114 protein-coding genes and 2 tRNA genes (2 of these 116 running past the window's edge) are annotated in these 111,357 nt (G+C 57.3%); 58 read left to right on the top strand and 58 right to left on the bottom strand.

Annotated elements, in window-relative coordinates; all coding sequences use genetic code 11:
* Positions 1-811, top strand: the final stretch of a protein-coding gene (locus ACT2B1_RS07105; protein WP_171121994.1) for a 3-hydroxyacyl-CoA dehydrogenase NAD-binding domain-containing protein. The gene continues 1,391 nt to the left of window position 1, outside the view; 811 of the gene's 2,202 nt are visible here — the last part of the coding sequence; the start codon falls outside the window, past its left edge; it ends in the stop codon at positions 809-811.
* 114 nt (positions 812-925) lie between these two features.
* Here ACT2B1_RS07105 and ACT2B1_RS07100 read toward each other — a convergent pair whose 3' ends face one another.
* A complete protein-coding gene (locus ACT2B1_RS07100; protein ID WP_171240031.1) occupies positions 926-1,582 on the bottom strand; it encodes a sulfotransferase family 2 domain-containing protein in 657 nt (218 codons plus the stop codon).
* Positions 1,579-2,514 carry a DMT family transporter gene (locus ACT2B1_RS07095; RefSeq protein WP_171121992.1) on the bottom strand — a complete coding sequence of 312 codons (936 nt, stop codon included), beginning with the start codon at positions 2,512-2,514 and terminating at the stop codon, positions 1,579-1,581. Before ACT2B1_RS07095 ends, ACT2B1_RS07100 begins: the two co-directional genes overlap by 4 nt.
* 149 nt (positions 2,515-2,663) lie before the next feature.
* Here ACT2B1_RS07095 and ACT2B1_RS07090 point away from each other — a divergent pair, with 149 nt between their 5' ends.
* On the top strand, positions 2,664-3,677 hold the full coding sequence (locus ACT2B1_RS07090; protein ID WP_171121991.1) for a hypothetical protein: 1,014 nt from the start codon (positions 2,664-2,666) through the stop codon (positions 3,675-3,677).
* Between the two features lie 5 nt (positions 3,678-3,682).
* Here the strand turns inward: ACT2B1_RS07090 and upp are convergent, their stop codons facing one another.
* The 7 genes from upp to ACT2B1_RS07055 form a co-directional block, all read right to left on the bottom strand.
* Positions 3,683-4,315, bottom strand: a complete 633-nt coding sequence (upp, locus tag ACT2B1_RS07085; RefSeq protein ID WP_171125460.1) for a uracil phosphoribosyltransferase — start codon at positions 4,313-4,315, stop codon at positions 3,683-3,685.
* Positions 4,312-5,298 (bottom strand): adenosine deaminase, encoded by a 987-nt coding sequence (locus ACT2B1_RS07080; protein WP_171240030.1) that lies wholly within the window; start codon positions 5,296-5,298, stop codon positions 4,312-4,314. Before ACT2B1_RS07080 ends, upp begins: the two co-directional genes overlap by 4 nt.
* Positions 5,295-6,506 (bottom strand): phosphopentomutase, encoded by a 1,212-nt coding sequence (locus ACT2B1_RS07075; RefSeq protein WP_481668836.1) that lies wholly within the window; start codon positions 6,504-6,506, stop codon positions 5,295-5,297. Before ACT2B1_RS07075 ends, ACT2B1_RS07080 begins: the two co-directional genes overlap by 4 nt.
* Positions 6,503-7,810 (bottom strand): thymidine phosphorylase, encoded by a 1,308-nt coding sequence (locus tag ACT2B1_RS07070; protein WP_481668835.1) that lies wholly within the window; start codon positions 7,808-7,810, stop codon positions 6,503-6,505. Before ACT2B1_RS07070 ends, ACT2B1_RS07075 begins: the two co-directional genes overlap by 4 nt.
* 4 nt (positions 7,811-7,814) lie before the next feature.
* Positions 7,815-8,207, bottom strand: a complete 393-nt coding sequence (locus ACT2B1_RS07065; protein ID WP_171240028.1) for a cytidine deaminase — start codon at positions 8,205-8,207, stop codon at positions 7,815-7,817.
* Positions 8,208-8,309: 102 nt separating this feature from the next.
* Positions 8,310-9,407 (bottom strand): cupin domain-containing protein, encoded by a 1,098-nt coding sequence (locus ACT2B1_RS07060; RefSeq protein WP_171210871.1) that lies wholly within the window; start codon positions 9,405-9,407, stop codon positions 8,310-8,312.
* Positions 9,376-10,074 (bottom strand): hypothetical protein, encoded by a 699-nt coding sequence (locus ACT2B1_RS07055; RefSeq protein WP_171121985.1) that lies wholly within the window; start codon positions 10,072-10,074, stop codon positions 9,376-9,378. Before ACT2B1_RS07055 ends, ACT2B1_RS07060 begins: the two co-directional genes overlap by 32 nt.
* Before the next feature lie 187 nt (positions 10,075-10,261).
* Between ACT2B1_RS07055 and ACT2B1_RS07050 the strand changes: the two genes are divergently transcribed.
* From ACT2B1_RS07050 to ACT2B1_RS07040, 3 genes are all read left to right on the top strand, one after another.
* Positions 10,262-12,535 (top strand): NADP-dependent malic enzyme, encoded by a 2,274-nt coding sequence (locus ACT2B1_RS07050; RefSeq protein ID WP_171121984.1) that lies wholly within the window; start codon positions 10,262-10,264, stop codon positions 12,533-12,535.
* Between the two features lie 255 nt (positions 12,536-12,790).
* Positions 12,791-14,680, top strand: coding sequence for a propionate-CoA ligase PrpE (prpE, locus tag ACT2B1_RS07045; RefSeq protein ID WP_481668834.1), 1,890 nt, complete (start codon positions 12,791-12,793; stop codon positions 14,678-14,680).
* 95 nt (positions 14,681-14,775) lie between these two features.
* Positions 14,776-16,215 (top strand): amidase family protein, encoded by a 1,440-nt coding sequence (locus ACT2B1_RS07040; RefSeq protein WP_481668833.1) that lies wholly within the window; start codon positions 14,776-14,778, stop codon positions 16,213-16,215.
* Positions 16,216-16,473: 258 nt separating this feature from the next.
* Here the strand turns inward: ACT2B1_RS07040 and ACT2B1_RS07035 are convergent, their stop codons facing one another.
* Positions 16,474-17,235, bottom strand: coding sequence for an NAD kinase (locus ACT2B1_RS07035; RefSeq protein WP_171121981.1), 762 nt, complete (start codon positions 17,233-17,235; stop codon positions 16,474-16,476).
* 167 nt (positions 17,236-17,402) lie between these two features.
* On the opposite strand from ACT2B1_RS07035, the gene glyA reads away from it, so the two are divergent.
* Positions 17,403-18,698 (top strand): serine hydroxymethyltransferase, encoded by a 1,296-nt coding sequence (gene glyA, locus ACT2B1_RS07030; protein WP_171240024.1) that lies wholly within the window; start codon positions 17,403-17,405, stop codon positions 18,696-18,698.
* Between the two features lie 47 nt (positions 18,699-18,745).
* On the opposite strand, the gene ACT2B1_RS07025 is transcribed toward glyA, so the two are convergent.
* Positions 18,746-19,120 carry a hypothetical protein gene (locus tag ACT2B1_RS07025; RefSeq protein WP_171240023.1) on the bottom strand — a complete coding sequence of 125 codons (375 nt, stop codon included), beginning with the start codon at positions 19,118-19,120 and terminating at the stop codon, positions 18,746-18,748.
* 91 nt (positions 19,121-19,211) lie between these two features.
* Between ACT2B1_RS07025 and ACT2B1_RS07020 the strand changes: the two genes are divergently transcribed.
* Complete coding sequence (locus tag ACT2B1_RS07020) at positions 19,212-19,970, top strand: alpha/beta fold hydrolase (protein WP_171240022.1); 759 nt, start codon at positions 19,212-19,214, stop codon at positions 19,968-19,970.
* Positions 19,971-19,997: 27 nt separating this feature from the next.
* Here ACT2B1_RS07020 and ACT2B1_RS07015 read toward each other — a convergent pair whose 3' ends face one another.
* The 5 genes from ACT2B1_RS07015 to ACT2B1_RS06995 all read right to left on the bottom strand — a co-directional run bounded on the left by ACT2B1_RS07015 (position 19,998) and on the right by ACT2B1_RS06995 (position 28,538).
* Entirely contained in the window at positions 19,998-20,375 is a 378-nt protein-coding gene (locus ACT2B1_RS07015) for a rhodanese-like domain-containing protein (protein WP_481668832.1), read from the bottom strand.
* 80 nt (positions 20,376-20,455) lie between these two features.
* Positions 20,456-21,808 carry an HlyD family type I secretion periplasmic adaptor subunit gene (locus tag ACT2B1_RS07010; protein WP_171121976.1) on the bottom strand — a complete coding sequence of 451 codons (1,353 nt, stop codon included), beginning with the start codon at positions 21,806-21,808 and terminating at the stop codon, positions 20,456-20,458.
* Complete coding sequence (locus tag ACT2B1_RS07005; protein WP_481668831.1) at positions 21,805-23,925, bottom strand: type I secretion system permease/ATPase; 2,121 nt, start codon at positions 23,923-23,925, stop codon at positions 21,805-21,807. Before ACT2B1_RS07005 ends, ACT2B1_RS07010 begins: the two co-directional genes overlap by 4 nt.
* Positions 23,926-24,076: 151 nt before the next feature.
* The gene (locus ACT2B1_RS07000) at positions 24,077-26,014 is read right to left on the bottom strand and encodes a type I secretion protein (protein ID WP_481668830.1); all 1,938 of its coding nucleotides are present in this window, start codon (positions 26,012-26,014) and stop codon (positions 24,077-24,079) included.
* A 142-nt stretch (positions 26,015-26,156) separates the two neighbouring features.
* Positions 26,157-28,538, bottom strand: coding sequence for a beta strand repeat-containing protein (locus tag ACT2B1_RS06995; protein ID WP_481668829.1), 2,382 nt, complete (start codon positions 28,536-28,538; stop codon positions 26,157-26,159).
* A 606-nt stretch (positions 28,539-29,144) separates the two neighbouring features.
* On the opposite strand from ACT2B1_RS06995, the gene ACT2B1_RS06990 reads away from it, so the two are divergent.
* Positions 29,145-29,888 (top strand): helix-turn-helix transcriptional regulator, encoded by a 744-nt coding sequence (locus tag ACT2B1_RS06990; protein ID WP_254447305.1) that lies wholly within the window; start codon positions 29,145-29,147, stop codon positions 29,886-29,888.
* Positions 29,881-30,378 carry a hypothetical protein gene (locus ACT2B1_RS06985; protein ID WP_254445529.1) on the top strand — a complete coding sequence of 166 codons (498 nt, stop codon included), beginning with the start codon at positions 29,881-29,883 and terminating at the stop codon, positions 30,376-30,378. Before ACT2B1_RS06990 ends, ACT2B1_RS06985 begins: the two co-directional genes overlap by 8 nt.
* A gap of 9 nt (positions 30,379-30,387) precedes the next feature.
* Here the strand turns inward: ACT2B1_RS06985 and ACT2B1_RS06980 are convergent.
* A tRNA-Leu gene (locus ACT2B1_RS06980) sits at positions 30,388-30,472 on the bottom strand.
* 238 nt (positions 30,473-30,710) lie between these two features.
* On the opposite strand from ACT2B1_RS06980, the gene ACT2B1_RS06975 reads away from it, so the two are divergent.
* Positions 30,711-31,049: a hypothetical protein gene (locus tag ACT2B1_RS06975; protein WP_171121971.1), complete on the top strand. Its 339-nt coding sequence runs from the start codon at positions 30,711-30,713 to the stop codon at positions 31,047-31,049.
* Entirely contained in the window at positions 31,042-32,268 is a 1,227-nt protein-coding gene (locus ACT2B1_RS06970; RefSeq protein ID WP_171125483.1) for an HlyD family secretion protein, read from the top strand. The genes ACT2B1_RS06975 and ACT2B1_RS06970 overlap by 8 nt, the downstream gene beginning before the upstream one ends.
* A gap of 115 nt (positions 32,269-32,383) precedes the next feature.
* Here ACT2B1_RS06970 and ACT2B1_RS06965 read toward each other — a convergent pair whose 3' ends face one another.
* The 3 genes from ACT2B1_RS06965 to ACT2B1_RS06955 all read right to left on the bottom strand — a co-directional run bounded on the left by ACT2B1_RS06965 (position 32,384) and on the right by ACT2B1_RS06955 (position 35,636).
* On the bottom strand, positions 32,384-33,814 hold the full coding sequence (locus ACT2B1_RS06965; protein WP_481668828.1) for an NAD-dependent succinate-semialdehyde dehydrogenase: 1,431 nt from the start codon (positions 33,812-33,814) through the stop codon (positions 32,384-32,386).
* Between the two features lie 83 nt (positions 33,815-33,897).
* Positions 33,898-34,863: a LysR substrate-binding domain-containing protein gene (locus tag ACT2B1_RS06960; RefSeq protein WP_481668827.1), complete on the bottom strand. Its 966-nt coding sequence runs from the start codon at positions 34,861-34,863 to the stop codon at positions 33,898-33,900.
* Positions 34,860-35,636 carry an aspartate dehydrogenase gene (locus ACT2B1_RS06955; protein ID WP_481668826.1) on the bottom strand — a complete coding sequence of 259 codons (777 nt, stop codon included), beginning with the start codon at positions 35,634-35,636 and terminating at the stop codon, positions 34,860-34,862. Before ACT2B1_RS06955 ends, ACT2B1_RS06960 begins: the two co-directional genes overlap by 4 nt.
* 148 nt (positions 35,637-35,784) lie before the next feature.
* Here ACT2B1_RS06955 and ACT2B1_RS06950 point away from each other — a divergent pair, with 148 nt between their 5' ends.
* From ACT2B1_RS06950 to ACT2B1_RS06930, 5 genes are all read left to right on the top strand, one after another.
* The gene (locus tag ACT2B1_RS06950; RefSeq protein ID WP_171240015.1) at positions 35,785-36,738 is read left to right on the top strand and encodes a dihydrodipicolinate synthase family protein; all 954 of its coding nucleotides are present in this window, start codon (positions 35,785-35,787) and stop codon (positions 36,736-36,738) included.
* Between the two features lie 97 nt (positions 36,739-36,835).
* Positions 36,836-37,378 (top strand): 3-hydroxyanthranilate 3,4-dioxygenase, encoded by a 543-nt coding sequence (locus ACT2B1_RS06945; RefSeq protein ID WP_171240014.1) that lies wholly within the window; start codon positions 36,836-36,838, stop codon positions 37,376-37,378.
* Between the two features lie 25 nt (positions 37,379-37,403).
* Positions 37,404-38,378: a TRAP transporter substrate-binding protein gene (locus tag ACT2B1_RS06940; RefSeq protein WP_171240013.1), complete on the top strand. Its 975-nt coding sequence runs from the start codon at positions 37,404-37,406 to the stop codon at positions 38,376-38,378.
* A 63-nt stretch (positions 38,379-38,441) separates the two neighbouring features.
* On the top strand, positions 38,442-38,966 hold the full coding sequence (locus ACT2B1_RS06935) for a TRAP transporter small permease (protein ID WP_171121963.1): 525 nt from the start codon (positions 38,442-38,444) through the stop codon (positions 38,964-38,966).
* Entirely contained in the window at positions 38,963-40,225 is a 1,263-nt protein-coding gene (locus tag ACT2B1_RS06930; RefSeq protein ID WP_171240012.1) for a TRAP transporter large permease, read from the top strand. Before ACT2B1_RS06935 ends, ACT2B1_RS06930 begins: the two co-directional genes overlap by 4 nt.
* Positions 40,226-40,347: 122 nt before the next feature.
* On the opposite strand, the gene ACT2B1_RS06925 is transcribed toward ACT2B1_RS06930, so the two are convergent.
* Positions 40,348-43,137 carry a bifunctional aconitate hydratase 2/2-methylisocitrate dehydratase gene (locus ACT2B1_RS06925; protein ID WP_481668825.1) on the bottom strand — a complete coding sequence of 930 codons (2,790 nt, stop codon included), beginning with the start codon at positions 43,135-43,137 and terminating at the stop codon, positions 40,348-40,350.
* A 368-nt stretch (positions 43,138-43,505) separates the two neighbouring features.
* Between ACT2B1_RS06925 and ACT2B1_RS06920 the strand changes: the two genes are divergently transcribed.
* The 9 genes from ACT2B1_RS06920 to ACT2B1_RS06880 all read left to right on the top strand — a co-directional run bounded on the left by ACT2B1_RS06920 (position 43,506) and on the right by ACT2B1_RS06880 (position 49,607).
* Positions 43,506-44,705, top strand: a complete 1,200-nt coding sequence (locus ACT2B1_RS06920; RefSeq protein ID WP_481668824.1) for a tyrosine-type recombinase/integrase — start codon at positions 43,506-43,508, stop codon at positions 44,703-44,705.
* Positions 44,702-45,118 carry a hypothetical protein gene (locus ACT2B1_RS06915; protein ID WP_481668823.1) on the top strand — a complete coding sequence of 139 codons (417 nt, stop codon included), beginning with the start codon at positions 44,702-44,704 and terminating at the stop codon, positions 45,116-45,118. Before ACT2B1_RS06920 ends, ACT2B1_RS06915 begins: the two co-directional genes overlap by 4 nt.
* 76 nt (positions 45,119-45,194) lie before the next feature.
* On the top strand, positions 45,195-45,386 hold the full coding sequence (locus ACT2B1_RS06910) for a helix-turn-helix transcriptional regulator (RefSeq protein WP_058275772.1): 192 nt from the start codon (positions 45,195-45,197) through the stop codon (positions 45,384-45,386).
* Between the two features lie 3 nt (positions 45,387-45,389).
* Positions 45,390-45,551: a hypothetical protein gene (locus ACT2B1_RS06905; protein WP_158506868.1), complete on the top strand. Its 162-nt coding sequence runs from the start codon at positions 45,390-45,392 to the stop codon at positions 45,549-45,551.
* Complete coding sequence (locus ACT2B1_RS06900) at positions 45,548-46,429, top strand: DUF7146 domain-containing protein (RefSeq protein ID WP_481668822.1); 882 nt, start codon at positions 45,548-45,550, stop codon at positions 46,427-46,429. The genes ACT2B1_RS06905 and ACT2B1_RS06900 overlap by 4 nt, the downstream gene beginning before the upstream one ends.
* Positions 46,416-47,888: a YfjI family protein gene (locus ACT2B1_RS06895; RefSeq protein WP_481668821.1), complete on the top strand. Its 1,473-nt coding sequence runs from the start codon at positions 46,416-46,418 to the stop codon at positions 47,886-47,888. The genes ACT2B1_RS06900 and ACT2B1_RS06895 overlap by 14 nt, the downstream gene beginning before the upstream one ends.
* The gene (locus ACT2B1_RS06890; protein ID WP_481668820.1) at positions 47,885-48,253 is read left to right on the top strand and encodes a hypothetical protein; all 369 of its coding nucleotides are present in this window, start codon (positions 47,885-47,887) and stop codon (positions 48,251-48,253) included. The genes ACT2B1_RS06895 and ACT2B1_RS06890 overlap by 4 nt, the downstream gene beginning before the upstream one ends.
* On the top strand, positions 48,241-48,744 hold the full coding sequence (locus tag ACT2B1_RS06885; protein WP_481668819.1) for a hypothetical protein: 504 nt from the start codon (positions 48,241-48,243) through the stop codon (positions 48,742-48,744). Before ACT2B1_RS06890 ends, ACT2B1_RS06885 begins: the two co-directional genes overlap by 13 nt.
* 197 nt (positions 48,745-48,941) lie before the next feature.
* Entirely contained in the window at positions 48,942-49,607 is a 666-nt protein-coding gene (locus tag ACT2B1_RS06880; RefSeq protein ID WP_481667879.1) for a YrbL family protein, read from the top strand.
* A gap of 751 nt (positions 49,608-50,358) precedes the next feature.
* Here ACT2B1_RS06880 and ACT2B1_RS06875 read toward each other — a convergent pair.
* Complete coding sequence (locus tag ACT2B1_RS06875) at positions 50,359-51,261, bottom strand: DUF302 domain-containing protein (protein ID WP_142640381.1); 903 nt, start codon at positions 51,259-51,261, stop codon at positions 50,359-50,361.
* A complete protein-coding gene (locus ACT2B1_RS06870; protein ID WP_142640380.1) occupies positions 51,258-51,641 on the bottom strand; it encodes a DUF4345 domain-containing protein in 384 nt (127 codons plus the stop codon). The genes ACT2B1_RS06875 and ACT2B1_RS06870 overlap by 4 nt, the downstream gene beginning before the upstream one ends.
* 177 nt (positions 51,642-51,818) lie before the next feature.
* Here ACT2B1_RS06870 and ACT2B1_RS06865 point away from each other — a divergent pair, with 177 nt between their 5' ends.
* The 4 genes from ACT2B1_RS06865 (at position 51,819) to ACT2B1_RS06850 (ending at position 54,978) form a co-directional block, all read left to right on the top strand.
* Positions 51,819-53,381 (top strand): arylsulfatase, encoded by a 1,563-nt coding sequence (locus ACT2B1_RS06865; RefSeq protein WP_142640379.1) that lies wholly within the window; start codon positions 51,819-51,821, stop codon positions 53,379-53,381.
* Between the two features lie 187 nt (positions 53,382-53,568).
* Complete coding sequence (locus tag ACT2B1_RS06860) at positions 53,569-53,787, top strand: hypothetical protein (protein ID WP_481668818.1); 219 nt, start codon at positions 53,569-53,571, stop codon at positions 53,785-53,787.
* An 84-nt stretch (positions 53,788-53,871) separates the two neighbouring features.
* Positions 53,872-54,198, top strand: a complete 327-nt coding sequence (locus tag ACT2B1_RS06855) for a hypothetical protein (RefSeq protein ID WP_481668817.1) — start codon at positions 53,872-53,874, stop codon at positions 54,196-54,198.
* 429 nt (positions 54,199-54,627) lie between these two features.
* Positions 54,628-54,978, top strand: coding sequence for a hypothetical protein (locus ACT2B1_RS06850; protein WP_481668816.1), 351 nt, complete (start codon positions 54,628-54,630; stop codon positions 54,976-54,978).
* Between the two features lie 101 nt (positions 54,979-55,079).
* Here the strand turns inward: ACT2B1_RS06850 and ACT2B1_RS06845 are convergent, their stop codons facing one another.
* Entirely contained in the window at positions 55,080-55,625 is a 546-nt protein-coding gene (locus tag ACT2B1_RS06845) for a hypothetical protein (RefSeq protein WP_481668815.1), read from the bottom strand.
* Positions 55,626-55,702: 77 nt separating this feature from the next.
* Positions 55,703-56,269, bottom strand: a complete 567-nt coding sequence (locus ACT2B1_RS06840; RefSeq protein ID WP_481668814.1) for a transglutaminase-like cysteine peptidase — start codon at positions 56,267-56,269, stop codon at positions 55,703-55,705.
* A gap of 283 nt (positions 56,270-56,552) precedes the next feature.
* On the opposite strand from ACT2B1_RS06840, the gene ACT2B1_RS06835 reads away from it, so the two are divergent.
* Positions 56,553-56,810 (top strand): hypothetical protein, encoded by a 258-nt coding sequence (locus ACT2B1_RS06835; protein WP_145974894.1) that lies wholly within the window; start codon positions 56,553-56,555, stop codon positions 56,808-56,810.
* 262 nt (positions 56,811-57,072) lie between these two features.
* On the opposite strand, the gene ACT2B1_RS06830 is transcribed toward ACT2B1_RS06835, so the two are convergent.
* Positions 57,073-57,148: transfer RNA gene (locus tag ACT2B1_RS06830), tRNA-Thr, on the bottom strand.
* Positions 57,149-57,330: 182 nt separating this feature from the next.
* Here ACT2B1_RS06830 and ACT2B1_RS06825 point away from each other — a divergent pair.
* Positions 57,331-58,206, top strand: a complete 876-nt coding sequence (locus tag ACT2B1_RS06825) for a hypothetical protein (RefSeq protein WP_481668813.1) — start codon at positions 57,331-57,333, stop codon at positions 58,204-58,206.
* Positions 58,207-58,361: 155 nt separating this feature from the next.
* On the opposite strand, the gene ACT2B1_RS06820 is transcribed toward ACT2B1_RS06825, so the two are convergent.
* Positions 58,362-58,631, bottom strand: coding sequence for a DUF2312 domain-containing protein (locus ACT2B1_RS06820; RefSeq protein ID WP_171121949.1), 270 nt, complete (start codon positions 58,629-58,631; stop codon positions 58,362-58,364).
* A gap of 160 nt (positions 58,632-58,791) precedes the next feature.
* Between ACT2B1_RS06820 and ACT2B1_RS06815 the strand changes: the two genes are divergently transcribed.
* Positions 58,792-59,010 carry a hypothetical protein gene (locus ACT2B1_RS06815; RefSeq protein ID WP_171122335.1) on the top strand — a complete coding sequence of 73 codons (219 nt, stop codon included), beginning with the start codon at positions 58,792-58,794 and terminating at the stop codon, positions 59,008-59,010.
* A gap of 9 nt (positions 59,011-59,019) precedes the next feature.
* On the opposite strand, the gene ACT2B1_RS06810 is transcribed toward ACT2B1_RS06815, so the two are convergent.
* Entirely contained in the window at positions 59,020-59,235 is a 216-nt protein-coding gene (locus ACT2B1_RS06810; protein ID WP_171121948.1) for a hypothetical protein, read from the bottom strand.
* Positions 59,236-59,480: 245 nt separating this feature from the next.
* On the opposite strand from ACT2B1_RS06810, the gene ACT2B1_RS06805 reads away from it, so the two are divergent.
* From ACT2B1_RS06805 to ACT2B1_RS06790, 4 genes are read left to right on the top strand one after another with little or no spacing between them, the layout of a single operon-like run.
* Positions 59,481-60,344, top strand: a complete 864-nt coding sequence (locus tag ACT2B1_RS06805) for an MBL fold metallo-hydrolase (RefSeq protein ID WP_171125503.1) — start codon at positions 59,481-59,483, stop codon at positions 60,342-60,344.
* A 30-nt stretch (positions 60,345-60,374) separates the two neighbouring features.
* Positions 60,375-60,797 (top strand): YeeE/YedE family protein, encoded by a 423-nt coding sequence (locus ACT2B1_RS06800; protein ID WP_171121946.1) that lies wholly within the window; start codon positions 60,375-60,377, stop codon positions 60,795-60,797.
* Positions 60,797-61,228, top strand: a complete 432-nt coding sequence (locus tag ACT2B1_RS06795; protein ID WP_171121945.1) for a DUF6691 family protein — start codon at positions 60,797-60,799, stop codon at positions 61,226-61,228. Before ACT2B1_RS06800 ends, ACT2B1_RS06795 begins: the two co-directional genes overlap by 1 nt.
* 9 nt (positions 61,229-61,237) lie before the next feature.
* On the top strand, positions 61,238-61,669 hold the full coding sequence (locus tag ACT2B1_RS06790; RefSeq protein WP_171121944.1) for a protein tyrosine phosphatase family protein: 432 nt from the start codon (positions 61,238-61,240) through the stop codon (positions 61,667-61,669).
* 10 nt (positions 61,670-61,679) lie between these two features.
* Here ACT2B1_RS06790 and ACT2B1_RS06785 read toward each other — a convergent pair whose 3' ends face one another.
* The 5 genes from ACT2B1_RS06785 to ACT2B1_RS06765 form a co-directional block, all read right to left on the bottom strand.
* Positions 61,680-62,753: a FliM/FliN family flagellar motor C-terminal domain-containing protein gene (locus ACT2B1_RS06785; protein ID WP_481668812.1), complete on the bottom strand. Its 1,074-nt coding sequence runs from the start codon at positions 62,751-62,753 to the stop codon at positions 61,680-61,682.
* 77 nt (positions 62,754-62,830) lie between these two features.
* Entirely contained in the window at positions 62,831-65,509 is a 2,679-nt protein-coding gene (locus ACT2B1_RS06780; RefSeq protein ID WP_171121942.1) for an ATP-binding protein, read from the bottom strand.
* A complete protein-coding gene (locus tag ACT2B1_RS06775; RefSeq protein WP_171121941.1) occupies positions 65,497-65,808 on the bottom strand; it encodes a hypothetical protein in 312 nt (103 codons plus the stop codon). The genes ACT2B1_RS06780 and ACT2B1_RS06775 overlap by 13 nt, the downstream gene beginning before the upstream one ends.
* Positions 65,805-66,185 (bottom strand): response regulator transcription factor, encoded by a 381-nt coding sequence (locus ACT2B1_RS06770; RefSeq protein ID WP_171121940.1) that lies wholly within the window; start codon positions 66,183-66,185, stop codon positions 65,805-65,807. The genes ACT2B1_RS06775 and ACT2B1_RS06770 overlap by 4 nt, the downstream gene beginning before the upstream one ends.
* A gap of 78 nt (positions 66,186-66,263) precedes the next feature.
* Entirely contained in the window at positions 66,264-67,559 is a 1,296-nt protein-coding gene (locus ACT2B1_RS06765) for a helix-turn-helix domain-containing protein (protein ID WP_171121939.1), read from the bottom strand.
* Positions 67,560-67,774: 215 nt separating this feature from the next.
* On the opposite strand from ACT2B1_RS06765, the gene ACT2B1_RS06760 reads away from it, so the two are divergent.
* The 4 genes from ACT2B1_RS06760 (at position 67,775) to aat (ending at position 71,006) form a co-directional block, all read left to right on the top strand.
* Entirely contained in the window at positions 67,775-68,311 is a 537-nt protein-coding gene (locus ACT2B1_RS06760) for a helix-turn-helix domain-containing protein (RefSeq protein ID WP_171121938.1), read from the top strand.
* A 151-nt stretch (positions 68,312-68,462) separates the two neighbouring features.
* A complete protein-coding gene (gene accB, locus ACT2B1_RS06755) occupies positions 68,463-68,966 on the top strand; it encodes an acetyl-CoA carboxylase biotin carboxyl carrier protein (protein ID WP_171121937.1) in 504 nt (167 codons plus the stop codon).
* 9 nt (positions 68,967-68,975) lie between these two features.
* A complete protein-coding gene (gene accC / locus ACT2B1_RS06750; RefSeq protein WP_481668811.1) occupies positions 68,976-70,325 on the top strand; it encodes an acetyl-CoA carboxylase biotin carboxylase subunit in 1,350 nt (449 codons plus the stop codon).
* A 48-nt stretch (positions 70,326-70,373) separates the two neighbouring features.
* A complete protein-coding gene (gene aat / locus ACT2B1_RS06745; RefSeq protein ID WP_171240006.1) occupies positions 70,374-71,006 on the top strand; it encodes a leucyl/phenylalanyl-tRNA--protein transferase in 633 nt (210 codons plus the stop codon).
* Here aat and ACT2B1_RS06740 read toward each other — a convergent pair.
* From ACT2B1_RS06740 to ACT2B1_RS06715, 6 genes are all read right to left on the bottom strand, one after another.
* Positions 70,961-71,329, bottom strand: coding sequence for a DUF2155 domain-containing protein (locus tag ACT2B1_RS06740; protein ID WP_171121934.1), 369 nt, complete (start codon positions 71,327-71,329; stop codon positions 70,961-70,963). The genes aat and ACT2B1_RS06740 overlap by 46 nt on opposite strands.
* Entirely contained in the window at positions 71,326-71,778 is a 453-nt protein-coding gene (gene mlaD, locus ACT2B1_RS06735) for an outer membrane lipid asymmetry maintenance protein MlaD (protein ID WP_171121933.1), read from the bottom strand. The genes ACT2B1_RS06740 and mlaD overlap by 4 nt, the downstream gene beginning before the upstream one ends.
* A 12-nt stretch (positions 71,779-71,790) precedes the next feature.
* The gene (locus tag ACT2B1_RS06730) at positions 71,791-72,174 is read right to left on the bottom strand and encodes an NADH:ubiquinone oxidoreductase subunit NDUFA12 (RefSeq protein WP_171121932.1); all 384 of its coding nucleotides are present in this window, start codon (positions 72,172-72,174) and stop codon (positions 71,791-71,793) included.
* Between the two features lie 79 nt (positions 72,175-72,253).
* A complete protein-coding gene (locus ACT2B1_RS06725; protein WP_171125515.1) occupies positions 72,254-72,628 on the bottom strand; it encodes a Rid family hydrolase in 375 nt (124 codons plus the stop codon).
* Positions 72,629-72,689: 61 nt separating this feature from the next.
* Entirely contained in the window at positions 72,690-73,955 is a 1,266-nt protein-coding gene (clpX, locus tag ACT2B1_RS06720; protein ID WP_171121930.1) for an ATP-dependent Clp protease ATP-binding subunit ClpX, read from the bottom strand.
* Positions 73,956-74,080: 125 nt separating this feature from the next.
* Positions 74,081-74,713, bottom strand: a complete 633-nt coding sequence (locus tag ACT2B1_RS06715) for an ATP-dependent Clp protease proteolytic subunit (protein ID WP_039970058.1) — start codon at positions 74,711-74,713, stop codon at positions 74,081-74,083.
* Positions 74,714-75,051: 338 nt separating this feature from the next.
* Between ACT2B1_RS06715 and ACT2B1_RS06710 the strand changes: the two genes are divergently transcribed.
* Positions 75,052-75,393: an ArsR/SmtB family transcription factor gene (locus ACT2B1_RS06710; protein WP_171121929.1), complete on the top strand. Its 342-nt coding sequence runs from the start codon at positions 75,052-75,054 to the stop codon at positions 75,391-75,393.
* 280 nt (positions 75,394-75,673) lie between these two features.
* Positions 75,674-75,811, top strand: a complete 138-nt coding sequence (locus tag ACT2B1_RS06705) for an entericidin A/B family lipoprotein (protein WP_171125517.1) — start codon at positions 75,674-75,676, stop codon at positions 75,809-75,811.
* 1,111 nt (positions 75,812-76,922) lie between these two features.
* Here the strand turns inward: ACT2B1_RS06705 and ACT2B1_RS06700 are convergent.
* The 4 genes from ACT2B1_RS06700 to ACT2B1_RS06685 form a co-directional block, all read right to left on the bottom strand.
* Positions 76,923-77,372 carry a hypothetical protein gene (locus ACT2B1_RS06700; RefSeq protein WP_171210894.1) on the bottom strand — a complete coding sequence of 150 codons (450 nt, stop codon included), beginning with the start codon at positions 77,370-77,372 and terminating at the stop codon, positions 76,923-76,925.
* Between the two features lie 183 nt (positions 77,373-77,555).
* Positions 77,556-78,041, bottom strand: coding sequence for a hypothetical protein (locus ACT2B1_RS06695; protein ID WP_171240005.1), 486 nt, complete (start codon positions 78,039-78,041; stop codon positions 77,556-77,558).
* Between the two features lie 118 nt (positions 78,042-78,159).
* Positions 78,160-78,339, bottom strand: coding sequence for a CTP synthetase (locus ACT2B1_RS06690; protein ID WP_171121925.1), 180 nt, complete (start codon positions 78,337-78,339; stop codon positions 78,160-78,162).
* Positions 78,340-78,427: 88 nt separating this feature from the next.
* A complete protein-coding gene (locus tag ACT2B1_RS06685) occupies positions 78,428-78,748 on the bottom strand; it encodes a hypothetical protein (protein ID WP_171121924.1) in 321 nt (106 codons plus the stop codon).
* 190 nt (positions 78,749-78,938) lie between these two features.
* Here ACT2B1_RS06685 and ACT2B1_RS06680 point away from each other — a divergent pair, with 190 nt between their 5' ends.
* The gene (locus tag ACT2B1_RS06680; RefSeq protein ID WP_171240004.1) at positions 78,939-79,886 is read left to right on the top strand and encodes an aldo/keto reductase; all 948 of its coding nucleotides are present in this window, start codon (positions 78,939-78,941) and stop codon (positions 79,884-79,886) included.
* Positions 79,887-79,921: 35 nt separating this feature from the next.
* Here the strand turns inward: ACT2B1_RS06680 and lepA are convergent, their stop codons facing one another.
* The gene (gene lepA / locus ACT2B1_RS06675; RefSeq protein ID WP_170707663.1) at positions 79,922-81,721 is read right to left on the bottom strand and encodes a translation elongation factor 4; all 1,800 of its coding nucleotides are present in this window, start codon (positions 81,719-81,721) and stop codon (positions 79,922-79,924) included.
* A gap of 255 nt (positions 81,722-81,976) precedes the next feature.
* On the opposite strand from lepA, the gene ACT2B1_RS06670 reads away from it, so the two are divergent.
* Positions 81,977-82,285 (top strand): hypothetical protein, encoded by a 309-nt coding sequence (locus ACT2B1_RS06670; protein ID WP_171121922.1) that lies wholly within the window; start codon positions 81,977-81,979, stop codon positions 82,283-82,285.
* Positions 82,286-82,351: 66 nt separating this feature from the next.
* A complete protein-coding gene (locus ACT2B1_RS06665) occupies positions 82,352-83,293 on the top strand; it encodes a LysR family transcriptional regulator (RefSeq protein ID WP_171210897.1) in 942 nt (313 codons plus the stop codon).
* On the opposite strand, the gene ACT2B1_RS06660 is transcribed toward ACT2B1_RS06665, so the two are convergent.
* The gene (locus ACT2B1_RS06660; RefSeq protein WP_481668810.1) at positions 83,290-83,733 is read right to left on the bottom strand and encodes a low molecular weight protein-tyrosine-phosphatase; all 444 of its coding nucleotides are present in this window, start codon (positions 83,731-83,733) and stop codon (positions 83,290-83,292) included. The genes ACT2B1_RS06665 and ACT2B1_RS06660 overlap by 4 nt on opposite strands.
* A 28-nt stretch (positions 83,734-83,761) precedes the next feature.
* Here ACT2B1_RS06660 and ACT2B1_RS06655 point away from each other — a divergent pair, with 28 nt between their 5' ends.
* Positions 83,762-84,457, top strand: coding sequence for an NAD-dependent deacylase (locus ACT2B1_RS06655; protein WP_481668809.1), 696 nt, complete (start codon positions 83,762-83,764; stop codon positions 84,455-84,457).
* A gap of 64 nt (positions 84,458-84,521) precedes the next feature.
* Positions 84,522-85,130, top strand: coding sequence for an HdeD family acid-resistance protein (locus ACT2B1_RS06650; RefSeq protein WP_481668808.1), 609 nt, complete (start codon positions 84,522-84,524; stop codon positions 85,128-85,130).
* A gap of 82 nt (positions 85,131-85,212) precedes the next feature.
* Here the strand turns inward: ACT2B1_RS06650 and ACT2B1_RS06645 are convergent, their stop codons facing one another.
* The 4 genes from ACT2B1_RS06645 to meaB all read right to left on the bottom strand — a co-directional run bounded on the left by ACT2B1_RS06645 (position 85,213) and on the right by meaB (position 87,905).
* Entirely contained in the window at positions 85,213-85,680 is a 468-nt protein-coding gene (locus ACT2B1_RS06645; RefSeq protein WP_171125559.1) for a copper chaperone PCu(A)C, read from the bottom strand.
* Positions 85,681-85,724: 44 nt separating this feature from the next.
* Positions 85,725-86,120 (bottom strand): hypothetical protein, encoded by a 396-nt coding sequence (locus ACT2B1_RS06640; protein ID WP_254428701.1) that lies wholly within the window; start codon positions 86,118-86,120, stop codon positions 85,725-85,727.
* Between the two features lie 362 nt (positions 86,121-86,482).
* The gene (gene rpmB, locus ACT2B1_RS06635; RefSeq protein ID WP_039532366.1) at positions 86,483-86,770 is read right to left on the bottom strand and encodes a 50S ribosomal protein L28; all 288 of its coding nucleotides are present in this window, start codon (positions 86,768-86,770) and stop codon (positions 86,483-86,485) included.
* Between the two features lie 163 nt (positions 86,771-86,933).
* Positions 86,934-87,905 carry a methylmalonyl Co-A mutase-associated GTPase MeaB gene (gene meaB / locus ACT2B1_RS06630; protein WP_481668807.1) on the bottom strand — a complete coding sequence of 324 codons (972 nt, stop codon included), beginning with the start codon at positions 87,903-87,905 and terminating at the stop codon, positions 86,934-86,936.
* Between the two features lie 227 nt (positions 87,906-88,132).
* Between meaB and hrpB the strand changes: the two genes are divergently transcribed.
* The 3 genes from hrpB (at position 88,133) to ACT2B1_RS06615 (ending at position 92,756) form a co-directional block, all read left to right on the top strand.
* Positions 88,133-90,565 carry an ATP-dependent helicase HrpB gene (gene hrpB, locus ACT2B1_RS06625; RefSeq protein ID WP_481668806.1) on the top strand — a complete coding sequence of 811 codons (2,433 nt, stop codon included), beginning with the start codon at positions 88,133-88,135 and terminating at the stop codon, positions 90,563-90,565.
* 161 nt (positions 90,566-90,726) lie between these two features.
* Complete coding sequence (locus ACT2B1_RS06620; RefSeq protein ID WP_171239998.1) at positions 90,727-91,185, top strand: NUDIX hydrolase; 459 nt, start codon at positions 90,727-90,729, stop codon at positions 91,183-91,185.
* 92 nt (positions 91,186-91,277) lie between these two features.
* Positions 91,278-92,756 carry an inorganic phosphate transporter gene (locus tag ACT2B1_RS06615; RefSeq protein ID WP_481668805.1) on the top strand — a complete coding sequence of 493 codons (1,479 nt, stop codon included), beginning with the start codon at positions 91,278-91,280 and terminating at the stop codon, positions 92,754-92,756.
* Positions 92,757-92,760: 4 nt separating this feature from the next.
* On the opposite strand, the gene ACT2B1_RS06610 is transcribed toward ACT2B1_RS06615, so the two are convergent.
* The 3 genes from ACT2B1_RS06610 to ACT2B1_RS06600 form a co-directional block, all read right to left on the bottom strand.
* On the bottom strand, positions 92,761-93,735 hold the full coding sequence (locus ACT2B1_RS06610; RefSeq protein WP_171239996.1) for a 2-dehydropantoate 2-reductase: 975 nt from the start codon (positions 93,733-93,735) through the stop codon (positions 92,761-92,763).
* A gap of 67 nt (positions 93,736-93,802) precedes the next feature.
* Positions 93,803-94,765 carry a pirin family protein gene (locus tag ACT2B1_RS06605; RefSeq protein WP_481668804.1) on the bottom strand — a complete coding sequence of 321 codons (963 nt, stop codon included), beginning with the start codon at positions 94,763-94,765 and terminating at the stop codon, positions 93,803-93,805.
* 117 nt (positions 94,766-94,882) lie between these two features.
* A complete protein-coding gene (locus ACT2B1_RS06600; RefSeq protein ID WP_481668803.1) occupies positions 94,883-95,728 on the bottom strand; it encodes a phytanoyl-CoA dioxygenase family protein in 846 nt (281 codons plus the stop codon).
* Between the two features lie 180 nt (positions 95,729-95,908).
* Between ACT2B1_RS06600 and ACT2B1_RS06595 the strand changes: the two genes are divergently transcribed.
* Together ACT2B1_RS06595 and ACT2B1_RS06590 are read left to right on the top strand one after the other, a co-directional pair.
* The gene (locus ACT2B1_RS06595; RefSeq protein ID WP_171125607.1) at positions 95,909-96,388 is read left to right on the top strand and encodes a peptidase associated/transthyretin-like domain-containing protein; all 480 of its coding nucleotides are present in this window, start codon (positions 95,909-95,911) and stop codon (positions 96,386-96,388) included.
* Positions 96,389-96,391: 3 nt separating this feature from the next.
* A complete protein-coding gene (locus tag ACT2B1_RS06590) occupies positions 96,392-96,988 on the top strand; it encodes a ferric reductase-like transmembrane domain-containing protein (protein WP_481668802.1) in 597 nt (198 codons plus the stop codon).
* Here ACT2B1_RS06590 and argF read toward each other — a convergent pair.
* Both argF and ACT2B1_RS06580 read right to left on the bottom strand, forming a co-directional pair.
* Positions 96,985-97,911 (bottom strand): ornithine carbamoyltransferase, encoded by a 927-nt coding sequence (gene argF, locus ACT2B1_RS06585; protein ID WP_171239992.1) that lies wholly within the window; start codon positions 97,909-97,911, stop codon positions 96,985-96,987. The genes ACT2B1_RS06590 and argF overlap by 4 nt on opposite strands.
* A 75-nt stretch (positions 97,912-97,986) precedes the next feature.
* Positions 97,987-99,174: an acetylornithine transaminase gene (locus ACT2B1_RS06580; protein ID WP_481668801.1), complete on the bottom strand. Its 1,188-nt coding sequence runs from the start codon at positions 99,172-99,174 to the stop codon at positions 97,987-97,989.
* A 299-nt stretch (positions 99,175-99,473) separates the two neighbouring features.
* On the opposite strand from ACT2B1_RS06580, the gene ACT2B1_RS06575 reads away from it, so the two are divergent.
* The 3 genes from ACT2B1_RS06575 to ACT2B1_RS06565 all read left to right on the top strand — a co-directional run bounded on the left by ACT2B1_RS06575 (position 99,474) and on the right by ACT2B1_RS06565 (position 101,852).
* Complete coding sequence (locus ACT2B1_RS06575; protein ID WP_481668800.1) at positions 99,474-100,397, top strand: DMT family transporter; 924 nt, start codon at positions 99,474-99,476, stop codon at positions 100,395-100,397.
* Between the two features lie 70 nt (positions 100,398-100,467).
* Positions 100,468-101,043 carry a GcrA family cell cycle regulator gene (locus ACT2B1_RS06570; RefSeq protein ID WP_481669007.1) on the top strand — a complete coding sequence of 192 codons (576 nt, stop codon included), beginning with the start codon at positions 100,468-100,470 and terminating at the stop codon, positions 101,041-101,043.
* 290 nt (positions 101,044-101,333) lie between these two features.
* Entirely contained in the window at positions 101,334-101,852 is a 519-nt protein-coding gene (locus ACT2B1_RS06565) for a GNAT family N-acetyltransferase (protein WP_481668799.1), read from the top strand.
* Between the two features lie 139 nt (positions 101,853-101,991).
* Here the strand turns inward: ACT2B1_RS06565 and ACT2B1_RS06560 are convergent, their stop codons facing one another.
* Positions 101,992-103,068: a DUF2235 domain-containing protein gene (locus ACT2B1_RS06560; RefSeq protein WP_481668798.1), complete on the bottom strand. Its 1,077-nt coding sequence runs from the start codon at positions 103,066-103,068 to the stop codon at positions 101,992-101,994.
* Positions 103,046-105,337, bottom strand: a complete 2,292-nt coding sequence (locus ACT2B1_RS06555) for a xanthine dehydrogenase family protein molybdopterin-binding subunit (protein ID WP_481668797.1) — start codon at positions 105,335-105,337, stop codon at positions 103,046-103,048. The genes ACT2B1_RS06560 and ACT2B1_RS06555 overlap by 23 nt, the downstream gene beginning before the upstream one ends.
* A 134-nt stretch (positions 105,338-105,471) precedes the next feature.
* Between ACT2B1_RS06555 and ACT2B1_RS06550 the strand changes: the two genes are divergently transcribed.
* The 3 genes from ACT2B1_RS06550 (at position 105,472) to ACT2B1_RS06540 (ending at position 110,281) form a co-directional block, all read left to right on the top strand.
* On the top strand, positions 105,472-108,627 hold the full coding sequence (locus ACT2B1_RS06550) for a valine--tRNA ligase (RefSeq protein ID WP_481668796.1): 3,156 nt from the start codon (positions 105,472-105,474) through the stop codon (positions 108,625-108,627).
* A gap of 125 nt (positions 108,628-108,752) precedes the next feature.
* Positions 108,753-109,916, top strand: a complete 1,164-nt coding sequence (locus ACT2B1_RS06545; protein ID WP_481668795.1) for a benzoate/H(+) symporter BenE family transporter — start codon at positions 108,753-108,755, stop codon at positions 109,914-109,916.
* 32 nt (positions 109,917-109,948) lie between these two features.
* Complete coding sequence (locus ACT2B1_RS06540) at positions 109,949-110,281, top strand: DnaJ family domain-containing protein (RefSeq protein ID WP_171121898.1); 333 nt, start codon at positions 109,949-109,951, stop codon at positions 110,279-110,281.
* Here ACT2B1_RS06540 and ACT2B1_RS06535 read toward each other — a convergent pair whose 3' ends face one another.
* Together ACT2B1_RS06535 and ACT2B1_RS06530 are read right to left on the bottom strand one after the other, a co-directional pair.
* Positions 110,282-111,064 (bottom strand): crotonase/enoyl-CoA hydratase family protein, encoded by a 783-nt coding sequence (locus ACT2B1_RS06535; protein ID WP_481668794.1) that lies wholly within the window; start codon positions 111,062-111,064, stop codon positions 110,282-110,284. It lies immediately after the preceding gene.
* A 58-nt stretch (positions 111,065-111,122) separates the two neighbouring features.
* A protein-coding gene (locus ACT2B1_RS06530) for an SMP-30/gluconolactonase/LRE family protein (protein ID WP_171121896.1) crosses the window boundary here: on the bottom strand, positions 111,123-111,357 show its final stretch. Its footprint extends 842 nt past the window's final position; the window shows 235 of its 1,077 coding nt (coding positions 843-1,077); its start codon lies off the right edge, out of view — the gene reads right to left on this strand; it ends in the stop codon at positions 111,123-111,125.

Below are 111,357 nucleotides of genomic sequence, written 5' to 3'. Positions count from 1 at the left end.
CTTCTTCTCGCCGGTCGAGAAGATGTTCCTGGTCGAGATCATCAAAGGCAAGGAAACCGGGGATCGCGCAGTCGCCAAGGCGTTGGACTATGTGCGCCAAATCCGCAAGACGCCGATCGTGGTTAATGACGCGCGGTTCTTCTACTGCAACCGCTGTATCATCCCCTACCTGAACGAAGGTGCCCGCATGGTGACAGAGGGCGTCAGCCCCGTGCTGATCGACAACGCCGCACGCCAATTGGGCTTTCCTGTGGGGCCGATCACGCTCACTGATGAAACCTCGATTGATCTGGGGGCCAAGATTGCTCGCGCGACCAAGGCAGCGATGGGCAATGCCTACCCCGAAAGCCCGGCGGACGATCTGATGTTCTGGATGGAAGAACAGGGCCGTCTGGGGCGGAAGTCTAAATCCGGCTTCTTCGACTATGACGAAAAGGGCAAGCGCCTGGGTTATTGGAAAGGGATGCAAGACAAATACCCGCTGGCCGAGGATCAGCCCGACCTGATCGAGGTTCAAGAACGTCTGATGTTCGCCCAGGTTCTGGAAGCCGTCCGCGCGCTGGAGGAAGGCGTGGTAGAAGATATCCGCGAGGCCGATGTGGGTGCGATCCTGGCATGGGGCTTTGCACCTTGGTCCGGTGGCCCACTTAGCTGGGTAGATATCATTGGTGCCCCCTATGCCGCCGAGCGTTGCGACCAACTATCGGCTAAATATGGCGATCGCTTCGCCTGCCCGCCGCTGCTGCGTGAAATGGCTGAGAAGGGTCAGACCTTCTATGGCCGCTTCGACCCCGAAGCAAAAGCCGCATAAATTAACAAAGCTGGCGCATGTCCTTATGCGCCAGCTTTTCCATTTTCTCGGAAGCCCGCGCAGACCACCCTGCATGGCTTCAAGTTTCGCCCCCAATTTTGTTTGAATTCGTGATCAGTTCGGCGGGTCGAATTGATATCCGAACCTGTCGATATCTTCTGCGCAGGCACTGGCAATAGCGGAGGCTGTTCGGGCTGAGTAGTATTGCCTGTAGCCCTTGGAACGAACTGACGGATTCACACGCCGCAAATCGAACTGAAACCCAAGATGCGCAAACAATGGCGCTGCATCCTGTTCGAAATGTTCCAACCGAATGTAGGCCCTGCAACACTCCTGCCCTTCTGCCGTGGTCATATATTGGCGTGCCGGGTAGTTTTGAAAGGATCGTAGTGTTGCCGGGTGCATAACGAAGTCTTCAAAAGACAGCGCCTTGGCCAGCGAGACTGCGGGATGATCAAAATCCTGATCCTGTAACCAGTGAAAATAGCTGACCATTCGGTCCCATGGGTTACGCACCAGCGTGAAGGTAAACATGTCCTTCAGGTCGTCGGCGGTCAGAACTCCGTCAATATCCGCAAGTGTCGAGTGTTTCCACAGCCGCCCGCGTGCGTTAAGCGACTTGGCCCGTTTGCGACGCCTTTTGGCTTTGGGAGTGTCCCCCAACAGAATGTCGTCTTTCATCGCACGCTGTTCCAGCGCCAGCGCAAGCGATGTCCCCCCCGTTTTGGGAATGTGGACAAAGACACAGCGCCGCCCTCGCGAGATAATCACGCCGCCACCTTTCGCGCCACTTCCCGCGAGGCGCGCCACCCCAACAATGCCCCAGCCGTGGCGATCAGACCAATTCCCACCGTCTGCAACATTCCGATTGTTTGACCGAAGGCGACCCATGCAAAAAGCGGTCCAAAGACCATAACCGAGTATTCAAAGACCGCGACATACGAGGGTTCCCCGATCTGGTATGACTTGATCAACATAAAGACGGCAATCGTGGACCCTCCGGCCTGCAACAGAATCCAAGGCACGGCGGGCGTCATATTAGGCTCCCAGCCTCGGGTCGCGAAGCCCTGCGGCCCGGCGACAGACTCAAGCGGAAACACCGACAGGGCCACAAGCCCGATTGCCCCGGCCACACCCAAAGTGATGACCATGGCCGCCAAAAGCGAGACGGTGCTTTCCTCGGAACAATGGCTGCGGGTGATTATTGCGCTCAGGGCGTAGAACAACCCTCCTGCGACAGGCAGCAAGCTTAGCGTGTCAAACTCATACGGATTCGGCTGCAAGACACACAAGATACCGCAAAACCCAAGGATGACAGCAAATATGCGCCACGGTCCGATGGTCTGCTTCAGCCACAAGGCGGAAATCAAAAGCACGAAGATCGGCGAAGTGAACAATCCGGCCAGCGCCTGCGCAATCGGCATCAGCGCAAGGGAAGAAAAGTAAAACAACATGGCTAGGGTGATCAGAACACTACGCAAAACAACCGGCCCCAGCCGTTTCGGGCGCAGGCTGCCCAGGCCCAGCAGCGACAGCCCGACAATCAACGGTAGCATCAGCAAAGAACGGCTCAGGTGGAACTGCCACAATCCAATCGTTTCAGCCAACAGCACCACCACATTGTCGATCACTCCGATAATTGCCATGGCGCTGATCATCAGCACCGACGCGAGTATTGGTGATGTCTGCGTTTCTGACTGCATCTGCCGCCCTGACACTGATCCCGGACGCGAAATTTTTCCCGCGCGTCGTGATATCCAGCACATTTCCCGATTAACATGCAACAGGTTTGCGCCATTGGATTTTAGCGTGCTAAACTAAGTTCAAATAATAACGAGCAGACCTCACCTTGATGACGGCCCTGAAACAGTACCAGCGGATCGAAGCCACCGGTCTGTGGCGCCCCTCGCCCGATGTGCAACGGCGCGAGGTCGTAGTTTCAATTGGCGAAGCGACTCTGACAATTTCGGATTTCAATGACCGCGCCCTGACACATTGGTCACTGGCAGCGCTGGAACGTCAAAACCCCGGCAGCTATCCGGCCATTTTCAACCCCGATGGCGACCCGGAAGAAACGCTGGAACTGGCGGAATCCGAAACCACCATGATTGAGGCCATCGACCGCCTGCAACGCGCAATCGACCGTGCGCGACCACATCCGGGGCGGCTGCGATGGCTGAGCGTTGCGGGCGTTGTCGGGGCCGTTCTTGCGCTTTTGCTGCTATGGGTGCCGGCCGCCCTGCAAAACCACGTTGTGTCTGTCGTGCCGGAGATCAAAAGGCAGGACATAGGCGACGCCATCCTGAGCCGGATTGAAAGGGTGTCAGGCCGCGCGTGCGCCTCTGCGGACGCGCAGGAGGCACTGGATCATCTAGCGACGCGGACGGGGGTGCGCAGCGTCGTGATCCTTCCTGCGGGCGTGCAAAGTAGCCTTAGCCTACCCGGAGGGATCATCCTTCTGAACCGCTCATTGGTTGAAGACCACGAAGACCCCTCGGTCGCGGCAGGGTACATCATCGCCGAACGCGCGAGGGCGGCGGCTCAGGATCCTTTGGATGACCTTCTGGACCGAACCGGAGTGCGCTCGGCCTTTCGCCTTCTCACGACTGGAGAACTGACCCCCGATATCGTCGATACGTATACCGAGCAGGTCTTGTCCGAGCCGCGCCCTACCTTGCCGGACGACGACCTGCTTGAGCTTTTCGCGCAAGTCGCTCTTCCCTCGACACCATATGCCTATGCGATGGATGTGACGGGCGAAACCGTTCTGGGCCTGATCGAAGCTGACCCGATGGCAGGACGACCTTTGCAACAGGTGCTGCCGGACCGCGATTGGGTCCGGCTTCAGAACATCTGCGGAGAGTAGACCGCTTATTTGGTTCCGAACATCCGATCCCCGGCGTCGCCAAGGCCCGGCATGATGTAGCCTTTGGAGTTCAGTTCTCGGTCCAGCGAGGCAGTCACGATGTGCACATCGGGGTGCGCCTCTTTCATACGCGCGACGCCCTCAGGGGCAGCCAACAGGCACAAGAACCGGATATCGGTGGCACCAGCCTCTTTCAGCAGGTCGATCGCAGCAGCCGAGCTGTTGCCCGTGGCCAGCATCGGGTCGACAGCGATGACAAGGCGGTCTTTCAAACCTTCGGGCGCTTTGAAATAGTACTGAACAGGTTTCAGCGTTTCTTCATCCCGGTACAGCCCCACAAACCCCACACGGGCCGAGGGGACCAGTTCCAACACGCCATCCAGCATCCCGTTGCCAGCCCGCAGAATGGACACAAGCGCCATTTTCTTACCTGCGAGAATCGGGGCGTCCATCTCCTCCATCGGGGTTTCGATGTGCCGGGTGGTCAGAGGCATTTCGCGCGTGATCTCATAGGCCAGCAGCAGTGTAATCTCGCGTAGCAACTGCCGAAAAACGGCGGTCGATGTGCCCTTGTCCCGCATGAGCGTCAGTTTGTGCTGAACCAGCGGGTGGTCGACGACGGTCAGGTGTTCGCTCATGATCTCTCCAGTCTTTTCTTGACCCGCTCACGGGTCTCTTCATCGCAAAAGGCCGCAGTCAGGGCCGTTTCATTCAGGGCTGCAAAATCGTCGGCTGTCCAGCCGAAAGCTTTGGCCAGCATCTCATATTCGCGTCGCATTGTGGTATGGAAAAACGGGGGATCGTCGGTTGAAACCGTGACTTTGACACCAGCGTCGCGCAGATTTGCTATCGGGTGGGCTGCAAACTCGGGGAAAAGCCCCAGAACCACGTTCGAGCCGGGGCAGACCTCAAGCGTTACCTCGCGATCCACCAGTTCGTGTACAAGATCCGGGTCTTCGGACGCGCGAACCCCATGGCCGACACGCTCCACGCCCAGCTCCCGGATGGCGTCCCTGACGCTTTCGGGGCCGCCAAATTCCCCCGCATGTGTGGTCAGGCGCAGCCCGGCCTCGCGTGCGCAATCAAAGGCCCACTTGTAATCCCCCTGCGTGCCGACGGATTCGTTGCCGCCCATTCCAAAGCCGGTGATCCAGTGCCCCGCAGTTTCCGCAGCACACCGGGCGCTGACCTTGGCCTGCTCCGCCCCGAAATGGCGCACACAGGTGACAACACCGCGCAGGGTGATATCGTATTTCCGTTCGGCTTCATCGGCCGCGTCCTGAATGGCATTCAGATAGTCGCGCCAGGCGTGCAGGTCACCGCCGCCACAGAAATCCGGGCTTAGAAATGTTTCCGAATAGACGACCCCGTTCGCCACGCTTTCCTCCAAGATCGCAAGCGTCAGCCGCCGAAAATCCTCGGGCGATTTCAGCACTTCGCAGGCGGCCTCATACACGCTGAGGAAATGCGCGAAGTCCCGGAAATCATAGCTGCCGTCCGGCTTGAAAATTCCACTCAGGTCGATGCGCTTTTCGTGCGCCAGCTGGCGAATAAAGGCAGGCGGGGCCGCGCCTTCGTGATGCAGATGCAGTTCGATCTTTGGCAGGTCTGCTACGGTCATAGAAAACTCCGTCCCGGCCCTTGGGCCGGAATGTTCAAATGGGTCGCAATGCTTGCGGCGATATCAGCGAAATTGACGGCTCCGATTTCACCCGCGCCTAGTCCGGCGATCAGCACCGGCACTTGTTCACGAGTGTGGTCCGTTCCGATCCAGCTTGGATCATTTCCGTGATCTGCGGTCAACAGCGTCATATCTCCGGGGCGCAGGCGCAAAAGAAGGGCGCCGATCTCACGATCAAACCATTCCAACGCACGGGCATAGCCGCTGACGTCCCGGCGGTGGCCAAAAAGGCTGTCGAACTCGACGAAATTGGCGAAGGTCAGACTTCCCTCTTCGGCCTCGTCCACCAGATCGGACAGGTGCCCCATCAGTTCCGCATCCGAGCCCTTGCGCAGCGTATCAATCCCCCGCATCGAGAAGATGTCGCCGATCTTGCCAACCGCATGAACCCGCCGCCCCGCGTCCTGCACCCAATTCGTCAGAACCGGCGCGGGCGGTAGGATGGCAAAGTCCTTGCGATTGGTTGTCCGCGTAAAGCCTGTGTCCGGTGAGCCGACGAAAGGACGAGCGATCACACGCCCAACTTTCATTTCGTGCAACCGAGGGGCAAGTGCCCGGCACATGTCCAACAGACGCTCAAGACCAAAACTTTCTTCATGGGCGGCGATCTGAAAGACGCTATCTGCCGACGTATAGCAAATCGGCCAACCGGTTCGCATATTTTCGGCCCCCAATTCCGCGATGATCGCTGTGCCAGAGGCATGGCAATCGCCCAAAATCCCTTCTGTTCCAGCCGCTTGTGCAGCGGCACGGCTCAGATCATTGGGAAAGCTGGGAGTCGTGTCAGGAAAATAGTGCCAGTCCCACGGCACGGGCAGACCTGCCAATTCCCAATGCCCTGACGGTGTATCCTTGCCCCGCGAATGTTCACGCGCGCACCCCCAAAGACCGATTGGTTCGGCCTGCAATCCCGGCGTTTCATCGCCTGAGGCCAGCCGGGTGGCCGCCCCCAACCCCAAAGCGTCTAAATTTGGCACGCGCAGCGGACCAGACCGCCCCTCCTCGGCCCGCCCCTCGGCGCAGGCCTGCGCGATATGGGCCAGCGTGTTTGCCCCGGTATCCGGCATATCACCGTTAAAGAACCGATCCGCGTCCGGTGCCCCGCCAATGCCAACCGAATCCATGACGACCAGAAATGCACGGCTCATGCTGTGATCCTTTCATGCACGATGCCCGGAAGCGACGGGCTTTCAGGGCCAAGACTGATCGCGTGCAAGACCGATTGCGCGGCTTGACGCGCTGCATCCTCACGGGCGGCGTGGATCACAGCCAGGGGCGCGCCCTTGTCAATCTTGTCGCCCAGTCGCACGATATCGGAAATGCCAACAGCCGGGTCGATCACGTCATCCTCGACCTGTCGGCCACCGCCCAGCGCAACAACGGCAAGGCCCAGCGCCTCGCCATCCATTGCCGTTACATATCCGCTGGAAGGTGCTGGAACCTCGAGAATAACGCTGGCTTCGGGCAAGTAACGCGACCAGTTTTCGACAAAGTGCAGTGGCCCACCAACTGCAGCCATCATGCGCCCGAACCGCTCTGCCGCGCGGCCATTGCGGATAACCTCAGAGACCTTGTCGCGCCCTTCATCCAGTGTTGAAACCATCCCGGCATCAACCAGCAGGACACCGCCCAACTCGGCCGAAATCTCGGCCAGAGGCACATTCTGCCCACTGGTCAGAACCTTCATGACCTCACAGATTTCCAAGGCATTTCCCAATGCCGGGGCCAAGGGCTGGTTCATATCCGTAATCACGGCCGACGTCCGGCACCCAGCGGCATTGGCTGTCTCGGTCAATGCCGTGGCCAGATTGCGCGCGTCTTCATGCGTTTTCATGAACGCGCCGCTGCCAACCTTGACGTCCAGTACCAGAGCATCCGGACTGGCCGCCAGTTTCTTGGACAGGATCGACGCTGTAATCAGATCAAGGCTTTCCACTGTCGCAGTAACATCACGGATTGCATAAAGCCGTTTGTCCGCCGGGGCGATCTGCCCCGTCGCGCCAACAATGGCCGCACCTTCATCGCGCAAAATCTGGGCCAGCCGATCCTGCCCGATTTGCGTTGAAACGCCGGGAATTGCTTCCAACTTATCCAGGGTTCCCCCGGTATGGCCCAGCCCACGTCCCGAGATCATCGGAACATAAGCGCCCAACTCGGCCAGCGCCGGGGCCAGCACCAGACTGACGCTGTCGCCCACACCCCCGGTCGAGTGTTTGTCGATCACCGGTCCGTCGACATCCCATATCAGGACCTCGCCGCTGTCGCGCATTGCGACCGTCAGATCAGCCCGCCCCTGCGCACCCAGACCGCCCATGCAGACGGCCATGGCAAAGGCCCCGGCCTGCGCGTCACTAACCCCGCCATCCGCTAGACCCTGTGCAAACCAGTTCAGCTCGGCGGCCGTTGGAACCTCGGACCGGCGCAATTTTGCAATAATCGAGCGGGCATCCATGCGGTCAGACATCCTCCATGTGCGATGCGTCGAACGCGCCGGGTAACAGGTCACCGATCGTTGTCACCAACTCCGCGCCGTCCACGCTGGCCAATGTCACCTTGACGTCGCGCTTGCCGAATTCCGCCAGCTTTTGCCTGCATCCCCCGCAAGGCGGCACAGGCTGAGGGGACGAGGCCACAACATACACTTCGGTCAAGTCCTGTTCGCCCGCGGCGACCATGGCAGCGATCGCTCCGGCTTCGGCACAGGTTCCTTCGGGGTAGGCCACGTTTTCGACATTGCACCCGGCATATACCTGACCCGAGGCCGACCGGATCGCCGCACCGACCTTGAATTTGGAGTAGGGCGCGTATGCGTTTTCCCGAACCGAAAGTGCTGTGTCTTTCAACGTCATGGCGATTCCCCAATTTTTGATCATCTGGTCAGAAACTTACACACTACCGGAAAGCACTCGGGGAATTGAAGCCCCAAGCACAGATTTCCTGAACCAAATCGCTTAGTCCAGTATCGTGTTGAAGACACCCGGCAGCGTGACCTCCAACAGTTCGACGTCCTCTGACGGGTCGGCCAGTCGGGTAAGCATTCCGGGTGGGATGACAAAAGCATCCCCCTGCTCCAGCCGGTACGGATCGCGTCCTTCGCCCTCAAGGGTGACTTGGCCGTTCATGACAAATGTAAAGTGAATATCAGTATCGTGCGTTGCCCAAGCTGGTTCGCCCTGACCCTTGCGTACCACCTGCACCCCGGCCACACCCTTGGTGTTTTCGGCGATCGTTGTATCCCGGCAAACATAGCCCGGCAGCCGGAATGCCCCCCACTCCGCACCCGCGGCCTGGTTAAAGACGAACTTTTGGCCCTGCCATTCCCGATCGGGACGAAGGTGCGGAGTGGGAAGGGTCATGTCGTGATCAATCTCGGTTACATGCTCGGCTGGCACACCGATCTCGATTACCTGCACATTGTCCGACGCTTCGAGCACGCGATGACGGATTTCAGGCGGCTGGATAAAGCAATCGCCCGCCGTCAGGCGCATCTTGTCACCCTGATCCTCATAAACCACGTCCACCCAGCCGTGGATGCAGAAGATTAATTGGAACCCGACCTTGTGGAAATGCACCATGTCTGGCACCGGCCCACCATCCGGTATCCGGATATGGCTGGCGATGATCGACCCGCCCAAACGGTCAGGCACCAGATCGCGGTAATGCATCCCGGCACGTCCGATAATCCACGGCGCCTGATCTTTGAGCCGCCGCACCACAAATGAATGAACGGTATCCGGCATCACCATCGGAGGGTTGAGTTCATCAATCTCAACCCGCGTACCGTTCGGGGCGATCAAAGCGCGCTGACCATCAGCAAATCCGTCAGGATCATCCGTCAGAATACGCAGAGTGCCGGGACTTTCCGGTGCATCTTTTTCAATCCGAAGTCGCAACCCATGACCCGAGAAAACTGCGACACGCGGATCGTCAGCAGGATAGATCATGTCCATCCGCATCCCTAGAACCTTGGTAAAAAAGGGGATGTCGTCGCGCAACTCCTGCGTCGGCAGGCGAATCTCAGCGTGGATCTGGTTGGGGTTCTCGGTCATTTAAGGTCTCTTCGATTTCGGCTTTGGGCCATCCGATCAGAACAGCGGCCAGAATGCCAATCGAAAAGAACATCTCAAGCGTTTCTTCCAACACAAAGAACCGCACCATCATGACACCAGAAAAATCATGCCGGAACATGTACGACACTTCTTCCAGCCCTTGCGCCAAAACCGCAAAGAGCCCCGCCACCACAAACATCACCATAAACGATGCCCGACCGCGCAGCGCGCGCCACCCGTTCGGAATGCCGTGCCGGATCAAACCGAATAGAACAATCAGCCCCAAAACCACGCGAACGGCCGTGATATCAAGAACGGCATCCAGCCCGTTCAAAATCTCGAACGGCAAACTGCCGACGGGGTAGATGTCGGACTCAAGCTCTCGTTCCGCCAAAAGCAGGCAGACAAGACCGATATACATGCGACTTAGGCCCGGGAAACGGTAGAACGCAGCCAATCCAGCAGCAAAAAGCCCCATTGCGGAAACGGTCTCGATCAAACCGCCTTCCTGATTCAGGGTCGATGTCTGCACGGGCCATATAATACCCACGAGCAAAATCACTGCGCCCAATGCGATCGCACCCCAAAACGCAATTCGCTTGGCACCGAAGAGCATCTTTTCTGATGGAAATACACTTTCCGCCTGAAATTCGTCTTTATAGCTCATGAATGACCTTCAGTGCCCCATACGTTCGCGATGTTTTCGCAGTGGCGGGAAATTAAACACTTTATGACAGATTTCAACCAAGCGCTCTCAACATGGTTACATCATTGTTGCAGATTGACGTAGCGTAGCCATTCCGAAAAAAATAGTTTAACCCTCAACTAAATTTCGGAAGGGAGATGAATCGCCGATGTCTGACTCACCTAGCCTGCGGCAGGCCGCGCTTGACTATCACGCCCATCCAAAGCCCGGAAAGCTTGAGATCAAGGCCACCAAGCCGATGGCGAACGGCCGCGACCTAGCCCGCGCCTACTCACCCGGTGTGGCCGAAGCCAGCCTTGAAATCAAAGCGGATGCCGCCAATGCAGAACTTTACACAGCGCGCGGTAACCTGGTGGCCGTCGTATCCAACGGCACCGCAGTATTGGGGCTGGGGAATATCGGTGCGCTTGCCTCGAAGCCCGTGATGGAAGGTAAGGCCGTCCTGTTCAAGAAATTTGCCGGGATTGACTGTTTCGACATCGAGGTGGACCAGCCCGACCCAGAAAAGCTGGCCGAAATCGTTTGCGCGCTAGAGCCGACATTTGGTGCGATCAATCTGGAAGACATCAAGGCACCGGACTGTTTCATCGTCGAAAAGCTGTGCCGGGAACGGATGAATATCCCCGTGTTCCACGACGACCAGCACGGCACCGCGATCGTTGTTGGGGCCGCCGCCAAAAACGCTCTGCACGTGGCTGGTAAGAAATTCGAAGATATCAAGGTGGTTTCAACCGGTGGCGGTGCCGCCGGGATTGCCTGTCTCAGTATGTTGGTCAAGCTGGGCGTCAAGCGCGAGAATATCTGGCTGTGCGACATTCACGGGCTGGTCTACGAAGGCCGCGCCGAAGATATGAACCCGCATAAGGACCAGTTCGCGCAGAAATCCGACCTGCGAACGTTGGATGACGTAATCGGCGAGGCGGACCTGTTTCTGGGTCTCAGCGGACCAAACGTGCTGAAACCTGAAATGGTGGCAAAAATGGCCAGCCGTCCGATCATTTTCGCACTGGCCAACCCAACGCCCGAGATTCTGCCCGATGCAGCGCGCGAAGTTGTTCCCGACGCAATCATTGCCACCGGTCGCAGCGATTTCCCAAATCAGGTCAATAACGTCCTGTGCTTTCCGTTCATCTTCCGCGGCGCTCTGGACGTAGGGGCGACCGAGATCAACGATGAAATGCAGATCGCTTGTGTAGACGGGATTGCAGAGATGGCCCGCGCCACAACCAGCGCCGAAGCAGCCGCTGCATATAAGGGGGAACAGCTAACCTTTGGCCCCGACTATCTGATTCCCAAGCCGTTTGACCCCCGGTTGGTGGGTGTTGTGTCCTCGTCAGTGGCCAAGGCAGCAATGGAAAGCGGGGTCGCCAAACGCCCCATCACAGACATCGAGGCATATAAAGAGCGGCTGAATCAGACCGTCTTTAAATCCGCCCTCATCATGCGCCCCGTCTTCGAGGCCGCTGCCGCTGCGTCCCGCCGCATCGTGTTTGCCGAGGGCGAGGACGAACGTGTCCTGCGCGCAGCCCAAGCTATCCTTGAGGAAACCACAGAGACCCCGATCCTGATCGGACGTCCCGATGTGATCGACGCACGATGTGAACGTCTGGGCCTGACCGTGCGTCCCGGCGAGGACTTCCAGATTGTGAACCCGGAAAACGATCCTCGATACTATGACTACTGGAACTCGTACCATAATATCATGCAGCGTCGGGGCGTAACGCCAGACCTTGCCAAAGCGATCATGCGGACGAACAACACCGCGATTGCCGCCATCATGGTACAACGCGGCGAGGCTGACAGCATGATCTGCGGCACGTTCGGCGAATATCGCTGGCATCTGAATTATGTGCAGCAGGTTCTGGATGACGGCGACCTGCGGCCTCATGGGGCGCTTTCGCTGATGGTTCTCGAGGACGGCCCCCTGTTCATCGCCGATACGCATGTAAGACAGTTGCCAACACCCGAAGAGCTGGCCGAAACGACCATTGGCGCAGCCCGCCATGTGCGACGGTTCGGTCTGGAGCCCAAGATCGCGTTCTGTTCGCAGTCACAGTTCGGCAATCAGGCGGAAGGATCCGGAAAACGCCTGCGCGCCGCGCTGGAGATGCTTGACTCGAAACCGCGTGATTTCACCTACGAAGGCGAGATGAACCTGGACTTGGCACTGGACCCAGAATTGCGTTCGCGGATTTTTCCGAATTCGCGCCTTCAAGGGGCAGCCAACGTTCTGATATTCGCCCATGCAGACGCGGCCAGCGGGGTCCGCAATATCCTTAAGATGAAGGCCGATGGGCTTGAGGTTGGCCCGATCCTGATGGGGATGGGCAACAAGGCACATATCGTGACACCCTCGATCACGGCGCGCGGGTTGCTGAACATGGCGGCCATCGCGGGCACTCCGGTCGCGCATTACGGATAGGACGGCGCCGGGCATCCTTTCAGATGCCCGGCCTGATTCTGCCGCTATTTGCACGCAATGGTTTGCAGATTTGCAAATGCGGCCTATGTCCGCCCATAAACCCGCTAAACACGGCGAATTTGCAAAAATTTGCAGCCAAAAAAGCGCTCATCTGCAAATGTTTTGCGGTAAAGTGACGCCCCGTCACAGCGGTTGCTTGTGTGTCGCCCCCTGCGCCCCTAACAACGGCACAGGGAATTTTCGGAGGAAACCACTGTGGCATATCAGGACGTTTACGATAGCTGGAAATCCGATCCAGAGGCCTTCTGGATGGAAGCCGCCAAAGGGATAGACTGGGTCCAGCCACCGACCAAAGCTCTGTTTGACGACAAGGCGCCTCTTTATGAGTGGTTTTCGGATGCCAAGGTAAATACCTGCTGGAATGCGGTGGACCGGCATGTCGAAAATGGCCGAGGCGAACAGACCGCGATCATCTACGACAGCCCGATCACCCACACCAAGCGTGAGATTTCCTATGTCGAACTCCGCAATCGCGTGGCAAACCTTGCGGGGGCTTTGCGCGCCAAGGGAATCGAAAAGGGCGACCGGGTTATCATCTATATGCCGATGATCCCCGAGGCGCTTGAGGCAATGCTGGCCTGCGCTCGCCTGGGTGCCGTGCATTCCGTGGTGTTTGGCGGGTTTGCAAGTAACGAACTGGCGGTACGGATCGACGACGCCAAGCCCAAGGCCATCATTGCGGCCTCATGCGGGATGGAGCCGGGGCGCGTCGTGCATTACAAACCCCTTCTGGACGGTGCCATTGATCTGGCCAGCCACAAACCTGACTTTTGCGTTATTTTTCAACGCGAACAGGAAGTCGCGCAACTGATTGAAGGGCGCGATTTCAACTGGCACGGATTTCAATACGGCGTCGAACCGGCGGAATGCGTTCCCGTAGACGGCAATGATCCCGCATATATTCTGTACACATCAGGCACCACCGGATCCCCCAAGGGCGTCGTGCGTCCGACCGCCGGTCATCTGGTCGCGCTGAACTGGACGATGAAGAACATTTATGACGTCGATCCCGGCGATGTGTTCTGGGCAGCCTCTGACGTCGGTTGGGTCGTGGGGCATTCCTATATCTGCTATGCGCCGCTGATCCACGGGAACACCACCATTGTATTCGAAGGCAAGCCGGTTGGCACCCCGGATGCTGGCACATTCTGGCGCGTGATAGCTGAACACAAGGTCAAAAGCTTCTTCACCGCCCCGACCGCCATCCGAGCAGTCAAGCGCGAGGACCCAAAGGGAGAGCTGATTTCGAAATACGACCTGTCCAGCCTACGCGCTTTGTTCCTTGCAGGTGAACGTGCGGACCCTGACACAATCGAATGGGCGCAGGAGGCTTTGAAAGTCCCGGTCATCGACCACTGGTGGCAAACCGAAACGGGGTGGACCATCGCTGGCAACCCTCTGGGGATTGAGGAACTGGCGATCAAGCTGGGATCTCCGGCAAAACCCATGCCGGGCTACGACGTTCAGATTCTGGATGAAGGCGGCCACCCGATGAAACCTGGTGAACTGGGTGCGATCACGGTCAAGCTTCCCCTCCCCCCCGGCACATTGCCGACGCTTTGGAACGCAGAGGAACGGTTCAAAAGCTCATACCTCAACCTGTTCCCCGGTTATTATGAGACCGGCGATGCGGGAATGATTGATGAGGAAGGATACCTCTACATCATGGCCCGTACCGATGACGTGATCAACGTCGCGGGGCACCGCCTGTCCACCGGCGGGATGGAAGAGGTTCTGGCCGCCCACCCCGATGTGGCCGAATGTGCAGTCATTGGCGTGACTGATCAGTTGAAAGGGCAAATGCCCGTGGGGTTCCTGTGCCTGAATGCCGGTTGCGACCGCGATCACGGTGAAGTCGTGCAAGACGTGGTCAAACTGGTCCGCGAAAAGATCGGCCCTGTCGCGGCGTTCAAACAAGCCGTGGTGGTAGATCGTCTGCCCAAGACCCGCTCGGGCAAGATCCTGCGCGGGACGATGGTGTCGATCGCGGACAGCAAAGATTACAAGATGCCCGCAACGATCGACGATCCCGCCATTCTGGATGAGATCACGGACGCGCTGAAATCAATCGGCTACGCCCAGTAACCGGACTGAGGGCGTCAGCGCGTCGCCCTCAGCCCCGGCTTTTTCTTGCAACCCATGACCGGGCCTCTACTGTCTGATCAAGACAGTGAGGCCCTATGACATCAAGCGACATCTGGCGTCTGAACGCCACCGATCTGACCGCCCTGACCCGCAACAAGGACATCAGCGCGGAAGACGCCGTGAAATCATCCCTGGACCGGATGCAACAGGTGAACCCCGACCTGAACGCCGTGGTCGAGGACCTGAGCGACGAGGCGCTGACCCGTGCCCGTAATCTGGACAAGGCCGTGGCCAATGGCGCTGAACCCGGGCCGCTGCATGGTGTCCCGGTGACGATCAAGATCAACGTCGATCAAAAGGGCCACGCAACCTCGAACGGGGTTGTCGCGCTGAAGAATGTGATCGCCTCCGCTGATGCACCGGTTGTTCGCAACCTTCAGAATGCAGGGGCCATCGTCATAGGGCGCACGAACACGCCTGAATTCTCATTCCGGGCGGATACGGATAACGAACTCCACGGGCGAACGAATAACCCATGGGGCCGCCACATCTCGCCCGGAGGGTCGTCCGGTGGCGCCGGGGCTGCAGTGATGGCAGGGATCGGCGCGCTGGCTCATGGCAATGACATCGGCGGCAGCCTGCGATTTCCAGCTGCTGCAAACGGCGCGGTGACGGTTAAACCGGGGCTCGAGCGTGTTCCTGCATGGAATCCCAGCCAAAAGACCGAACGGGGATTGCTGGCACAGTCGATGTCGGTGCAGGGGCTGATCACGCGCTCGGCGGCGGATCTGCATCTTTCGATGCCCAGCCTGATCGCACCTGACCCGCATGACCCCTTCCATGTACCGATGCCATGGCGCGGCCCAGCCGACGAAGGACCGATCAAAGTCGCGTTTACGAAGGACACATTCGGATACGCACTGCACCCCGAAGTCGACCGGGCCCTGGACATTGCCCGAGACGCGCTGGTTGACGCAGGTTATCACGTCGAAGAAATCGCACCCCCGGATGTATTCGAATGCGGCCGCGGCGGGTATCGCGCCCTGATGGGCGAAGTTCTGACCCTGTTGAAAAGCGATATTGAGGCGGCCGGGTCGCAGACCATTCGCGATATCTTCGAGGTCTACTTTCAGGAGTTCCCACCGATCACCGGAACAGACCTGATCGAGATGCTGGCCAAACGCAGCCACTACGCCCGTGAATGGTCGCTTTTCATGCAGAACTACCCGCTGGTGCTTTCTCCGTTTTTGCCCCAGCCGTTTTTCAAACCCGATCGCGACACGGAAGGCGCGGAAGGCGTGCATGAGGTTTTGGGCTGCGCCGTCTATTCCTATGCAATGAATTTCCTCGGCCTGCCTGCCGCCAGCGTTCCCGCGCTTTTGGCAAATCTTCCCCAAGGGCCGCAGCCTATTAACGTACAGATCGCGGCCCCTCGCTGGCGCGAAGACATGTCGGTGGATGCTGCCGCCGCGATCGAATCGCGTGTCGGTCAAATGTGCCTGCCACTTTGGGACAAGATGAGCGCATCCGCGTAAACAAGCGTTCAGAACAAAATAGACCCCGGGTTTTTGTGCCCGGGGTCCGCTTGCTAAAATATGCCCGGAGATCCGATAACGAGCGTAGCACCACCTACCCCCGCCAGCGCGAAAAATGCGCATTCAATTCGAAAACACCGTTGGCGGCCACTCACTCCCACCTTGGTGTGTTCTTCGGGCAAGTTCAGGTTAATCCAACATTAATCCAACTCCTGTGAACTGGTTCACACAAGTCAAAAAAAACGACTAACAGGAAGATTATGTGAATTGCTCTGAGATCAGGCGCTCTTCAAGGCCGTGACCGGGGTCGAACAGAATACGGTGCTGTATGGACGGCTCGGACCGTATTTCGACCCAGTCTATATCGGGGAAAGATACAGAATCCGCGTCCGCCATAACGGGTCGCTTGTCGGCATCCAGCACATCGAATCGCACCTTGGCTATCTTGGGCAGCAACGCCCCACGCCAGCGACGGGGCCTGAAGGCCGCGATCGCCGTCAAAGCCAAAACATCCGAGCCGATGGGCAAGATCGGACCGTGAGCAGAATAATTATACGCCGTTGACCCGGCAGGCGTTGACAGCAACGCCCCGTCGCAGACCAATTCATCCATACGAACGCGGCCATCCACACTGATCTTCAGCCGCGCGGCCTGAGGACCGGCCCGCAACAACGAGACCTCGTTAATCGCCAATGCCTCGTGCAGTTTACCGGATTGGTCCATTGCGCGCATGGCCAACGGGTTGATGACCTCTTCTTCGGCGGCGGCAAGGCGATCCAGCAGATCGGTTTCGTGAAACTCGTTCATCAAAAAACCGATTGTTCCGCGGTTCATGCCGTAAACCGGGGTGTCAAGATGCTGCATATTGTGCAGCGTGTGCAGCATGAAGCCATCCCCGCCCAGCGCAACAACGACGTCGGCATCGCGCGGCGCGGCGTTTCCATACCGCTTGACCAGTTTATCGCGGGCGGATTGCGCCACCTTAACATCGCTGGCGAGAAAGGCGATTCTCTGAATCATCTGTTGTGGTTTCCGGTCTTGCACATTTGGTTCCGAAACAAGCATACCTTTCCCCGATAGGCCAGACTTGACGCCGCAGCAGGCCAATTCGTCGCTTTAAGCCTTTTGCGCCAGATCGGTTTCCGATAGGAAATCCGCAAGAATTACCCCCAGAATGTGGAGCCCCCATGAACGCCAATCTTCGTGATACCGGATTTTTCACCCAGTCACTTGCGGACCGTGATCCCGAGTTGTTCGGCTCGATCACGTCCGAACTGGGCCGTCAGCGCGACGAGATCGAACTGATCGCATCCGAGAACATTGTCTCTTCCGCCGTAATGGAAGCGCAGGGCTCGGTCATGACCAACAAATACGCCGAGGGCTATCCCGGGCGTCGTTACTATGGCGGCTGCCAATTCGTCGACATCGCCGAAAATCTGGCTATTGACCGCGCCAAACAGCTTTTTGGCTGTGAGTTCGCCAACGTCCAGCCCAACTCGGGCAGTCAAGCCAACCAAGGTGTATTCCAGGCGCTGATCCAACCCGGCGACACCATTCTGGGCATGAGCTTGGACGCAGGCGGTCACCTGACCCACGGCGCACGCCCGAACCAGTCGGGCAAGTGGTTCAACGCCGTTCAGTACGGTGTGCGCCAGCAAGACAACATGCTGGACTACGATCAAGTCGAGGCACTAGCGAAAGAGCATCAGCCCAAGCTGATCATCGCGGGCGGTTCTGCCATACCACGTCAGATCGACTTTGCCCCCATGCGCGAGATTGCGGATATGGTCGGCGCTTACCTGCATGTGGACATGGCCCACTTTGCCGGTCTGGTTGCTGCGGGTGAGCATCCCAGCCCCTTCCCGCACGCGCATGTGGCGACCACCACCACCCACAAAACTTTGCGCGGCCCGCGCGGCGGCATGATCCTGACCAATGACGAGGCGATCGCCAAGAAAGTGAACTCGGCCATCTTCCCCGGCATTCAGGGCGGACCGCTGATGCATGTCATCGCAGGCAAAGCCGTCGCGTTCGGAGAGGCCCTGCGCCCCGAGTTTAAGACCTACATCCAGAACGTGGTCAACAACGCGCAGGCGTTGTCGGATCAACTGATCAAAGGCGGTCTGGACACGGTTACACATGGCACCGACACCCATGTGGTTCTGGTAGATCTACGCCCCAAAGGTGTGAAGGGCAACGCGACAGAGAAAGCCCTGGGCCGGGCGCATATTACCTGCAACAAGAACGGCGTGCCGTTCGACCCCGAAAAGCCAACCATTACGTCGGGCATTCGCCTTGGCTCGCCCGCCGGAACTACCCGTGGCTTTGGCGAGGGCGAGTTCCGTCAGATCGCGGATTGGATCATCGAAGTGGTCGACGGTCTGGCCGCCAACGGCGAAGACGGCAACGGTGAGGTCGAAGCCAAGGTCAAGGCTGAAGTGGCCGAGCTTTGCGCTCGCTTCCCGATCTACCCGAACCTGTAAGTCTGTTCGATTTCAAACAGTTAAACGGCGTCCATAGGGCGCCGTTTTTAGATAAACCCTTGCCACCGCAGGAACGCCAAGAGCAGGGCAGACAGGACAAGCAGGTTAAAGGCCAAGCTGCTCAGCATCCCTAGAAACCACCCCATGCGCCGGTCGGCAAGATTTATGCCCCCCAAGTGTTTCTGCACCTCTTCCGATGCCCTGGCCAGTTTTGGTGTGTCCAACACCAGCCTCAGCTTGGGATGAGCCGCCATTTGTTCAGCTTGCGCCAGCAACATGGCCTGCTTGAAAATCCGGCGGGGAAGCTGCCGCTTTGCTTTTTTGACAGACTCTGTCAGCGTCTTGCCATGGACACCCAACTTGTCGCGCAACAGTTGCACGGTCTGCGCGATCTGGGTTTGGATATCGACGGTCTTTTGCATACGCGTTTCTCCTGATGCGGCACTTTATCTGGGCTGCTTCCCTGCGACAATGGGGCTGGTCGTTTCAATTCGCGCCGGGTATCACACGGTCATGCTGAACACGATTGTACATGGCGAACCCACCGAAAACCCACCGCTGATTATCGCGCATGGGCTATATGGCTCGGCCCGGAATTGGGGCGTCATCGCCCGGCGCTTGTCCGATGAACGGCAGGTTGTTGCCGTAGACATGCGCAACCACGCGAACAGCATGTGGACAGACCATCATGACTATCCAGATTTGGCCCGCGACCTTGCTGAGGTGATCGCGCATTTTGACGGCACCGCCGATGTTGTCGGGCATTCCATGGGGGGAAAGGCGGCCATGGCCTTGGCCCTTTTATACGGTGAAAGTGTGCGCAAACTGGTGGTCGCAGACATTGCGCCTGTCACCTACACGCACAGCCAAATCCAATTCATCGAAGCAATGCGCGCAGTCGACTTGTCCAAGGTTGAACGACGCTCGGACGCGGAACAACAGTTGGCGCTACATGGCGTCGAAAAAGCCCTGCAGAGATTTTTCACACAATCCTTGGATATCAAGGGACAACGCTGGCTTCTTAATCTGGATGTATTGGCGTCTGAGATGCCAAAGATCATGAGCTTTCCTGATCTGAACGCACATTGGGCGGGACCAGCCTTGTTTCTGTCCGGCGGCAGTTCGGATTATGTGCTTCCGGAGCATCGCGACAGAATTCGCGCGTTGTTTCCCGCTGCGCGCTTCGCCAAAATTCCCGGTGCGGGGCATTGGCTACACGCTGAAAAACCCCGCGAATTCGAAGCCGCAGTCAGGGCTTTTCTCAACGCTTAAGTCGCTGCGCGAATTACAGCTTTGCGCTTAACTTTCAGAGGTTTCGCCGCCGGCGTTCACCCAATCATTCAACCCGCCAAGATTATAAACCTTATCATAGCCCATATCCTTTAGCAGCTTGCCGGCAAGGGCGGCGCGTCCGCCTGATGCGCAATACAGCACGATCGGGCGATCCTTTTTCAGCTCGGGGTCGTGCGACTGAAGCGCGTCATCGGCGCGAAATTCGAGCATCCCTCGAGGGATGTGGTGCGCGCCCTTGGCCCGACCCGTTTTGTGAACCTCGGCCGCATCACGGATGTCCAGCAAAAGGCCACCCTTGCCCAACACATCTTTCGCCTTTTCCATATCGATACGCTCGACGGCAGCGTTTGCAGCCTCCATCATTTCCTTGACGGTCACGGGCATGTCGCACCCTCCTGTTGGTTGTCATGGGATGCTAACATGCAAAAACTGGAAGGTGTAGGTTGATCGCCCTAGGCAGGCGATCAATGTTCCCGGAAAGCGCGCGACATGCTGTCTGTCACAGGCTTTGCTATATAGGCCGCAAAGGTGCGTTCTTCGGTCTGGATCATGATCTCGGCCGGCATTCCCGGCGTCGGAATAAAGCCGCGAACCCTTTCGATCTCATCCGGCTCAAGCGATATCCGCGCAAGATAAACCTCTTGCGGGGCGCCCGAGGAATCTTCGACAAGCGCATCTGCTGAAACATAAAAGACCTCACCACTTAGCACCGGGGTCGTGCGCTGGTTCAGCGCAACAAGGCGCACCGTTGCATCCTGACCGGTGATGACGCTGTCAATCTCTGTCCGGGGGATTTGCGCCTCGATGATCAGGGGGGCGTCTGCGGGCAGGATTTCAGCGATGGGCTCACCCGTTTCGATAACACCGCCGGGCGTGTGATAATGCAACCGAACAACCGTTCCCGTCACCGGGGCGCGGACAACGGCACGGTCCAGAACGCTGCGCGCCTGACGCGCCTTTTCGCGGACGCTTTCCAGATCACCTTCGATCACGCCAAGTTCGTCCAGCGCGGCTTCGCGATAGGCAGACCGCGTGCGTGTAATCTGTTCTTCATACTTGAGCAGCATCTGATTGATTTCAGCCGTTTCTGCGGCCAAACGCGCCTGCTGGCCGTCGGCCTCGGCTTGGACCCTGCGGATCGTGTTCAGATCACCTTTTCGCACCAACCCCTTTTCAAAAAGCGACTGCTTGGTTTCATATTCTTCCTGAAGGATTTCCGAGCGTCGCTTCATGCTTGCAAGCTGTGCTTCAAAGCCGCTGGATCGAATCTTCAGGGCTTCCATATTACGCTCCAGAAGGGCGATATCGTTCAGCAAAGTCTTGCGGGACACGTCAAAACTGATGCGTTGACCATCGAGGATCGTCATCACCTCGACGTCATCCGTAGCGGCCAGCAACCCCTGCGAGAATTCCAGACGGTCGCTTTCATTGTATTCGGCCTGCAAACGCTCGGTCATGGCCTGAAGGCGGATTTTCCGGATGAACAACTCGCGCTCATTGGCTTCGGCTGAGGTCTGATCAAGCGTCATCAGAACTTGGCCCGCCTTCACGGATTGGCCCTCGATCACTTTGATGTCCTCGATGATGCCGCCTTCAAGGTGCTGCACGATCTTGTTGCGACCCGTCGCGACAAAGCTGCCTTGCGCGATTACCGCGGCGGCCAGAGGAGCGCGGAAAGACCAGACGCCAAACCCACCAAAGCACAGGATCAGCATGACGAACCCAACCACAATCAATCGGTTGATGGATCGCGGAACCTCGGCATACCAGACGGTCGGGTCCTTGGGGTCGTTGTTGATTGCGACCAGATCGTTCATTGTCCATCCCCCTTCTGGCCAGCGATACCTTGCTGATTGCGTGGTCCGTTCAGTTGCTGCAGAACCTGTTCACGCTGCCCAAACAGAGCCACACGACCGTCGGTCAGCAGCATGATCTTGTCGACCGCGTTCAGCAGCGTTGGCTTTTGCGTGATGACCACAACGGTAATTTTGCTTTCTTTGGCTTGGGCAATCGCCCGGGCCAGCGCCTGATCTCCGGCGACATCCAGATTTGAATTTGGCTCATCCAGAACAACCATCCTTGGGTTGCCGAAAAAGGCCCGCGCCAAAGCGATGCGTTGTTTCTGGCCCCCTGACAATGGCGAGCCATCTGCGGAGACAACGGTCTCATACCCTTGCGGAAGGGTAGCGATCATGTTGTGCACATCCGCAAGAACCGCTGCGTCGTGGATTTGTTCATCCGTCGCGTCTTCGCGCATCCGTCCGATGTTGTCCTTGATCGTTCCGGGGAACAACTGCACGTCCTGCGGCAGGTAGCCGATGCTTTCCCCAAATTGCCGCGGGTCCCAATTGCGAATGTCCATCAGGTCCAACCGTACGCTCCCCGACGTTGGCAGGATGGATCCGACCAGCGTTTTACCCAAGGTCGTCTTGCCAGCGCCGGAATTGCCGATGATCGCCAAGGTCTCACCCGGATTGAGTGAGAAGCTGATCCCGTTCAGAACAACCCTCTTGGTCCCGCCGGGCACGTAAAGCAAACGCTCAACATCCAACCGGCCTTCGGGGCGCGGTAGGCGCAGTTTTTCAAACTGCAGCGCCGAGTTGGACAGCAGATTGCTGATGCGGCCATACGCGCCCCGGGTCAACAGAAACGCATTCCAACCCTCGATCGAGCCTTCAATCGGGGCGAACGCACGCCCGGCAATGATCGACGCTGCGATAACCATGCCGCCCGTGATCTCACCTTGAAGGGCAAGAAACGCCCCCCACCCAAGGATTGCGATCTGCGTCAACAAGCGCACCGCGCGCGAGATAGCAGCGAAAATAACATTGCGGTCCTGTGCGCGCACCTGCCACGTCAGCGACTGCGCCGTGTCGCGGCCCCAAATCCGAACGGCCTCGGGGATCATGGCCAGCGCATTGATGATCTGACTGTTGCGCGCCATCGAATCCAGATGTTGATTTGCCATCGACTGTGCCTTGTTCGCCTCGGCAAACGGTTTGGCGGTCATGCGCTGGTTTATCAGGGCAATCACCATCAACAGCAAAGCCGTCGCAATGACGATTGTGCCCAATTGGGGATGCACAAGGAAAATCATCAGGATGAAAAGCGGGGCGAACGGCACATCCAAAAACGAAATCAGCGTTCCCGACACAAGAAACCCTCTGACCTGCTGCAAGTCGCCCAACGTCTGATACTCGCGCCCGGTTCCATGCAGTGACGCATGGGCGGCCGCGCTCAGGATCGGTGCCCCAAGGCGCGCGTTAACCTCGACCGCCGTGCGCATCAGCATGAACCGACGCACAGCATCAAAGGCGGATTGAAAGATCACCGCCCCGGCGACAATCGCCGTCAGCATGATCAACGTATCTAAAGAACGGCTGGTCAACACCCGGTCACTGATCTGGAACAGATAGATCGGTATCGCCAGGATCAGGATATTCGTTGCGCAGGTCAGCACCAGAACAAAAGCCAAATTCCGCCATATCGCACGCAGGGACGTGCGCAGGGTGTTCCGGAAATCTTCAGGTGGGGTGCGCTTGTGAAAAGTCTGGGGTGGCCCTTTACCGTCGCCGCCGCCCTCTTTGCGCAGCGGCAGCGGCTCGTTTGCCTTGGCCTCGATAGTGGTACCTATGGCTTCACCGCTGTGCGAGCGCGACGAGGGGGGTTTTCGTGCGGTCGAATCCTTAGCGGTCTCAGGATCGGGGCCTTTGGCATCGGCCACCCCAGCACCACGGCCCTCTTGGTAATTCTCTTCATCGGGCTGTGGCTGAGCGCGCCGGGGGGAAGGTACAGCGCGCTCTGGAGGTTCCGTGTTCTTATTCGGTTCTGCAGATGCCCGTGCGGTTCGGGTCGCCTGCAATTCAACGGCCTTGGCCGGATTGGTCTTAGGAGATTTTAACCGCATCTCCTCGGTTAGGCGCAAACCGGCCATCTTCGCTGGCCTGTGCGCGGGTTCGTCAACAAGGGGTCTAACTCGGTCCGGACCGTTTCGACTGTCCAGCGGACTGGCAAACGGTGTGCGGCGCGACGAAAACAAAATCGACATACTAAAACTTTCGGGTCACTCGTAACTAATAAAGAGATTAGGCTAGCATGGACTGCATACCGTCATCCAAACTGGCCGCCTCGGAGGGTGTTAGTTTGTTGTGGCCCGGTGCAAGATCTGACTTTCCGGGTCCGTTTGTTTCCTCCATCAAAAACGCGATGGCTTCATTGGCGATCTCTTCGCCCAACTCTTCATCAGGTGAGTCGATCAGGCTGGCCTGATGCAGCAACACATCCGAGTACTCGCCCTCTGCCGCCATAACGACAGAGTCGACGCCAATCTTAGAAACGCTGGCTGCGTTCAACAGCGCGTTCCCGGCACCCAACGCCGATGCTTCAGCACCTTGGCCCGCTGTCAGATGGACGTCGTCCTGATCCTGCAGCAAGGTGACCTGTTCGATTACGTTCGCCTGGATCAGGTCCCCTTCAATCTTCAGAACGCGAAGCTGCTCCATCCCGGCAAAGGCTGGATCGTTCAACAGCGCGTCTTCAAGGGCGTCTGTGTTCACTTCCTCTATCGGCAAAACGCTGGCCAAGTTCGGAGTGATGTCTTCATGCGTATCTTCACCCGTACTGGTCAGAGACACCTGGTTCATGACAAGGTTCTCTTCGACCTCATCCTGAACGGGACCCGTTACGACATCGTCGTCAATCAAGACGATCGTTTGCTGAACGATGTCGACGGAAACCATATTCCCGCCAACCATGACTACGTCATAGAAGCTGCCCAACTGAACAATGTTGTTGGCGTTGAACATGTCGTTGTCACCCAGAACATACATACTGTTCGAAGCCGAAACTTCGGTCTGGATGTGATCAATGTCGGTGGCGTCAATCACTTGTTTGACAAAATTGGTGACGTACAGGTCTCCGCTTATCCAACTGATAACGACAAGCGGATCCTGTCCGGGTGGTGCTACGTTATCTTCAATCCAAGACGCCTCGCTGGCTTCGACTGCAATCTGGGACGACTGGATAACCTTGGTTTCGCTCTGCGCGCCCGGCTCTCCTTCGTCGATGTCTGAGACAATAGCGACCTGGCTGACCACGGTCAGATCGTAGGACGCTCCGCCCACAGCAATTATCGGTGCGTCGACCCAACCAACCGTGATGGACACTTCGTTGATGGCCAGATTGCCGCCCGCTATCACCGTGTGGCCTTCACCAAATACGTCATCTTCGGACTGATCCCATTCTTTCGGATAGGGGTTCGGCTGCCCGCTCTCTTCGTCGTCCTCGGACTGATGATGCTGTGGCAAAAGCTCCATCCAATCGGGCAGTTCCTCTACCCGTTCTCCGTTGACGATGTTACCCACCGCTTCTTCGCCGTGGAATTGATGGACTGTGGCACCATCGACCTGAACGGTCACGGTCGCCTTCATCTGTTCGGCCAACTGTTCCAGTTTTTCGACCGATTGGTAGTCGGCAATGTCAAAAGACGGGGATGAAATCACATGCAGCGACAGCGCAACGTCCAGCGCCTCGTAACCCTCTTGCATCAAAACTTCGGCATCGCGGAAATCACCCTGACCGATTGTGTCGTTGTCGCTCAGGTTAAGGGTCTGGAATGTGTATGTGACGGCTGACCCGATAAGTTCTGGCACCAGTTCTGGAACCACGATAGTCTGCTGAAATTCCGCCGTAAATATTTGCCCTTCGGGGATAATCTCGTCCGGACCGGATACCGGATCAAGGAAAAGAGCCGGTTCAGGGATTGGACCACCAGAGGCCGGGGGGAACGGACCATCATTGTCCGGGGCCATGAATTTATAGGGAAGAGGACCGTATTTACCCGGATCAAGTTTCAGGTCGGCCCGCACATTAATGGATGTGGCCTCTGCCAGATCCTCTAATTCAATCTTGCGTCTGAGGGCGGTAAATTCCTCATACTGTTCGCGCAGTCTGGCCTGCTCAGTCGTAAGCTCAAAGGTTCCAATAAAGTGGGCAATCGTTTCACTGATACTGTCGAGCGACATAACACTGTCCTTTCCCCGTCCCGGCGCAAAATTTCCGGTCTGGGTTAAGTTGGGCCGAGGCCGCCGCAGAAGCGGCCTCGGCAGTTAGCTTGACCGGGTCGGAGAACGAACCGTCGCCCTCTGCCCCAAACCCAGAGGCGGGTTATACGTCGGTATCGTCGCTGGTGTAGGTCGAGTTCATCGAGCCACCAACCAATGTCGTGTCGACCGAGTTGCCGAGAACGTTGGCCCCCATAACGATCGTCTGGTTGAAGGCCGATGTATCTACAACAGCAGCCGCCGATGCGTAGGATTCACCGTGGACAATTCCGTCACCAGAATTGTTGGAACCCCAGGACCCGGCGTTGCCGCCATTACCACCCGCGCCCGAGTTGGCACCCGAAGCGTCGCCACCGTTAACCGTTGCGCCGGTGATCGCACCATTGGTTGCCGAACCCATCGCGTCGCCGCTGGTTCCGCCGTAGCCGGCACCGGCACCGCCGCCGCCGCCAAAGCCCGAATTCGCCGAGCCGGTCGCGCTGCCTGCGCCTGTCGAAGTGGCGTCATTGTCGGACATCGCGTCGCCGCCATATCCTGCAATCGCACTCGCCAGGCTGTCAGCGCTGCCATCGGTGTCTGCGACCGACCACAGACCAGAGTCGCCACCCGCACCAGCGGTGTTCACAGCGTCTGCTGAACCTGTGCCGGATCCGTTGGACATTGCGTCCTGCTGGATCGCGCCGCCGCCACCGCCAAAGCCGTCGGCAGTTGCAGTACCGATACCAGTGCCCGTGGCCGAGCCGCTTGTGCTGTTACCGCCACCTGCACCACCGTCGCCGCTGGTGTTCTGTGGCATGCTGGCTGTGCCATTCACGTCACCCGGGGTCTGCGTGATATTCGGGCCAGTCGTGGCCTGATCACCGACACCCTGAGCACCGGACATAGCACCCGCAGTACCGCCAAGACCTGCACCACCGGTGCCGTCTCCGCCACCACCAGTACCGCCAGTGCCAGCACCGCCAACACCTTGAGCTCCACTACCGTTGCCGCCGGAACCAAATCCGCCGTCTCCTTCACCGCCAGTGCCGGGGTTGCCGCCATTGACGTCACCGCTGCCGGTGTCAGCTTCGGCTTCACCCGCGTTCAGGCCAATCAGCCCGTTCTGCTGGTTCAGCGCAGCAAGCGCCGCGTCGACCTGGCCGGATGTTCCGCCAGTGCCAGCGCCGCCGGTGCCCGCACCGCCAGTGCCGGTCGCACCATTGCCGTTGCCGCCAGTGCCCGTCGCTCCAGTGCCAGTTCCACCCGTTCCGCCAGAACCGGTGCCATTGCCGCCATCAGCGTCAGCGTCGCTATCGGCAAGGCTTCCAGCCAGGCCAAGCCCCAGGTTACCAGCCGCTGCGTCGTTGGCTTCGGTGTCGCTGCTGCCAGCGTTTACCGCAACGCCATCGGTGTCAGCATCGCCGTCACCACCATTGGCGCCATTGGCGTCCGAGTCATTCCCGGCCAGACCGGCACCCAGTGCCGAGGCACCAGTAGCATTGTTGCCGCCAAGCGACGCGCCATCGTTGTCGGCTTCGGACAGGCCCAGGCCCAAGCCCAGACCGATCGAGCCTGCGTTTCCGCCTTCTCCGGCTGTGCTGTCACCATCAGAGTCGGCGCTGCCGGTATTGTCGGCATCGGCGTCACTGTTGGCATTTCCGCCGGAACCCGCGGTGCTGCTTCCGTTCGAGTCAGCATTGGAATGTCCAACACCCAGACCGAAATTGGTTGCGCTTCCCGAGGAACCGCCTGCTCCGCCAGTGCCGGCACCATCTGCGTCACCGGTGTGACCGCCGAACGCCAATGCAGTACCACCATCGGTGTCCCCGTCTGCATAACCGCCGTGCGCAGTGCCGCCGCTTCCGGAGTTTCCTCCGTCCGACTGCGAGCCGATGCCTTCGTCAGCATTGGCCGTACCGCCACGCGCGTTGCCGTCCTGGTCAAAGCTACCGTTATTCTTAACTTCCGCCGCACCCAGGGTGTCGTCGTCGCTCAGGTTTAGGTACTGCTTATTGATGGCGGACATGTCGTTGCCTGCGCCATCCAGACTGATGTTCAGGTTCAGGTCATCGCCGGGATCATAATCCAGGTCGTTTCCAACGGTAATGACTTTGTCGATGCTTGAACCGCCAGAGACATCAACATCTACCAGATCATCGTCACTGCCCAGCGGCTCGGCTTCGCCAAAGTCGATATGGACAGAGTTCGAGTTGTCGTTGTCGTTGTCGCCGTTCTTCTGCTTCTGAGCCTGCGCTTGGCCCTGACCCTGATGTTGGTCCTGATCCTGATCGTTTTCGTTATCTACATCAGTTTCCACATCGGTTTTCTGGGCTTGCGCCTGCAGTTGATCTTGATCCTGATCATTATCAACCTTGGTTTTCTGCTCAGTCTGGTCCGCGCTGATTTCGACATCGTCGATGTTAATTTCATCTACCGGAGCAATGACTGGACCAACATTAATTTCTTCGACGTCGGCGCCGTGATTACCATTACGGTTTCTAGACATATCAATTTCCACTTATTAAGCGCACTGACCGTCATTCATCTACAAAACGGTTACGGGCGCGGTTGAAACAAGAGTTGCGCACAAAGAGAAACGCGAAACGCGCTTTCGTGCGGTATCGTCAGTGACTTGGTCTCCCACCCTCCTTTCTCGGCTTAGCCGAAATAGCCCTTGCGCAAAAAATCGCGAAAATGCGCGAATCGTGGGCACATTAGGAACAAGCACCTCTTCAATTGAGGCACTCACATCGTTGCAGGAGCAGCACAGCCTGAATAGCTAACCGTAAGCACTAGATCGCTTAGGATTATGATTTCATTGAATTAAAAAACCGATTCGGCCTGTTTGTCCGAATTGGCACCGCAAAAGGCGGGGCGGAATCCCTTTAGGTGGGAAACCGTGCGATTCCCTCTACTTAAACGAGAAAGGCCAGCTTCCACCTAATCGAAAGTACTAGAACCTAAGCCCTTGGAATCACGTTTTATTGAAGAAACTTGCACTATTCACTGTAGTCTTGAGATCATGCGCGTTAATATTGTGTTAATTATACGCTTCAAGTTCTGTTTACTGTTTTGCCGCATTTCCGCGGTTTGGGTTATGTAGGGGGGAATAATGAGTATCCCGTTTCAGGATAGTTCTATCCAAGGTAATTTTACCGCCGAAGAATTCTCGATCAACTTTGTTGGCAAGGAACTGTTTTATTCGCGTCAAACCTTGCGCGAGGTTCAAAACGAATTCGGTGTCGCCACACACCGGATTGACAGCATCCAATCACTTCCGGTCTGTCCTTCATCCGGTTCCGGCCGGGTCATCATCGTCGACCAAATGTCACTTGATGATCTGATCGCGCGGCCCAAAGCCTATAAGGATTGTGTCGGCTCCGGCAGCGTTGCATTTGCATATCGCAAAGATGAGGCGGCCCGGTTTTTGTTCGAAAATTGGGATCGCAATACATATGGCGAAATTGGATACCTGCCGATGAACGTCTCGCCAGATGTTTGGAGGTCTATCCTACGTCTGTTGTTGCATGAAGAATTTTATATGCCCTGTTTTCTTGCTGACAGCGTTGCAGCCAATGACGGCCAACCCAAGCATGACCATCCCGCAATTTCGGCGGCAGCAGATCCTCATCCGATCTATTCCAAGCTGACACCGAGAGAGAAACAGGTGCTGCAATTGGTATCAAAAGGCCAGAGCAACAAGATCATTGCTTCCAATCTGGGAATTACCGAGCACACTGTTAAGCTGCATATACACAATGTCGTAGGCAAAATTGGTGTCAGCAACAGGACTGCCGCTGCACAATTCTTCTTTGAGGTCGCGCCCAACGAGGCGCATGAAATGGCCGTTGACTGACGACTTTGAAACCCGATTTGATCGCCTGATCCTGTTGGTGGGTCGGCTGAATTACATGTGGACCAACACCGAAAGCCTGTTGATCCACTTGATCGCAGGCCTCAGCGAAACCAAGAAAGATGTCGCGGTGATTATCTTTCTGACGCTGAACACCACACGGGCGCGCCTTGATCTTGTGGAACGGCTTGCCAAGATGGAGGGCCGCCCACCGGAAATTCGCGACCCAATCCTTGTTCACACACAGCGATTAGCCAAACTGTCGGGAATTCGAAACAAATACAATCACTGCATTTATTCCTTTGACCCGGACAGCGGCAATCCAAAGACAATCCTGATGAGGATTTCCGACAGAAAAACAGACATCAAACTGGGGCGTGAAGACACAGTCGACGCCTCGGCCATGAAAGAGATTGAAGACATTGTTGATCAACTTTCCGAGTTGAACCGCGATATCTGGCGGCTGATCAGCCAGTTGGGCTTTCCAGTTTGAAGGTTTGAGTGGTGCGGATGGCGGGGATCGAACCCGCAAGCCCTAGGGCGAGGGATTTTAAGTCCCTTGCGTTTACCAGTTTCGCCACATCCGCAGGTCACCGATCCATCAGGCGCGGCGACTATCGGAACTCTTAATGCGAACCAAACTGATTGAAAAGTCGCTAAGTTGACGATCGCAAAAATGGTGCGGCCAAAACCGGACAGGACGCCACTTGCGGCAACCCCGCGCTGAAACGCGCCATAGATCGGAGCCGAAAACCACCCCAGTTTGATCTTTTTGAATTCAATCGTTTATCCTTGCACAGTATCATTATGAAACCGGAGGTTCCCGTGAACAGCTCTATTTCTGATGAGGCTTTGGCCCGGCTACCGTTTTGGGTAACCGCCCCGGGCGAAACGGATGGCTTTCTGATCGTTGTGGGCATTTCGCTTATTGTCGTCTTGCTGGGCTTTGGTGCGCTCTATTTCACGGTGCAGGCTATTCCAGATCGAATGGCGGCCGGTGCTCATAAGGTGCAAATGCAACTTGTCGGCGTGCTTGGCCTGATTTCGCTGTTCACCTTGAACAATGCGTTTTGGATTGCAGCCATCCTGATTGCAGCAGTGCCCCTGCACGAAATCCTTCCACTGGAAACCAAGACGGATTTGCCGGAGCACACTGATGCTTGAGCTTATTTTCTCGGCGCTGATCACGATTGTTCCCGACTATCTATACCGCCGGTACAAGCAGGGCAAACGGTGGGGCCACGAAATCACCCTGTTCAACGTCTGGTATGAACTGCGTTGGGGATTGACCGCATGTGCAATATTGGCCGTGACGCTGATCACCATCATTTTCTATTTCCACCCTTCAACGCGCAAAGTGACCGCGGTTTTTCGTACTGTGACCATCCTTTCTGACCGCGGGGGCCGCGTTGCCGAGGTCTATGTCACCAACAATGCAAGGGTGAAGGCAGGCGACGCGATTTTCACGCTGGATACCACCCGGCAGGAAGCGGCGGCAGAGACCGCGCAGCGTCGGATTGAAGAGATTGACGCCACATTGGGATTGATCGCGACAGAAGTCGCCACAGCCGAAGCCCGCGTCAAAGCCGCAGAGGTTGAGCTTAGTCAGGCTGAAAACGACCTACAGCGGCGTCTGTCACTGGCGGAACGAAACGACACCGTTGTCAGCGAACAAGAGCTGGAACGCCTGCAAACCGCCGTGTCCGGCGCAACTAGCCAACGCGCAGCCGCTATTTCTGCGCGCGACGGTGCCAAGTTGCGTCAGACAGCAGTTTTACCAGCGCAAAAGGAAAGTGCGCGCGCAGTCCTACAAGAAGCCGAGAATGAAATCGCAAAGTCCACGGTATTCGCCGAAGTGGATGGCACAGTGACCCAGTTTTTGCTGAAACCGGGCGACATCGTGAATCCGATCCTGCGTCCCGCTGGCATTTTGGTTCCCGAGATATCGGGGCAAGGCCGCTTTGTCGCGGCTTTTGGACAGATATCCGCGAGCGTTCTGAAACCCGGTATGCTTGTTGAAATCACCTGCGCATCCAAACCACTGACCATTGTCCCCATGATTGTGGACGGGGTGCAAGATACCATAGCCGCGGGTCAGTTTCGGCCGGGGGACGCGCTGCTTGATTCCCAGGATCGCGCTCGTCCGGGAACGGTCACCGCTTTTCTGGCTCCGGTTTTTCCCAAGCATTTGGAAGGCATCCCCCCCGGAAGCGCCTGCATTGGCGTCGCTTATACAAGTCGCGCGAAGGAAATAGATGCGGGGGAGATCACGGGGCTGTCCGCCTTTTTTGCCAGAATTGTGGACGGGATGGGCATAGCGAATGCCATTGTCCTGCGTGCACAGGCGATACTGTTGCCCGTCAAGACGCTCGTTTTTTCTTGAAGCGCACGCAGCAACCGTTCTGAAACCCGGCGAGAGTGTTCCACCTCCGTTGCCGGGCCGGATGGCAACGCAACCGCCATAGCGATCGGATGCTAAGTGGTGATTAATCGGTCATTCAAACAATTCGGGCCGAGTGCCAGACGTTTTTGACCGTCATGTAATTCTCCAATCCTTCTGTCCCCCCTTCTCGGCCATAGCCGCTGGACTTGACGCCGCCAAAGGGTGTTTCGGGCATGGATGCTTCCAGCGTATTAATGGACAAGTTGCCGACCTCTACCTCATCCACCAGCCGATCAATATAGTCAGCGCGATTGGTAAATGCATAGCCGGCCAACCCATAAGGCACAGCGTTCGCTTGCTCGATAGCTTCGCCCAACGAAGCGACCGGGTTTATCACCGCGACCGGACCAAACGGCTCCTCCTGCATGATCCGGGCGGTGTCGGGTACGTTCATAAGAACAGTGGGTTCAAAGAAATACCCGGTGTTACCAAGTCGGGCACCCCCCGTTACCAAAGTCCCGCCTTTGGCCACCGCATCATCGACCAATTCCGCAAGTGCGGGGATACGCCGGGCATTGGCGGTCGGTCCCATTTCAACCCCATCCTGGCGGCCATCACCCACAACTGTGGCCTTGGCTCGCGTTGCAAATGCAGCGGTGTAGTCTTCAAAAATACTTTCATGCGCGAAGAAGCGCGTCGGCGACGTACAGACCTGCCCCGCGTTACGCATTTTCCGAACGGCACTGGAAACGGCGGCGGTGTGAACATCTGTATCTTCGCAAACAATAACCGGGGCGTGCCCGCCCAATTCCATCAGAACCCGCGTGTCGTTCTGTGCCGCCAAAGTCGTCAGATGTCGTCCGACCGTTGTTGATCCTGTAAAAGCCACCAGACGCACCGGGTCCTGCGGAATAAGGTGCCCTGAAATCTCGGCAGGCGTTCCAAAAACAAGATTCAGCACACCGGCGGGAAGGCCCGCATCCTCGAACGCACGAACGATATGCAAAGCCCCCGCCGGAGTTTCTTCGGCAGCCTTTAGAATGACCGAGCACCCAGAAGCCAACGCGCCTGCGATCTTTCGGGCGGGCTGGCTCATTGGGAAGTTCCACGGCGAAAACGCGGCGACAACTCCAACCGGCTGATGATGAACTGCGAACTTGTGGCCGGGGGCCGCTGGAATGATGCGCCCATAGGACCGCATGGCCTCCCCCGCATCCCATTCGAAGAATTCCGCCCCGCGTATGACTTCCAGCCGAGCCTGAGCCAACGGTTTGCCATGTTCCAGTGTTATCGACTGCGCAATGTCTTCCTGCCGATCCCGGATGAGCGCCGCTGCCCGCAGGATCGTGTCTGCGCGCGCTCGTGGTGACGTTTGGCTCCAAACCCGAAAGCCTTTGACCGCCGCATCCAGTGCATCATCCAGATCGCTGACAGAGGCGCGTGGCAGGCGGGCGATCTCTTCTTCTGTCGCGGGGTTCACGACCGGCATATCGGTTTCGGTGCTACGCCACTTCCCCCCGATAAAGAGCTTCAAATCTGGATACATGACGCAGAGGCCTCCGATTGTTCTGCCCGTTCAGATCAGGCATCCCAGGTGATCGCTTCAAGTGAATTGGGGGAATACTGATATCATTTTGACGAATACCTGAACCGATTGTCCTGCGCTGCCTGATGCAAAGCTGCCTTGAACGCACGACCGGCAGGTGACAGATCGTCATCTGCCCGCAGGGATATTCCAATTGGCCCATGGCCAAAGGGTACGGTCCAGTCCAACTGTGACAAATGCCCGTTCGAGAAATCCTGCGTTACCACCGCAGCAGGCATAAGCCCGATCAGATTACGCGATTGCAACAGTGCGCGATTGGCCAGGTAAGACACGCTTTCGACTGTAACAGGCGGGACATATTGCTGTTGACCGATAAAGAAATGATCAGCCTGTCGGCGCAAAGTGGTCTCCAACGGCGGCAAAATCCAGCCAAACGGTTTGGTTTGCGCGAATGAAACATCTGACTTGCCCGCCAATGGGTGCTGAGGGCCGACCACTGCCAGAATATGATCCTGCAACAGCTTTTCCTGACGAATCTTGTCACGGTGCCGATGCGACGGCAGACGCCCCACCACCATATCAATCTCACCGGACAACAACCCGGGCATCAGCACCTCATTGGTGCCTTCACTGATCTTGACGGCCACGTTTGGCCTGTCGGTCAGCAGGATTTCAATAGCGGCGGGCAACAGGCTTGTTGACGCCGCCAACAGCGTACCCACGACAACGCGTCCAGAATTGCCTTCGTTCAGGTCATCCAATTCCTGAGCGGCATTGGAAACCTGCGTGAAGATCAGCTTGCCATGGCGTATCAAGGTTTCGCCGAACACGGTCGACACTACCCCGCGATTGGTCCGGTTGAACAGCTTGACCTCAAAATCCAGCTCGAGATCCTGAATCATTTTCGTGGCAGCAGGTTGCGAAATTCCAAGCTCGCGGGCTGCATTTTGAATGTTCCCATGCGCGCCCACCGCCACCAGCAGGCGGAGTTGACGCAGTTTCAATCGCGTCAGCGCACGGTCGACAATGCGTGAATGCCGCACCGTCATAGCGTGATCCGCTGTGTTATCTGATCCAGCTTGGCAAGAATGCTCATCGCCGCCAGCGCCGACGAACGCGGATTGTCAGGCAAAGCATTGCCGTTGATCTGAAAATGGAAATTGCCGAAGTCACCTTCGGCCCTGATCTCGTGGACGTTTTGCGTGATTGATGGGTCAGCAATCAATTGAACGCGGGTGTCATCAAACCCAAGACCAGCCAGAGCCACCGCCGCAGCGACATTAGCATTTTTCGGATAAGATAAGGCCGCCGCGCGCGCGGTCCCTTCGAAATGGATAACGGCCCCATCGACGATGCCGGCCAGATCCAACTTCTCTTCAGCGGCAGACCCCTTCCATCCCCCCGGCGGCTTGCGTCCGACATAAGTGACCGTCGACAATTTTCCCGCCCTTGCGGCGGCAAGACAATCCAACGCTCCGATTGCGCCACTTGCCAGATGCAGCTTCGCGTTCCCCTCTTTCGCGGAAAGGCTCAAAGCCTCAGATACTTTCGGGTCGGCAAGCGCACCCAAAGAGACCGTGATCATGTTGACCCCACGGGCCAGTATTTGAGGCCCTAAACATGCCAACGCCTCGTGACCTGCGCAATCAATCACCAGATCAATGCCGGATGGCAGGTCGTTGACCGAGCCGATTTCCAACCCGGCGCCTTGCCTAACCCGATCTGGCCGCATCAGAACCGCGCCAAGGTGATGCTCGCGCGCAGCAAGGCCCGACGATACGTATTGCGCAATGGCGCCATTCCCGATCATTCCGATTTTCATGTCTCGAACGCTAGGACAGATCAGAGCAAAACTGAATTAGAAACCCACAGATATTCGTTTTTCTGATATCCAGTTGCTCGAGTTCGACTTGGAATGCCGATACTCAATACGGTTTTCTAACCCGAACCAGAGTGAAAGGCCCTGCCCCATGAAATACACAAAACAAGACGCCAAAGCTTATGCGCGCGAAAACATGACGGGCATCTGGGCGGCCGCTCTCAACCCGTTCCACGAGGATCTGTCGCCTGACGAGGCCGGGCTGCGGTCGAATATCCGTCATTGGATCGACGACCTTGGGATTCAGGGGCTGTTCATCACCGGAAAGCAGGGCGAATTCTGGGCCATGACGTTGGAAGAGCGCAAACGGAACATGTCGATCGCGGTCGAAGAATGCGCAGGGAAGGCCGGAACAATCATGTCGATCTCGGATCAGAACATGGAAACCGCGCTTGAACTTGGCCGTCACGCGCAGGACTGCGGCGCCGATTATGTCGTCGTACATGCGCCAATGCTCAGTTTCTGTCAGGACCGGGGCGAGTTGCTGTATCAATACTACAAACGCTTCTGCGATGAGCTTGATATCGGCATTGCCATGTGGAGCCACCCCGACAGCGGTTATCTGATGCAACCCGAAGAATGCGCGCGTATTGCCGATCTGCCCAATATCGTTGCGATCAAATACTCGGTTCCGCGCGACATGTACGTCAGGCTGACCCATATGGTCGGAGACAAAATTCATGTCTCGACTTCTGCCGAACATGAATGGTTGGACAACATTCTTGAACTGGACTGGAAACTGTACCTGTGCTCATCACCGCCCTACCAGTTGCAGACCGCCAATGACCAACGGATGAATGAATACACGCAACTGGCCTTCGCAGGGAAAGCGGATCAGGCACGGCGCGTGTTCGACAGCCTGAACCCGGTACGGGACGCGATCAAGCGGACTAAACCCGCAGATAAACCAACCGCTTTCGGCAAGTACTGGCAGCACCTGCTGGGCCAAACGGGGGGCCGTGTACGCCCGCCGATGCTAGAGCTCAGCCAGGCGGAAAAAGATATTATTCGCAAGGGGTTTGACGAATGCGGGCTGAAACTGTGAAACTAGCGGTATAACTTAATCCGATACCTACATGCGGACAAATTCTTTGTGGTTATGAGGAATGTCGCCGAAGTTTTTTGCCAGACGGGAGAAAACAATGTCAAAGCTAAGAGCGTTCAACTTCAAGGCTTGGGTTGACGAACATCGTCATCTTCTGAAGCCACCGGTCGGCAACAAAATGGTATTCGAAGATGCCGACCTGATGGTCACCGTTGTCGGCGGCCCAAACAAGCGCACCGATTACCACGACGACCCGGTCGAAGAGTTCTTTTACCAGCTTGAAGGGGACATGCTTCTCAAGCTGTTTGATGGCGAGGAATTCTATGACGTCCCCATCCGTGAAGGCGAGGTGTTTCTTCTTCCGGCGCATGTCCGCCACTCTCCTCAGCGTCCGCAAGAAGGCTCGGTCGGCTTGGTCATCGAACCCAAGCGGCAGGAAGGCGAACTGGACGCAATCGAATGGTATTGTTTTGAATGTGGGACACGCGTGTACCGGGCTGAAATGCAGCTGAAGTCCATCGTTGACGACCTGCCTCCGGTGTACGAAAAATTCTATGCATCGGAAAAAGACCGCACTTGCCCGAATTGTAATGTCATACATCCGGGAAAAGAACCGCCCGAGGGCTGGGTGCAGTTGTAGAAACAAAAAAGTAACGGGGAAGAACATGAAACACTTTGGAAAAATCATTGCGGCCACTGCTTTGGCGACGGTCTCTGCTGTTGCGGCACAGGCCGAGGAATTCCGTCTGGGCCTGATCACACCGCCACCCCACATTTGGACCAAGGCCGCCGAAGCGTTTGGGGCCGAGTTGTCCGAAGCCAGCGACGGCGCGCACAGCGTATCCGTTTTCCCGGCGCGACAACTGGGCAACGAGGCCGAGATGTTGCAGCAGTTGCAGACAGGCGCGCTGGACATGGCCTTTATGACAGTGGCCGAAGTGTCAAACCGCGCGCCGGAACTGGGTGCTTTCTACGCCCCATACCTTGCTGACGACATCGGCCATGCCGGTCGTATCCTGAGGTCAGACACCGCAAAGACAATGCTGGAGCCGCTGCCCGGTCAGGTCGGCGTCGTTGGGGTCGGCTACGGTATGGCCGGACTGCGCCAGATCGTAAGCCGGGGCGATGTTTCGTCAGCGGATGACCTTGCCGGTCTAAAACTGCGGATCACTCCGTTCACTCCGATCCTTGATTTCTACAACGCCGTTGGCGCGGCCCCGACCCCGATGCCCTTGCCCGCGGTTTACGACGCGTTGGCAAATGGTCAGGTCGACGCCATCGACATGGATGCCGAACTTATCTGGGTTCTGAAATACTATGACCATGCAGATACGATTGTTCAGTCCGACCACATGATGTTCCCAATGGTGGGGCTTGTCTCGGCCAAAGTCTGGGCGGGGTTGTCCGAGGAAGACCGGGCACTGATTGGTGAGTTGATGGCCAAGCATGTGGACAGCACCATCGACAGCTATGTCTCGAACGAGGCCGGTTGGCTGGAGCAGATCGAAGGCACTGGAAAGTCCTATGTAAAGGTGGATGCCTCGTTCTTTGGCGATGCCATCGACGAATGGAATACGATCTGGTCAGAAAAGACCTCGTCGCTTGACGCCCTGCGCGCTACTGCGGCAGAAACCAAGTAAAGTTTGGTCGCAGACAGACATGGCGCGAGCCTGTGCTCGCGCCATTTGTCTTGGGGATAGGTCATGTTGTACCGCTTATCGGCATTCTGGGCCCGAGTGGAGCTCTGGTCGGCGGCGCTTTTGGCGCTTGTCGTAACGGTGCTGATCCTGCTGAACGTGGTCACGCGCAGCATGGGAAACGCGCTGTTCTGGGTCGACGAACTTGCGATTTATTCGATGGTTTGGATGACTTTTCTGGGGGCATCCGCCGCTTTGCACCACCGGGATGCCGTATCCATCACCATCGTCACGGATGCCGTGTCGATCCGCGTTAAACATCTTATCGACAAATGCGTTGACGTGATTGTCTTTGCTTTCGCGCTGGCGATGTTGTGGTTCTGCTGGCGATGGTTTCTGCCCTTGGACATTGTCCAAGCCGGATTCGATACAACCGCGTTTCAGGGCCAGACCTTCAATTTCATTTACGCCGAACCCACACTGACGCTGGGCCTGCCGAAATTCCTGTTTTGGCTGGTCATGTGGCTCTTTGCGCTTGGGGCCACATTGCATTCCGCAATGCACCTCTTTGGAACGAGGCCTGTTTCATGAGCCCTATTGTCTTTCTTGCGGCCCTGTTTATCTCGGTGCCCGTGGCAATCGTTCTGAGTGTGACCGCGATCTGGTACATCTGGGAAAGTGGGAATACGATCCTCTATGACAGCTTTGCCCAGAAGATGTTCGGCGGCCTGGAAAACTATGGCCTGTTGGCCATCCCGCTGTTCATGCTGACCGGCGAGCTTATGAACGAAGGAGGCATGACTCGCCGCCTGATTGCTCTGGCCCGCATTTTCGTGGGCGGTTTCCGGGGTGGTCTGGCCTATATCAACCTTTTGGCGAACATGTTCATGGCTGCGATTATCGGATCGGCCACAGCCCAGATCGCCGTCATGTCGCGCGCCATGGTCCCCGCCATGGAGGAGGAGGGATATGACAAGGGCTTTGCGACGGCCACCACCGCAGCGGGCGGGTTGTTGGCCCCGGTGATCCCGCCGTCGATGATGTTCGTGATTTTTGGGGTTCTGGCGCAAATTCCGATTGGTGAGATGTTCATCGCCGGAATCCTGCCCGGCCTGATCTTGGCGGCCAGCTTTGCGTTGGTGATCGCGTTGATCGGATGGCGGAGGCAATTTCCCAAAGGCAGTTGGATGAGCGCCAAGGAATCCGCACGCGCCCTAGCTGCCGCAGCACCGGCCCTGTTGATCCCTGTCGCCATCATTGGCGGCATCCTGTTCGGCATTGCCACGCCGACAGAGTCCGCCGCTGTCGCATCATTTGTAGCGTTTGTCGTCGGCTGGCTGATCTATGGTGAGCTTGACCCAAGACATCTTGGCGAAATGTTCCTGAGAACGGCCAAGAACGCCTCGATGATCCTGTTCATGATCGCGGCAGCCAGTGTTTTCGGCTGGGTGATCATTTACGAAGAGCTTCCACAAAAGCTGGCTGGTTTGATCACGACCATAACCTCTGATCCGTTTCTATTCCTGCTGATAGTCAACGCGGCGCTTCTGTTGGTGGGCATGATCATCGACGGCATCGCCGCGATTATCCTAATCACTCCGATCTTGCTGCCAATTGCCACGGGCTCATACGACATCAGCCCCTACCAGTTCGGCGTAGTCGTTTGCCTGAACCTTGTTCTTGGCCTGCTGACACCGCCGGTCGGAATTGGCCTATATATCGCTTCTTCAATGAGCGGCGCCACACCCGGTTCGATCCTAAGATCGCTCTGGCCATTTCTAATGGCGATAACGGTTGTCCTTGTCCTGCTGAGTTATGCACCGATTCTGTCGACCTACCTTATTCGCTAGGTCCACATTTCGCCCTTGCATGACCTGTGGCGATACCAGGTGCCGCAAAGTGTCGGCAGCGGCGCGACGGCCTGAGACAAGCTGATAGCTTGCCCATGCCCTTCGCGCCGCTGCCGTTATCGTTAGAAATGTACCGACAAGCCGCCGAGTGGTTTCTGAACCGGCGGCGCAAATTTTGTCAGGTCAATCCCTTCAACCGCCAGCTTGTATTCTTCAAGCGTCGGCGTGCGTCCCAGAATTGCGGACAGAACAACAACCGGTGTTGAACCCAAAAGCGATTCACCCTTCTTGGTCTCAGAGTCGGCAACAACCCGGCCTTGGAACAAGCGTGTCGAGGTCGCCAGAACCGTATCCCCTTTTGCGGCCTTTTCCTGGTTCCCCATGCACAGGTTACAACCCGGACGTTCGAGATAGAGAATATTCTCGTATTCCGTTCTTGCCGTGACCTTGGGGGCAGCGTCGTCAAACTCAAATCCGCAGTATTTCTGCAGGATTTCCCAATCCCCTTCCTCTTTCAACTCATCAATGATGTTGTAGGTCGGGGCAGCAACAACCAGCGGTGCCTTGAACGCAACCTCACCATGGGCCGCCTCAAGGTTGCGGAGCATCTGCGCGACGATCTTAATGTCGCCCTTGTGGACCATGCACGATCCGACAAAACCCAGATCGACCTTCTTTTCCGCCCCGTAGTAAGAGATCGGCCGGATCGTATCATGGGTATAACGCTTTGATACGTCGATGTTATTGACATCTGGGTCAGCGATCATCGGCTCGACGATTTCGTCCAGATCAACGACAACTTCGGCGAAATACTTGGCGTTATCGTCCGGCGTCAACGCAGGCTTCTCGCCCGACTTGATCTGGGCGATCCGCGCCTCGGCAATGTCGGTCAGTTTCTGAAGCATTCCGTTCTCATGCTCCATCCCCTTGTCGATCATGATCTGAATACGGTGCTTTGCCAGTTCAAGCGATTGGATCAGCGTGTCATCGTTCGAAATGCAGATCGACGCCTTTGCCTTCATCTCGGCCGTCCAGTCCGTGAATGTGAACGCTTGGTCTGCCAAAAGCGTTCCGATATGGACCTCGATGATGCGCCCCTGGAACACGTTGTCACCATGCTGCGCCAGCATCTGTGCCTGCGTTGCATGGACCACGTCGCGGAAATCCATGTGATCAGCCATCTTGCCCTTGAAGGTCACCTTCACCGATTCCGGGATCGGCATCGAGGCTTCACCGGTCGCAAGCGCCAGCGCCACAGTGCCTGAGTCTGCACCAAACGCCACGCCCTTGGACATACGCGTGTGGCTGTCCCCGCCAATGATGATCGCCCAATCGTCGACGGTAATGTCATTCAGGACCTTGTGAATCACATCGGTCATTGCGTGATAAACACCCTTGGGGTCGCGACCGGTCACAAGACCAAACTTGTTCATGAACGCCATCAATTTTGGTGTGTTGGCCTGCGCCTTGGCATCCCAGACAGACGCTGTGTGACACCCGGACTGATACGCACCGTCAACGGCCGGCGACAGCACGGTTGCCGCCATTGCCTCTAGCTCCTGTGCCGTCATCGGGCCGGTGGTGTCCTGCGATCCAACGATGTTGACCCGCACGCGCACGTCGGACCCTGCATGCAGCACCTTGTCCGGTGCGACACCCAGCGCGTTGGCGTTAAAGATCTTCTCAACCGCTGTCAACCCTTGATCGTCGTTGCTGATTTCCTTCGACGGAGCAAAGACCCGCGGGGCTTCGATCCCCAGGGTTTCTGCGGCAAATGTCTGCAGCTTCTTACCGAAGACGATGGCGTAAGAGCCGCCTGCCTTCATGAACTCCATCTTCTGCGGTGTGAACGACCCCTCCATATCGACCAGCTCTTCGCCTTCAACACTGAAGAGTTTTTTCTTTTTCGTGTCGATCTTGAGTACGGTGCCAGTCTCGACCGAATATTTCTGCTCAAGAACAGGATTGCCGTCGTTGTTCAGGATCGGTTGACCGTCTTCACCGATTTTCTTGCCCCAGTTCTTGAGGTCGACACCAATACCGCCGGTCACGCCAACGGTTGTCAAGAAGATCGGGGAAATCCCATTGGTGCCCGCCACAACGGGCGCCACGTTTATGAACGGAACATAAGGCGAAGCCTGCTTGCCAGTCCAAAGCGCCACGTTGTTGACGCCAGACATACGCGACGAGCCAACACCCATTGTGCCCTTCTCGGCAACAAGCATCACACGTGCATTCGGATGCTTCAGTTTGAGTGCTTCGATCTCTTTCTGCGCCTCTTCCGAGATCAGGCATTTGCCGTGCAATTCGCGGTCAGCCCGAGAATGCGCCTGATTGCCGGGGCTGAGAAGGTCAGTCGAGATATCGCCTTCGGCTGCAACATAAGTAACAACCTCGATCTCTTCGTCGATGTCAGGCAGAGTCGTGAAAAACTCAGCCTTGACATAGCTATCCAACAAGTCCGCAGCGACTGCGTTGCCTGCCTCGTAAGCTGCTTTGATACGGTCCGTATCGGCCTCGTAGAGGAAGACTTGGGTTTTCAGAACGTCAGCCGCTTGGCTTGCAATGCCCTTGTCAGCGCCCAGCGCCAGATCAAGCAGCACCTCAACCGACGGCCCGCCTTTCATATGGCTCAGAAGCTCAAAGGCAAAGGCGGGCGTGATTTCGTCCACGGTCGCTTCACCCAAGACGATCGCCTTCAGAAAACGGGCTTTCTCACCTGCCGCGCTGGTGGTTCCGGGAAGTGTGTTGTAGATAAAGAACTGCAGGCAATCCGCGCGATGCCCGCTGGCCGAATCCTGGATATGGGCGATCACCTCATTGAGAAGCGCACCATCGTCAATCGGTTTAGGGTTAAGGCCCTGTTCTTTCCGGTTTTCGATTTCAGCGAGGTATTCGTCGTATAGGCTCATGATCATTTCCACATCGGGCAAGGGGCTGGAGGGCAGCTAAATTAAGGGAAGACTCGATTTGGCATACAATGGTATACACATCGACGGAATTCAAGGGCCCCGCTTGCGACATTCTGCCCACAACCGCTAGTCCCAGCGCTTCTGGCACGAAATTCCAGCCGCATGAACCGGGCAAGTCTTTTTTATACAGGGGATAGTGGTGCCCCCACACGGAACATTATTTTAATATCAGGTCACAACATACAGTATCAGAGAATTACGTGTGAATGTGTAATGCATTGTGTTTCTTGTATTTCCCGATTGCATCCCGTCTCAATCAATGCCATCCAAGCGCAAGATGTATTGGGGGATAGATTGGGGGAAAGGCGTTGCGGTCTGTTAACAAGTTGACGAATGTAAGTCTGAAACACTTGCCAGCGGGAAAGCATGAAGATGGCGCAGGTTTGCGTCTGGTGAAGCAACCGGCAGGATCCGGGCAATGGGTGTTTCGCTTCACGGTGCATGGACGCCGCCGGGAGATGGGTCTGGGGCCTTATCCTGACATATCCCTGAAAGTCGCGCGTGAGATGGCGTCCGAGGCGCGTCAGATGGCGCGACGGGGCGTTGACCCCATCGCCCAGCGTGAGGCCGAGAAGCGCGAAGCCGAACGCAACCTGCATCTTCTGACAGATGTGGCGCGGGATGCCTTTGAGGCGCGTCAGGCAGAACTGAAAGGCGACGGCAAGGCTGGCAGATGGTTCTCACCTCTGGAAATCCATGTGCTGCCCAAGCTGGGCAAGCTGCCAGTGTCTCAGGTGGATCAGATTGCGGTGCGGGATGCACTGGCCCCGATCTGGCATGAGAAGGCCGAAACAGCCCGGAAGGCTGCGAACCGGCTCAACATCGTTCTGAAACATGCCGCAGCACTGGGTCTGACCGTTGACCTGCAAGCGGTGGACAAGGCGCGCCAGCTTCTCGGAAAGCAACGTCACGAAGCCAAGAGGATCGAGGCGGTGGCATGGCAGGAGGTGCCTGCCTTCTATGCGACCCTTGGGGAAGGTGTGACCGAACTTGCCCTGCGCCTTCTGATCCTGACCGGCGTCAGGTCTGCCGCGATCCGCTTTGCAACCTCTGAGCAATTCGACCTCGATGCCGGTATCTGGACGATCCCGGCGGCGCATATGAAGGGCCGTAAGGGTGCGACTGATGATTTCCGGGTGCCCCTGACCGATGAGGCCATGAAGGTTGTGAGCCAAGCCCTGCGCCACGGTGGCGAGGTGATGTTTCCAGGACTTCGAGGCAAACCGATCAGTGACATGACCATGAGCAAGTTTATGAAAGACCGAGGCATGATTGCGCGTCCGCATGGGTTCCGATCATCACTCAGGACATGGGCAGAAGAAACCGGCCAACCCTTCGAGGTGGCCGAGACTGCGCTGGGCCATATGATCGGCAACACTGTAGAGCGTGCCTATCAGCGATCCGACCTGATCGAACGTCGCCGCCCCTTCATGGCCGCATGGGCCGATCACGTCACCGGCAAGGGTGGTGGCGCAGATGTTGTGCCTTTGAATGAGGTGCGGGGATGAGTGAGGATCAAGTGCCCGAATGGTGGGGCGAAGTGATAGAGGTAGAAATTCGGTCAAAGACGGATGCTAAGCGCATAGTCAAACTTTGCCGAGAGGGTGAATTGCAAGAGACGTGGAAGCCGCAATGGTCAACTTATCTCACATACGATGGGCGCATAAGGCTGGCCGACTTTGAACGCGCCCAAGATGTTCTAATGGGGGTAGCCGATCCCGGTCCCGGTCACCCCCGCGTCTATGATCGCGACCGGATACGAGAACTGGCAATGGAAATTGCTGAGGAGTTGCCGAAGCCAATCAACCGAAGGGAAGTGTGTCGGCAATTAGTTGAGCGTTACAACGGCCACCCTAGACTGAAGAACCCTGAAGCGGGTTGGCTTCAAGGGCTTGTCCGCGAACTTTTTCGAGAAAAGTGACCTAGCCAAAAATCGACAGCTATGTTTCCAACCTGCCAGCGTCACACCTGAGAAACAAATCTCAGGAGGTAACAAAATGCCTAAGTGGCTCAATGATCAACAGGTTTCGGAGCGTTACGGGTGGAGCAAGGCGACAACGTGGCGCAAGGCGAAGCAAGGTCTAATCCCCGGTCCGGTGAAGATCGGCGGTCAAACGCGTTGGAACGCTGACGAACTGGACGCCCACGACGCGACCTTAATCGCTACACGGGACGGGGAGGCGGCGTGACCCATGACCAACACATACGAAGCCCCGCGCGCTGGGCATAGCGCAACGGGGCAGGCTGTGTCTGTGGACAACGGACACCGTGAACTTAGTGCGCAAACCTGCACATGGCAACGGATTGGAGAGGTGCTGGCCCGCATGGGGTTCACTTTCGAGGTGGCGTCATGAATGCCCGTGACCTGACCCTGAGCCTGTCCGGGCACTGGCACGGCAGCTATGGTGTTACACCCTGTCCGGTCTGCCAGCCCGACGCGCGGCGCGATCAGTCTGCATTGACCCTCTCAGATAGCGATGATGGCCGACTGCTAGCCCATTGCAAGAAATCCGCTTGCACCTTCACGGCGATCTTGTCGGCGGCAGGAGTGACGACAGGTGACTATCGCCCGCCTGATCCTGCAACACTGGCCCAGCGAGACGCAGAGCGGCGTCAGGAGGGCCAGAAGCGGGCGGATCAGGCGAGCAGGTGCTGGGAGGAAACTGAACCCATCGAAGGTACCCCTGCTGAGAATTATCTGCGCGGCAGGGGGATCACATGCCCCTTGCCACCTTCGCTCAGGTATCATCCGGGGTGCTGGCATGGACCGACTGCAAAGCGGTTCCCAGCGATGGTTGCGCGGATCGACGGCGGCGACACCTTCGCGATCCACCGGACCTATCTGCACCGCGACAACACTGCCCTGACAGATAGCCGCAAGATGATGCTGGGCCGCGCGCGTGGCGGTGCTGTGCGGCTCTCTGACGGCCATTTCCGCTTGGCCGTGGCAGAGGGCATAGAGACTGCCCTGAGCCTGTCCTGTGGCCTTCTTGAAGGCCCTGCGACGGTCTGGGCGACACTCAGCACAAGTGGAATGCGCGTGCTGACCCTGCCGAAACGAAAGGGCCGGCTGACGATTGCACCTGATGGCGATGAAGCGGGCAGATCGGCAGCACATGCACTGGCCGAGCGGGCTCATGCGTTGGGGTGGAAGGTGGATCTGCTGATCCCGCCCGAAGGTTACGATTGGAATGATGTTGTACAGGAGAATGTGCGCCATGACTGCGCCTGAACCCACACCATTTACGCCAGAGGGACCGCAACCCCTGATCCGCGAAACCGCTGACGCAGCACCTTATCCGGTTCATGCACTGGGGCCGCTGAGAGGTCCGACAGAGGCCATCGCAAAGGTGACGGAAGCGCCACCTGCCATGTGTGCTGCAAGCGTTCTGGCGGCCTCTGCGCTGGCAGTGCAAGGGCTGCATGACGTGGAGACACTGGGCGGGCCGCGTCCTGTGTCCCTTTTTCTGCTGACCGTGGCGGAAAGCGGTGAACGTAAAAGCACCGCTGACAAGCTGGCGATGCAAGGTGTCCGCGCCTTCGAGGCCAAGCTGCGCCCGGAGTATGATGAAGCACTGGAAAGCTATCACCGGGAACATGCCATCTGGGAAAAGCGCAAAGCTGCTATCCTTCGCGGTGCTGGTGAAAATCAGGCCGCAACCCGTGCAGATCTGTGCGACCTTGGACCTGAGCCTGAGCCACCCCTGCATCCGTCCATTGTGACCGGATCAGCAACGGTGGAGGGGATCGTGAAGCATCTGCCAGTACTGCGCGCGTCACTGGGGATCATGACTGATGAAGGTGGTTTGATGCTGGGTGGTCACGGCATGAAGTCTGAGAACAGATTGAACACCCTCGCGACCTTCACGGCCATGTGGGACGGATCGACACTGGACCGATGGCGGGCAGGTGATGGCATTGCCAGCTATGCAGGACGGCGGTTCTCATCGCACCTGATGATCCAGCCCAGCGCGGCAGAGGAATTCCTGGGCGACCCGCTGGCAAACGGTCAGGGGCTTCTTGCAAGGTTCCTGACCTGCCGCCCCGTCAGTCATATCGGGCACCGCCTGAGACTGACGCAGGACGCCGATGCAATGGCAGAGGTGGACCGCTTCGCAAAGCGGATCGAAGGGCTTCTGTCGCACCCTATGGCGTTTGCAGAGGGACGCAGGAATGAACTTGCGCCGCCGGTGCTGACGCTGGCTGAGGATGCACGGGGTGTACTGACTGACTTTTCCCGTGAAATGGAACAGGCCCAAGCCCAGGGTGAGACCTTCGAAGATGTGCGCGCCTTCGCAAGCAAAACGGCGGAACATGCAGCGCGTCTGTCGGCGGTTTTTACGTTAATCTGCGAGGAAACTACGGCAACCGTCACCGGTGAGACGATGGCTGATGCAGTCGAATTGGCGCGGTTCTATGCCAATGAAGCAGCCCGTCAGCAAAACGCTGCGGTGATCCCGCCGCATATCGCTGATGCCGAACTGATGAAACGGTGGCTTCTGACTTCTTGGGCTGAGGAATTTGTGACTGCTGGCCTTGCCGCCCAGCGCGGGCCGAACAGCCTCAGGACGGCAGAGAAATGCAGAAAGGTGTTTGCCCTTCTTGAAAGCCACGGTTGGCTTGTCCGGGCAGATGGCGCGACGGTGGATGGCAAACAGCGTAAAGAAGCATGGCGGGTCGTGCGGTCATGAAGCGGTTTGAGTTTGACCCCTATGAGACCCTTTGGCGTGTCCGGGCGAAGATCGAGGGCCGTAAACGCGAAAACGCAAGTGATACGTTGCTAACCGCTAATCCCGCGAAAGTCGCTAATCAGGAAGGGCACGAAGCGGATGGATTAGCAGGATTAGCGATTAGCAGCACACGGCAGGACAAAATCACCGACGCCGTGGATCACTTCGAAGAGCGCGCCGCGATCCGCGAATATGATGGAGGCCAGAACCGATCCGAAGCCAAGGCGGCAGCATTGATCGAAGCCGCTCGCGCCGCCGGTATCGTAGTGACCGATCTGCGGACAGCTATAGCCGCCAGACGTGAGAGAAAGGCATGGGAAAGGTAGAAAAACCTGCCAATCGCGGGATCGAGGTCAACCGCACCGGCGAAAACGAGATGCACGTAAACGTCCCTGATCCGCAGGTGCTTCTCGATCTGTTCGGCACCGGGGATCAGGGGCTTGCAGGTGCGCTATTGGTGCAAGTCCTAGGTGCCTGCGGCACGAAGCATGAACCACAGGCCCAGCAAGGCCGCGACTTCATGCTGGCGATGATCGAGGACATGGCCCCGCGTGACGCTGTGGAACGGATGCTGGCAGTGCAGATGGCCGCGACGCATGCTAGTCTCATGAGCATATCCAACAAGCTGAACAGTGTGGACAGTCTGCACCAGCATGAAATCTACGAGAGATCATTCAACCGGTTGGCTCGGACGTTTGCGGCGCAGGCCGAAGCCATGCGAAAGCATCGCAACGGTGGACAGTCAAAAGTGATCGTTGAACATGTGACCGTGAACGAAGGCGGGCAGGCTATTGTGGGCCAAGTGCAGAAAAGCTGACATTCGCGGAAATACATCTGTAGGACCGCTTTGAGCCCAAAGTGGACGTCAAGAACGGGCAAGTCCGCCACTTCATTGGCTAGCGGCCATCTCTGCGCTGGAAACAAAAGCGCAGTATTTTACTTCGAGGACGGTTCTTTACTTCTGTCACAAAACTGTCATACGCACCTGCAAACCACTAAGCTATGAGGTGCAGCATGCTGACGTTGAGCAATAAGCCTGTGATTGCCAAGGGCAAGCGTCAGCATATCTATGAACACCCGAACGAACCGTCTCTTCTCGTGAAGTTACCGCAGCCGGGCACGTACGACGCACATGGACAACTTCCGGACGTCAGTTGGATCGAACGCCGCCTTCGCCGTGCGACCATGTACAATGGTTTTCTGCGCGAGTTTCGAGAGTATTTGGAACTAAAAGCTCGTAAACAAGAACCCGGCGCGCTACTGCCAATTTGTGAAGTGCATGGAACGATGCCAACTGATTTAGGTCTAGGACTGGTGTACGAGCGCATTTCAGATCCTGATGGTAATTTGTCACCGACCCTCTGGGACATGATCCGAGCAGGTCGCCTGAATTCCCTGCACTTGAAATTGCTTAACGATTTTTTTGATGCGTTGATGGAAAACCACGTCGTGATCAGCAACAAGAACCTAAAGAACATCGTATTCCAAACGCAAGGAGATGGCTTGGGCAGGTTTGTCTGGATAGACAGTTTTGGCTGCAAACAGCTTGTTCCACTGCGAAAGTGGTTGAAATGGTTAAACACGCGCGGTTTGAACAAGGTGCGTGATCGTGTTGTCGGTCAAGCAGAAGCAGCTCTGGCGCATAGCAACGAAGCAATTGGAGTTTCACACTTTGTGTGACCGTAGCTTGCATATGACCCCGACGCGCGAAGTAGCTTCAGTGTGAGAACTCAGACAACTCCGCGTGTCGCCTTCCAGCACTAAAACTGGCCGCAATCTTCTTAGGGAGAGGATTTTGTTGGGGATTAGGCCGACATCGAAGCCATACTCGAAATTCTGAATGTCGAGGATGAATATCTCGCCAACTGCTTTGCTTCTTTGGGCGGATTATTATTCACGGTAACTCGGTACTAATGTCTGTTAAGTCTGAGTTGCGGACAACCTGCGCGACTGTTTGCAGTGGATGCCACAGTACAGGAGTAAACTCGGTTTAGGGCCTGCCCCCGCCATCCCAATACTCTTGATCAGGCCTTTGGTATCCAGCCCCTTGATAGCTGTCATAGCTGCACACCCTCACAACAATAATTACAAAGAGTGCTATGAGGATTGCCCTGGCAGTTGGGGTTTGGAGCAAGTACTTCATTATTCTTCTTTAATTTTGCGAGAGTGAAATGGCAAAGAAGTCCTGCGCCTCTTCATTCAGACCGCCAGTAGAACTGAACTAGGCGAACGCGAACTTACACTGCTGGACAACGTGCTGAAGGTTTGCGAGGTGGCTTGGATATCGCCTGTTAGGCAACACATGCTGATGACGGTGTTAACGGCGGCTTCGTCCGCGCAACAGACGTTGAGCAGATTTCACTGAATGACCGCATCGAGCCCAAAGCAGCCTTTGCAAATCGATGCAAATCACTTCCGTTGCTTGCCACTTTCAGTCTTTGGTTGCGGCCAAACTCTTCTGTTCGAGTGCTTTTTTGAATGTGGCTGTAAGCCGCTCGTTCAACGCGTGGTGAGGTTTAGCAGATGAACCGTAGTGCAATTCTGCCAACGCGGCGATGTCGTTAAATATCACCACAGACCCTCCATTTTCGCCTGCATATACAAGAAGTTTCTGGCAAAATGCATCCAGACCAATTGCGGGGAAATCCGCCATTGCAACGCCGCCCGGCGCTGGCCCCCCAAAGAGAAGCAAGACAGCGTCAGGTAGCGTGACGCCATGCTTGTAGGCTTGCTTGGCGAAATCGATTTCACCAAACCAGACCGTATCGTCCTGTGCCGTCACAATCCTGGTCAGGTTTGATACTGCTTCAGCGACGCTAAGTGGGGAGGTCAGTTCGATAATGCCGAAGTCTGGGGTCAATCCATCTGTAGGTGCCGGTGTTGCGCCTGCACCATCCACTACCGCGTTAAGTCGGATCCCAAAGTTGTTGAGTGATTGCTGGTTGTCTAAAGAATGCCGGATCTTCAAAAATTCTGCGTTCGTATAAATGTCCTTGGCGGTTCCATCCTGCGCAAAGGACAACACCCGAAACGGCAGGTCTAAGCCTGCTCTGACATTGTCGCTCAGGATCGATGTGTTGATACTCGGGTCCGAAAATATTTGAACCCGTGACGGCGGCATCTCAACACCTTCTGCTGCTGCTAACCGCGCATGATCAATTGTCACAACTGAGTTGAACCCGGCGTCTTCCACTGCGCGCTCAATGGCAGCAAAACTGTTATCTACAGCCGCCTCGGCTGAGGACGCATATGCTTCGGACCCTCCGGTCAGCACCAGAGATGCTGCAACGAGACTAAATTGACAATGATGGATTAGATTTTTCAGGTCTTTCATTTGCTTTCCCCATTTTTGAGCAAGAGCATGAGTGACAGAGCAGCAAAAACCAGTTCGGCTATCAGATAAAATACCAGTATTGCCCCCGGCAGACCATCCAACAGGATGCTCAAAGCACGGCCGCCAGCAAGCCCTGCCATGAACAGAAAAAGTACCCACAGCGCGGACCGCTGCAACTTCGGCTTTGTCGACGCAACCAACCAAAACAGTGCGTTCGCCAGATAGAGGCCCATGATGGCGCGGAAGACATGCGTTTGGTTTACACCTTCGACGGGAAAACCCAACAGATAGGTTACGGAAGCCGACGGCATGAGGCCGTAAGATAACGCTATGGGCACAAGGCCCAAGGCAGCCAGGATCAATAACGAGCGTTCTGTCATGATACCGTTCCCATGGTTTCGATGTTGTTGGAGCGTCGCCTACTAACCCAGTATGGCACCCCCCTCCAACGGTATAAAGGATAGTATCTTATTCAGAAGTATAGATTATTGAAATGTAGTGTGGTCACCTAGTCGCGCTGTGGATAGGCTGCGGAAAGTAAAAAGGCGGAGGGACAAATGAAAACATTAGCGGCAATGACACTTGGGCTGTGTATCGTAGGGTCTAGCGTTTGGAGTGACGAAAGTGAGCGCCCAAACATACTCGTGATTATGGCTGACGACGTAGGATGGGCAAGCCTCGGCGTTTACCATGGGGGTATCAAAAGTATCGAGACCCCAAATCTCGACCAGCTTGCTTCCGAAGGTGTACGCCTGACGGATTACTATGCTGAACCCAGTTGTACGGCGGGTCGGTCGGCATTCATGACAGGACAAATGCCTATTCGAACAGGTATGCACACTGTTGGTCTCCCGGGCGATCCAGTTGGGTTGCACCCCGATGATCCCACGCTGCCAATGTTTTTGAAGAAATTGGGCTATACCACGGGTCAGTTTGGCAAAAATCATCTTGGAGACCTGAATGAGTTTTTGCCTACCACCAAGGGCTTCGACGAATATTGGGGTTGGTTGTATCACTTGAACGCAATGGAATACACAAGTGACCCAGACTGGCCCGATGACCCGGAATTCGTGGCGCAGTTCGGTCCACGTAACATCATCCATTCGTACGCTACCGAAGAAGACGACGAAACGATCGACCCTCGTTTTGGTAAAGTTGGAAAACAACGCATTGTCGATGATGGGCCCGCCCCACCAGAACGGCAAGCGACCTTGGACGATGAGGTAACAAATCACACCAAAGACTTCATTTCTCGCGCGGTAGAAGCAGATACTCCATTCTTCGTGTGGATGGCTCCGGCACGGGCTCATGTCTGGACACATCTTAGTCCCAAGTATGAGGCGATGCTTGGTGACGGTCGCGGTCTGCAAGATGTCATTATGAAAGAACTGGATGACAACGTCGGGAAAGTCTTAGCTCATCTGGTCGACCTTGGAGTGTCCGACAATACTATCGTCATGTTCACCGCGGACAATGGTCCGGAGACGCTGACGTGGCCGGATGGAGGCACGACACCCTTTCATGGCGAGAAAGGAACGACTTGGGAGGGCGGTTTCCGCGTCCCGGCGGTCATCAGGTGGCCCGGCAAGATCCCCGAAGGGCAGGTGTTGAACGGTATTTTCAGCGGCTTGGACTGGATGCCAACATTTGTTGCTGCTGCGGGTGGTCCGGCGGACCTCAAAGAGAAACTGTTAGAAGGTTATGAAGGCTTCAAAGTCCACGTCGATGGCTACAATCAACTTCCTTATCTGAGCGGAGAAGCGGAAGAGAGCAGCCGTCGGGAACTGCTCTACTACCAGGGAACGGACCTTCAAGCTGTGCGCTATAATGATTGGAAAGCTCATTTCGTAGTTCAAAACCATGGATGGTCTGGCCCAAAAGAAGAGTTGGTAGCTCCGTTGCTCTATAACTTGCGCAGAGACCCGTATGAGAAAGCAGCTGATGAAAGTGGCATGTATGTCCGTTGGATGGGAGAAAAAATGTGGGCGTTCGGGCCCGCCGCACGCATTGTGCAATCGCACTTGGCGACCTTCCAAGACTTCCCGCCGCGAGGACGACCGGTAGCAAATCAGAGCCACGTAGAAGAACAAACTTCCAAGGAAGGTGGCATGTCTCAGTAGAAAACTGAACTTCCACTATTCAAATGCAGGGCGAGCTTTCGTTGGACACAGCCGCAAGCTCGCCTTTGTGAAACTACATTTTTGGCGACCCAAACGGGTCATTACTTTGAGTAAATGGCCGACACTTTCTGATTTTTGTAAATGGCGGTTTTGTCCGCAGAGCAGTCATTCATGCCTGGCGCGGCGAATGTCCACTTCGAGCCCAAAGTACCCTTTGCCAAAGGCCAATGCGTTCAGCTGCTTTGCCGACCTTGCCGCCATTCGCGGCGCAAGCAAAATCCCATTGCTTGCTGGCTCGACAACCGCCTATTTCGATCAAGGCCAGACGTTTGCGGCGGCCCGGATCAAAGGCACATCAGCAGACACAGCGCATTGGGAAATCGCCCACGAGCACCAGAAACAATAGACCTGATGGACCAGAGACCATCGGTGCATTATTCATCAATTTGGTTCTGTCAAATTGACACAGCCATAGTCAGGGAGAAACTAAATGAGATTTGTTTTGATTTCGGTGGTCGCGACCTCGTTGACCACGTCAGCAATCGCTGCCAACGACCCAGTCGAGCTGATGAACAACTGCGAGCGGATCGCGTCCGGGCGTCTGGGAATGCCAATAGAAGATGTTCGCGTCGAGCTGCAAACGGCGCGTGTCGACGGCTCGATCCCAGTCAACGGTTCAGTCATGGGCAGCGAATTAACATTCCAATGCAATTTTGACAAAGATGGTAGCGTTGGAGACTTCTGGAACTCAAAGGATATAATGGGCTGCCCAGGGGACCTTTCTGAGGCTGAGCGTTGGTTGTTTCCCGGATGCTGACCAGTCCGAGCTAAACAACTCTCGTTTTGGCCCTACTAAGGGTTTTCTTGAAACCGCGGCCCGTACGGAAGGCGGTTTCGGAATACTCACCCGCTTCAGGTTCTAAACACGGCTCGCCGTGTCGAATGTCAACTTCCGCTTCTGGTTCAGGGGTGATGTTGTACATGCGAGACGCTCAGTCAAAACGAGCGGCTGTTGAGCCGTAGAAAGCAGCCCAACAGGCTGCCGCTTAAAAAGGAATTAGGCAGCTGCCTCACAGCGAATGGCTAATCAGAGTTCAAGCCAGTGACAACTTCGCCTTAGCGCACTGTTTATGGCGCTCTATTTGAGTGCGAGACTTTACCGATTATGAACTTCCCCTTATGTTCAATCTGGCTGGCTGCGAGACGGTTTGTTGACTAACAATGTGCCAAAAAAGGGGGTTCTTGTATGAAGTATCTTTGTTACGCGATGCTTGTTTGTTTCATGGTTCCCGATAGTATCCGCGCCCAAAACCTTGCTCCTGAACTATTTGTTGATGGCAGTTGCGAAGAATTGGTCGAATGGTCCGCCAGGCCGGTTGAAGATATCCGAGCAGATATCGAGCATATGCTGGGAACAGAAACTGCCCCGAAAATGAATGAGGGTATGTACAAAACAATGATGGGCGTTCTTGAAGGAACCGAAGTTAGTGACGCCTGGTTCGCTCGACCTTGTAGCTTCTCCGAAGATCAATTGGCTAAGATGGGCCCACTTCATGAGGCATATGTGAGCTACATGAGGGAAAAGCTCGCGCCCTAATAGTTTGTGATACAATACAGAAACAGTTAAGAACGAGCAAAATATAGTAGGATTTTGCAAGGTTCTTCTCTTTCGGACGCCGTACAAAGAAACCAAAACTTCTAAAGGCGACCGTTTCTCAAGTTAAACACTTCTCCCGCAGAATTGGTGCCGCAAATCACATGTTTGTGCCCCGAAGCTAACTCTATGTAGAAGTTGTCGGCCCCTTCTTGGCCCGCTTGGATCAGATGAACGTCGCGTTTGCCAACATTCCAGCTAGATGCAGCTTCTTCCCTGCAACTTCTTATAGCCGGAACAGGAACTTTTGTGCCGTGAACATTCCGCGTTTTGTGAGACAGCCGGTTTCGCCGTTCCTTTTGTCCGGCGTCGTATCCCTGCCCATAATTCATTCCGCTGTGCCTGGAGTCATATGGTTCGTTGTGGAGACCATCTCTGTAGCCACGTTCAAACTGTGCTTTTGCCTCAGAATTTTTTGGTTCATAGCCTTCGTGATAGTGGTTCTTGTTATGTGCCAAAGCAGCAATTCCCAGAATGGCCGCAGCGGCCAAAGCAGTCTTTTCGTCGTCGCTCAATGCAATTGCAGAAGTTGACGCCAAAGGGCCAACGAATATGGCGCTGGCCGCAATAACACGAATGATGTCTTTCATTTAAATTTTCCCTCCAAAACCTGAATTTCTATAAGATTGCTTTGTGCCTTCAGCTTTGACGTTTCCCAGATTGCAGGTCATCGATCCTGCAGGACAATATCCCATCGCGCTGGGTTTTTAGGGTCTTGTGCCTCGATAAATGCGTAGTGGGTTTTATTCCAAGGCAGCACCCGGTTGGTCAGGTTGTCCAACACATAATCTCCTTTGGATGTTCTAACGACTAATACAGCATGACCTTCGTGGTGAAGATCCAACACTGCAGCGAGAAGTAAGTGATCTGGAGAGACGCCCATTTTCTGAAGTTCAATCTTCTTGAGCATCGCGATGTCTTCGCAATCTCCGCCAAGTTGTGAGGGCAGTGCCCACTTTTCCAGAACATGATACTGGCTCTTATCAGACACCTGCGGAGTTTTTTGGTTAATGCTTTGGTTTACCTTTTTTATCTTCTTCCACTCAGCATCAGTAATCTGATGAGGTTGCGGTGATTTTTGACAAATTGGCGGATAACTCGAGCAGACACCTTCAAACCCTTTTGGCGCCAGCCATTCCCGACCCAAGTGCATAATGGTATCCGCATTGGCGGCAGGTGTCAGAATGACAAGAACACCACAGAGCTTAAGAAGCAATCCGAACCGGCCAATCATTCTCAATACTCCCTAATCTTGTATGCACAGCTAAGTTCAACTCGACCAAAAAACTAAATCACTTTTGTATGAACAAAAACTTAAGATCAAGAGGCCTCCCGGTGTCGGACACATTGGTGTCCATTTAGGGGCGGAAGCGTTCCTCATACGCCGGTCTGGTCAAGGTCGGCTTCGTCCGCTAAGCGGAAGTTGTTCAACTATCTTGCCAATGGCCGCTTTTGGGTAAGAAAATAATGTTGTCAGCTATTTCTTGCTATCCCACAGATCGCACCAGGAGGGGGCAATGCCGAAACCTGACACTAACCCCATGTACCTTGTCGAATTGATGAATGCAGCGCCCAGATGTACGGCTACATCGAAGCGCACGGGCGAGAGGTGCAAAGGCCCGGCGGTGCGCGGGTGGACCGTCTGCCGCCTTCACGGAGCCCGTGGCGGTGCGCCTGAAGGCGACAGGCATGGAAACTACCGTCACGGCGGCAGGACGCAGGAAGCGCAGGCGATCCGCAAGCTGGCGATGCTGATGCGCCGCACCCTGCCATAGCCATGTGATGTGCAGGTCTCACGGAGCGTGGAAAAAATACCTGCCCTAGCCCCTCTTTATTTTGGCTGGACGATCTGGGCTACCTTACCCACCCGAAAGTCACCAAAGGTGATCTAAGTGGTCCTAGCTGGGGTCTTTAGGTGTTTGGGCGGGATGCGCCGCACCCTGCAATAGCCGCGAAACCTTTGGGGGATAAATTGGGGGAAAGATCGCCAGTGACGTCGTCTAGCGTTTTGAAAATAAAATATAGTTTTTGCTTACATGGTGCCCCCACACGGACTCGAACCGCGGACCTACTGATTACAAATCAGTTGCTCTACCAGCTGAGCTATAGGGGCACTGGACGTCGATTACTGCCTCTGGTTCTGGACTGCAAGACTCATTTTTTCTTTTGTCGATGATTTTTAAATCCCAACGTCAGGCGCCCCTGCCGCGCCACATCAGTGCACTGGTTTGACTGTCAGCTACACAGCCTGTAACCCGGCGGACGAGGCAGAAGAAGCAGGGGCAAAAAGCGAATATGCAGGTTGCTATCCACGCAGGAGCCGCATTCACCGGCGAAGGCAGATTGTTAAAAGCTCTAAGAGCCCACAAATCTGTGCTGACCGAGCATGGTGTCGCCGCTTTTGGCCCGCGCCAATACAAACAAGCCTTCAAGCCGACCTTCGCAACATCCGAGCCGCAGTTCCTGACTCCAGAAGAAACCAGTCAGGTTCGCGCCGGCCTGACATCAGACCCGAGCATTCGCCGGGCTGTGTTCCAAAGCAATGCACTGATTGCAAACTCAAAAGCGGCTATTCAGGACGGGCAATTCTACCCACGCGCCGGAAAGCTAATGTCCGTTTTGGATCAAGCGCTCGAAGACATTCGGATCGACTTCTTCTTTGCCTTAAGAAACCCAGGCACGTTTATTCCTAAACTACTAATGTCTCTGCCGGACGAAGACAGGGAAAATATCATCCGCAATACAGACCTGAGCTGCCTGAATTGGATCGGAATGGTCGACGACATCCGCGACATGGCTCCGGGCGTAAACGTCACCTTGTGGAGCAATGAGGAATCGCCTCTGATTTGGGGTGACATTTTGCGAAAAATGTGCGGCCTGCCAGAGGATGTGACCCTAGAAAAAGAGTACAACTTTCTGCTTTCCCTTCTGGACGAAGCGGGAAAAGAAAAGGCAAATGCGCTTTTGAATGCCAGACCTGACGGGGAACAAAAGGGCTTACGCTATGCTCTGGCGGACATCTTGGAAGATCACGCCCAACCGGAGCTTGTAGAGGAAGAACTCGAACTTCCGGGCTGGAGCACAGACATCGTGGATGCGTTTTCCGAGCTCTATGAACAGGATCTTGAAAGGCTGGAATCAATGCCAGAGGTCCAGTTGTTAAGGCCCTGAGCCCAGAAAAATTGACCCGCCCAAGCGCTGCGACCTGCGATCAATCAGCCTTTCTTGACCCGAGATAGAAAATCCACCGGTCCCGGTTCGGAGGCCCACCCGGATCGCGGTGTCCTAGAAGGCAAAGCCTGAACGACACCGCAAATTCGAAACCGTCAGCTCATACCCAACGCTTCTTTGTACATCTCCAATACCGCCTCTTCTTCTGCGATATCGTCTTTGTCGCGTTTGCGAAGAGCAACCACCTTGCGCATGACCTTGGTGTCGTAGCCGCGTGCCTTGGCTTCGGCCATGACTTCTTTCTGCTGCTCTGCGATATCTTTCTTCTCGGCGTCCAGACGTTCAAACCGTTCGATAAACTGACGCAGCTCTCCGGCGGTAACGCGATAGTTGGCGGCGGCCTGATCTTCGGTCATGTCTTCCATTTATTCTCTCCCAGAGGCTGAAGTCTGCTGCCGCAAGTCGGCACTAAGCCGGATACATGGCCGCAGCACCCGCCGCAAGCGCACAATCGGGCATCGGACTTGTGCGATGCACAGGTATCCGATAAGCGCAAAGAAACTCTTTGGCCTGATGCGGAAAACCATGTTCGAAATCATCACCTGGGGCGGAGCCGCCCTGTCGCTTGCCGGACTGTTGGGACTCGTCTGGTGCATCCTGCACGTGATGAAAGCGCGCAAATCCGGCCTGTCTGACGACGAACTGCGAGCAACAGTTCAGGGAGTATTGCCTTGGAACCTGGCCTCACTCTTTCTGTCCGTGATCGGGCTGATGCTAGTTATTCTGGGTATCTCATTCAGTTAATCCCACAGCCTAAACCGGCAGATTATCGAACTGAGCCTCCATCGCGTCCTCGCACAAGGCTGCATCCAGACGACGCAGGCGCGAGGGGATATGCACACCCTGCTGACGCATCCGTTCAATTACCCTTGTCACGCTTGGCTGAAGCGCCAGGCGGGTTTCAAGACACGCACCCTGCAACTTTTCTTCAAGCTGCTCGGCTTCGGAATATAAATTAATTGTAGACATCTCCATCCTCCCAAATGGTGCGTTATCTACCCACATATAGGTAACCGTTTTAAGACCTGCTGACCTTAACCCGAGGACACGCGAAAACCCGCCTGTCTGAAATACGGTTTCGGCAGTCACCTGCGGAATGGTTAAATTCTAGGCCGATCTGAATTACCCTGCCTTGACAAGCATCAATTCACGGATTCTTTATCCTATACATTCCGAAATTGATATACGAATAAAGCAGTCTGACGGAGGGCAAAATGACACCAAAGGTGAAAGCGTTTTTTGACACCGATACATTTACTGTGTCCTACCTTGTGCAGGAACCCGAGGGGACGGCCTGCGCAATTATCGACAGTGTCCTGGACTTTGACCATGCATCCGGCCGGACAGACACCAGTTCAGCAGACAAGATAATCGAGCATGTTCAGGCTAACAGTTTGAAAGTCGAATGGATTCTGGAAAGTCATGTCCATGCCGATCACCTGTCAGCAGCCCCCTACCTGCAACAGAAACTGGGCGGTAAAATCGGGATCGGAGATCAGATCGTCACCATTCAGGAGACATTTGGAAAAATCTTCAATGAAGGGACCGAGTTCCAACGCGATGGCAGTCAGTTTGACGCCTTGTTCCGCGAGGGCGACAGCTTTCACGTGGGTCAAATGCGGGGTGATGTTCTGCATACGCCCGGCCACACCCCGGCCTGTTTGACCTATGTCATCGGAGATGCGGCCTTTGTGGGGGACACGTTGTTCATGCCCGATTTCGGGACGGCACGATGCGATTTTCCGGGCGGGTCATCGGAAATGCTGTTTGCGTCGATCCAGAAAATCCTTTCGCTGCCTGATCAGACACGCATCTTCGTCGGGCACGATTACAAGGCACCGGGCCGCGACGAGTATGCGTGGGAAACTACAGTCGGAGAGCAGAAGGCGCTCAATGTTCATATCGGCCAGGGACGCTCGGTTGAGGAGTTCGTCAAAATGCGCGATGCACGGGATGCGACGCTTGGCATGCCTCGTCTGATCCTGCCTTCTCTTCAGGTCAACATGCGCGCGGGGCAGATGCCTCCTGCCGACGAAGAAGGCGATGTTTTCCTAAAGATTCCAGTGAATAAACTGTGAAGCCAACCAATACGTGGAGAAAAAAGAACCATGCAACTGGAATGGATTTGGGGGTTGGCCGGGGGCCTGTTGATCGGTCTGGGTGCCGCCGTTTATCTGCTTGGGAATGGCCGGATCATGGGGGCCAGCGGCATCTTGGGCGGCTTGGTCGACAATAGTGATCGCACCTTGGAACGCCTGGTCTTTGTTGCAGGGCTTGTAGGAATGCCCTTGCTTCTTCGCCCGTTGATGTCACCCACACCGCAGACCCATCTGACCGGCAATATTGCCGTCATCATTTTCGCGGGACTGCTGGTTGGGATCGGCACCCGGATCGCCAATGGATGCACGTCGGGACATGGGGTCTGCGGGATATCGCGTTTCTCGCTGCGCGGAATTGTGGCGACGGTTATCTACATCGCTGCAGGCGCGATCACACTCGCGGTTCTGCGCCACATGTGGGGGGTGATCTGATGCGGTTGCTGATCTCTTTGATCGCCGGATGCCTGTTTGGCGCAGGTCTGCTGATCTCGGGCATGACGGACACCACCAAGGTTCAAGGGTGGCTGGACGTGTTCGGGAACTGGGACCCGACACTGGCCTTCGTGATGGGTGGGGCAATTATCCCAATGCTGTTTGCCTGGCGGATGACAGAACATCGTCGCCCCTTGGTCGGGGGAACCTTTCCGACCATGTCTCCGCCCGAGTTGGACCGGCGACTTGTCGTAGGCTCCGTTTTATTTGGCATGGGGTGGGGCTTGTCCGGGCTGTGTCCGGGGCCTGCCATTGCCTCGGTGACCTATGGCGGCGTTGGCGGGCTAGTGTTTCTGGCCGCAATGATCGCCGGAATGTACGCAGCGCCGACTGTGGGGGCGCAACTGGACAGAACTGCAAACGCAGCCTAATCAATTGGGATGGAGATTCGCCGCATTACACCCCGCTACGCCGTCTCGCCGCAAATCACGGTCGAGGATGTTTCAGCCATAGCCGAAGCCGGATTCGTCAAGGTTATTTGCAACCGGCCAAACACAGAAGTTCCGTCAGACATGCAGTCAGACGCCATTGGCGAGGCCGTCCGTGCCGCGGGTTTGGATTATGAGGTTCTGGAACTGACGCATCAGACCATGACACCCGAAAACGTCGCCCGTCAGCGCGAGTTGGCCGAAAGTTGCAGCGGACCGGTGCTGGCGTATTGCGCATCAGGCACGCGGTGTTCAGTTATCTGGGCCCTTGGCCAATGCGACCGGATGAGTACGGACGATATTCTGGACGCAACAACCAAGGCAGGCTACGCGCTGGAAAACCTTCGCCCCACGCTTGATCAGATTCGCAACGTGGCTGGGTAAGCCCTATGGATCAGGTCACCTGACCTGCGTCATCGTTCAGGCCAGCCAGCTTCGAAATTTCAGCGGCGATCTGATCTGAGTCGCCGAACTGCAACTTGCTGTCGATGGTGTCGATCGCATGTGTGTCTGTGTGAATGGGTTCTACGGACAGCTCTGCCGATGTTTGGATTACCGACGTTCGTGCCTCAAGGAAATCCTGAGTCTCGGCCTGTGACGGCACATCCTGCGGCTCATATTCGTTCAGGCGAATTGCCCGCATCCCACCGGATTGCCCCAAACGCCCAACTGCTGTCCGAGTCCGGTCGATCGTTAGCAATTGTGCACGGTCAAGACGTGCTCCGGTCAAAGGCAATACATCCCCCGCTGCAAGCGCCGAAAAAGAAGCCAGGGGTAAAGCCATTTGGCAAATCACAGTATTCAACTCTGCGCGCAGCACGCCCGATGCCTGTTCGATATGCGGCCTCGAATCCCCACTAGGTTCGGCATCTGCTGGACCCTCCTCTTCGGGAAGAAGAACAGAAATCCGGCCCTGTCGCAAACCGCCGCCCAGCTCGACCGTTAGATCATATGAAACATACGCATCCTGCGTCATAGCCAATGACAGCGCCCGAAGATCAGGCAGCCGCAACTTGTACTGATAGCCTGTCAGGCTTGCCTGTTCACTGACGGTTTCCACCAACCGTGCCGCGCGGGTGCATGCGTCTTCGATCATGGGCGCAACCATCGCGGCATCCGTATCGGTAAAGGCCCGTGGCGTTGGTGTCGTTGACGTCACCTCACCAATAGTCTGCACTTGAACGATGGCCGAAACGGTTTCCAAATCCATACAGACCGCTGCCGAAAGCCCTTCGTTGTTCAGAAGATGCAGCAACAACCAATTGTCACCGGCAAACCCCGCAAGCCCGTCGGCTGATCGAGATGCCCGCCTTGCCGCGATGACCGACAACGGCAATTGCACACGATCCGCAGCGGTACGGGCAAGTGCCAACCGCAAAGCGCGAAGAATGGAATTCGTCTGACCGCCGCGCTCATCCTGGCTTGCAGATACTTTTTTTGCCAAAGCTGTGGTGACCGGTTGTGTCATGCCTGGAGCCGTCAATCGTAAATATGCCTATGTTCCGGTCTACTCCGGCAAAGGTTACGAATGCCTTTACGCCCGTCTTATTGGGCTGCTTGTCTATAAGCCAGTGGCACCTGCACGCGGAAGGCTGCTCCGCCCTGCCCCGGCAAATAGCTGATATCGCCCCCAAGACGCTGCATGATCTCGCGGCAGATCGCCAAACCCAAACCGGCCCCGCCTGCCTTGTCACCGCCTACACGCGCGAATTTTTCGAACACCATGGACCGCGCCTCGGCTGGAATACCGCTGCCGTTATCCGCAAAATCTATCACGACTTGGCCGCCTACATCATGCGCTGAAATGGTCAGGACCGGGTCAACCGCATCGCAGTATTTCTGCGCGTTGGAAATCAAGTTGATGAAGACTTGCCCCAAACGATCCAGATCGGTGTGAAGCGGAATGCGTTCGGACGCCTTCGAGCGCCGAACAGTGAGGGTTTTGCTGGTGCCCGCCAACGCGCTCGATACCGCCCGATCCAGAACCGAGCGCAGGGTATCGCCTCCCATATTCAGGCTGACCTGTCCGCTTTCCAAAACGCTCAAGTCCAGCAGGTCATCCAGCAATCGCGTCAGCCGCAGCGCCTCGTCGTGGATGATTGCGGCATAGCGCGTCTGTTCTTCATCAGTTAAACCGTCGGTGTCCCGCATGATCTCGGAAAACGCCCGGATCGAGGTCATCGGTGTACGTAGTTCATGACTGACCTGACTAAGGAAGTTGTCTTTCTGCTGCGATATCTGGGTCAACTTGGTATTCGCTTCGCGCAGTTGCCGGGCTGTGCGGCTAAGTTCGGCAGATTTCACTTCTAGCTGGCTGGAGTATTCCAGCAATTGCGCGGATTCGTCGGCCACGGCCAAAAGGTCCTCGACCGACACCGAAGACCCGCCGACAATCTGGCCGATCATGGCGTGCGCCGTCGCGGCCCCGACCGAGCCGCTCAATTCCCGTTCAAGCCGTTCCAGAAAGGCGGGGGTTGGTTCGGGCAGACTGGATCGTCCGCCTTGTTGTTCAGCTTCGGCCTGAAAGAACTCCTGCGCGGGACCGGCCCCCAGTATGCGCTGGGTCATGATCATTAGGTCCTCGCTTTGCGCAACAGACCCGGTCCATCCGCGCGGGGCGACAGAATGGTCAAAGACATTGACGAACTGCGCCCCCTGCAAGCGCTCCAGCGGGCTAGGAAAACTCAGCAGCGACGCCACGCAGAAAGCGACGGTATTCAAAGACAGCGACCACATGACCGTATGGACCATGGGGTCCATCCCTTCGATCCCGAACAATGCCTGCGGCCGCAGCCAGCCGATCCCAAACGGGCCGTCCTGCAGGACCGAGCTGGACATCAGCGCCCCACCCATTCCGGGCAGAAGCAGCGTGTAGATCCACAAGAGGAACCCCACTGACAACCCGACAAGTGCCCCTGTCCGCGTCGCCCCGCGCCAGAACAATCCGCCGACCAGAGCAGGCAGAATCTGAGAAATACCGGCGAAGGCCACAAGCCCGATTGAGGCAAGCGCAGCGCCGCCACCAGATAACCGATAATAAAAAAAGCCCAACGCCATGATCGCTGCGATTGAGACACGGCGCGCAACCAACACAACGTGTCGAACATCGCCCGACAAGGACCCGGACCCTTCCTGAGTGCTTAGCCAGATTGGCATCACAAGATGGTTCGAAACCATGGTGGACAAGGCCATAGCCGTAACGATCACCATCGACGTTGCAGATGAGAAGCCCCCAATGAAGGACAACATGGCCAGCCACTCATTGCCCTGTGACAGGGGCACAGTCAGAACAAACAGGTCTGGGTTCGACCCCTCTGGCAACAGGTCCAGACCCACTACGGCGATTGGCACCACAAACAGGCTCATCAAAAGCAGGTATAACGGAAACGCCCAGGCCGCTGTTCTCAGGTGTCCTTCATCCGCGTTTTCAACCACCATCACCTGAAACATGCGCGGCAAGCAGACAAACGCCGCAGCAGACAAGAAGATGAACGTCGTCCAGCGGCCCGCGTCCACATTCCACTGACCGATCTCTGATGCGTCTATGCGGTCCATCATCGGCCCAACGCCGCCTGCAATTCCCCAAACGACGAAGATGCCAACCGCCAGCAAAGCGAACAGTTTAACCACGGATTCCAATGCGATAGCGGTCACAACACCATGGTGGCGCTCGTTCGCGTCCAGGTTTCGTGTCCCGAACAGGATGGCGAACACCGCCAGCCCTGCAGCCACCCAAAACACGCTTGACCCCTCGCGGTAAAGGCCAGACGGGTCAGCCTCTGCAAAGATCGAGAACGATAAGGTGATAGACTGCAGTTGCAGCGCGATATACGGCGTTCCGCCCAGAACCGCCAGAATGGTCACACAGATTGCCAGCGTATTCGATTTTCCGTAGCGCGACGAAATCAGGTCCGCGATCGAGGTTACCCTTTGGCTGCGCCCAACCCTGACCAGTTTCCTGAGACCCCACCACCAACTGATCATGACCAGCGTGGGGCCCAGATAGATCGTCACGAACTCCAGCCCCGAACGGGCGGCATTTCCAACTGCGCCGTAGAATGTCCAGGCGGTGCAATAGATCGACAGCGACAGAGTATAAAACAACGGGGATCGCAGCCACGCCCCACGTCCGGCAGCAGCCATTCGGTCAGCGGCAAAGGCCACGCCGAACAAAAGAACCACATAGCCCAGACAGACGAGGATCAGAAGGTTCAGCGTTGCCATCGATCCGTGTCCGGGTCGGTGTCATCCCGCGCCGCCGTGCGACGGGCGGCGAAGCCAAAGATCAGGCTAATCAGTATCAATAGCCCCCAGCAGGTAAAGATATAGAGAATGGCCGACGATAAAGTGACCGCCCCGGTTTCCCCCGGTTCAGGCCATAGCAACGGAATCGCGATCAGTGCAGCCCCGAGAATTGGCAACAGCCGTGCAGCGTCCGTCAACCGACGCCGACGATAACTTTGGCGTTCCAGAAACAGCGAAGGCCGAACACCCTGAGGCTGCCGATCTTCGCTATTGCTCATGATTGCGTGGCCTGCGCGTGCAGATCGCGCACCGCGGTCAGGACCTCGGCATTGGAAAACGGCTTGGTCATAAAGCGGCTGACACCCGCGCTTTCGGCCATTTCGCGATCACGAAGCTGGCCGCGTGCCGTCAACATCAAGACCGGCAGACCCCGAAGGTCATCCAACTCGCGCAGATCGCGCAGGATATCCATGCCGCTTTTGCCCGGCAGCATAACATCCAGAATGACCAGATCAGGATTTGCGCCCTGAATGACCTCGACAGCGTCCGTTCCTTCAGCGTGCGTTTCAACCTGCCAACCCTCACGCGTCAGCAGGAACCGAATGGCCTCGGCGATGTTCGGCTCATCCTCAATTAGCAGAACCTTACGGCTCATATGTTTCATTCCTCCCCGTGACAGGATACCCATCCGCAGTCCTGTCTGTATCAGCTTACGCTGTCTGTCAGGAAAGTGTCAAAAACCTTCGCTCAGAATCGACGGCTCTCGGCGCGACTCGCAGTCGGCATTTGGGCAAACCCTGCAACTTGGCCCGACCCTGGCAACTGGCTGGCCACCCTGCCCGCCTTCTTCGACGGACCGAACCAACATGACCGAGCGATAAACAGGTGCGTCGTCATATCCGGACATCGCTTGCGGCCATGCATAGGCATAGCAATCAAACTCAGCCGCCGACCGGCCAAGCTGTACGATACGTTTGCGAATTGGCACCAAAGGCCGGTTCAAAGCCTGAAACAATGGCCACAGCGGGCACGCCTCGCCAAAGCGCGGCATCGCAAAGCCCGGCACCGACTTGGCAAACAAGATACTTCCCGATGCATCGCACACAACCAGTCCCGTAGGTCGCGAAAGCACCCCGTCTGGCAGTGCCGCCAAACGGCGCAAGACCGTCGCGATGTCCACCGAAAATTGTGCAGCCAGCTTGATCGGGTCCGGTTCTGTGCCAGCCAGCGCAGTTTTCACCGCCTCCAGTGGCATGGCCTTGGCGTCGCTTGCATAGACACCCAAAAGACCGCGAGCGACGGTCTTTGCTGCCGCCGAGTCAATCTCGCTCAGGTCTATCGCAGAGCTGTCTTCGCTGCCCTCCATCTCAGGAAAATGATGTCCGCGCTGTTCAAAGAACGCCTCGGCATCTTCAAGCGGAACGCCGCGACGGTCGTCCGCCGCGTCAGAATCATCCAGATAAGCAACCAAGGATTTCGAACTGTCGGCAAGGCGTTCAGCATCCTGATGCAGGTTTCGATGAAAGCGATCCTGCCACTCGGGTTCGATCTCCTGTGTTTCCGCCAGAATCGCTGCGGTCGAACGAATCGCGGCGGCGGTGGACAGAACCTCATGCATCGAAGCAGCCAGATGTGGATCATGGGTCAAGCGGTCGGATAGGGTTTCAACCGTTCGCTCAAGCGAGACAACGCGCCTGTGCATCTGCGCCAGCACAGCAGCCCACCCCGGGAAACGTCCCGCAAACTCTTCCAGACTGTCGACTTCGGCCTGTTGCCCCACCGCGTCCGCCGCTGCCTCGCGCAGGGCGGATATCAGCGTTGCCTCTAGCCCCTGTGTCAGCAGCGAAGGTTCGACGGCCAAAGCCGCGGCAATATCCACAAGCAGCTTGCCACCAATCCTGCGGCGATTGTGTTCAATCAGGTTCAGATAGGAGGCTGAGATCCCGACCCGACGCGCCAGTTCTGCCTGCCGCAGTCCTGCAATTTGCCGCCTCTCTCGAATACGGCTGCCTGTCAACGTGTCGCGCATGTTCTCGCCCCTCCCCAAGCGGAGCCAACCTTTGTAAACGTTCAGTTTTTCTAAACTCTCAAGGTTTTTCTATCTTTTAGGAGTTCATTTTCAAACCGAGTTTACACCCTTAACAAACGGATTGCACGATCATCGGACCAGTGTTGACGCCTTTCAACACCACATTCTCGGCCGCACCCCTTCTATTTCCAGACAATTCCCTGCACGATACCGAAATGAGTGACGCCGCCTTCGAATATGCTCCTATCGGATTGGTCGAGTTGGAAAACCGTATCATCCGACGCTGCAATCTGCAGTTCGCACGGACCTTCGGAGGGGACGAGGCCGACTATCGCAACATGCCTTTGCTACATCTTTACCCCTCGGTCGCAGATTGGGAGCGTATCGGTGCCCGTAGTCTACAGGTCATGCGCGACACCGGATATTACACGGACGAGCGCGTCATGCGGCGGCGAAATGGGGATTTGTTCTGGTGCCGCGCACGCGGTCGGTCCTTGACCCCCGATGACCCTTTCCGCCACGGCATCTGGAGCTTTTCCGATATCTCGGAGGAACGCCCGTTGGTCGAGCTAACCGCGCGGGAACGCGAAGTGGCGATTTTGTCGTGCAGGGGCCTGTCCGCCAAGGAAATCGGCGTCGAACTGGGCCTGAGCTACCGCACCATCGAAGCTTATCGCGCCCGGCTGCTTGAGAAATTCGGCGCGCGAAAACTACCGGAATTGGTTGCAAAACTTTCCGGAATGCCGCTGTAACCTCTTCCCCCCCTCGAAAACTTGGTTAAAACCCCCATCTGACAGGCCGAGACGCGCTTTTCATGGCAAGGCTCATGGCTTATAACGCTGCCTAATCAGACCAAAGCCCGCAAGACACAGACGGGCCAAAGGGGAACCGTCGAGGACACTCATGACAGACACCAAACACGAAGCGGATGTGGCATTCATCAAGGCATTGGCTGAACTGCTGCGCGAGAACGACCTGACCGAATTGCAGGTCAAACGCGAATATGGCGAGGAAGACAGCCTGAATGTACGCGTCAGCCGCTTGTCCCAAACCGCCGCCGTAGCTCCGGTTCAGGTGGCAGTTCCGGCTGCGGCCCCTGCAGCACCCGCTGCGGCTCCGGCACCGGCTGCTGCGGCCGAAGCACCGGCTGCCGTCGAAGACCCGGCCAGCCATCCCGGTGCAGTGACCTCTCCCATGGTGGGAACCGTCTACATGCAGCCCGAACCCGGCGCGCCTGCGTTCATCTCGGTCGGCGCATCCGTGTCCGAAGGCGACACGCTGCTGATCGTCGAAGCGATGAAAACCATGAACCACATCCACGCGCCCAAATCGGGCACCATCAAGCGCATTCTGGTGGGTGACGGCGACGCTGTGGAATTCGGCACACCCCTGGTCATTGTTGAGTAAGGCAGGCCCATGTTCGACAAGATCCTGATTGCCAACCGAGGCGAGATCGCCCTGCGCGTCATCCGCGCCGCGCGCGAGATGGGGATAAAGACGGTTGCCGTCCATTCCACCGCCGACAGCGACGCAATGCACGTCCGCATGGCAGACGAATCTGTCTGCATCGGCCCCCCGCCCAGCCCGCAAAGCTATCTGTCCGTGCCAGCCATCATCTCGGCCTGTGAAATCACAGGGGCGCAGGCGATCCACCCCGGCTATGGCTTTCTGTCCGAAAACGCTGAGTTTGTGCAGATCGTCGAAGATCACGACATCACCTTTATCGGCCCCACCGCCGAACATATCCGCGTGATGGGTGACAAGATTACCGCCAAGGACACGATGAAAGCCCTTGGCGTGCCATGCGTACCCGGTTCAGACGGCGGCGTTCCGACTTTGGAAGACGCCAAGCGCATTGGTGAGGAATTCGGCTATCCCGTCATCATCAAAGCAACTGCCGGTGGCGGCGGACGCGGCATGAAGGTTGCGCAGACCGCGGATGAGATGGAAAGCGCGTTCATGACCGCACGCGCCGAAGGCAAAGCCGCCTTTGGCAATGACGAGGTCTATATCGAGAAATACCTGACCACACCGCGCCATATCGAGATTCAGGTCTTTGGCGACGGCAAAGGCAAGGCTGTCCATCTGGGCGAACGTGACTGCTCGCTTCAACGCCGCCATCAGAAGGTCTTTGAAGAGGCCCCCGGCCCCAGCATCACCCCCGAAGAACGTGCCAAGATTGGTAAAATCTGCGCCGACGCTGTGGCGAAGATCAATTATATCGGCGCGGGCACAATCGAATTTCTGTATGAGAATGGCGAGTTCTATTTCATCGAAATGAACACCCGCTTGCAGGTGGAACACCCGGTGACCGAGGGCATTTTCGGCGTCGATTTGGTGCGCGAACAAATCCGTGTGGCAGCAGGCGAGGACATGTCGTTCTGTCAGGACGATCTGGAAATCAACGGCCACGCCATCGAGGTTCGGATCAACGCGGAAAAGCTGCCCAACTTCTCGCCCTGCCCCGGAAAGATCAGCGCCTATCACGCGCCCGGCGGTCTGGGTGTGCGGATGGATTCGGCGCTCTATGACGGATACTCGATCCCGCCCTATTACGACTCGCTGATTGCCAAGCTGATCGTGCAAGGCCGCGACCGGGCCGAGGCGTTGGCGCGTCTGGACCGAGCCCTGGGTGAATTGATCGTGGATGGAATCGACACCACGGTGCCGCTGTTCCATGCTCTGCTCCAAGAAGCCGACATTCACAGCGGCGACTACAACATTCACTGGCTGGAGCATTGGCTTGCGGAGAACATGGCCGAGTAACACCACCACTTCGAAGGGCTTCGGCCCTTCGAACGTCGGACTGTCTGTATGAGCCTTTCTCCCGAACTCCTACTGCATGGGTATTCCATCGGTATTTTCCCGATGGCCGAACACCGCGACGACCCGGATTTGTTCTGGGTCGACCCAAAGTTTCGGGGCATTATCCCTCTGAACGGGTTCCACATATCCCGCAGCCTTGCGCGGCGAATCCGAAACTGCGGTTTCTCAGTTACGATCAATCAGAACTTCTCTGGCGTCGTCGACGGCTGCGCCGATCGCGCAGACACCTGGATCAACGCAGAGCTGAGAAATCTGTATCAACGCCTGCACCAATCCGGCCATGCCCATTCATTAGAAATCTGGGATGGACAGGCACTGGTCGGCGGCGTCTACGGAGTAACCTTGGGTGCTGCGTTCTTCGGAGAAAGCATGTTTTCACGGCGAACGGATGCCTCAAAAATTGCGTTGGCCTATCTGGTTGATCGGCTAAGGCGCACCGGATTTCAGTTATTTGACACGCAATTTCTGACCGCTCATCTGGCGTCATTAGGCGCGATCGAAGTTCCGCGCGCTCAGTACAGACAGGCTTTGGAAGAGGCGATTGAGGCCAGCGCAGACTTCACCGCAGAATTGGATCAGTTGCCGGACGGTGTCATACAGCGGATTACCCAGACATCGTAACGTGAATGATCCAGCGCGTTCAGCGCCGGGGATGTGGCGATCATCCATCCATCAAACAATTGATCTGTCTTGCCTTTTTCCCAAATCGTGAGATAGGCAAAGGCGTCCCCGGTCGGATTATCAGCCGGATAACGGCAATCGCCCAAAGCCACATCCAGTCCAAAAATCGCCTCGGTCTGACCGCTTTGCAATTCGACGTCAACGGTGTGGCCGTTCACCTTGTCCAAACCACGCAGCATCGCGCCCGGGCCGGATTGAACCTTTTGCTGGGCTGCTGCGCCGGTGGATGCAAGCAGCGCTGCTATCAGAAACAGGCGCTTCATTCGCCACCATCCCCAGCCACAAATTTGACCAGCAGCGAAATCAGACTGACCGCACCCTGCGTATCCTCAACCTGATCACCAGGTTCGAAAAAGAAGGGCGATCCACCGGGCATCACTTCGACAAAGTTTCCGCCCAGCAATCCTTCGGATGAGATGACGATCGCGCTGTCGTCGGGCACCAATATTCCATCAGAAATCGAAAACGTTGTATCCGCGCGATACGTGTCGGGGTTCAGCGCAACGCCTGTCACGGTCCCGATCTTGACACCAGCAAGACGAACGTCAGTGCCAACGCCAACACCTTCCAGCGATCTGAATGATGCGCCCAATTCATATCCCGGTCCGCTTTGCGACAGGCCAGTCGATTGGCTGGCATAAACGCCAAATGCCACAGCACAGGCCAACACGGCCCCGCCCACCAGGACTTCGGTTACATTATAGCTCGACATTGCTCGCCTCGCTTATTCTGGGGTCCAAGCCTCGTAGTCCGAACGTTCGACCGGATTGGGTCGGCGCAACGAACCTGCAGGAGCATAGGCCAAAGCCGTACCTGTCAAATTTTCCTGATGTGGTTTTTCCCAGGTTTTATGCTGCAACGGCTTGTCTGTCGGCGGCTCGTCCCAAGTCCGATGCAACCATCCATGCCAGTCAGGGTCGATCCGGCTGGCCTCGGCCTCACCATTAAAAATAACCCAGCGCTTGCTGTCGTCGGCATTACGATAGAAAACATTACCTTCGTTATCTTCGCCAACCTTGGTTCCCTTACGCGCCGTGTAGAGCTGCGTATTCAGAGTGGCCCCATTCCACCAGGTTACGGCTCGCAAAAGATTATTCAGGATTCCCATCGTCTGCCTCCGGTATTTCTGCTCCTGCAGATATGGACCAAAGGCTCGCCAAGGTCCAGTGTCACTAATACCGCAGCCCCTATTCCGGCAAAACTGCGGTCACTTCGATTTCAATGCGATCTTCAGGCGTGATGAGATTGCATTCGGTAACTGTTGCCGCTGGCGGGTTGGCTCCGAATGCCTCAACCAACAAAGGCCAACACAGTTCAAACTCACTCATGTCCGGCAAGTAATAGTTTACACGGACCACATGCGCGAAATCCGTCCCAGCCTCAGCCAGTGCTTTTCCAATTGCATCAAGAGAGGACCTGCACTGACCAACAATATCTTTGGGAATGTCGTCGCCCTGAGCGCAGGTTCCGGCAACAAAGACAAATCCATTCGCCACCACGGCGCGGCAATATCCGACTTTGGCCTCGAATTCCCCGCCTGAAGAAATACGTCTAATTGCCATAGTGCCCTCAAAAGAAAACGGCGCGGAGGAACCGCGCCGAATATGTCAGGAGGCTTTGAACTTACCCGGCCGAAGCAGACTCAGCCGCATCAGCATAGATGATCAGCGGTTGCGAGTCCGAAGACACCGCTTCTTCGTTCACAACAACCTCGGTCACGTTTTTCAGACCCGGAAGTTCGAACATCGTGTCAAGCAGAATGTCTTCCAGAATTGATCGCAGACCACGCGCACCGGTCTTACGCTCAATCGCTTTCTTGGCGATCGCTTTCAGCGCGTCATCGGTGAAGGCCAGCTCTGCGTCTTCAAGTTCGAACAGCCGCTGGTATTGCTTGACCAGAGCGTTCTTGGGCTTGGTCAGGATCGTCACCAGCGCATCTTCGTCCAGGTCTTCCAGCGTTGCCAGAACCGGCAGACGGCCAACAAATTCTGGGATCAAGCCAAATTTCAGCAGATCTTCGGGCTCCAGATCCTTGAAGATTTCACCGACGCCACGCTCATCATTGTCGCGAACGTCAGCGCCAAAGCCCATCGCCGAGCCCTTGCCGCGCTGTGCGATGATCTTGTCCAAACCGGCAAACGCACCGCCGCAGATGAACAGGATATTCGTGGTGTCCACCTGCAGGAATTCCTGCTGCGGATGCTTGCGGCCGCCCTGTGGCGGCACGCTGGCCACGGTGCCTTCCATCAGTTTCAGCAGCGCCTGCTGCACGCCCTCGCCCGATACGTCACGGGTGATCGAGGGGTTCTCGGATTTGCGCGTGATCTTGTCGACCTCGTCAATATAGACAATGCCGCGCTGCGCACGCTCGACATTATACTCCGACGCCTGCAGCAGTTTGAGGATGATATTCTCGACATCCTCACCCACATAACCGGCTTCGGTCAGCGTGGTTGCATCCGCCATGGTGAACGGCACGTCCAGAATCCGCGCTAAGGTCTGCGCCAGCAGCGTCTTGCCGCAACCGGTGGGACCTATCAACAGAATGTTGGACTTGGCCAATTCGATGTCGCCGCCAGCTTTCTGGGCGTGGTTCAGGCGTTTGTAGTGGTTGTGCACCGCCACCGACAGAACCCGCTTGGCCGTCGCCTGGCCGATCACGTAATCGTCCAGAACCTCGCAAATATCCTTGGGCGTCGGTACCCCATCCGTGGATTTCAGACCGCTGGCCTTGGTTTCCTCGCGGATGATGTCCATGCACAGCTCGACGCATTCATCACAGATGAAAACTGTGGGGCCGGCAATCAGCTTGCGCACCTCATGCTGGCTCTTGCCGCAGAAGCTACAGTAGAGCGTGTTCTTGCCGTCACCGCCTGAATTCGTCGCCATGTTCTACCTTTCGGGCTTCGTCCCTGCGACCCGCTTTGGGCCGCTCTTGCCTGCAGCTTAGGCCACCGCCGGGGCCGCTACAATGTCAAAAATGTACCCCGCGCCCTTAACGCGGGGACTATTTTTTAGGCCTCATCGCCATCCATTTTGGCGCGATTTTCGACGATTTCGTCGATATGACCCCAGTCTTTCGCCTCTTCCGGGCTCATGAAGTTGTCGCGATCCAAGGCTTTTTCAACCGCCTTTTTCGTCTGCCCGGTGTGGCGCACGTATATATCATACAGGCGATCCTTGAGTTTTTGCGTCTCGGCCGCGTGAATCATGATATCACTCGCCTGACCCTGATAACCGCCACTGGGTTGGTGAACCATGATCCGGCTGTTTGGTAGTGAAAAGCGCATCCCCTTCTCGCCACCAGCCAGCAAAACAGACCCCATCGAGGCCGCCTGACCGATCACCAAAGTCGAACATTTCGGCTTGATATACTGCATTGTGTCGTAAATCGACAATCCGCTGGTCACAACACCGCCAGGTGAGTTGATGTAGATCGAGATTTCCTTGTTCGGGTTTTCAGCCTCAAGATGCAACAATTGCGCCACGACCAGATGGCTCATCCCGTCGTGGATCGGGCCATTGATGAAAATGATCCGCTCTTTCAGAAGGCGCGAGAAAATGTCATATGCGCGTTCGCCACGGCTGGTCTGCTCAACAACCATCGGGACGAGCGTATTCATATAGGTATCAACGGGATCGAACATTAGGAACCTGCCTGTCTTGCTATGGATCGGGATACTACCCGAAGAAACATTACCCGAGTCTTAGTGTCGGCACCGGGGGGCTGCAAGGGGGGCTGAATACTTATGCCGTGAACGCGGCGTTTCCCCCACCAAGCGCACTTCGCAACTGTCCGGTTCCCAGGCATGACCTGAACCTTGAAAGCCGCGACCCGTCATGCGGGCAGGCTGAGTTTTTCTCATCACGTCATTTTGATTCTTACATATAGAAATTCGTCGCCAAAATAGATAAAGCGTCCGCTCTTGGCGGCGATATGGAACCCGCCAACCACGCACATGCCCGGCCCAAAAGGAAAACGCATATGGCACTATCAGAGCTTTCACAGGATTCATTTTCTGAAAACCTCGAGCGCGTTGCAGGAAACGCCGCACGCGCATCCAACTTTCTGAAGGCGATCAGCCATGAAGGGCGGCTTTTGATCCTGTGTCATCTGGTGTCGGGTGAAAAATCGGTTACGCAACTAGAGGAACTGCTATCCGCCCGCCAAGCGGCGGTCTCGCAGCAATTGTCGCGCCTGCGCCTTGAAGGGTTGGTAACGCCCCGCCGCGAAGGGAAAGCTATTTTCTACCGTTTGGCAGATGACCGTCCCCGCCGCATGTTGGAAGTTGTCTACGAGATTTTCTGCCGCGAAGAGACTGCCTGACGCAGTCGCACGCCCCGGGCGTTTTGATACATCCATTCAACCGGCGCAAGAATCTCGACCTCTGTTAATCGGCAGTTCGAACGCGGTTCATGGGTTGCTGGGTTTCCTTTTGACCAGCACCTCTGACCCGCTTCGGGGACCGCCTGTTTCGACATGCCGAATTCTCGACTACCCGCCCGTTTCGCGTCGGCTTGAGCGGCTCATCAACCGTCAGCAAAACGCTGGTTTCAACATTGGAAAACTGCTACGCACGTCGACATAAACACCTATGGAGAAAGCAATGATCCGCACAATTCTGCTTGGATTGACCTTGTTTGCACTGACTGCCTGCGAAACGGCAAAAGGCGTTGGACGCGATATTGAAAAAGCGGGCGATGCGATTTCGGATACGGCCAGCGACGTACAGCAAGCCCTTTGACCGCAACCCTTATGTTGCGCAAAGGCGACACGCACCCCCTACATATGGTTGATTATCTGAGCCTTCCGCGTTATCGTTGCCTTACAGGTGCATAGACGCGGCATTGCATTTCTGACACGACTTCGGGGTTCTTGCACAATAGCAAGAACCCCGATCCCATCATAAAGGGGGATAGAGTGGCAGCCTGTAAAATCCCGGGAACCGGCAAAGGAAAAGGCGTCAGGTGCGCAGACGCGGTCTTTGCATGTGCCCGAACGGACACCCCTGACGCCTTGCCGGGTCGACACGCCCGAGGGACGCCCCGATCCAGTTGTCACAACCCAGTCAAGAGCCGCGACTGCTGCTTGGCGCCTGCGGACGCCTTACAGCACGCATTGACCTTCTGAGAAGTTGATCAAACGATCCGAGCCTCGGCTCAACTCGATCAATCACCTACCGGTAAGCCTCTGAGAACGCTGGTATATCCTAAGATTTACCACCTTTCACTCAGACCCCTTGGCCTTTGCGTCCCGCCGTGGCCCCTAAGAACCGCTGCGGTAAGGCGACTGTTACATTCAGACCGTAATCCGACAAGAAAATAGCACTGCAGCATGAAAATTAGCCGTGGATAACGTGTTGATATCCGCAGGGAGCGTTTTGTGGACAACTCCAGAAAACGCGCCCAGACGTAGGTTTGATCAAGGAAAAGTCCAGACTTTAGGAAGCGCCCGAATTTGCGGCTGTTTCTGCATGTGCAAACATCTGGAAACGTGAAAGTGGAGCGGGAAGTTCAACTTTCGGACGCGCGATCCGTCGAATCGACACCTGCGGATTCGCCTCAAATGGGGAGCCACACAAAAGGCACCGGGGCCGGGCGACACTTCTGCAACCGTCTGCGATGCTGCGCTGAAGCTCACCAGATCCGATTAACCCAAACCAAGAAACGCCGCATTCCAGCATGGATTGAACCGACCCCTGCCGCTGACGGAGGAATTGCCGCCCGACCCGTCTCCTCCCTGTGGAGACATTGGTTCCATTTTTGAGAAGCGTCCGGCCCGGTCGGAGTTACTTATTACGTACTGCAAACAATCGCAGCCAGTACCCCCTACAGCCCAACCGGGCCGGAAACGCTTCAGTTCACCTGACGTTCCAGAACGGTGCTGTAGGTCGTTCCGTTTCTCAGGCTACGGAAATCCGCAAAGATCTTTCCGTCTTCATACCGGGCGTCGATCAGCGCATTTGCACCAATCACCATGGGTGAGGTTTCGACAATCCCGATCTTGCCGGATCCATCCAGGCTTATTGTCCCGGTGGCCTCGTTCTGGTTCCAGTCCGTGTCACCGTCCCGGCGCCACAGGCTCGGCCCCCAAAAGACGTTGTCTTCCTGCACCTGAACATCCAGCATCCATTCGGCCTTGTTGAACCGCGGCTCAGTCCCGCGCTGCATATGCGTGGGTTGTACGGTCGTATAGGTCCCCACCCACGTGCCGCGCAGATCGGGCGTGGTATCGGCCATCGCAGCCGTTCCAAGGGTGAGTGTCGTGGCCAAAGCGGCTGCTCCGGCAGTCATATATCTGGTCATGGGCTCTCCTCCCAAAGGTCTGGGCCGTTTCCGGCCTGCTGAACAGATTGGATGAGAGAGGGCCGGTTGCAACTAACCTAAGGGAAACTTCATGAAGGGTTTAGGTGACGCTTACCTGCCACGCAGCGCAAAGGGCGCTCTTACCAAAGCGCCCTTTCCTAAGCACCTGTTAAAAATAGTGATTCAGTTCAGCTCAAAGCTACCCGAAATCGTATTGACGAATTTCTGCGTGTCCGGATCGGTAAAGGACGAGAACGTGCCGCCCCCCGTGGCGTTGGCCCAACCGCCCGTGCCGCCGGATACCGACCAGTCGCCGGTCAATGCGCCGTCCGAACCGATCCCCGTGGCGGTCCAGCTCATCACTGCCTTGTCGCCGGAGGTTGTGTCAAAGACGCAATTGCCCGCGCCCGACACCTCGGCCCCATTAATCAGCATCGAACCAAAACACGACCCCGTCGCCCCTTCCAACGGGTGACCGGCGGAAACCTCGAAACTGTCATAGTCGGTCTGAGATTTGATCACCGCATGCCCGTCCGAGATGCCGAAGACCTGGTTCGAACTGACGCCCGACCCCTTGCCGGCGGCGTCATAGCTTTCGGCCATAGCAAATGTGCTGGACAGGCCGATGGCTAGGGCTGTGACTGCGGTCGCTGTTAAGAACTTGTGCATAATAACCTCTCATTTCTGAGGGTCTTGCGTTGCAAGCATATAATCAAAAAGGCCGCCTGAACGCGGTCCCCCTGGGACGGAGGATAACACATTCCGATCTTTGCGTCTAAACCGGGCCTTAGCCTTCCAGCCTGCGCGCCACCATGAACGAGGCAGGGAAGGCCGCAACAAAGCCCGCAACCGCAGCGATCAACATGGCCGTCCACGAGACATAGCCCAAGACCAAAACCGCAATCACAGCGAACCCGGCAAGGGTGGAGCCAAGAAAAATGTGAAGGATCAGCGTCAGCGGTGACATAGGGGCCTCGTGTGTTCTGAGTGTTTTGCCGGAGACTAGAACTGAAGTTGAGGGTGGTCGTTGATCTGGGTCAGGATGCGCAACCCGATCAGGCCCATGCTAGTACCGTTCCAACCAAGACAAGGCCGATCCCCGCAACCTCGCGGTGCGAAAAATTCTCGCCGAACAGAAAGTAGGATGCGATGGCGATCAGAATAACCTCGCCCCCGAGAATGCCGGTATAGATAATACCCAACCGCTCCTCGCGCAGGGCGGCAAGCTCTAGCGTTGCGGCGGCCAGCAGGGTTGCCACGATTAACAGGCTGAGGCCGATCCCGGGGATTTTCCACCAGAACTTCATCGCGATCATGGCTGCGGAATAGAGTCCTGCTGATCCGAATGCGATGAGAGGGACGAGCGATGTTGACATAGAGGCCTCCTCCTGAGGTTGCCATTAGGTCAATTATTGCAGATTGGAGGTTTTGCGGCTGTGAGATTGGTCACAGTTTCAACTCGCACACTCGGTTCTCCTCGTGTGTTTATTGAGATCCCAATCTTGCATTGAATGGCTGATCCGTAAAAAATTTACACATTCAAATGTGACGTGGAGAATGGAAACAATGACATCTTTTTTCGAAATCGGTAGAACCGGAGTACGAATTCCACGAATTGGTTTTGGATCAACCGGAATCGGCAGCATTCCTCAGATTTACGGTTATGAAGTTGATGAGAACAGGGCGCGAGAAACCTTGCGCACAATATTTGCACGCCCCGACGGGTTTATCGACACCGCTCGCGGCTATGCCATGGGCCGCAGTGAGGAACGCATTGGGAGCGTAATACGCGAACTCGGCGGCCTGCCAGAGGGTCGCGTACTATCTACAAAAATCGACCGTAACATGGAGACAAACGTGTTTGACGCTGCCCAAGCAAGGCGGTCCCTCGAACAAAGCCTGAAGGCGCTTGGCGTAGACAGCGTCGATATCCTTCACTTGCATGATCCAGAATACGCTGAGGACGTGTCGGAGATCACCCGCAGCGGAGGGGCGCTGGACGAATTGTTCAAAATCAAAGAGGAGGGCCTCGCAACGGCCGTCGGTTTGGCCGGCGGGCGGCTGGACGTCTTGGTGCCTATGCTACGCGACTGGGACTTCGACGTGGTAATGACGCACAATCGGCACACGCTTGTAAACGTGAATGCATCGCCCTTAATCGAACTAGCCGCCTCTAAGGGCATCACTGTGTTAAATGCCGCGCCCTACGCGGGAGGAATTCTGGCAAGAGGCAGCGCAGTCCACAGCTTCTACGTTTATCAAACAGCAACAGAAGAAACGCTCGCCCCAGTGCGCGCTGTCGAGGATATCTGTGCACGCCATGACGTTCCCATGGGCGCGCTGGCGCTACAGTTTTCACTGCAAGACGAAAACATTGCCTCTACTGTGTGCGGGGTGACTTGGCCGCAGCACGTGAACCAGACATTTGAATGGGCGGATTGGGACATTCCAGAGACAGCCTGGACCGAACTCGCTGACCTAGGGAAATCGGACGCCGATCCAGAAACCTCATAGAAGCGGTCAATCCGAAGTCGAAAAAATGGACAGCCTTAGCTGTCCATTTTGAGTGCCGAAATAAACGCCTCCTGCGGGATATCCACCTTCCCGAACTGGCGCATCTTTTTCTTACCCGCCTTCTGCTTGTCCAGCAGTTTGCGTTTCCGCGTGGCGTCGCCGCCATAACACTTCGCGGTCACGTCCTTGCGCAGCGCCGAGAGGGTCTCGCGGGCGATGACCTTGCCTCCGATGGCGGCCTGGATCGGGATTTTGAACATGTGGCGCGGGATCAGATCCTTGAGCTTTTCGCACATCGCCCGGCCCCGCATCTCGGCCCGGTCGCGGTGAACCATGGTCGACAACGCGTCGACAGGTTCGTCATTCACCAGCACCGACATTTTGACCAGATTATCCTCGGTATAGCCGGTCATCTGGTAGTCGAACGAAGCGTATCCTTTTGTTACCGATTTCAGGCGATCATAGAAGTCGAACACAACTTCATTGAGGGGCAGGTCATACACAACCATCGCGCGTGACCCGGCATAGGTCAGGTCCAACTGAATGCCGCGACGGTCCTGACACAGTTTCAGCACGTCGCCCAGGTATTCGTCGGGAACCAGAATGGTCGCCTTGATGCGCGGTTCCTCGATATGGTCGACCTTGGACGGATCGGGCATGTCGGCGGGGTTGTGCAGTTCGATCATTTCGCCGTCTTTCATGTAGACGTGATAGATCACCGACGGTGCGGTGGTGATGAGCTCGATATCATATTCGCGTTCGATCCGGTCGCGGATGACCTCAAGATGCAGAAGGCCGAGGAAGCCGCAGCGGAAGCCAAAGCCCAGCGCAGCCGAGGTTTCCATTTCGAACGAGAACGACGCGTCGTTCAGCGCCAGCTTGTCGATCGCATCGCGCAGGTCTTCAAATTCGGCCGAGTCCACGGGGAAGAGGCCACAGAACACCACCGGTTGCGCGGGTTTGAAGCCGTCCAGAGCGTCCTCGGTCCCGTTGCGGTCATTGGTGATTGTGTCACCGACGCGGGTGTCGCGGACCTGTTTGATGGACGCGGTGAGAAAGCCGATCTCACCGGGGCCGAGGCTGTCGACCATCTCCATCTCAGGCCGGAAGACGCCAACGCGGTCCACATGGTGCAGTGTGCCGTTCGACATGAACTTGACCCGCATTCCCTTTTTCAGCGTGCCGTCCATGATGCGGACCAGAACGATGACGCCCAGATAGGCGTCGTACCACGAATCCACCAGCATCGCCTTAAGCGGCGCGTCCAGATTGCCCTGCGGTGCGGGTAGTTGCTGCACGATGGCCTCAAGCGTTTCGTGGATGCCCTGCCCCGTCTTGGCCGAAACCTGGATGGCGTCGGTCGCGTCAATGCCGATCACATCCTCGATCTGCTCGGCTACGCGGTCACAATCGGAGGCGGGCAGATCGATCTTGTTCAGCACCGGCACGATCTCATGATCAGCGTCGATGGCCTGATACACATTCGCCAGCGTCTGTGCCTCGACCCCTTGGGTCGAGTCCACAACCAGCAGAGAGCCTTCGACCGCGCGCATGGACCGGCTGACCTCATAGGCAAAGTCCACGTGGCCGGGTGTGTCGATCAGGTTCAGCACGTATTGCTCGCCATTGTCGGCGGTATAGTCGATGCGCACCGTGTTGGCCTTGATGGTGATGCCACGTTCCCGCTCGATATCCATGCTGTCAAGCAGCTGTTCTTTCATGTCGCGGTCCTTGACTGTTCCGGTCTCTTGGATGAGCCGGTCAGCAAGGGTGGATTTGCCATGGTCGATATGCGCGACGATGGAGAAATTGCGGATATGAGCGAGGTCTGTCATAGCGTCGGGATATGGTTCGAAAATGGGCGCTGGTCAAGGTGGGACAAAGCCGCCTGCGATCCTTATATCCTTGGAATAACCTGTCGGGTCGCGCGCAGCCACGCGTGGCCCTAATTTGGCCATTCTTTTCGCCATAATTAAGGAAATCACATTTCTGCATCGTGAGATTGATCCCGAATCCACTTTGATTCATACTCACGCGCATACCGAGAGGGGCGCAAGACCCCTCCGGGCAGGCAAAAACGAGGCTCGAGTATGAAACAGTTCCTCTTGATCGCAATATGCGCCGCGTCGCTGATGGCGGTGGCTCCGGTGGCAGATGCGGCTCAGATCAAACAGGCATGTCTGGCGTCCGACCGTTCGGCTGCCACACGAGACCGGTGCAGTTGCATTCAGCGCGTGGCCAATCAGGCCCTTACACGCAGCGACCAGAAAACCGTCGCCAAGTGGTTCACCGACCCACACCAAGCGCAAGAGCTAAAGATGTCTCAGACTGCGCGGGACGATGCCCTGTGGGACAGATATCGGGCCTTTGGCCAAATGGCTCAGGCGATTTGCAGCTAAGCCAGCCCTACGCCTTGACCTGACACGCCCTGCGCCCCAGAAGAGGCGCAGCGAAAGGTGTACTCTATGGTTATGAAAGGGCTTACCCTGCGCGGCCTCGAAGTGTTCGAAGCGCTGGCGCGGACAGGTTCGGTAGCTCAGGCTGCCGAGATTACAGGCCTCAGCCAGCCATCGGTCTCGCAACAATTGCGCAATCTGGAAAATGCATTAGGCACCGAACTGGTCGACCATGGACGTCGCCCTATGCGGCTGACGCAGGCCGGGCGCAGTTTCCTGACCCGAACCGAGGCCATTCTGGCCGAACTCCAGATGGCCCAGAGCGAACTGACAGTGATGGACCTTGGCCATCTGACCACGTTGTCCATCGGGTTGATCGACGACTTCGACAACGACCTGACGCCGCGGTTGGCAACGTTACTGGCTGACAGCCTGACCCGGTCAAAGTTCAAACTGATCACGCTGCCCAGCCTTGACCTGTTTGCGGACCTCGAGGCCCAGCGCCTGCACATGGCCGTATCCGCACATTCCGGTGAGGTGCTTGAAGGCGTTGTGGAATACCCGTTGGTTCAGGACCCATTTATTCTTGTGACCCCCAAAGGGGCCTCAAACGCGATGCAGGACCTGCCCTTTTTGCGCTATGCGCGGGAACAGTTGATAAGCCGCCAGATTGAAGCGCACATGTCCCGGCAGCAGCTTGAATTTGAGGAACGGTTTGAAATCGGATCTCACCTTGCACTGATGGCGATGGTTGCGCGCGGATTGGGCTGGGCGATAACGACCCCGCTGGGGTACATGCGTGCGGCACGTTTCCACGACGGGCTCGAAGCACATCCGGCCCCGTTCGGGGAATACGCGCGCATGATCTCACTGTTCACCCGCACCGACTGGTCCGATCAGGTGCCGCAAGAGGTCGCTGGCATGATGCGCCGCCTCATGCGCACTCAGATCGTCGATCCAACCTTGGAGCAATTGCCATGGCTCAGTGACCGGCTCAAGGTCATGGGTTAACCGCCCAAGTACTCATTCAAGCCATCAACGGCGGCCTCTATCAAGTCCAACGCACCTTCGAAATCGCGCGTGTAATACGGGTCGGGCACGTGATCGGCCCCCAAGTGGGGTGCGAAATCGGTTAGCAGGCGCACGGGGGTGTCGTTTCCTTCAGGGCGCAGGTCCTCAATATCCGCGATGTTATTCGCATCCATTCCGATAATCAGGTCGAACCTGCGGAAATCCTCGGCTGCAAACTGACGGGCGCGCAGATTGCTTAAGGCGATCCCACGCGCAAGGGCGGCCTCTTGCATCGGGCCGTAAGGTGGATTGCCAACATGCCAGCCCGCCGTCCCGGCACTGTCGCTGGAGTGGTGCGGCGCACGCGCCCGAAAAACGCCCTCGGCGGCTGGGGAACGGCAGATATTGCCTAGGCAGACAAACAGGATACGGTGGCTCATAGGCCAAGGTGTAGCGCGAAGGACAAAGATGGAAAAGATCGTCTTTCTCACTGGGGCCGGGATTTCTGCGGAAAGCGGACTGGGCACGTTTCGCGACGAAGGGGGCTTGTGGTCACAATACCGGATCGAAGACGTGGCAACACCAGAAGGGTTTGCCCGCGATCCTGCACTGGTGCAGGGGTTCTACAATGCCCGACGCGCGCAGGCGGCAAAAGCGGAACCGAACCTAGCCCATCGCGCGCTTGCACGCCTTCAGCGCGATTGGCCGGGCGAAGTCGTGATCGTAACCCAGAACGTCGACGGCTTGCACGAAGCGGGTGGAGCTCAGGATGTAATCCATATGCACGGTATACTCGCCGGCGCGCTCTGTGCTGCGTGCGGCCATCGCTGGACCGCGCCGCCAGAGATGTCCGTGGGTGAACCCTGCCCAGCTTGCGCCGCCCTCAACGCACGGCCGGACGTGGTATGGTTCGGTGAAATGCCCTACCACATGGACACGATTTACGACCACCTGGCCGGGGCTTCGTTCTTTGCATCCATTGGTACTTCGGGCCAGGTCTACCCCGCCGCCGCGTTCGTGCACGAAGCCGCCATGTCCGGGGCGCGCACCGTTGAGCTTAACCTTGAGCCGTCGACCGGGGCGTCCAGCTTCGATGATGTGATACTTGGCCCGGCGTCAGAAACCGTGCCTCGCTGGGTGGACGACCTGCTGGGGCCACGATAACCGGCAGACAAGAGCCCGAATTATCGTTAACATTTAAGGAGTAACCATTCTCAAAGGGGCTCCCATGACCGATCCCAATACCCAACAAGGCGAAATTCTGGACGATCAGGGACCGGATGGCCGAGACGCGCTTGGCGATCAATTGGCAGACCTGTGGTGGACCTTCCTGCTGCGCGGCATTCTGGCCGGGGTGCTTGGTATCGCCGCGTTGTTCTGGCCTACGGGCAGCATCTCGCTCCTGCTCAGACTGGTTGGGCTCTTGCTGGTATTCGACGGCGGCCTGACCTTGCTGGGCTTCGGGCGGCGCGGCCTGATCGGAGGCGTCGGCATCGGCGCCCTACTGATCGGCCTCATTCTGTTGATCTGGCCCGAGGGTGTCGCCCGCCTGACCTTCTTCCTGCTGGGCGCATGGGCGTTGATCGTTGGAGTGGGCTCGGTTATGGCCTGGCGTCAGATGCCCGACCAGAACCCGGACGCAGCCACGGTGCGCAACTCGGGAATTGTGGCGCTGGTTATCGGACTGGTGCTGTTGTTCTGGCCCGGCAGCGGAATGGTCGCGCTAGGTTGGGCAATCGCCTTTTCGGCGCTGGCCTTCTCGGTCGTCATGTTTTTTCTCGCCGCGCGCTTCAAACGGGCCCATGATCGCATCGCAATGCGCGTCGTGAACCGCTGAAGCACAACGCAAACAGGCCGGGGAGTTACCCGGCCTGACGCATTGATGACGGCCGCATCGCGGCCCGAAGACAGGCGTAGCCTTAGTGGTTGTGTGACCCGTGGTCGCCTTTGCGCTCCAGGTCGACTGGGATGTCGACGACGATCTCACCAGCATTTTCAAAAACCAGCGTGACCGGCACAGTTGCACCTTGTTCGAACGGCGCCGAAATCCCCATAAACATGACGTGATCGCCACCACGCTTCAGCATGTGAGTTTCTCCGGCCGGGATGACGAACCCCTCTTCGACATGGAGCATCTTGGCCACACCGTTGGCATCAACCTGATGAGTGTGCAGCTCGACCCGTGCCGCAACATCCGATTCGGCTGCGATCAAACGGTCGTCGGTCTCACCAGAGTTCTGGATCATCATGAAAGCAGCACCCGCCTTTGCGGACTTGCCTGACGAACGCGCATAGGCGTCCTCGACGGTGATGCTATCCTGTGCCCAGGCGGCGGTTGTAAGAGTAACGGCGGCAACGGTGGCCAGCAGTTTGTAGGTGAAGGACATAAAGCCTCTCCTGATTTGAGTTCTTGATAAATTGGAAAACAGTATCAAGCCAAACTAGGAGGCGCGCGCGCCGATTGTGAGGCAACCGACGGCGTGATGAGGTCACCCACGCCACGCTTCAACCTCGGCTGGGGTTGTTTCGGCGCGTCGGGAATCGCAGCCTCCGCCATGGAAAGAGCGCCCAACACGGTCAAAGCAAAGTCAGGGCAGAAATGCGGGGCCTGCGTCGGTTGCCCTTCGGCATCGACATAGACAACCACCGGACCGCTTCCGGTGCACAGCACCATTTGACCGACCGCAGCATCGACCCCGCGCGAAACTGCAAAACCCTGCCCCGTCAAAATAACGAGCAGCGAAAGCGCAAAGGGCAGAATTCTGGTCAGAGCGGGTTTCATTCTGCCTAGGGTATAGGCCAGAGACAATTCCGGCTTCAAGCGCATTCAGACGCTTGAAGCCTTGGGATCCTAGGAAAGTGTCAGCGGTCTAATTCCGGGCGTTTGACGGACCCTTTGGTCAGACTCGTATGCAGCCGGTTCACCTGACGTTGCATCCGAAAGCATGTCCCAAAGGTCTTGCCGAAAAATGCGGCCAACACTGAGAAAGAATCGAAAGATTTAAAAGACATGAGGGCAAACTCCGCAAAAAATATGCATAAACATATTCCGCTCAGAATTCGCTGTATGTGATCAAAGTTACGTTTCAGGGGTCAATTGCGCCGAAATCGTGAACATTCTTAATTCAGGCAAAAGTAAAGGCCCTGCACCAGATGGGTACAGGGCCTGAAATTCGCAGTAAAAAAGGTTTAGGCCGAAGCTTGTGCCTTGGCGATTTCCTTTTTCACTTTCAGTGCGTTCGCGGACAGTTCTTCGTCCTTGGCTTTGGCCAGGAACGCGTCCAGACCACCGCGGTGATCAACCGAACGCAGAGCAGCAGCAGAAATGCGCAGCTTGACGCCACGGCCCAGAGTCTCGGACTGCAGGGTAACGTCGTTCAGGTTGGGCAGAAAACGACGACGAGTTCTGTTTTTGGCGTGGCTGACATTGTTGCCAGTCATCGGGCCTTTTCCGGTCAGTTCGCAACGGCGCGACATGGTTTCTTCCTTTGTTTCTGGAGGCCGGGCATACTGCCCTCGGCCAAATCACAAGGGGCGCAACCCGAAGTCGCGCCCGAAAACTGGTTGGATGCGTGTAGTGGGAATCGCCGGAAGGGTCAAGACGGGCCAGCAGAATTCTTTGACTTTACCTGTCACCCCTTCAGGCCAGCGTTGTCAGCATCTGTTCCGCCGCCGCCGCAGGGCTTATCCGGCCGTGTGAAACTTCGGTGCTCAGACGTTCCATCTCGGCCCGCGCCGGCGCAGTCGACAGCCGCGACAGAAGCGCCGAACGCACTTCCTGCTCGAACCAATACTGCGCCTGCACCGCCCGGTTCCTTTCCCAATGACCCGAGTCGCGACGCCATTGGGTCAGGGATTGAATTTCGGACCACGCATCTTCCAACCCGTGTTCCTCGACCGCAGAAACCGTCATGGCCTTGGGAAACCCTTCGGGATCCTGCGGGCGCTTGCGCAGTAGACGTAGGGCACCGGCGTAGTCAGCGCAGGTGCGCGTGGCAGTCGCCTTGAGATCGCCATCCGCCTTGTTCACCAGGATCATATCCGCCATTTCCATGATACCGCGCTTGACGCCCTGCAACTCATCACCGCCCGCAGGCGCGAGCAGCAGCAGGAACAGGTCGGACAGTTCGGACACAACGGTTTCCGATTGCCCCACGCCTACGGTTTCGATCAGCACAACGTCAAACCCAGCCGCTTCGCACAATGCGATTGCCTCACGTGTGCGACGGGCCACGCCGCCAAGATGCGACTGGCTGGGCGATGGACGGATGAAGGCGGCGCGCTCACGGCTCAGACGCTCCATCCGGGTCTTGTCGCCCAGAATTGAGCCGCCCGATCGGGCAGAGCTGGGATCAACAGCCAGAACCGCGACGCGAAGCCCTAAACCGATCAGCATCATGCCAAAGCTCTCGATAAAGGTGGATTTGCCCACCCCCGGTGTCCCTGACAATCCGATCCGCAGCGCCTGCCTCTCCGACCCCGCCAACTGAGCCAGCAATTCCGTCGCCTGCGCCCGATGATCGGCGCGGCCACTTTCAACCAGCGTAATGGCACGGGCCAAAGCACGCCTGTCTCCGTTCAAAATCCTGTCTGCCAGGCCGTCTATTTCCATTTTGACCCCAATCTTTTGCGGCAGGTCTACTTGCCGCCCCAAAGGGGTGTTTGTCCAGACTATAGGGATCGAGAAATGCACCCACGGCCAGCTATTCGCGCTAGGGTGTTGCGGCCTGTCCTCTGTTGGCGTCTGCGAAAACCGTGATCCCCGTTGATGCACACCTCTGGCCATGTTCCCGCAGGGCGGAACTGGACGTTGGGGGACCATTCGCGGATAAAGCCACCATGACACGCCTGCCTATCGACGACGCTATTCCCGATCTTATCGAAGCTTTGAAAGCTTCGGGCCGCGCTGTGCTTCAGGCCCCTCCGGGTGCGGGTAAGACAACTCGGGTGCCGTTAGCGATACTGGATGCCGGGCTGTGTGACGGTCGGATTGTCATGCTTGAGCCGCGCAGACTGGCGGCGCGCGCAGCCGCTGAACGCATGACGGAAACTCTTGGTCAACGCGCTGGCGAAACGGTCGGATACCGCGTACGTGGCGAAACAAAAGTGTCCAAGACCACCCGGATCGAGGTTGTGACCGAAGGGATTCTGACGCGTATGCTGCAATCCGAGCCCGATCTTCCCGGCGTGGGTGCGGTTATCTTCGATGAATTTCACGAAAGATCACTGAACGCGGACCTTGGACTTGCCTTATGTCTTGAAGTAACGGGGGCGCTCAGGGATGACCTTATCCTTCTGGCCATGTCTGCGACATTGGATGCCGAACCGGTAGGACGCCTGATGGATGCCCCGCTGGTCACCTCCGAAGGCCGCAGCTTTCCCGTTGAAACGCGTTGGCTTGACTATCCGTTGGGAACACAGGCGCGACGGCTGGACGCATTAGTGGATCTGGTCACTCAGGCCGAACGGGAAACCGATGGTGGAATGCTGGTTTTCCTGCCCGGCGAAGGTGAAATTCGCCGCGCCGAGGCCGCGTTGACCCGTCGCTTGCCCAAGGACTGCATGATCAGGCCGCTTTTTGGGTCTATGCCTTTCGCGGAACAGCGCAAGGCGATCGCTCCGGTTGATAGCGGCCGCAAAGTGGTATTGGCCACGTCGATTGCCGAAACATCGCTGACCATCCCCGATATTCGGGTGGTCGTCGATATGGGACAGGCGCGGCGGGCAAGGTTCGACCCGGGCTCGGGCATGTCCCGCCTCGTGACGGAACGCGTCACACGCGCCGAAGCGACACAACGCGCAGGTCGCGCCGGGCGGGTGGCCAAAGGTGTTTGCTATCGCCTTTGGTCCAAAGGGGAAGAAGGGGCGCTGGCCGCCTACCCCCCGGCCGAGATCGAAGCCGCCGACCTGACCGGGCTGACCTTGGAATTGGCCCTTTGGGGTGCTTCGCCCAGTGATCTGGCCTTTCTGACCCCTCCGCCCGACGGAGCGATGGCCGAAGCACGAAACCTGCTGCAAATGCTGGGCGCGCTCGACAGCAACGGCCGGATTACCGATCACGGACGAGCTTTGGCGGCGCTGCCTTTGCATCCGCGCCTTGGGCACATGCTGGTACAGGCTGGACCCGATGCAGCAATTCTGGCGGCGCTGACGGCAGAACGTGACCCACTTAAAGGCGCTCCGGCGGATATCCTGCTGCGGCTAGAGGCGTTGCGGGACACTCGGGCCTTTCAACGCAATCGGGTCTGGCAGGTGAACACAGGCGCGGTGGACCGGATCAAGGCCGAGGCCAAGCGGCTGCGGGACCGGGGCAGTCGTTCGGACCTAAGCCCCGCATCCATGGCCGCGCTTGCATATCCCGACAGGATCGGACAGCGGCGAAAGGGTGATGTGCCACGCTATGTCCTGTCCGGCGGCAAAGGGGTCGTGCTGGGCGGTGAAGATACGCTGGCAGCCGCCCAGTATCTTGTGGTCACCGACACCGATGGAAATCCGCGAGAAGCGCGTGTACGCATGGCCGCCCAAATTACCGAGCGGGAAATCCGCGACCTGTTTGCGGATCAGATCGATTGGGTCGAAACGTGTGATTGGTCGAAACGCGACCGGCGGGTCATCGCCCGACGACAAGAACGGTTTGGCGCAATCACTCTGGAGGACCGGATATGGAAAGAGGTCCCGTCCGATGCCGTCGCCCACGCCATGCTAGATGGCGTGCGAGACCTCGGGTTGGTCCTGAACGGCGCCGCCGCGCGTCTGGCGGCGCGCGTGGAACTGGTTCGGGCCGAAGGGGTGGACCTGCCGGACTTCTCGACTCAGGGCCTGATGGACACAGTGGAAGACTGGTTGCTGCCCATGCTTGAGGGAGTGCGCAATGCTGAAGACTGGAAACGGTTCGATCTGCTGCCCGCGCTTCGCTCTCGTCTGGATTGGGGACAGACGCAAGAATTGGATCGCCGCGCGCCCGGCTCTTTTGAAACACCGCTCGGGCGTAAGGTTCCCATCGACTATGGCGGCGCGGTCCCCGAAATCTCGGTACGTTTGCAGGAATTGTTTGGCGTCACGCGTCACCCGATTGTCGGGGGTGAAGCGTTGAAGATCACCCTGCTGTCTCCGGCGCAGCGACCGATACAGATCACGCGCGATCTGCCGGGGTTTTGGGCGGGATCCTATGCCGATGTGCGCAAGGACATGCGCGCGCAATACCCCAAACACCCTTGGCCCGAAGACCCAACGCAGGCCGACCCCACGTTGCGGGCGAAACGGCGCAGCTAGAACGCTGTTCGGCAAATACTCACCTTTCCCGCTAGAAATTGCAGCCCTTCGGCAGCAATCAGCGCCGAGATGACGCAGGGTAAAGATAGGTGCATTGAAGATATTCCATTCCGTTGTTATGTGACACACGCACATGTTTCACCCACTCAAGTAAGCCTGTTTTGACAAAATGGTTGCGAAATATCTGGGAAGAGGTCGCCAGACCTTTGTTCCTGCGCCCCCGCCGGGTGCAGTTCGCCGCCCTTTGCCTGAGAAAAACGCAAAACGGGCCCGAAGTTTTGTTGATCACCAGCCGCGATACGGGCCGATGGGTCATTCCCAAGGGCTGGCCCATGGACGGTTTGGACGGCGCGGAAACAGCCCGGCAAGAAGCATGGGAAGAAGCCGGCGTAAGGCCAGCGAAGCTTGGCCGCAGCCCTGTCGGGCACTACACATACGACAAAATTCTTAAAGACGGATCGGCTCAGCCGGTTTTGACGAATGTGTACCGGGTGGACGTTCAGGAACTGGCGGATGACTTCCCCGAAGCAGGTCAGCGCACGCGCGAGTGGGTCTCGCCCCAGACGGCCGCTGACCGCGTTTGGGAGCCTGAACTCAGCGAAATCCTACGTCACTTGTAACAAAATCGCTACAATTTGATGACAGAGCGGTTGCCCGCACAGGCGAAACCGTTTAGCGGCGTGCGTCAAATCCAGAAAACCGATGAAACCTCATGTCGAATTCGAATTCCAAAACCCGCTGGCAGGCACTGGACAGCGACTTGCACCGCATTTCACGCGTTGAATCTGCGAATGTTTACGTCGCACGCCCCATGCTTGCCCCCGGCATTGCGCTGGCATTCATCGCGCTGGCCGGGTTGACCGCTGCAGTTTTGTTTGGTCAGGCCGACGGAGGGCTGATCGTTGTCGCGGCAGCGGCGTTCGGGGCGTACATGGCGATAAATATCGGCGCCAACGACGTTGCCAACAACATGGGCCCTGCCGTGGGTGCCAACGCGCTGACGATGGGCGGAGCGATTGTGATCGCCGCCATCGCCGAAAGCGCAGGGGCTTTGCTGGCAGGTGGGGACGTGGTCTCGACAATATCCAAGGGCATTATCGACCCGGCCTCGGTTCAAAACAGCAACGTGTTCATCTGGGCGATGATGGCGGCGCTGATTTCCTCGGCATTGTGGGTCAATCTGGCAACGTGGGTCGGCGCACCGGTATCCACGACCCACTCCGTCGTGGGCGGCGTGATGGGGGCTGGCATCGCAGCAGCAGGTCTGAGCGCGGTCAGTTGGGGTACGATGAGTGCGATTGCTGCAAGCTGGGTGATCTCACCAGTACTTGGGGGCGTTATTGCTGCCGGGTTTCTGGCGTTGATCAAAGCGAAAATCCAATATCAGGACGACAAGATTGCCGCCGCACGGCGCTGGGTTCCCATTCTGGTCGCGGTAATGGCCGGGGCATTTGCGACGTATCTGGCGGTCAAGGGTCTAAAGCGGATCGTCAAAGTGGACCTTGAAGTCGCCCTGCTGGTCGGCTTGGCCGCTGGTTTGTTGGCCTGGGCCGTTACGGTACCATGGGTTCGCCGCAAGTCCGAAGGGTTGGAAAACCGCACGAAATCCCTCAAGGCGCTTTTTGGGCTGCCACTGGTCATCTCCGCCGCATTCCTCAGTTTCGCCCACGGAGCAAACGACGTGGCCAATGCCGTTGGCCCCTTGGCCGCCATTGTCCACGCCGCCGAGTTCGGCGATTTCGCGTCCAAAGTGACGATCCCAAGCTGGGTGATGGTGATTGGTGCCTTTGGCATTTCCTTCGGCTTGTTCCTGTTCGGCCCCAAGCTGATCCGCATGGTCGGCAGCCAGATCACCAAGCTGAACCCCATGCGCGCCTTCTGCGTCGCCTTGTCCGCAGCAATCACGGTGATTGTGGCCAGTTGGCTGGGCCTGCCCGTCAGTTCCACCCATATCGCGGTTGGTGCGGTCTTTGGGGTCGGGTTTTACCGCGAATGGCATTCGGACCGCCGATGGAAAACCTCGAACTATCAGCGACCGCCGGAACGCCGTTTGGCACGCGAGGAACACAAGCGGCGCAAGCTGGTCCGGCGATCCCATTTCATGACGATCGTGGCAGCATGGGTCATCACAGTGCCCGCCGCCGCAACAATGTCAGCGGTTATTTTCTGGATACTGACCGCCTTTCAATAAGGCGTTAGGACGTGATCCCCTCTGGACCCATTGCGGTTTGCGGTTTCTGTTCGATCAGAGTTCGCACCCGCCGACAGATTGGCGTAGGAATACCGCAGGTTTCACCCAGCCGGACGATTTCCCCCTGCAGGCTGTCGATTTCTGTCGTCCGCCCCGCCAGCAGGTCATAGGCCATGGATGTGCGCGCCGAGGGGTCAATGCTGACCATCCGCGCAGCTATTCTTGAAAACACGGGTGTCGGCAAACGTAGAATATGCGGCGTCATCCACGCCGGCAACGGCGTGGTCGAGGCGACAGGAAGACCGGCTGCCTTCAGAACCGCCAGCGCCTCGGTCATCTGGTCCGCCATCAGGCGACGCCAGTTTCGATCGAGAAGTTGCTGTTTCAGGGTCAGCCCGGAAAGCGCGTTCAGCGCGTTGTTAAGATTGATGACCAGTTTGCCCCATTGCACGGCATCGATGTCGTCACTTTCGACCACAGGCATATCACTACTGCTCAGAAGCCGCCCCAAGTCGCCCGGGCCACTTTGAATTACAATCTCGCCGGATGTCGCTCTGTGGAAACTGCCAGCACCGGATGGGACGACGTTGAAAGGCACCATTCCTGCACGGACATCATAGTCCGGTAGGGCGGCGCGCAGAGTTCGGACGTTTTCCATCCCGTTTTGCCACGACAGTACAGGGGCCGTTTTGGGCGCATGTTTCGCGATCTGCGCCGCCATATCTGCCGTCGCGCCGGTTTTGACAGTCACGATCACCAGATCGGCGTTTTCCATCCCTTCTGGCGATTGGGTCAGGGTCAGTTTCACAGCGGGCACGCGGCGATTCAGGTCCGCAAAATCGCTGACCCTAAGCCCCTGTGCACGGATTGGATCAAGAACATAGGCACGCCCCAAAAAGGTCACGTCATGCCCAGCCTCCGCCAACAATGCCCCGCAGTAACATCCAATGCTGCCCGCGCCCGCAATCACGATTTTCATGACATCCTCCGTCTAGGCGCAAGGATTGCCGGGATTTAGGACGCGGACAAGACCCCATTACGTTCGGTTAGCGCGCCAACCTCGGGCGGGTACGTGCCAATTCCTCCGAGATCGGAATGAACTCCTGATCGTCTCCGGGCGGCAGGTGAAAAGCTCCATTTGCCCAGTCGGCCGTCTTCCACTCGCGGGTCGCTGTCTCGATCTTTTCTTTCGAGGACGACACGAAATTCCACCAGATATATCGGTCCTCATTCAATGTCGCGCCCCCCAGAAGCATCAGGCGCACGCCCAACGGGCCTGCCTTGACCGACAGGCGATCACCGGGACGAAAGACCATCATCCGACCTTCCTCGAACGTGTCGCCCGCAATCTCGACAGAGCCTTGGGTGACATAGACGCCGCGATCCTCATGATCATCCGGCAACGGGAAAGAGGCGCCCGGATCCAACTGAACGTCGAGGTAAAAAGTCTCAGACAGCATCGTAACGGGGCTGGTCTCACCATATGCCGACCCGAGGATCAATCTGGCGCTGACGCCATTGTCCTGAATATGGGGCAACGCACCTTGTTTGTGATGTTCAAAATCAGGGGCCATGTCCTCATGCGCTTCGGGCAGCGCGATCCAGGTCTGGATACCGAACAGGTTGTGCCTTTTGCTGCGTGTTTCTTCGCTTGTTCGTTCAGAATGGGTCACGCCGCGACCTGCCACCATCCAATTGACCTCACCGGGGTAGATCATCTGATGCGTGCCAAGGCTGTCGCGATGCTCAAATTCACCCTGATACAGATAGGTAACGGTTCCCAAACCGATATGGGGATGTGGGCGCACATCAATACCACCATCCGTGATAAATTCAGCCGGACCCATCTGATCAAAGAAGATGAAGGGCCCCACAAGCTGTCGTTTGACCGACGGCAAAGCGCGGCGCACTTCGAACCCGCCCAGATCACGAGCGCGGGGTATGATCAGCTTTTCAAGGGCTGAATTCTCGGAAACACATTCGGGGTTGTGTGTGGGATTCCAACTCATTCCTGCACCTCTTGCGTTCAAAGAACTTTTGTTCACTGGTACAGGATATAGGGTTAAATTTACCGAATAAACTTGCAAAAATGCACATAAATCGTGCGGAACTTTCCCGACATATCCTCATTCGCCAATGGGTCGCGGCCAAAGCCGGGGAAAGAACGCACCGTCTAGCCGATCACCTTCGCGATACCCCGCCGCTTCGAATTGCGCGCGTTCCTCCTTGGCCCAGTCCCCTCGATACCGAATGAGCCCGTCCGGGGCCGTCATCCGCAGCGTAAAACGCCGCACCGTTTCGGTCGGCGTGACGGAGGAAAGCCCCCCGTGCAGGGTTCGCATATCGAAAAAAATACAATCCCCCAGCTCCATATCCCATTGCAGCAGGTCAAAGGCATCGGGATTTGCATTGACGTCTGGCGGAGGGTGGTAGGTGAGACCGGCCACCTCGGTCGGTTCATAACTGGGATGCCCATCCGCGAAACGCACCCGCATGAATAGCTTGTCCCACAAATGCGATCCTTTCACGAATGCGATGCCATTCTGCTTGCTCACTGGCTCCAAAGGAAGCCACAGGACACACATCGTTCCCTCGAAATCGAAATAGGACAGGTCCTGATGAAATGGAGGGCGAGACATCGACCCGGCCTCACGTAGAAACCAGTTATCCATGACCAGATTGATCGAGGGCGCGCCCAACAACTGCGCCGCAAGCGGGGCACAGGGTGAGTTGAATACGAAATCCGTAAATTGTGGGATTTTGTTCCACGCCCAAAAATCTTCGAAGTAACCCGGCGCATCCGGGTCTTTCGTGTGGCGGGTAAAATTTCCTGTAGGGGTCGTCAGGTCAGCGTCGATCCCATCGCGCAATGTCTGCAGCCAAGACGCAGAGAATTTTGAGCGTAAGACGACTGCTCCGTCCCGCTGGAACGCAGCAACTTCTGCGGCTGAAACGTGCTCGGACTGGGTCATGGGCGAGGGCCTTCCGACAGGAGGGGCGAGTACAAAGGATCGCACCCGGCGGGCGGGCCGTCAAAGCAATTCACAATTCCCTCTGTTGGCTCGAAATATCGTTCGTTCGTGCTACTCTGTCATGGCGATAGCGCCCGGCTGAACGCGGGCACACGAAATGGCTTTGAAAGCGAGGGGCCCATGACCCGTGTTTCAATCACTCGACGCTCTTTGATTGCTGCAGGCGGAGCTGTCCTTGCATCCGGTCTGCTGTTGCCCGCCCGCGCCAATGGCCTTGCAGCCACCCCGTCAATGCGGGGAGGGGCCAACAATTATCGGCCTGGTGCTCCGATCGTGCAGCGCATTGGCGGCGGCGGGTTCTGGATGACCGGAACAGTCCGGCGCGCGGGAGACGGTGCCCCCCTGCCCGGTCAACGTATTCAGATCTGGGCTCATACGACCGAAGGGCATGAACGCGACCCCCACAGCCACGGCGCGACCTTGACGGATGAAAAAGGAGAGTTCCGGCTGGAAATGCCTCAGATCGTACCCGCCTTTGGTCAGCCGCATGGCCACCTGGCCTATGATAACGGTGAATTCGAAACCGTGTTCCTGCGTCCGGTCATGGCAAGCGCAAGGGACAAGACCTTGGCCGCTCACTTTGTATTGCAACCCGCCTGAGACGTGACGCGAACCGTTGCAGCCTGGGCCGCGCTAACGGTCGTCTTGCTGGTTCCCATCCTTGCGGCCGCAACCAGCCCCTACCTGGCGTGGCGAAGCCCCTTCTACATCGCGGCTGGGTTTGCCGGGATTATCAGCCTGAGTTTGCTATTGCTTCAACCCTTGCTGGCAGGTCGTTGGCTGCCTGGGCTGTCTTCCATGCAAAGCCGTCTATGGCACCGCAGATGCGGCCTTGCCCTGGTGGGTGCCCTTGTCATTCACGTAGCCGGATTGTGGATCACCAGCCCCCCTGACATGTTGGATGCCCTGCTGTTTGTATCACCCACCCCGTTTTCAGCGTGGGGCGTCGCGGCAATGTGGGCTGCTTTCGCCGCAGCCTTTCTGGGTTTGCTGCGGCAGCGCATTCATCTTCGGTTTCGCGTCTGGAGACTTGGGCACGCGGGGCTGGCTTTCATCACGATCGTCGGCAGCGTTGTTCATGCCATGCTGATCGAAGGCACGATGGAAGTTATGTCCAAAACCGCACTTTGCATTCTGATCTTAGTGGCGAGCGTCCGGACGCTCGCCAAACTTCGAGTGTGGGATATACGCAGGCGCTAGACGCCCAGGCACCAGCGCATGATCGCCTTTTGCGCGTGCAGACGATTTTCCGCCTCATCAAAGATAACCGAGTTCGGACCGTCCATGACCTCGGATGTCGCCTCTTCCTCGCGGTGTGCTGGCAGGCAGTGCATGAACAGCGCATCTGGCTTGGCATGCGACATCAACTCTTCATTGACCTGATAAGGTCGCAGCAGGTTGTGACGCCGTTCCTTGGCCGATTGGGAATCGTGCATAGAGACCCATGTATCGGCAACGACAAGGTCCGCGCCTTCGACCGCTTTGAATGGATCGCGTTCGACCACGATTTGCGATCCCTTTTGGCGGGCGAACCCCATGAACTCTTCCTCCGGGTCGAACTGCGCGGGGCCGGTGAAGGTCAGGTTAAAACCAAACTGACCAGCCGCGTGCAGGAACGAAGCGCACACGTTGTTGCCATCGCCGGTCCAGACCACTTTTTTACCCGCGATGGGGCCACGGTGTTCTTCGAAAGTCAGGACATCGGCCATGATCTGACAGGGATGGGTGCGGTCGGTCAGGCCGTTGATCACAGGCACGTCCGAGTATTCGGCCATCTCGGTCAGGATCGTTTCATCGAACGTCCGGATCATGATCAAGTCGACATAGCGCGACAGGACGCGGGCGGTATCGGCGATCGTCTCGCCATGGCCAAGCTGCATGTCCTTGCCGGACAGCAGCATGGTTTCACCGCCCATCTGACGCACGCCAACGTCAAAAGAAACCCGTGTTCTGGTGGATGGTTTCTCAAAGATCAGCGCAACCATGCGACCTGCAAGCGGTTGGTCGTCATCATGGGCGGCTTTAGGCCGCCCGAGGCGGGCCTGTTTCATCGCTCCGGCCTGGTCAATCATCTTCCGCAGGTCAGCGGCTTCAGTTTTGTGAATATCAAGGAAGTGGTTCATATCTTGTCGCTTTTGGTTGGCGGCGGGTGGGGGCCAGCCCCCACACCCCCGAAGTATTTCGGAACAGAAGAAAAGTCAGGCGGTGGTCAGATTGGCGTGAACCTGTTGCGCGGCGTTCTCGAGGCGGATAACGGCCTGCGCGATGTCGTCCTCGGTCAGGGTCAGCGGCGGCAGCAGGCGGATCACATTATCGGCGGCTGGGACGGTGATGACCTCGTTGTCATAGCCCGCATTCACCACGTCGATATTGGTCGGTTTGCATTTCAGACCCAACATCAGGCCGGCTCCACGCACCTCTTCGAACACGTCGGGGTGGTCTGCAATCAGACCTTCGAGCTTTTGCCGCAAAAGGCCTGCCTTTCGGTTGACGCCTTCCAGAAACGCGGGTGTGGCCACCTGGTCGATCACGGCGCAGCCCACCGCACAGCCCAGCGGGTTGCCCCCATAGGTCGAGCCGTGTGTTCCCGCAGTCATACCGCTGGCCGCGCTTTCGGTTGCCAGAACTGCGCCAAGGGGAAATCCGCCGCCGATGCCCTTGGCGACCATCATGATGTCCGGGGTGATCCCGGCCCATTCATGCGCGAACAGTTTCCCGGTACGGCCAACACCGCACTGGACCTCGTCAAGGATCAAAAGAAGGCCGTTGTCGTTGCAAATTTGGCGCAGCGCCTTTAGCTCGGCGTCGGGAACCGGGCGAATTCCGCCCTCGCCCTGAACCGGTTCAATCAGGATCGCGGCGGTTTTGTCGGTGATGGCATTTGTAACGCCGTCGAGATCGCCAAAGGTGACATGCACGAAACCGGGAAGCAGCGGGCCGAACCCCTTGGTCATCTTCTCGGATCCTGCGGCAGCAATGCCGGCCGAGGACCGACCGTGGAACGAACCATCAAACGTTATGATCTCGACCCGCTCTGGCTGATCCTTGTCATAGAAGTACTTGCGCGCCATTTTCACGGCCAGTTCGCAGGATTCGGTGCCGGAATTGGTGAAAAACACTGTGTCGGCAAAGGTATGCTCGACCAGTTTGTCGGCCAGCGCCTGCTGCTGCGGGATGTGATAGAGGTTCGAGACATGCCACAGCGCATGCGCCTGTTCGGTCAACGCGTTCACCAACGCCGGATGTGCGTGGCCCAGCGCATTTACCGCTATACCTGCGCCCAGATCCAGAAAACGTCGGCCATCTGCCTCGGTCAGCCAGGCACCTTCGCCTTTCACAAAGGTCAGGGGTGCACGGTTATAGGTCGGCAGAACGGACGGGATCATAGGATCATCCTTTTCGATAAATTGAGCCTCGTGAGTGATACACGAAGGCCATGTTAGTCAACTGATTTGGTGGGAAGTGCGCGGATTCTCAGCGCACACAGGATCAAACGGCCGATTACGCGGCGATGCGTCGGCGTCGGAGTCGGAGTCGCAGGATATATGCGTGTTTGATCATGGTGGCTCGTATAGCCGTACTCCACTCATCTGAAAACCCCGAATTGCCCGGGACAGTCTGATTTCCTTAACGAGCCGTACAATTGCCGCTTGCCATTTGCCCCGCGCTAGCGCACCGGTGGCTTATGACACCCACGCGCCAGAACCCGCCGCTTGCGGCCCTATTGATCGTTGCGGCAAGCGCCCTTCTTGCCGGAACCACCCTGCTGGCCAAGGCGTTGGGAACAGATGTGCTGGGCCCGGCTCTGCACCCGTTGCAGATCAGCCATGGCCGTTTTCTGTTCGCTTTTCTGGTGATCATTGGCGCAGTGGCCGTTCTTCGCCCCCGCCTTACCCGTCCGCATTGGGGGCTTCATTTGGGAAGAACCAGCTTTGGTTGGCTGGGAATCACTTTGATGTTCGCCTCGGTCGCATTCATCCCGATTGCCGACGCAACCGCGATTTCCTTTCTGAATCTGGTCTTTGCCATGGTTTTGGCCATCCCCTTGCTGAAAGAAGGTGTTGGCCCCTGGCGATGGCTGGCCGCAGCGGTCGCGCTGGCTGGGGCGCTGATCCTATTACGTCCAACGCCTGAAAGCTTCCAGCCTGCGGCGCTTTTGGCTCTGACTGCCGCCGCCGTGATCGGAATGGAGCTGATCTTTATCAAGAAACTCGCTGGCCGCGAAATTCCGATTCAGATCCTTTTGATCAATAATGCAATGGGGCTGACCATCGCCTCGGTCGCGGTGAGTTTTGTGTATCAATGGCCCACGCCCCAGCAATGGGCGGCTTTGGCTGGGATCGGCCTGCTGATGGCCTGCGCGCAGGCGTGCTTTGTAAACGGGATGGCGCGCGCTGATGCGTCTTTTGTGGCACCCATCAGCTATGCCACGTTGGTCTTTGCCGCGCTTTACGATTTTGCCATATTCGGCGTGATCCCGGATGGAATCAGCATGATCGGCTCTGCGATCATCTTGACCGGGGGGCTGATTCTGGTCTGGCGCGAAGCCCGACACCGTCACACAGCAGCTGATTCGAGAACCGCTTGTAACTCGGCACACAGTGATTAAAATAGGGACCGAGACGAATTCCCAAGGCGGCCCGAATCCGGGGCCGCTTTCCGCTTTTGAAAGGCAAATGATGTCCTGGACTGACGAGCGTGTAGAGCTGCTGAAAAAGATGTGGGGCGAGGGCCAGTCGGCCAGCCAGATCGCCAAGGAACTGGGCGGTGTGACCCGCAACGCGGTGATCGGCAAGGTGCACCGTCTGGGCCTGTCGAACCGCGCAACTGGCGCGACCCCAGCCAAGGCCGAGCCCAAGGAAAAACCGGCACCAGCACCAAGGGCCGAGGCCAAGCCCAAACCCGCGCCCAAAACTGAACCTGCGCGTCCTGCGCCTGCTCCGGCGACCGAGGCGAAGCCTGCCGTGCCCGCCCGCCGTCAGATCATCCCGGCCGGTCAGCCCCTGCCGCCGCAACCCTCGGCCAATGAGATCAGCCCCGAGGCGCTCGCCAAGGTCAACGAGGTCGAGAAGAAGGCCAAGAAGCTGACGTTGATGGAGCTGACCGAGAAAACTTGCAAATGGCCCGTCGGAGACCCCGCGACCGAGGATTTCTGGTTCTGCGGCCTGCCGGTTGAGGCAGGCAAGCCCTATTGCGAAGCGCATGTGGGCGTGGCGTTCCAACCAATGAGCTCGCGCCGGGATCGGCGGCGGTAATTGAGAACCTAAACCCAAGTCTCCATTGTGGAATGCGAAAGGGGCGCAGGCGTTTCGCCACGCCTCTTACCGGAAGTGTTGCATGGTAAAAAACAATGCAAGGCGTAACTAGCTCTGACTAAGAAAACACCTTCACTGAAAGCTGCGAAGGTGTATTAGGTCGGAGTGTCGGCTTTGCGGACAAAGCGCCAATTCGCAGTTTTTGCGCCAATGGCAGCTTTCGGTTTGCGGCTGATTGACTCATGCACCCCGTTTCAGCACGCTTTCTATACTTTGTTCGGGGTACCAGAATGACCAATATAATTGTCCGGCTTGCAAGCTGCGAAGAAGATATTGAGGCGGCACGTATGCTGTGCCGAGAATGGTTGAAGTGGCACTGGGAAAACTACCCCTCCGATTGGCCTAGGGGTGACGATCATCCAATGGACCCAAAAAGCTTCGAGGCAATATTGAAGGAACTACCCGCTCTGCACGAGCGACCATTGGGCGGAATTATCGTTGCATCGGTGGATGGCAAACCGATGGGGTGCGTCATGTACAGTGAAGCCCGTCCCGGCACCGCCGAGTTCAATCGAATGTTTGTAAGTCAGGCAGGGCGCGGCCTCGGACTTGGCCGCAGACTGCTGAACGAAATGTTCGAGCAGTTGGCAGCAGATGGGTACAGTCACGTCTTCTTCTCTTCAGCTACGTTTCTGACACAAGCCCGGGCGATGTATGAGGACGCTGGCTTTGTTCCCATGCCGCAACCAGAAAGCTTCCCGGATAAGTGGCAAGACAAGGTCTACTTCATGGAGCGTTCGCTCGCCTAGCCGCGCAAGGTTTGCGACTTTTCCTGTGTCCATGTCGTGCAAAGCGGGCTTTCGCCCGTCGCGCAGCATCTTTCAAAATGGGTTCGACTTGACATTGAGCCGTCAGTGATCTTGTAACCTCTGGCCCACCTTCAGCCTTTCACTGCGCCGGATGTGACGGCAAATCCGGCATCGGCACCCAGCCGGGTAGTTCATCCGGCGACACAGAGACATGCAGACGCTCGGACCGGTCCCGCCCAACTTTGCGATGCTTGCGCAGCAGGAAAATCTTGCCCCAGCCGCGCCATGTTCCCACCGAGCGCGCTTGGGTGTCGGTCGGGAACCGCTCACGCCAACCTTCGGGCAGGGGCAAACCGTGCATCTCGGCCTTGTCCAGCATCCAGATGAGGGAAATGTTGCTGAGGGATCTGGCCTCTTCGAACCCGTTCAACTGGCCCCCGACATCGCCGTGGGTACCTCGGAACCAGACCTGCTCGACGTGGCCTTTGAACTCGGGGGTACATTTCCACAATACCGGTTCGAACACTTCGCGCGTCTCGTCCAGCGCCATGGCATGATAGCCGTGGCGGGTGGCGGGGCCAAGCTGGTGGTTGTGGAAAGCATGGCGTTCCTCGGCCCAGCGCCACAGCAGCGGCAGGCGCAGGCCCAGCGCTTTCACCGTGTCCCAAACGCCGACCATCTCAATTGCCACATCCTCGTGACAGAACTGTTTGCGGAATGCGCCTGCAGCGGCACCATTGGCGTTGCACTCATAATGGCGGTACGCCTGCTTGATATTCCGCTCGGTCGCGTGTTCGGCCTTGAGCAGCCCGATCAGGTCGATCACCCCGGCAAGGCTGCGCACCCCGTAAGCCCCGCGTGAATAGCCGATGAAATAGATACGGTCGCCGGGCTTGTAGCGCGACGCCAGATAGCCATAAGCGCGCCTGATCTGGCGGTTGATCCCCCGCCCCATCATCACGTCCAGCGAGGACTTCCAGCTCTCCCACTGCACGCCGGATTCATAGAAAACCGAGACCTTGCTGCCCATCTCACAGCACAGGCGCAAAGTCTGGCCTGCATGGGTCTCCCGGCCCGGTTCCAGCGTCGACATTGTGCCGTCGAGGATAATCACATGGCTGATCGGTTCGCGGTGGCGTGACTCGGCCGAGTGCTCGGACCGCAGAGGCCGTCCGAGCCATCCTAGTACCTTTCTACTCAGCCGCGACAGAACCATGCGTCAGCAACTCCCATACTTTGTGAGGTGTAAAAGGCATATCCGCCTGCCGCACCCCGTAATCCCAGAGCGCATCCTGAACCGCATTTGCCACAGCGGCCAGCGCGCCCACGGTGCCGGCCTCACCGCATCCCTTCATCCCCATCGGGTTTGAAGTTGACGGGACCGGCACCGACGTAAACTTAATCATGGGTATCTCGGCGGCGCGCGGCAAGGCATAGTCCATCAACGAAGCCGTGAGCAGTTGCCCCTGCGCATCATGCACAACACGCTCGGTCAGCGCCTGCCCAATGCCCTGGACGACGCCACCATGCACTTGCCCTTCGGCCAGCATCGGGTTGATAAGGTTACCAAAATCATCGACCACTGTATAGCGGTCAACCCAGGTTTCTCCGGTGTAAGAATCAATAACGATTTCGGCAACATGTGCGCCATTGGGATAGCTGCGCGCATCTAGGTTGGCCCGTGCCTGATGTCGCAACAGATCGGTACGGCCATCGGTGCGGGCCATGTCAGCGGCCTCGGTCAGGGTTGGTGTCAGGTTCGACCCTGATGCGCGGAATGTTTCGTGGTCGAAGCTGATATCGCTTTCCTCGACCCCCATCTTATCCGCCAGATACGGCGTGAACGCGGCAAGCATGACGTCGATTGTCGCCAGCGTTGCCGTACTTTGCACCGTAACGGACCGAGACCCCCCGGTGCCGCCCCCATGTGGCAGTTGATCGCTGTCACCCTGCACTACATTGATCCGGTCTACCGGAATCCCGGTCTGATCCGACAGGAAATGGGCATAAACCGTCTCATGCCCCTGCCCATTCGATTGGGTGCCGACATAGAGGTTCACGGTGCCATCCTCGCAGAACTCAACTTTCGCGTTCTCGGAAGGGTCCCCCAGAATACTTTCGATATAGTAACAAAGACCCTGCCCCCGGATCAGGCCGCGTTCGCCATCGGTCGCCTTGCGCGCGTTGAACCCCGCAGTTTGGCTAGCTGTGCGTGACAGGATCATATTGAAATCACCGACATCGTAAGTCTCGCCGGTCGCAGTTCTGTATGGAAATGCCTCGGGGCGGATGAAATTCTTGCGGCGCAACTCCCAGGGATCGATGCCCAATTCACGCGCGGCGCGGTCCATGACACGTTCAAGGACATAGATCGCCTCGGGTCGTCCGGCCCCGCGATAGGCATCGACCTGCGTGGTGTTGGTGAAGAACCCCTCGACCCGCAGATAGGTGGTCTGGACGTCATAGACCCCCATCAGCACCCGGCTGAACAGGTTGGTCTGGATCGCCTGACCGAAATGGCTGTTATACGCACCCAGATTGACCTTGCTGTGCACACGATAGGCGGTGATCCGGTGGTCGTCGTCAAATGCCAGTTCCGCAAGTGAAGTCAAATCGCGGCCATGATGATCGGCCAGCATCGCCTCGGACCGGTCCGACATCCAGTGGACGGGTTGTCCCAGCTTCATCGCGGCAACGGCGGTGCAGAAATACTCGGGGTAGGGCATTACCTTCATGCCGAACCCGCCCCCAACATCCGGGGTGGTGACGCGGATCGCCTCAGGCTCCAGCCGCAGTTTTTCGGCCAGCTGTGCACGCATCGCCCACACCCCCTGCCCGCCATAGGCAAAATGCAGGCGGCCATCGACCCAGTTGGCCTGACAGCCGCGCGGCTCAATCGAGGTTATGATGACCCGGTTGTCGGCCACATTCAGCGAAACCCTATGCGCTGCAGCCTGAAATGCGGCCTCGGTCGCCGCCTCATCGCCCAGCCCCCAGTCAAAGGCGCGATTGTCGGGAGCGTCTTGGTGTAAAACTTCCCCACCCGCATCTACGTCCAACTTTGCGGGCAATTCGTCGATCTCGGCCCAGATCATCTCGGCTGCGTCGCGGGCCTGTGACGGGGTATCGGCAATGACAACAGCGATCGGCTCGCCGACAAAGCGCACACGGTCGCTAGCCAGCATCTGACGTTCCGGCGCGGCGGCTTTCGATCCATCCCGATTGTCTAGGATTGCAGCATTCATTACGGTGTCGATCCCTTCGGCTTTCAGATCGTCCAACGTCATCACCAGACGCACCCCATCCGCCGACCGCGCCTCTTCTAGGTCCAGACTGGATATCACCCCATGCGCCACCTGAGAGCGCACGAAAACAGCATGCAGCGCACCCTCGGGCACCACATCATCCATGTAATGCCCCTGCCCGGTCAGAAACCTCTGATCCTCGGTCCGTTTGACCGGCTGACTCTTACCGAACTTTTCCATGGAACGCTCCTGCCGCTGCTCTACCGCGCGACACTAGCCTGCGAGGGGACGATGTCCATAGGGGGCCTTCCCCTTGGCGCATGCATTCGCTATTGCAGGCGCTGACCCAAGATTGATGACGCAGGACGCACCCCATGGCGATGGAAAAGACATTCAACGCGGCCGAGGCCGAGGCCCGTATCTATAAAACCTGGGAACAGGCCGGAGCCTTCAAGGCAGGCGCGAACAAATCGCGCGACGAAAGCTTTACCATCATGATCCCACCGCCCAACGTGACCGGCGCGCTGCACGTGGGTCATGCGTTCAACAACACGCTGCAGGACATCCTGATCCGCTGGCACCGGATGCGCGGGTTCGACACGCTGTGGCAGCCCGGTCAGGACCACGCGGGCATCGCCACACAGATGCAGGTCGAAAAGATGCTGGCCGCCACACAGCAGCCCAGCCGGACCGAGCTGGGGCGTGAAGCGTTTCTGGACAAGGTCTGGGAGTGGAAAGGCGAATATGGCGGCACGATTATCGAACAGTTGAAGCGTCTGGGGTCTTCCTGCGACTGGTCACGGAACGCCTTCACCATGGCGGGCGCACCACGCGATCCGCGCACCGGCCACGAAAACTCAGCCAACTTCCACGACGCAGTGATCAAGGTTTTCGTCGACATGTACGAAAAAGGCCTGATCTATCGCGGCAAGCGGCTGGTCAACTGGGACCCGCATTTCGAGACCGCGATCTCGGATTTGGAAGTCGAGAATATCGAAACGCCCGGCCACATGTGGCACTTCAAATACCCGCTGGCCGGGGGCGAGACCTACACCTATGTCGAAAAAGACGAGGACGGGAATGTCGTTCTGACGGAAGAGCGCGATTACATTTCCATCGCCACGACCCGCCCCGAAACCATGCTGGGCGACGGCGCTGTTGCGGTTCATCCCTCGGATGAGCGTTACTCGCCAATCGTCGGCAAACTCTGCGAAATCCCGGTTGGCCCGAAAGAGCATCGCCGTCAGATCCCGATCATCACCGATGAGTATCCGGACCCCGACTTCGGCTCGGGCGCGGTGAAGATCACTGGTGCACATGACTTCAACGACAACATGGTCGCCAAGCGTGGCGGCATCCCGATGTACCGCCTGATGGACACCAAAGGAGCGATGCGGGCCGATGGTGCACCCTACGCAGAAGAAGCGGACAAGGCGCAGGAATACGCGCGCGGCAAGGACTTCACCGAGAACGAGATCGACGCGATCAACCTGATCCCTGATCACCTGCGCGGGCTGGATCGGTTCGAGGCGCGCGCGAAGGTGGTGGAAGAAATCACAGCCGACGGACTGGCCGTCGTGACTCGCGCAGATGACCCGCGTCTGGGTGTGAAGCTGGATGAGGATGACGACCCGGCAGCGCTGGTTCCGCTGGTTGAAAGCAAGCCGATCATGCAGCCCTTCGGTGACCGCTCGAAAGTGGTCATCGAGCCGATGTTCACCGACCAGTGGTTCGTCGACGCCGAAAAGGTCGTCGGTCCCGCGTTGGATGCGGTCAAGGACGGCACGGTCAAGATCATCCCCGAGTCGGGCGAGAAGACCTATTACCACTGGTTGGAAAACATCGAGCCGTGGTGCATTTCGCGTCAACTGTGGTGGGGGCATCAGATTCCGGTTTGGTATGGGCTGGACCTGTCCGCCGAAGACTTCGTCGACGACGAGAATGACGGAGACCTGGATCTGGTCGAATTGGGCCGTTTGCTGAACGAAGGCGGCATGCTGCACCGTGGCAATATCATGGAATGCGCTGCGAGCCTTGAAGCTGTTACCGAGAAATTCCTGGACGACAACGCAAACATTCCCAGCCCTCTGAGCCACGCTACCGTTGTCGAAGTCGCCGACAAGCAGGAAGCGATCCATCAGTTCGCGGAAAGCCTTGCTCGGTACGCAGTTGAACAAGACCCGACCAAGTTGGTTTACCCGGTCTGGCGCGACCCCGACGTGCTCGACACGTGGTTCTCCTCCGGCCTCTGGCCCATCGGCACTCTGGGCTGGCCCGAGCAGACCGAGGAGCTGGAGCGCTATTTCCCCACGGACGTTCTGATCACCGGCGCGGATATTCTGTTCTTCTGGGTCGCCCGGATGATGATGATGCAACTGGCCGTGGTGAATGAAATCCCGTTCCATACCGCCTACTTGCACTCGCTCGTCCGCGACGAGAAGGGCAAGAAGATGTCCAAGACCACCGGCAACGTCATCGACCCGCTGGAGATCGTGGACGAATTCGGCGCCGACGCGCTGCGCTTTACCAATGCGTCGATGGCGGCGATTGGCGGCGTACTGAAACTGTCTCGTGAACGCATTACCGGCTATCGCAATTTCGGTACGAAACTGTGGAACGCCGTCCGGTTTGCTGAGATGAACGAGGTCTTTACCGACGCCGTCCCGCAACTGGGTGTGGCTGATCTGAAGCCCAAGGCGGCTGTCAACCGCTGGATCATCGGCGAAACCGCCCGCGTGCGGGAAGAGGTCGACGCGGCGCTGGAAAGCTATCGTTTCAACGACGCGGCCAACGGGCTTTATGCCTTTGTCTGGGGCAAGGTCTGCGACTGGTATGTAGAACTGTCGAAACCCCTGTTGCAGGGCGATGACGCCGAAGCACAGGCCGAGACCCGCGCGACTATGCGTTGGGTTCTGGACCAGTGCATGGTCCTGCTGCACCCGATCATGCCCTTCATCACCGAAGAACTGTGGGGCCTGACCGGTGACCGCACCAAGATGGTCGTCCACGCCGATTGGCCGACCTATGCCGCTGCCGACCTGATCGACGCCGATGCGGATCGTGAGATGAACTGGGTGATCTCGGTGATCGAAAACACCCGTTCCGCCCGTGCGCAGATGCGCGTTCCGGCTGGTCTATACGTGCCGATGCTGGTGACGGATATTGACGCGCATGGCCAAGCTGCTTGGGACCGCAATGAGGCGCTGATCAAACGTCTGGCGCGGATCGACAGCCTGACCAAGGCCGATGAATTGCCCAAAGGCACCATCTCGATCGCCGCCCCCGGCGCGTCCTTTGGTCTGCCGCTGGCGGATATCATCGACATCGGTGCCGAGAAGGAACGGCTGGAGAAAGCCAAAGGCAAACTGGCCAAGGAACTGGGCGGTCTGCGCGGGCGTCTGAACAACCCCAAATTCGTGGCTTCGGCCCCGGAAGAGGTTGTGGAAGAAGCCAAAGCCAACCTCGCCGCCCGCGAAGAGGAAGAAGCGAAGCTGAATGAGGCATTGGCCCGCCTGTCCGAGATCGCCTGATCCGTCTTGACGCCCCAACACTCTAACCCCGCCTTACTGGCGGGGTTTTCTTTTGCGCAACTGGGGGTTGCCGCCCCACCCTCACGCTTGGTAGCACGGTTCGAGGCAACCCCACCGAGGCCAAAATGACGCGCACAGCCCCACCGATCCAAACTGTCTCGACCGGGCTGGTTGTTGCCATCGTCGGCTTCTTCAGCTCATTTCCCATTGTCCTTCAGGGATTGACCGCGATGGGCGCGTCACCGGCCCAAGCAGCCTCGGGATTAATGATGGCGGCTATCGCCATGGGTCTGGCGGCCATGGGTCTAAGCCTGCGATATCACCAACCCATCAGCGTTGCATGGTCCACACCCGGAGCGGCCCTGCTTGCCGTGTCCGCCACGCCGGCGGCGGGCTTTTCAGAGGCCGTGGGTGCGTTTTTGTGCGCTGGCGCGTTGACAGTTCTGGCCGGGCTGTGGAAACCGCTGGGCCGCCTTGCTGCGGCGATCCCAACCACGCTGGCACAGGCTATGTTGGGCGGTGTTCTGTTGCCGCTTTGCATTCTGCCCTTCAAAGCCGCCGTTGACCTACCGTGGCAGGCCCTTCCCGTGATCCTAACATGGTTTGTCGCCGGGCGTTTCAACCGGCTGCTCCCTGTGCCCGCCGCCGTCATCGCGGCGGCCATCGTGGTCGTTCTAAATGCCAAGGGTGCATCGGTTGCGCCGGCACAGGTGGTGGCCATTCCGGTTTGGACGTGGCCCACATTTTCAGTGGCTTCCATTATCGGCATCAGTCTTCCGTTGTTCATCGTCACGATGGCCACGCAGAACATCCCCGGTATCGCCGTGATGCGCAGCTTTGGTTACCAGCCAGTCTCAAGGCGCCTGTTTTCGGCCGTGGGTGGCGCAAGCGTACTGTCGGCGACATTCGGAGCGCCAGCAACCTGCCTTGCTGCGATCACCGCAGCGATGTGTTCGAACGAAGACAGCCATCCTGATCCAAATCAACGCTATTGGTCCGCTGTGATGGCCGGTGTGTTTTATTGCGTGTTCGGCGTGTTTGCCGTTGCAATTACAGGGTTTGCCGTTCATGCCGATCCGTTGCTGATGGGCACGCTGACCGGCGTTGCCCTGATCGGCGTGATGGCCAATGCAACCTTTGCGGCGCTCGAAGTGCCTGCCGAACGCGAAGCCGCAATCCTGACCTTTGCGATCACGGCCTCGGGCATATCAGTCTTCGGGCTGGGTGCCGCAGTTTGGGGCCTTTTGGCAGGCGGCGTCGCCTATTTGATTGCAAATCGAAGCCGCTAGCCGCGCGGCCCGGCACTCTGTAGAATAAAGATATGTTTGGATCGCTGGGAAAGCTCATTGAGCGTCAGATCAAAAAGGCGCAAGCCGAAGGCCAATTGCAGGGGCTTGAAGGCGAAGGCCGCCCCCTGCCCGATCGCTCTGGCGAGGAGCAAAGCGACCCGGCAACTGCCGCCGGATACAGAATAATGGCTCAGGCCGGGGTGCTGCCCGAAGAGTTCAAGATCAAGAAAGACCTGGACGCAGCGCGCCAGGACTACACCACCCTGACCGATCCGCAGGCGCGCAAACAGGCGATGGCCCGCATCGCCGATCTGGAGATGCGGTACAACATGGCACGGGATGCACGGCGCGCCTTTACGCGCTAGTTACTTGAATACAGGCTTGCGGCCCTGCATCTGGGCTGCAATCACCTCCATCTGGTCCGGTTTTCCGATCAGTTCTACCTGCTCGATGGATTCCTCCATAAGAGTTTCCGCGCGGCTATGGCTTTCGGCGAAATCTATGACCCGCTTGGCCGCGCGAATACCTGATGGGCTTTTGGACGCGATGTCCTCGGCAATCGCCGTGGCCTCGGTCAAAGGATCGTCGGAAAGCTTAGTCACAAGCCCCCAATCCGCCGCCTGCTGCGCCCCAACGGGCCGGGCGGTATAGGTCAAAAGGCGGATCACATCGCTGCCAACCAGATGCGGCAGCATATACATCGCGCCCATATCCGGGATAATGCCCCACTTCATTTCAAGCAAGGCGAGTTTACTGTCAGGGTGCGCAATACGGATATCAGCCCCCAGCGCGATCTGAAGACCGCCGCCATAGGCCACGCCTTCGATAGCGCAAATCACTGGGACCGGAACGCGGCGCCATGTCAGCGCCAGTTCCTGAAGGTCGTTGGCATCCCCATGGCTGCGGGTCATCAGCCATTCGGACGGGTTGTTATTGGCGTATTTCGCAAGGCTGGCCATATCCAGACCGGCGCAGAAATTTCCGCCCTGCCCCGACAGCACAACCGCACGCGCGTCCGAGGCGGCAACCTCCTGCCCTGCGGACAGAATTGCATTGAACATCGCATCATCCAGCGCGTTCATCTTCTCGCCGCGCGTCAAAGTGACGTGGGCAATGTGATCTTTGTATTCTACTGATACACGCGACATGTGAACTTCCCTATTCCAGTTTCGGCAAAGATGCCTGCAACACCCACAAAGTTCCAGATCAACGTAGGGGCAATCCCTCGACGGCCATGCGCCCAAACCACGGGGAATCCAGCGTCATGACATAGAACTGGTTTCCAACGATCTTCCCGCCGGTTGTAATCCCCAACCGGCCCTGTGGGTCCTGCAGGTTTTGTAGGATGTTTCCCTCTCCGTCGAATTGAATCAGCATTCCGCGATGGATCGGTGCAGGCCGCACCATCGGACCCAGCCGCCAAATCACCTTGCGCAGGAAC

This window comes from Ruegeria sp. S263 (assembly GCF_056780525.1).
This window is presented reverse-complemented; position numbering and strand designations above follow the sequence as displayed.

Excerpts from the sequence above, each read along its gene's own strand:
- ACT2B1_RS07095 (WP_171121992.1), bottom strand. The coding sequence starts at position 2,514 with ATGCAGTCAGAAACGCAGACATCACCAATACTCGCGTCGGTGCTGATG.
- ACT2B1_RS07090 (WP_171121991.1), top strand. The coding sequence starts at position 2,664 with ATGACGGCCCTGAAACAGTACCAGCGGATCGAAGCCACCGGTCTGTGG.
- upp (WP_171125460.1), bottom strand. The coding sequence starts at position 4,315 with ATGAGCGAACACCTGACCGTCGTCGACCACCCGCTGGTTCAGCACAAA.
- ACT2B1_RS07080 (WP_171240030.1), bottom strand. The coding sequence starts at position 5,298 with ATGACCGTAGCAGACCTGCCAAAGATCGAACTGCATCTGCATCACGAA.
- ACT2B1_RS07075 (WP_481668836.1), bottom strand. The coding sequence starts at position 6,506 with ATGAGCCGTGCATTTCTGGTCGTCATGGATTCGGTTGGCATTGGCGGG.
- ACT2B1_RS07070 (WP_481668835.1), bottom strand. The coding sequence starts at position 7,810 with ATGGATGCCCGCTCGATTATTGCAAAATTGCGCCGGTCCGAGGTTCCA.
- ACT2B1_RS07065 (WP_171240028.1), bottom strand. The coding sequence starts at position 8,207 with ATGACGTTGAAAGACACAGCACTTTCGGTTCGGGAAAACGCATACGCG.
- ACT2B1_RS07060 (WP_171210871.1), bottom strand. The coding sequence starts at position 9,407 with ATGACCGAGAACCCCAACCAGATCCACGCTGAGATTCGCCTGCCGACG.
- ACT2B1_RS07055 (WP_171121985.1), bottom strand. The coding sequence starts at position 10,074 with ATGAGCTATAAAGACGAATTTCAGGCGGAAAGTGTATTTCCATCAGAA.
- ACT2B1_RS07050 (WP_171121984.1), top strand. The coding sequence starts at position 10,262 with ATGTCTGACTCACCTAGCCTGCGGCAGGCCGCGCTTGACTATCACGCC.
- ACT2B1_RS07040 (WP_481668833.1), top strand. The coding sequence starts at position 14,776 with ATGACATCAAGCGACATCTGGCGTCTGAACGCCACCGATCTGACCGCC.
- ACT2B1_RS07035 (WP_171121981.1), bottom strand. The coding sequence starts at position 17,235 with ATGATTCAGAGAATCGCCTTTCTCGCCAGCGATGTTAAGGTGGCGCAA.
- glyA (WP_171240024.1), top strand. The coding sequence starts at position 17,403 with ATGAACGCCAATCTTCGTGATACCGGATTTTTCACCCAGTCACTTGCG.
- ACT2B1_RS07025 (WP_171240023.1), bottom strand. The coding sequence starts at position 19,120 with ATGCAAAAGACCGTCGATATCCAAACCCAGATCGCGCAGACCGTGCAA.
- ACT2B1_RS07020 (WP_171240022.1), top strand. The coding sequence starts at position 19,212 with ATGCTGAACACGATTGTACATGGCGAACCCACCGAAAACCCACCGCTG.
- ACT2B1_RS07015 (WP_481668832.1), bottom strand. The coding sequence starts at position 20,375 with ATGCCCGTGACCGTCAAGGAAATGATGGAGGCTGCAAACGCTGCCGTC.
- ACT2B1_RS07010 (WP_171121976.1), bottom strand. The coding sequence starts at position 21,808 with ATGAACGATCTGGTCGCAATCAACAACGACCCCAAGGACCCGACCGTC.
- ACT2B1_RS07005 (WP_481668831.1), bottom strand. The coding sequence starts at position 23,925 with ATGGCCGGTTTGCGCCTAACCGAGGAGATGCGGTTAAAATCTCCTAAG.
- ACT2B1_RS07000 (WP_481668830.1), bottom strand. The coding sequence starts at position 26,014 with ATGTCGCTCGACAGTATCAGTGAAACGATTGCCCACTTTATTGGAACC.
- ACT2B1_RS06995 (WP_481668829.1), bottom strand. The coding sequence starts at position 28,538 with ATGTCTAGAAACCGTAATGGTAATCACGGCGCCGACGTCGAAGAAATT.
- ACT2B1_RS06990 (WP_254447305.1), top strand. The coding sequence starts at position 29,145 with ATGAGTATCCCGTTTCAGGATAGTTCTATCCAAGGTAATTTTACCGCC.
- ACT2B1_RS06970 (WP_171125483.1), top strand. The coding sequence starts at position 31,042 with ATGCTTGAGCTTATTTTCTCGGCGCTGATCACGATTGTTCCCGACTAT.
- ACT2B1_RS06965 (WP_481668828.1), bottom strand. The coding sequence starts at position 33,814 with ATGTATCCAGATTTGAAGCTCTTTATCGGGGGGAAGTGGCGTAGCACC.
- ACT2B1_RS06960 (WP_481668827.1), bottom strand. The coding sequence starts at position 34,863 with ATGACGGTGCGGCATTCACGCATTGTCGACCGTGCGCTGACGCGATTG.
- ACT2B1_RS06955 (WP_481668826.1), bottom strand. The coding sequence starts at position 35,636 with ATGAAAATCGGAATGATCGGGAATGGCGCCATTGCGCAATACGTATCG.
- ACT2B1_RS06950 (WP_171240015.1), top strand. The coding sequence starts at position 35,785 with ATGAAATACACAAAACAAGACGCCAAAGCTTATGCGCGCGAAAACATG.
- ACT2B1_RS06945 (WP_171240014.1), top strand. The coding sequence starts at position 36,836 with ATGTCAAAGCTAAGAGCGTTCAACTTCAAGGCTTGGGTTGACGAACAT.
- ACT2B1_RS06940 (WP_171240013.1), top strand. The coding sequence starts at position 37,404 with ATGAAACACTTTGGAAAAATCATTGCGGCCACTGCTTTGGCGACGGTC.
- ACT2B1_RS06935 (WP_171121963.1), top strand. The coding sequence starts at position 38,442 with ATGTTGTACCGCTTATCGGCATTCTGGGCCCGAGTGGAGCTCTGGTCG.
- ACT2B1_RS06930 (WP_171240012.1), top strand. The coding sequence starts at position 38,963 with ATGAGCCCTATTGTCTTTCTTGCGGCCCTGTTTATCTCGGTGCCCGTG.
- ACT2B1_RS06925 (WP_481668825.1), bottom strand. The coding sequence starts at position 43,137 with ATGAGCCTATACGACGAATACCTCGCTGAAATCGAAAACCGGAAAGAA.
- ACT2B1_RS06915 (WP_481668823.1), top strand. The coding sequence starts at position 44,702 with ATGAGTGAGGATCAAGTGCCCGAATGGTGGGGCGAAGTGATAGAGGTA.
- ACT2B1_RS06910 (WP_058275772.1), top strand. The coding sequence starts at position 45,195 with ATGCCTAAGTGGCTCAATGATCAACAGGTTTCGGAGCGTTACGGGTGG.
- ACT2B1_RS06905 (WP_158506868.1), top strand. The coding sequence starts at position 45,390 with ATGACCAACACATACGAAGCCCCGCGCGCTGGGCATAGCGCAACGGGG.
- ACT2B1_RS06900 (WP_481668822.1), top strand. The coding sequence starts at position 45,548 with ATGAATGCCCGTGACCTGACCCTGAGCCTGTCCGGGCACTGGCACGGC.
- ACT2B1_RS06895 (WP_481668821.1), top strand. The coding sequence starts at position 46,416 with ATGACTGCGCCTGAACCCACACCATTTACGCCAGAGGGACCGCAACCC.
- ACT2B1_RS06890 (WP_481668820.1), top strand. The coding sequence starts at position 47,885 with ATGAAGCGGTTTGAGTTTGACCCCTATGAGACCCTTTGGCGTGTCCGG.
- ACT2B1_RS06885 (WP_481668819.1), top strand. The coding sequence starts at position 48,241 with ATGGGAAAGGTAGAAAAACCTGCCAATCGCGGGATCGAGGTCAACCGC.
- ACT2B1_RS06880 (WP_481667879.1), top strand. The coding sequence starts at position 48,942 with ATGCTGACGTTGAGCAATAAGCCTGTGATTGCCAAGGGCAAGCGTCAG.
- ACT2B1_RS06875 (WP_142640381.1), bottom strand. The coding sequence starts at position 51,261 with ATGAAAGACCTGAAAAATCTAATCCATCATTGTCAATTTAGTCTCGTT.
- ACT2B1_RS06870 (WP_142640380.1), bottom strand. The coding sequence starts at position 51,641 with ATGACAGAACGCTCGTTATTGATCCTGGCTGCCTTGGGCCTTGTGCCC.
- ACT2B1_RS06865 (WP_142640379.1), top strand. The coding sequence starts at position 51,819 with ATGAAAACATTAGCGGCAATGACACTTGGGCTGTGTATCGTAGGGTCT.
- ACT2B1_RS06860 (WP_481668818.1), top strand. The coding sequence starts at position 53,569 with ATGTCCACTTCGAGCCCAAAGTACCCTTTGCCAAAGGCCAATGCGTTC.
- ACT2B1_RS06855 (WP_481668817.1), top strand. The coding sequence starts at position 53,872 with ATGAGATTTGTTTTGATTTCGGTGGTCGCGACCTCGTTGACCACGTCA.
- ACT2B1_RS06850 (WP_481668816.1), top strand. The coding sequence starts at position 54,628 with ATGAAGTATCTTTGTTACGCGATGCTTGTTTGTTTCATGGTTCCCGAT.
- ACT2B1_RS06845 (WP_481668815.1), bottom strand. The coding sequence starts at position 55,625 with ATGAAAGACATCATTCGTGTTATTGCGGCCAGCGCCATATTCGTTGGC.
- ACT2B1_RS06840 (WP_481668814.1), bottom strand. The coding sequence starts at position 56,269 with ATGATTGGCCGGTTCGGATTGCTTCTTAAGCTCTGTGGTGTTCTTGTC.
- ACT2B1_RS06835 (WP_145974894.1), top strand. The coding sequence starts at position 56,553 with ATGCCGAAACCTGACACTAACCCCATGTACCTTGTCGAATTGATGAAT.
- ACT2B1_RS06825 (WP_481668813.1), top strand. The coding sequence starts at position 57,331 with ATGCAGGTTGCTATCCACGCAGGAGCCGCATTCACCGGCGAAGGCAGA.
- ACT2B1_RS06820 (WP_171121949.1), bottom strand. The coding sequence starts at position 58,631 with ATGGAAGACATGACCGAAGATCAGGCCGCCGCCAACTATCGCGTTACC.
- ACT2B1_RS06815 (WP_171122335.1), top strand. The coding sequence starts at position 58,792 with ATGTTCGAAATCATCACCTGGGGCGGAGCCGCCCTGTCGCTTGCCGGA.
- ACT2B1_RS06810 (WP_171121948.1), bottom strand. The coding sequence starts at position 59,235 with ATGTCTACAATTAATTTATATTCCGAAGCCGAGCAGCTTGAAGAAAAG.
- ACT2B1_RS06805 (WP_171125503.1), top strand. The coding sequence starts at position 59,481 with ATGACACCAAAGGTGAAAGCGTTTTTTGACACCGATACATTTACTGTG.
- ACT2B1_RS06800 (WP_171121946.1), top strand. The coding sequence starts at position 60,375 with ATGCAACTGGAATGGATTTGGGGGTTGGCCGGGGGCCTGTTGATCGGT.
- ACT2B1_RS06795 (WP_171121945.1), top strand. The coding sequence starts at position 60,797 with ATGCGGTTGCTGATCTCTTTGATCGCCGGATGCCTGTTTGGCGCAGGT.
- ACT2B1_RS06790 (WP_171121944.1), top strand. The coding sequence starts at position 61,238 with ATGGAGATTCGCCGCATTACACCCCGCTACGCCGTCTCGCCGCAAATC.
- ACT2B1_RS06785 (WP_481668812.1), bottom strand. The coding sequence starts at position 62,753 with ATGACACAACCGGTCACCACAGCTTTGGCAAAAAAAGTATCTGCAAGC.
- ACT2B1_RS06780 (WP_171121942.1), bottom strand. The coding sequence starts at position 65,509 with ATGGCAACGCTGAACCTTCTGATCCTCGTCTGTCTGGGCTATGTGGTT.
- ACT2B1_RS06775 (WP_171121941.1), bottom strand. The coding sequence starts at position 65,808 with ATGAGCAATAGCGAAGATCGGCAGCCTCAGGGTGTTCGGCCTTCGCTG.
- ACT2B1_RS06770 (WP_171121940.1), bottom strand. The coding sequence starts at position 66,185 with ATGAGCCGTAAGGTTCTGCTAATTGAGGATGAGCCGAACATCGCCGAG.
- ACT2B1_RS06765 (WP_171121939.1), bottom strand. The coding sequence starts at position 67,559 with ATGCGCGACACGTTGACAGGCAGCCGTATTCGAGAGAGGCGGCAAATT.
- ACT2B1_RS06760 (WP_171121938.1), top strand. The coding sequence starts at position 67,775 with ATGAGTGACGCCGCCTTCGAATATGCTCCTATCGGATTGGTCGAGTTG.
- accB (WP_171121937.1), top strand. The coding sequence starts at position 68,463 with ATGACAGACACCAAACACGAAGCGGATGTGGCATTCATCAAGGCATTG.
- accC (WP_481668811.1), top strand. The coding sequence starts at position 68,976 with ATGTTCGACAAGATCCTGATTGCCAACCGAGGCGAGATCGCCCTGCGC.
- aat (WP_171240006.1), top strand. The coding sequence starts at position 70,374 with ATGAGCCTTTCTCCCGAACTCCTACTGCATGGGTATTCCATCGGTATT.
- ACT2B1_RS06740 (WP_171121934.1), bottom strand. The coding sequence starts at position 71,329 with ATGAAGCGCCTGTTTCTGATAGCAGCGCTGCTTGCATCCACCGGCGCA.
- mlaD (WP_171121933.1), bottom strand. The coding sequence starts at position 71,778 with ATGTCGAGCTATAATGTAACCGAAGTCCTGGTGGGCGGGGCCGTGTTG.
- ACT2B1_RS06730 (WP_171121932.1), bottom strand. The coding sequence starts at position 72,174 with ATGGGAATCCTGAATAATCTTTTGCGAGCCGTAACCTGGTGGAATGGG.
- ACT2B1_RS06725 (WP_171125515.1), bottom strand. The coding sequence starts at position 72,628 with ATGGCAATTAGACGTATTTCTTCAGGCGGGGAATTCGAGGCCAAAGTC.
- clpX (WP_171121930.1), bottom strand. The coding sequence starts at position 73,955 with ATGGCGACGAATTCAGGCGGTGACGGCAAGAACACGCTCTACTGTAGC.
- ACT2B1_RS06715 (WP_039970058.1), bottom strand. The coding sequence starts at position 74,713 with ATGTTCGATCCCGTTGATACCTATATGAATACGCTCGTCCCGATGGTT.
- ACT2B1_RS06710 (WP_171121929.1), top strand. The coding sequence starts at position 75,052 with ATGGCACTATCAGAGCTTTCACAGGATTCATTTTCTGAAAACCTCGAG.
- ACT2B1_RS06705 (WP_171125517.1), top strand. The coding sequence starts at position 75,674 with ATGATCCGCACAATTCTGCTTGGATTGACCTTGTTTGCACTGACTGCC.
- ACT2B1_RS06700 (WP_171210894.1), bottom strand. The coding sequence starts at position 77,372 with ATGACCAGATATATGACTGCCGGAGCAGCCGCTTTGGCCACGACACTC.
- ACT2B1_RS06695 (WP_171240005.1), bottom strand. The coding sequence starts at position 78,041 with ATGCACAAGTTCTTAACAGCGACCGCAGTCACAGCCCTAGCCATCGGC.
- ACT2B1_RS06690 (WP_171121925.1), bottom strand. The coding sequence starts at position 78,339 with ATGTCACCGCTGACGCTGATCCTTCACATTTTTCTTGGCTCCACCCTT.
- ACT2B1_RS06685 (WP_171121924.1), bottom strand. The coding sequence starts at position 78,748 with ATGTCAACATCGCTCGTCCCTCTCATCGCATTCGGATCAGCAGGACTC.
- ACT2B1_RS06680 (WP_171240004.1), top strand. The coding sequence starts at position 78,939 with ATGACATCTTTTTTCGAAATCGGTAGAACCGGAGTACGAATTCCACGA.
- lepA (WP_170707663.1), bottom strand. The coding sequence starts at position 81,721 with ATGACAGACCTCGCTCATATCCGCAATTTCTCCATCGTCGCGCATATC.
- ACT2B1_RS06670 (WP_171121922.1), top strand. The coding sequence starts at position 81,977 with ATGAAACAGTTCCTCTTGATCGCAATATGCGCCGCGTCGCTGATGGCG.
- ACT2B1_RS06665 (WP_171210897.1), top strand. The coding sequence starts at position 82,352 with ATGGTTATGAAAGGGCTTACCCTGCGCGGCCTCGAAGTGTTCGAAGCG.
- ACT2B1_RS06660 (WP_481668810.1), bottom strand. The coding sequence starts at position 83,733 with ATGAGCCACCGTATCCTGTTTGTCTGCCTAGGCAATATCTGCCGTTCC.
- ACT2B1_RS06655 (WP_481668809.1), top strand. The coding sequence starts at position 83,762 with ATGGAAAAGATCGTCTTTCTCACTGGGGCCGGGATTTCTGCGGAAAGC.
- ACT2B1_RS06650 (WP_481668808.1), top strand. The coding sequence starts at position 84,522 with ATGACCGATCCCAATACCCAACAAGGCGAAATTCTGGACGATCAGGGA.
- ACT2B1_RS06645 (WP_171125559.1), bottom strand. The coding sequence starts at position 85,680 with ATGTCCTTCACCTACAAACTGCTGGCCACCGTTGCCGCCGTTACTCTT.
- ACT2B1_RS06640 (WP_254428701.1), bottom strand. The coding sequence starts at position 86,120 with ATGCGCTTGAAGCCGGAATTGTCTCTGGCCTATACCCTAGGCAGAATG.
- rpmB (WP_039532366.1), bottom strand. The coding sequence starts at position 86,770 with ATGTCGCGCCGTTGCGAACTGACCGGAAAAGGCCCGATGACTGGCAAC.
- meaB (WP_481668807.1), bottom strand. The coding sequence starts at position 87,905 with ATGGAAATAGACGGCCTGGCAGACAGGATTTTGAACGGAGACAGGCGT.
- hrpB (WP_481668806.1), top strand. The coding sequence starts at position 88,133 with ATGACACGCCTGCCTATCGACGACGCTATTCCCGATCTTATCGAAGCT.
- ACT2B1_RS06615 (WP_481668805.1), top strand. The coding sequence starts at position 91,278 with ATGTCGAATTCGAATTCCAAAACCCGCTGGCAGGCACTGGACAGCGAC.
- ACT2B1_RS06610 (WP_171239996.1), bottom strand. The coding sequence starts at position 93,735 with ATGAAAATCGTGATTGCGGGCGCGGGCAGCATTGGATGTTACTGCGGG.
- ACT2B1_RS06605 (WP_481668804.1), bottom strand. The coding sequence starts at position 94,765 with ATGAGTTGGAATCCCACACACAACCCCGAATGTGTTTCCGAGAATTCA.
- ACT2B1_RS06600 (WP_481668803.1), bottom strand. The coding sequence starts at position 95,728 with ATGACCCAGTCCGAGCACGTTTCAGCCGCAGAAGTTGCTGCGTTCCAG.
- ACT2B1_RS06595 (WP_171125607.1), top strand. The coding sequence starts at position 95,909 with ATGACCCGTGTTTCAATCACTCGACGCTCTTTGATTGCTGCAGGCGGA.
- argF (WP_171239992.1), bottom strand. The coding sequence starts at position 97,911 with ATGAACCACTTCCTTGATATTCACAAAACTGAAGCCGCTGACCTGCGG.
- ACT2B1_RS06580 (WP_481668801.1), bottom strand. The coding sequence starts at position 99,174 with ATGATCCCGTCCGTTCTGCCGACCTATAACCGTGCACCCCTGACCTTT.
- ACT2B1_RS06575 (WP_481668800.1), top strand. The coding sequence starts at position 99,474 with ATGACACCCACGCGCCAGAACCCGCCGCTTGCGGCCCTATTGATCGTT.
- ACT2B1_RS06570 (WP_481669007.1), top strand. The coding sequence starts at position 100,468 with ATGTCCTGGACTGACGAGCGTGTAGAGCTGCTGAAAAAGATGTGGGGC.
- ACT2B1_RS06565 (WP_481668799.1), top strand. The coding sequence starts at position 101,334 with ATGACCAATATAATTGTCCGGCTTGCAAGCTGCGAAGAAGATATTGAG.
- ACT2B1_RS06560 (WP_481668798.1), bottom strand. The coding sequence starts at position 103,068 with ATGGTTCTGTCGCGGCTGAGTAGAAAGGTACTAGGATGGCTCGGACGG.
- ACT2B1_RS06555 (WP_481668797.1), bottom strand. The coding sequence starts at position 105,337 with ATGGAAAAGTTCGGTAAGAGTCAGCCGGTCAAACGGACCGAGGATCAG.
- ACT2B1_RS06550 (WP_481668796.1), top strand. The coding sequence starts at position 105,472 with ATGGCGATGGAAAAGACATTCAACGCGGCCGAGGCCGAGGCCCGTATC.
- ACT2B1_RS06545 (WP_481668795.1), top strand. The coding sequence starts at position 108,753 with ATGACGCGCACAGCCCCACCGATCCAAACTGTCTCGACCGGGCTGGTT.
- ACT2B1_RS06540 (WP_171121898.1), top strand. The coding sequence starts at position 109,949 with ATGTTTGGATCGCTGGGAAAGCTCATTGAGCGTCAGATCAAAAAGGCG.
- ACT2B1_RS06535 (WP_481668794.1), bottom strand. The coding sequence starts at position 111,064 with ATGTCGCGTGTATCAGTAGAATACAAAGATCACATTGCCCACGTCACT.